General features: G+C 72.5%; 101 protein-coding genes, 1 tRNA gene and 1 riboswitch (2 of these 103 only partly in view). Of the genes, 57 read left to right on the forward strand and 45 right to left on the reverse strand.

Going from position 1 to position 113,334, the window contains the following annotated elements:
* The 5 genes from Sco07f_RS26640 to thrC all read right to left on the reverse strand — a co-directional run.
* On the reverse strand, positions 1–672 hold the 5' portion of the coding sequence (locus Sco07f_RS26640) for an NADH:flavin oxidoreductase (protein ID WP_054103580.1). 459 nt of this gene lie to the left of the window's left edge; only the first 672 of its 1,131 coding nucleotides appear in the window; the start codon lies at positions 670–672; the stop codon falls past the left edge of the window.
* A gap of 207 nt (positions 673–879) precedes the next feature.
* On the reverse strand, positions 880–2,505 hold the full coding sequence (groL, locus tag Sco07f_RS26645) for a chaperonin GroEL (RefSeq protein WP_007388714.1): 1,626 nt from the start codon (positions 2,503–2,505) through the stop codon (positions 880–882).
* A gap of 327 nt (positions 2,506–2,832) precedes the next feature.
* Complete coding sequence (locus Sco07f_RS26650; protein ID WP_004929928.1) at positions 2,833–3,036, reverse strand: cold-shock protein; 204 nt, start codon at positions 3,034–3,036, stop codon at positions 2,833–2,835.
* Between the two features lie 431 nt (positions 3,037–3,467).
* A complete protein-coding gene (locus Sco07f_RS26655; protein ID WP_007388715.1) occupies positions 3,468–3,743 on the reverse strand; it encodes a MoaD/ThiS family protein in 276 nt (91 codons plus the stop codon).
* Positions 3,740–5,032, reverse strand: coding sequence for a threonine synthase (thrC, locus tag Sco07f_RS26660; RefSeq protein ID WP_042822409.1), 1,293 nt, complete (start codon positions 5,030–5,032; stop codon positions 3,740–3,742). The genes Sco07f_RS26655 and thrC overlap by 4 nt, the downstream gene beginning before the upstream one ends.
* Positions 5,033–5,049: 17 nt before the next feature.
* Positions 5,050–5,197: riboswitch (SAM riboswitch) on the reverse strand.
* Positions 5,198–5,359: 162 nt separating this feature from the next.
* Between thrC and Sco07f_RS26665 the strand changes: the two genes are divergently transcribed.
* Positions 5,360–6,304 (forward strand): glucosyl-3-phosphoglycerate synthase, encoded by a 945-nt coding sequence (locus Sco07f_RS26665; RefSeq protein ID WP_007388724.1) that lies wholly within the window; start codon positions 5,360–5,362, stop codon positions 6,302–6,304.
* A 10-nt stretch (positions 6,305–6,314) separates the two neighbouring features.
* Here the strand turns inward: Sco07f_RS26665 and Sco07f_RS26670 are convergent, their stop codons facing one another.
* Positions 6,315–7,058: a hypothetical protein gene (locus Sco07f_RS26670; RefSeq protein ID WP_108989410.1), complete on the reverse strand. Its 744-nt coding sequence runs from the start codon at positions 7,056–7,058 to the stop codon at positions 6,315–6,317.
* 146 nt (positions 7,059–7,204) lie between these two features.
* Here Sco07f_RS26670 and Sco07f_RS26675 point away from each other — a divergent pair, with 146 nt between their 5' ends.
* Complete coding sequence (locus Sco07f_RS26675) at positions 7,205–8,617, forward strand: alpha,alpha-trehalose-phosphate synthase (UDP-forming) (RefSeq protein WP_054103576.1); 1,413 nt, start codon at positions 7,205–7,207, stop codon at positions 8,615–8,617.
* A 7-nt stretch (positions 8,618–8,624) separates the two neighbouring features.
* On the opposite strand, the gene otsB is transcribed toward Sco07f_RS26675, so the two are convergent.
* From otsB to Sco07f_RS26695, 3 genes are all read right to left on the reverse strand, one after another.
* Entirely contained in the window at positions 8,625–9,497 is an 873-nt protein-coding gene (gene otsB, locus Sco07f_RS26680; RefSeq protein ID WP_108989411.1) for a trehalose-phosphatase, read from the reverse strand.
* 221 nt (positions 9,498–9,718) lie between these two features.
* Positions 9,719–9,952 carry a DUF3263 domain-containing protein gene (locus tag Sco07f_RS26690; RefSeq protein WP_042822413.1) on the reverse strand — a complete coding sequence of 78 codons (234 nt, stop codon included), beginning with the start codon at positions 9,950–9,952 and terminating at the stop codon, positions 9,719–9,721.
* Positions 9,953–9,990: 38 nt separating this feature from the next.
* Positions 9,991–11,256 (reverse strand): extracellular solute-binding protein, encoded by a 1,266-nt coding sequence (locus Sco07f_RS26695; protein ID WP_087790495.1) that lies wholly within the window; start codon positions 11,254–11,256, stop codon positions 9,991–9,993.
* A gap of 108 nt (positions 11,257–11,364) precedes the next feature.
* On the opposite strand from Sco07f_RS26695, the gene Sco07f_RS26700 reads away from it, so the two are divergent.
* From Sco07f_RS26700 to Sco07f_RS26710, 3 genes are all read left to right on the forward strand, one after another.
* Positions 11,365–12,384, forward strand: coding sequence for an ROK family protein (locus Sco07f_RS26700; protein ID WP_280524571.1), 1,020 nt, complete (start codon positions 11,365–11,367; stop codon positions 12,382–12,384).
* Positions 12,384–13,529, forward strand: coding sequence for an N-acetylglucosamine-6-phosphate deacetylase (gene nagA, locus Sco07f_RS26705; RefSeq protein ID WP_108989413.1), 1,146 nt, complete (start codon positions 12,384–12,386; stop codon positions 13,527–13,529). Before Sco07f_RS26700 ends, nagA begins: the two co-directional genes overlap by 1 nt.
* 144 nt (positions 13,530–13,673) lie before the next feature.
* Complete coding sequence (locus tag Sco07f_RS26710; RefSeq protein ID WP_108989414.1) at positions 13,674–14,606, forward strand: 1-phosphofructokinase family hexose kinase; 933 nt, start codon at positions 13,674–13,676, stop codon at positions 14,604–14,606.
* Between the two features lie 40 nt (positions 14,607–14,646).
* On the opposite strand, the gene Sco07f_RS26715 is transcribed toward Sco07f_RS26710, so the two are convergent.
* Together Sco07f_RS26715 and cdgB are read right to left on the reverse strand one after the other, a co-directional pair.
* Positions 14,647–15,636, reverse strand: coding sequence for a carbohydrate-binding protein (locus Sco07f_RS26715; RefSeq protein WP_087790491.1), 990 nt, complete (start codon positions 15,634–15,636; stop codon positions 14,647–14,649).
* A 121-nt stretch (positions 15,637–15,757) separates the two neighbouring features.
* Positions 15,758–17,422, reverse strand: a complete 1,665-nt coding sequence (cdgB, locus tag Sco07f_RS26720) for a diguanylate cyclase CdgB (RefSeq protein ID WP_007450812.1) — start codon at positions 17,420–17,422, stop codon at positions 15,758–15,760.
* A gap of 424 nt (positions 17,423–17,846) precedes the next feature.
* Between cdgB and Sco07f_RS26725 the strand changes: the two genes are divergently transcribed.
* Complete coding sequence (locus Sco07f_RS26725; protein WP_439959698.1) at positions 17,847–18,338, forward strand: flavin reductase family protein; 492 nt, start codon at positions 17,847–17,849, stop codon at positions 18,336–18,338.
* Positions 18,339–18,386: 48 nt separating this feature from the next.
* Positions 18,387–18,869, forward strand: coding sequence for a GNAT family N-acetyltransferase (locus Sco07f_RS26730; RefSeq protein WP_108989416.1), 483 nt, complete (start codon positions 18,387–18,389; stop codon positions 18,867–18,869).
* A 7-nt stretch (positions 18,870–18,876) separates the two neighbouring features.
* On the opposite strand, the gene arfB is transcribed toward Sco07f_RS26730, so the two are convergent.
* Positions 18,877–19,314, reverse strand: a complete 438-nt coding sequence (arfB, locus tag Sco07f_RS26735; protein ID WP_007450813.1) for an alternative ribosome rescue aminoacyl-tRNA hydrolase ArfB — start codon at positions 19,312–19,314, stop codon at positions 18,877–18,879.
* A 199-nt stretch (positions 19,315–19,513) separates the two neighbouring features.
* On the opposite strand from arfB, the gene Sco07f_RS26740 reads away from it, so the two are divergent.
* Positions 19,514–20,089, forward strand: coding sequence for a TerD family protein (locus Sco07f_RS26740; protein ID WP_007450822.1), 576 nt, complete (start codon positions 19,514–19,516; stop codon positions 20,087–20,089).
* A gap of 70 nt (positions 20,090–20,159) precedes the next feature.
* Here the strand turns inward: Sco07f_RS26740 and Sco07f_RS26745 are convergent, their stop codons facing one another.
* Complete coding sequence (locus Sco07f_RS26745; RefSeq protein ID WP_108989417.1) at positions 20,160–20,813, reverse strand: response regulator; 654 nt, start codon at positions 20,811–20,813, stop codon at positions 20,160–20,162.
* A complete protein-coding gene (locus Sco07f_RS26750; protein WP_108989418.1) occupies positions 20,810–22,063 on the reverse strand; it encodes a sensor histidine kinase in 1,254 nt (417 codons plus the stop codon). Before Sco07f_RS26750 ends, Sco07f_RS26745 begins: the two co-directional genes overlap by 4 nt.
* Before the next feature lie 252 nt (positions 22,064–22,315).
* Here Sco07f_RS26750 and Sco07f_RS26755 point away from each other — a divergent pair, with 252 nt between their 5' ends.
* Positions 22,316–22,885 carry a GlcG/HbpS family heme-binding protein gene (locus Sco07f_RS26755; RefSeq protein ID WP_108989419.1) on the forward strand — a complete coding sequence of 190 codons (570 nt, stop codon included), beginning with the start codon at positions 22,316–22,318 and terminating at the stop codon, positions 22,883–22,885.
* A 115-nt stretch (positions 22,886–23,000) separates the two neighbouring features.
* On the forward strand, positions 23,001–24,416 hold the full coding sequence (locus Sco07f_RS26760) for a M1 family metallopeptidase (protein WP_108989420.1): 1,416 nt from the start codon (positions 23,001–23,003) through the stop codon (positions 24,414–24,416).
* Between the two features lie 44 nt (positions 24,417–24,460).
* Here Sco07f_RS26760 and Sco07f_RS26765 read toward each other — a convergent pair whose 3' ends face one another.
* Entirely contained in the window at positions 24,461–25,432 is a 972-nt protein-coding gene (locus Sco07f_RS26765) for a bifunctional GNAT family N-acetyltransferase/NUDIX hydrolase (protein WP_108989421.1), read from the reverse strand.
* Positions 25,433–25,441: 9 nt separating this feature from the next.
* A complete protein-coding gene (locus tag Sco07f_RS26770; RefSeq protein ID WP_108989422.1) occupies positions 25,442–26,533 on the reverse strand; it encodes an NAD(P)-dependent alcohol dehydrogenase in 1,092 nt (363 codons plus the stop codon).
* 108 nt (positions 26,534–26,641) lie between these two features.
* Between Sco07f_RS26770 and Sco07f_RS26775 the strand changes: the two genes are divergently transcribed.
* Entirely contained in the window at positions 26,642–27,241 is a 600-nt protein-coding gene (locus Sco07f_RS26775; protein WP_108989423.1) for a TetR/AcrR family transcriptional regulator, read from the forward strand.
* 3 nt (positions 27,242–27,244) lie between these two features.
* Here Sco07f_RS26775 and Sco07f_RS26780 read toward each other — a convergent pair whose 3' ends face one another.
* Entirely contained in the window at positions 27,245–28,999 is a 1,755-nt protein-coding gene (locus tag Sco07f_RS26780) for a protein kinase domain-containing protein (protein ID WP_054103566.1), read from the reverse strand.
* A 277-nt stretch (positions 29,000–29,276) separates the two neighbouring features.
* Here Sco07f_RS26780 and Sco07f_RS26790 point away from each other — a divergent pair, with 277 nt between their 5' ends.
* From Sco07f_RS26790 to Sco07f_RS26805, 4 genes are all read left to right on the forward strand, one after another.
* Entirely contained in the window at positions 29,277–29,786 is a 510-nt protein-coding gene (locus Sco07f_RS26790; RefSeq protein WP_087792939.1) for a hypothetical protein, read from the forward strand.
* A 143-nt stretch (positions 29,787–29,929) separates the two neighbouring features.
* Positions 29,930–30,871 carry a GNAT family N-acetyltransferase gene (locus Sco07f_RS26795; RefSeq protein WP_108989425.1) on the forward strand — a complete coding sequence of 314 codons (942 nt, stop codon included), beginning with the start codon at positions 29,930–29,932 and terminating at the stop codon, positions 30,869–30,871.
* Positions 30,872–30,900: 29 nt separating this feature from the next.
* A complete protein-coding gene (locus Sco07f_RS26800; RefSeq protein WP_108989426.1) occupies positions 30,901–31,434 on the forward strand; it encodes a hypothetical protein in 534 nt (177 codons plus the stop codon).
* Positions 31,435–31,436: 2 nt separating this feature from the next.
* Positions 31,437–32,198, forward strand: a complete 762-nt coding sequence (locus Sco07f_RS26805) for a hypothetical protein (protein ID WP_108989427.1) — start codon at positions 31,437–31,439, stop codon at positions 32,196–32,198.
* 49 nt (positions 32,199–32,247) lie between these two features.
* Here the strand turns inward: Sco07f_RS26805 and Sco07f_RS26810 are convergent, their stop codons facing one another.
* Positions 32,248–32,973, reverse strand: a complete 726-nt coding sequence (locus Sco07f_RS26810) for a pentapeptide repeat-containing protein (protein WP_167468233.1) — start codon at positions 32,971–32,973, stop codon at positions 32,248–32,250.
* 164 nt (positions 32,974–33,137) lie between these two features.
* Here Sco07f_RS26810 and Sco07f_RS26815 point away from each other — a divergent pair, with 164 nt between their 5' ends.
* The 4 genes from Sco07f_RS26815 (at position 33,138) to Sco07f_RS26830 (ending at position 37,936) form a co-directional block, all read left to right on the forward strand.
* Complete coding sequence (locus Sco07f_RS26815; RefSeq protein WP_007450791.1) at positions 33,138–34,298, forward strand: NAD(P)-binding protein; 1,161 nt, start codon at positions 33,138–33,140, stop codon at positions 34,296–34,298.
* Positions 34,299–34,366: 68 nt separating this feature from the next.
* The gene (locus tag Sco07f_RS26820; protein WP_108989429.1) at positions 34,367–35,347 is read left to right on the forward strand and encodes a zinc-binding dehydrogenase; all 981 of its coding nucleotides are present in this window, start codon (positions 34,367–34,369) and stop codon (positions 35,345–35,347) included.
* A gap of 79 nt (positions 35,348–35,426) precedes the next feature.
* Entirely contained in the window at positions 35,427–36,938 is a 1,512-nt protein-coding gene (locus tag Sco07f_RS26825; RefSeq protein WP_108989430.1) for an MFS transporter, read from the forward strand.
* A 116-nt stretch (positions 36,939–37,054) separates the two neighbouring features.
* Positions 37,055–37,936 carry an aminoglycoside phosphotransferase family protein gene (locus tag Sco07f_RS26830; RefSeq protein ID WP_007450798.1) on the forward strand — a complete coding sequence of 294 codons (882 nt, stop codon included), beginning with the start codon at positions 37,055–37,057 and terminating at the stop codon, positions 37,934–37,936.
* Between the two features lie 22 nt (positions 37,937–37,958).
* Here Sco07f_RS26830 and Sco07f_RS26835 read toward each other — a convergent pair whose 3' ends face one another.
* Complete coding sequence (locus tag Sco07f_RS26835) at positions 37,959–41,564, reverse strand: AAA family ATPase (protein ID WP_108989431.1); 3,606 nt, start codon at positions 41,562–41,564, stop codon at positions 37,959–37,961.
* Between the two features lie 309 nt (positions 41,565–41,873).
* On the opposite strand from Sco07f_RS26835, the gene Sco07f_RS26845 reads away from it, so the two are divergent.
* The 3 genes from Sco07f_RS26845 (at position 41,874) to Sco07f_RS26855 (ending at position 45,486) form a co-directional block, all read left to right on the forward strand.
* Entirely contained in the window at positions 41,874–42,575 is a 702-nt protein-coding gene (locus Sco07f_RS26845; protein ID WP_054103559.1) for a helix-turn-helix transcriptional regulator, read from the forward strand.
* Positions 42,576–42,721: 146 nt separating this feature from the next.
* Positions 42,722–43,399 carry a Pvc16 family protein gene (locus Sco07f_RS26850; protein ID WP_007450778.1) on the forward strand — a complete coding sequence of 226 codons (678 nt, stop codon included), beginning with the start codon at positions 42,722–42,724 and terminating at the stop codon, positions 43,397–43,399.
* A gap of 5 nt (positions 43,400–43,404) precedes the next feature.
* Positions 43,405–45,486, forward strand: coding sequence for an ATP-binding protein (locus tag Sco07f_RS26855; protein ID WP_439959697.1), 2,082 nt, complete (start codon positions 43,405–43,407; stop codon positions 45,484–45,486).
* Positions 45,487–45,507: 21 nt separating this feature from the next.
* Here Sco07f_RS26855 and Sco07f_RS26860 read toward each other — a convergent pair whose 3' ends face one another.
* The 5 genes from Sco07f_RS26860 to Sco07f_RS26875 form a co-directional block, all read right to left on the reverse strand.
* Positions 45,508–46,968: an RICIN domain-containing protein gene (locus Sco07f_RS26860; protein WP_108989433.1), complete on the reverse strand. Its 1,461-nt coding sequence runs from the start codon at positions 46,966–46,968 to the stop codon at positions 45,508–45,510.
* Positions 46,969–47,067: 99 nt separating this feature from the next.
* Positions 47,068–48,513: a ricin-type beta-trefoil lectin domain protein gene (locus Sco07f_RS26865; RefSeq protein WP_108989434.1), complete on the reverse strand. Its 1,446-nt coding sequence runs from the start codon at positions 48,511–48,513 to the stop codon at positions 47,068–47,070.
* Between the two features lie 74 nt (positions 48,514–48,587).
* Positions 48,588–48,722, reverse strand: coding sequence for a hypothetical protein (locus tag Sco07f_RS41140; protein ID WP_280524572.1), 135 nt, complete (start codon positions 48,720–48,722; stop codon positions 48,588–48,590).
* 93 nt (positions 48,723–48,815) lie between these two features.
* A complete protein-coding gene (locus Sco07f_RS26870) occupies positions 48,816–49,442 on the reverse strand; it encodes an eCIS core domain-containing protein (RefSeq protein WP_159106989.1) in 627 nt (208 codons plus the stop codon).
* Between the two features lie 179 nt (positions 49,443–49,621).
* A complete protein-coding gene (locus Sco07f_RS26875; protein ID WP_159106990.1) occupies positions 49,622–52,384 on the reverse strand; it encodes a coiled-coil domain-containing protein in 2,763 nt (920 codons plus the stop codon).
* A 524-nt stretch (positions 52,385–52,908) separates the two neighbouring features.
* Here Sco07f_RS26875 and Sco07f_RS26880 point away from each other — a divergent pair.
* The 13 genes from Sco07f_RS26880 (at position 52,909) to Sco07f_RS26935 (ending at position 69,292) form a co-directional block, all read left to right on the forward strand.
* Positions 52,909–54,513: a phage tail sheath subtilisin-like domain-containing protein gene (locus tag Sco07f_RS26880; protein WP_054101632.1), complete on the forward strand. Its 1,605-nt coding sequence runs from the start codon at positions 52,909–52,911 to the stop codon at positions 54,511–54,513.
* 54 nt (positions 54,514–54,567) lie between these two features.
* Positions 54,568–55,017 carry a phage tail protein gene (locus Sco07f_RS26885; protein WP_007450914.1) on the forward strand — a complete coding sequence of 150 codons (450 nt, stop codon included), beginning with the start codon at positions 54,568–54,570 and terminating at the stop codon, positions 55,015–55,017.
* Positions 55,017–55,538, forward strand: a complete 522-nt coding sequence (locus Sco07f_RS26890; protein ID WP_108989437.1) for a hypothetical protein — start codon at positions 55,017–55,019, stop codon at positions 55,536–55,538. The genes Sco07f_RS26885 and Sco07f_RS26890 overlap by 1 nt, the downstream gene beginning before the upstream one ends.
* Complete coding sequence (locus Sco07f_RS40210; RefSeq protein WP_007450918.1) at positions 55,535–55,693, forward strand: DUF6760 family protein; 159 nt, start codon at positions 55,535–55,537, stop codon at positions 55,691–55,693. Before Sco07f_RS26890 ends, Sco07f_RS40210 begins: the two co-directional genes overlap by 4 nt.
* A gap of 3 nt (positions 55,694–55,696) precedes the next feature.
* Positions 55,697–59,761, forward strand: a complete 4,065-nt coding sequence (locus Sco07f_RS40810) for a hypothetical protein (RefSeq protein WP_244942153.1) — start codon at positions 55,697–55,699, stop codon at positions 59,759–59,761.
* 85 nt (positions 59,762–59,846) lie between these two features.
* Positions 59,847–60,269, forward strand: coding sequence for a phage tail protein (locus Sco07f_RS26900; protein ID WP_007450934.1), 423 nt, complete (start codon positions 59,847–59,849; stop codon positions 60,267–60,269).
* Between the two features lie 33 nt (positions 60,270–60,302).
* Complete coding sequence (locus tag Sco07f_RS26905; protein WP_007450936.1) at positions 60,303–61,022, forward strand: CIS tube protein; 720 nt, start codon at positions 60,303–60,305, stop codon at positions 61,020–61,022.
* On the forward strand, positions 61,022–62,935 hold the full coding sequence (locus Sco07f_RS26910; RefSeq protein ID WP_007450938.1) for a VgrG-related protein: 1,914 nt from the start codon (positions 61,022–61,024) through the stop codon (positions 62,933–62,935). Before Sco07f_RS26905 ends, Sco07f_RS26910 begins: the two co-directional genes overlap by 1 nt.
* Before the next feature lie 91 nt (positions 62,936–63,026).
* Positions 63,027–63,488, forward strand: coding sequence for a GPW/gp25 family protein (locus tag Sco07f_RS26915; protein ID WP_007450941.1), 462 nt, complete (start codon positions 63,027–63,029; stop codon positions 63,486–63,488).
* Positions 63,488–65,446 (forward strand): putative baseplate assembly protein, encoded by a 1,959-nt coding sequence (locus tag Sco07f_RS26920; RefSeq protein ID WP_007450943.1) that lies wholly within the window; start codon positions 63,488–63,490, stop codon positions 65,444–65,446. The genes Sco07f_RS26915 and Sco07f_RS26920 overlap by 1 nt, the downstream gene beginning before the upstream one ends.
* A gap of 65 nt (positions 65,447–65,511) precedes the next feature.
* A complete protein-coding gene (locus Sco07f_RS26925; protein ID WP_051005931.1) occupies positions 65,512–66,021 on the forward strand; it encodes a phage tail protein in 510 nt (169 codons plus the stop codon).
* Positions 66,018–67,469, forward strand: a complete 1,452-nt coding sequence (locus tag Sco07f_RS26930; protein ID WP_108989438.1) for an NADase-type glycan-binding domain-containing protein — start codon at positions 66,018–66,020, stop codon at positions 67,467–67,469. Before Sco07f_RS26925 ends, Sco07f_RS26930 begins: the two co-directional genes overlap by 4 nt.
* 173 nt (positions 67,470–67,642) lie before the next feature.
* On the forward strand, positions 67,643–69,292 hold the full coding sequence (locus Sco07f_RS26935) for an alpha/beta hydrolase (protein WP_108989439.1): 1,650 nt from the start codon (positions 67,643–67,645) through the stop codon (positions 69,290–69,292).
* Between the two features lie 83 nt (positions 69,293–69,375).
* Here the strand turns inward: Sco07f_RS26935 and Sco07f_RS26940 are convergent.
* Positions 69,376–69,449 (reverse strand) — tRNA-Thr (locus tag Sco07f_RS26940).
* Between the two features lie 220 nt (positions 69,450–69,669).
* On the opposite strand from Sco07f_RS26940, the gene msiK reads away from it, so the two are divergent.
* The 4 genes from msiK to Sco07f_RS26960 all read left to right on the forward strand — a co-directional run bounded on the left by msiK (position 69,670) and on the right by Sco07f_RS26960 (position 72,609).
* Complete coding sequence (msiK, locus tag Sco07f_RS26945) at positions 69,670–70,806, forward strand: diacetylchitobiose ABC transporter ATP-binding protein MsiK (RefSeq protein WP_007450959.1); 1,137 nt, start codon at positions 69,670–69,672, stop codon at positions 70,804–70,806.
* A gap of 264 nt (positions 70,807–71,070) precedes the next feature.
* Positions 71,071–71,517 (forward strand): hypothetical protein, encoded by a 447-nt coding sequence (locus Sco07f_RS26950; protein ID WP_087792933.1) that lies wholly within the window; start codon positions 71,071–71,073, stop codon positions 71,515–71,517.
* 42 nt (positions 71,518–71,559) lie between these two features.
* A complete protein-coding gene (locus Sco07f_RS26955; protein ID WP_007450961.1) occupies positions 71,560–72,297 on the forward strand; it encodes a nucleotidyltransferase family protein in 738 nt (245 codons plus the stop codon).
* A 99-nt stretch (positions 72,298–72,396) separates the two neighbouring features.
* Positions 72,397–72,609: a DUF397 domain-containing protein gene (locus Sco07f_RS26960; protein WP_108989494.1), complete on the forward strand. Its 213-nt coding sequence runs from the start codon at positions 72,397–72,399 to the stop codon at positions 72,607–72,609.
* A gap of 64 nt (positions 72,610–72,673) precedes the next feature.
* Here Sco07f_RS26960 and Sco07f_RS26965 read toward each other — a convergent pair whose 3' ends face one another.
* The 6 genes from Sco07f_RS26965 to Sco07f_RS26995 form a co-directional block, all read right to left on the reverse strand.
* On the reverse strand, positions 72,674–74,407 hold the full coding sequence (locus Sco07f_RS26965; RefSeq protein WP_167468234.1) for a DoxX family protein: 1,734 nt from the start codon (positions 74,405–74,407) through the stop codon (positions 72,674–72,676).
* Between the two features lie 117 nt (positions 74,408–74,524).
* On the reverse strand, positions 74,525–75,469 hold the full coding sequence (gene rlmB, locus Sco07f_RS26970; protein ID WP_054101643.1) for a 23S rRNA (guanosine(2251)-2'-O)-methyltransferase RlmB: 945 nt from the start codon (positions 75,467–75,469) through the stop codon (positions 74,525–74,527).
* Between the two features lie 130 nt (positions 75,470–75,599).
* A complete protein-coding gene (gene cysS, locus Sco07f_RS26975) occupies positions 75,600–77,000 on the reverse strand; it encodes a cysteine--tRNA ligase (protein ID WP_054101644.1) in 1,401 nt (466 codons plus the stop codon).
* A gap of 254 nt (positions 77,001–77,254) precedes the next feature.
* Positions 77,255–77,779, reverse strand: coding sequence for a 2-C-methyl-D-erythritol 2,4-cyclodiphosphate synthase (gene ispF, locus Sco07f_RS26980; RefSeq protein WP_108989441.1), 525 nt, complete (start codon positions 77,777–77,779; stop codon positions 77,255–77,257).
* Entirely contained in the window at positions 77,769–78,545 is a 777-nt protein-coding gene (ispD, locus tag Sco07f_RS26985; protein ID WP_108989442.1) for a 2-C-methyl-D-erythritol 4-phosphate cytidylyltransferase, read from the reverse strand. The genes ispF and ispD overlap by 11 nt, the downstream gene beginning before the upstream one ends.
* A 356-nt stretch (positions 78,546–78,901) precedes the next feature.
* Positions 78,902–79,384 (reverse strand): CarD family transcriptional regulator, encoded by a 483-nt coding sequence (locus Sco07f_RS26995; protein ID WP_003953493.1) that lies wholly within the window; start codon positions 79,382–79,384, stop codon positions 78,902–78,904.
* A gap of 644 nt (positions 79,385–80,028) precedes the next feature.
* Between Sco07f_RS26995 and Sco07f_RS27005 the strand changes: the two genes are divergently transcribed.
* Positions 80,029–80,775 carry a copper chaperone PCu(A)C domain-containing protein gene (locus Sco07f_RS27005; RefSeq protein WP_087790466.1) on the forward strand — a complete coding sequence of 249 codons (747 nt, stop codon included), beginning with the start codon at positions 80,029–80,031 and terminating at the stop codon, positions 80,773–80,775.
* A 97-nt stretch (positions 80,776–80,872) separates the two neighbouring features.
* On the opposite strand, the gene phoP is transcribed toward Sco07f_RS27005, so the two are convergent.
* Complete coding sequence (gene phoP, locus Sco07f_RS27010; RefSeq protein ID WP_011029519.1) at positions 80,873–81,544, reverse strand: two-component system response regulator PhoP; 672 nt, start codon at positions 81,542–81,544, stop codon at positions 80,873–80,875.
* A 5-nt stretch (positions 81,545–81,549) separates the two neighbouring features.
* The gene (gene phoR, locus Sco07f_RS27015) at positions 81,550–82,821 is read right to left on the reverse strand and encodes a two-component system sensor histidine kinase PhoR (protein WP_054101648.1); all 1,272 of its coding nucleotides are present in this window, start codon (positions 82,819–82,821) and stop codon (positions 81,550–81,552) included.
* Positions 82,822–83,037: 216 nt separating this feature from the next.
* Here phoR and phoU point away from each other — a divergent pair, with 216 nt between their 5' ends.
* From phoU to Sco07f_RS27040, 5 genes are all read left to right on the forward strand, one after another.
* Positions 83,038–83,727: a phosphate signaling complex protein PhoU gene (phoU, locus tag Sco07f_RS27020; protein ID WP_054101649.1), complete on the forward strand. Its 690-nt coding sequence runs from the start codon at positions 83,038–83,040 to the stop codon at positions 83,725–83,727.
* Positions 83,728–83,942: 215 nt separating this feature from the next.
* Positions 83,943–84,098: a hypothetical protein gene (locus tag Sco07f_RS40215; RefSeq protein WP_164384231.1), complete on the forward strand. Its 156-nt coding sequence runs from the start codon at positions 83,943–83,945 to the stop codon at positions 84,096–84,098.
* A gap of 104 nt (positions 84,099–84,202) precedes the next feature.
* Complete coding sequence (locus tag Sco07f_RS27030) at positions 84,203–84,451, forward strand: SCO4226 family nickel-binding protein (protein ID WP_087790464.1); 249 nt, start codon at positions 84,203–84,205, stop codon at positions 84,449–84,451.
* A gap of 180 nt (positions 84,452–84,631) precedes the next feature.
* Positions 84,632–85,033 (forward strand): SCO4225 family membrane protein, encoded by a 402-nt coding sequence (locus Sco07f_RS27035; protein WP_054101650.1) that lies wholly within the window; start codon positions 84,632–84,634, stop codon positions 85,031–85,033.
* A 109-nt stretch (positions 85,034–85,142) separates the two neighbouring features.
* The gene (locus Sco07f_RS27040) at positions 85,143–86,012 is read left to right on the forward strand and encodes an AraC family transcriptional regulator (RefSeq protein ID WP_167468235.1); all 870 of its coding nucleotides are present in this window, start codon (positions 85,143–85,145) and stop codon (positions 86,010–86,012) included.
* Between the two features lie 11 nt (positions 86,013–86,023).
* Here Sco07f_RS27040 and Sco07f_RS27045 read toward each other — a convergent pair whose 3' ends face one another.
* A complete protein-coding gene (locus Sco07f_RS27045; RefSeq protein ID WP_501207502.1) occupies positions 86,024–86,935 on the reverse strand; it encodes an SCO4651 family lipoprotein in 912 nt (303 codons plus the stop codon).
* A gap of 156 nt (positions 86,936–87,091) precedes the next feature.
* Between Sco07f_RS27045 and Sco07f_RS27050 the strand changes: the two genes are divergently transcribed.
* The 4 genes from Sco07f_RS27050 (at position 87,092) to Sco07f_RS27065 (ending at position 88,729) form a co-directional block, all read left to right on the forward strand.
* The gene (locus tag Sco07f_RS27050) at positions 87,092–87,487 is read left to right on the forward strand and encodes a cupin domain-containing protein (RefSeq protein WP_108989445.1); all 396 of its coding nucleotides are present in this window, start codon (positions 87,092–87,094) and stop codon (positions 87,485–87,487) included.
* A gap of 119 nt (positions 87,488–87,606) precedes the next feature.
* Positions 87,607–88,098, forward strand: a complete 492-nt coding sequence (locus tag Sco07f_RS27055) for a hypothetical protein (RefSeq protein WP_087790460.1) — start codon at positions 87,607–87,609, stop codon at positions 88,096–88,098.
* Entirely contained in the window at positions 88,095–88,415 is a 321-nt protein-coding gene (locus Sco07f_RS27060; RefSeq protein ID WP_108989446.1) for a transcriptional regulator, read from the forward strand. The genes Sco07f_RS27055 and Sco07f_RS27060 overlap by 4 nt, the downstream gene beginning before the upstream one ends.
* A gap of 92 nt (positions 88,416–88,507) precedes the next feature.
* Positions 88,508–88,729: a hypothetical protein gene (locus Sco07f_RS27065; protein WP_108989447.1), complete on the forward strand. Its 222-nt coding sequence runs from the start codon at positions 88,508–88,510 to the stop codon at positions 88,727–88,729.
* A 358-nt stretch (positions 88,730–89,087) separates the two neighbouring features.
* Here the strand turns inward: Sco07f_RS27065 and Sco07f_RS27070 are convergent, their stop codons facing one another.
* Together Sco07f_RS27070 and Sco07f_RS27075 are read right to left on the reverse strand one after the other, a co-directional pair.
* A complete protein-coding gene (locus Sco07f_RS27070) occupies positions 89,088–89,846 on the reverse strand; it encodes a dienelactone hydrolase family protein (RefSeq protein ID WP_108989448.1) in 759 nt (252 codons plus the stop codon).
* A 232-nt stretch (positions 89,847–90,078) separates the two neighbouring features.
* Positions 90,079–90,270 (reverse strand): DUF6381 family protein, encoded by a 192-nt coding sequence (locus Sco07f_RS27075; RefSeq protein ID WP_054101656.1) that lies wholly within the window; start codon positions 90,268–90,270, stop codon positions 90,079–90,081.
* A gap of 168 nt (positions 90,271–90,438) precedes the next feature.
* On the opposite strand from Sco07f_RS27075, the gene Sco07f_RS27080 reads away from it, so the two are divergent.
* Positions 90,439–91,323, forward strand: a complete 885-nt coding sequence (locus Sco07f_RS27080; RefSeq protein WP_108989449.1) for an MOSC domain-containing protein — start codon at positions 90,439–90,441, stop codon at positions 91,321–91,323.
* 47 nt (positions 91,324–91,370) lie between these two features.
* On the opposite strand, the gene Sco07f_RS27085 is transcribed toward Sco07f_RS27080, so the two are convergent.
* Positions 91,371–91,808 (reverse strand): DUF4259 domain-containing protein, encoded by a 438-nt coding sequence (locus tag Sco07f_RS27085; protein WP_108989450.1) that lies wholly within the window; start codon positions 91,806–91,808, stop codon positions 91,371–91,373.
* 162 nt (positions 91,809–91,970) lie between these two features.
* Here Sco07f_RS27085 and Sco07f_RS27090 point away from each other — a divergent pair, with 162 nt between their 5' ends.
* On the forward strand, positions 91,971–92,594 hold the full coding sequence (locus Sco07f_RS27090) for a DUF6000 family protein (protein ID WP_108989451.1): 624 nt from the start codon (positions 91,971–91,973) through the stop codon (positions 92,592–92,594).
* Between the two features lie 122 nt (positions 92,595–92,716).
* On the opposite strand, the gene Sco07f_RS27095 is transcribed toward Sco07f_RS27090, so the two are convergent.
* Positions 92,717–93,478, reverse strand: a complete 762-nt coding sequence (locus tag Sco07f_RS27095) for a phosphoglyceromutase (RefSeq protein WP_007451013.1) — start codon at positions 93,476–93,478, stop codon at positions 92,717–92,719.
* Between the two features lie 197 nt (positions 93,479–93,675).
* Here Sco07f_RS27095 and Sco07f_RS27100 point away from each other — a divergent pair, with 197 nt between their 5' ends.
* Positions 93,676–94,971 carry an MDR family MFS transporter gene (locus tag Sco07f_RS27100; protein ID WP_087790454.1) on the forward strand — a complete coding sequence of 432 codons (1,296 nt, stop codon included), beginning with the start codon at positions 93,676–93,678 and terminating at the stop codon, positions 94,969–94,971.
* 21 nt (positions 94,972–94,992) lie between these two features.
* Here the strand turns inward: Sco07f_RS27100 and Sco07f_RS27105 are convergent, their stop codons facing one another.
* The gene (locus Sco07f_RS27105) at positions 94,993–95,451 is read right to left on the reverse strand and encodes a DUF2000 domain-containing protein (RefSeq protein ID WP_108989452.1); all 459 of its coding nucleotides are present in this window, start codon (positions 95,449–95,451) and stop codon (positions 94,993–94,995) included.
* A 49-nt stretch (positions 95,452–95,500) separates the two neighbouring features.
* Here Sco07f_RS27105 and Sco07f_RS27110 point away from each other — a divergent pair, with 49 nt between their 5' ends.
* Positions 95,501–96,334 carry an AraC family transcriptional regulator gene (locus tag Sco07f_RS27110; RefSeq protein WP_007451039.1) on the forward strand — a complete coding sequence of 278 codons (834 nt, stop codon included), beginning with the start codon at positions 95,501–95,503 and terminating at the stop codon, positions 96,332–96,334.
* Between the two features lie 6 nt (positions 96,335–96,340).
* Here Sco07f_RS27110 and Sco07f_RS27115 read toward each other — a convergent pair whose 3' ends face one another.
* Positions 96,341–96,844 (reverse strand): type III secretion system chaperone family protein, encoded by a 504-nt coding sequence (locus Sco07f_RS27115; RefSeq protein WP_007451015.1) that lies wholly within the window; start codon positions 96,842–96,844, stop codon positions 96,341–96,343.
* A complete protein-coding gene (gene mshA / locus Sco07f_RS27120; RefSeq protein ID WP_054101664.1) occupies positions 96,837–98,210 on the reverse strand; it encodes a D-inositol-3-phosphate glycosyltransferase in 1,374 nt (457 codons plus the stop codon). The genes Sco07f_RS27115 and mshA overlap by 8 nt, the downstream gene beginning before the upstream one ends.
* Before the next feature lie 293 nt (positions 98,211–98,503).
* Here mshA and Sco07f_RS27125 point away from each other — a divergent pair, with 293 nt between their 5' ends.
* From Sco07f_RS27125 to Sco07f_RS27135, 3 genes are all read left to right on the forward strand, one after another.
* Positions 98,504–99,319 carry an SAM-dependent methyltransferase gene (locus Sco07f_RS27125; RefSeq protein WP_108989453.1) on the forward strand — a complete coding sequence of 272 codons (816 nt, stop codon included), beginning with the start codon at positions 98,504–98,506 and terminating at the stop codon, positions 99,317–99,319.
* A gap of 221 nt (positions 99,320–99,540) precedes the next feature.
* Positions 99,541–100,704 carry a C40 family peptidase gene (locus Sco07f_RS27130; RefSeq protein ID WP_108989454.1) on the forward strand — a complete coding sequence of 388 codons (1,164 nt, stop codon included), beginning with the start codon at positions 99,541–99,543 and terminating at the stop codon, positions 100,702–100,704.
* 271 nt (positions 100,705–100,975) lie between these two features.
* A complete protein-coding gene (locus Sco07f_RS27135) occupies positions 100,976–102,484 on the forward strand; it encodes a PP2C family protein-serine/threonine phosphatase (protein ID WP_054101666.1) in 1,509 nt (502 codons plus the stop codon).
* A 39-nt stretch (positions 102,485–102,523) separates the two neighbouring features.
* Here the strand turns inward: Sco07f_RS27135 and Sco07f_RS27140 are convergent, their stop codons facing one another.
* The 4 genes from Sco07f_RS27140 to Sco07f_RS27155 all read right to left on the reverse strand — a co-directional run bounded on the left by Sco07f_RS27140 (position 102,524) and on the right by Sco07f_RS27155 (position 112,595).
* Complete coding sequence (locus tag Sco07f_RS27140; RefSeq protein ID WP_007388804.1) at positions 102,524–102,859, reverse strand: DUF2516 family protein; 336 nt, start codon at positions 102,857–102,859, stop codon at positions 102,524–102,526.
* 112 nt (positions 102,860–102,971) lie between these two features.
* On the reverse strand, positions 102,972–103,613 hold the full coding sequence (locus tag Sco07f_RS27145) for a hypothetical protein (protein WP_108989455.1): 642 nt from the start codon (positions 103,611–103,613) through the stop codon (positions 102,972–102,974).
* Between the two features lie 22 nt (positions 103,614–103,635).
* Entirely contained in the window at positions 103,636–104,079 is a 444-nt protein-coding gene (locus Sco07f_RS27150) for a helix-turn-helix domain-containing protein (RefSeq protein ID WP_007388806.1), read from the reverse strand.
* Positions 104,080–104,321: 242 nt separating this feature from the next.
* Positions 104,322–112,595, reverse strand: coding sequence for a protein kinase family protein (locus Sco07f_RS27155; RefSeq protein ID WP_108989456.1), 8,274 nt, complete (start codon positions 112,593–112,595; stop codon positions 104,322–104,324).
* A gap of 316 nt (positions 112,596–112,911) precedes the next feature.
* On the opposite strand from Sco07f_RS27155, the gene Sco07f_RS27160 reads away from it, so the two are divergent.
* Positions 112,912–113,334, forward strand: the 5' portion of a protein-coding gene (locus Sco07f_RS27160; RefSeq protein WP_159106991.1) for a toll/interleukin-1 receptor domain-containing protein. It continues 483 nt past the right edge of the window; the window shows 423 of its 906 coding nt (coding positions 1–423); it begins with the start codon at positions 112,912–112,914; its stop codon lies off the right edge, out of view.

Below are 113,334 nucleotides of genomic sequence, written 5' to 3' on the forward strand. Positions count from 1 at the left end.
GACGGTCTCCCGTACGGCGGCCACGATCTCGGCGGCGAACTTCGCCCGGGACACGGGGTCGCCGCCGTAGGCGTCGGTGCGGCGGTTGGTGCCGGCCCACAGGAACTGGTCGACCAGGTAGCCGTGGGCGCCGTGGATCTCCACGCCGTCGAAGCCGATGCGCTCGGCGGCCGCGGCGGACTCGGCGAAGGCGCCGATGACGTCGTCCAGGTCGCGCTGGGTCATCGCCCTGCCGGTGGGCTCGTCCTCGCCGATGCGCAGGCCGGACGGGCCGACGGCGGGGGCCTCCGGGAAGGGCTGGTCCCCGGCCTTGCGGACCATGCCGATGTGCCACAGCTGCGGCACGATCGTGCCGCCTCCCGCGTGCACCGCCTCGGCGACCTTCGCCCACCCGGCGAGCTGCTCCTCGCCGTGGAAGCGCGGGACACGGTCGCTCTGCCCGGCCGAGTCGTGGCCGACGTAGGTGCCCTCGGTGACGATCAGTCCGACGCCGGCGGCGGCGCGGCGGGAGTAGTACGAGACCACGTCCTCGCCGGGGACGCCGCCCGGGGAGAACATCCGGGTCATCGGCGCCATCGCGATGCGGTTGGGCACGGTGAGGCCGTTGATCGTGGCCGGGCGGGCGAGGAGCTGGGCGGCGCGGGTGGCGGCCTCGGCGGGGGTGACGGTCACGTGGGGGCTCCTGAGGTGGGTACCGACGGGTATGTGCGCGCGCATGCAACGCACTCCCACGGGAACGGGGCCGCCCCGCCGGACCATTCCGCCCGGCGCCCCGATGTGAGCCTGCCCACAGCCGGACACGCCCGAGGGCGGCACCCCCCTCTCGGGGAGTGCCGCCCTCGGTCCGTGCTGGACGGTCGATCAACCGGAACCGGTCGATCAGAAGTCCATGTCACCGCCCGGCATGCCGCCCGGGGCGCCCGCCGCGGCGGCCTTCTCGGGCTTGTCGGCGATGACGGCCTCGGTGGTGAGGAACAGCGCGGCGATGGAGGCGGCGTTCTGCAGGGCAGAGCGGGTCACCTTCGCCGGGTCGATGATGCCCTCGGCGATCATGTCGACGTACTCACCGGAGGCGGCGTTCAGGCCGTGGCCGACGGTCAGGTTGCGGACCTTCTCCACGACGACGCCGCCCTCGAGACCGCCGTTGACGGCGATCTGCTTCAGCGGGGCCTCCAGGGCGAGCTTCACGGCGTTGGCGCCGGTCGCCTCGTCACCCGACAGCTCCAGCTTCTCGAAGACCTGGGAGGCCTGGAGCAGGGCCACGCCACCACCGGCGACGATGCCCTCCTCGACGGCCGCCTTCGCGTTGCGAACGGCGTCCTCGATGCGGTGCTTGCGCTCCTTGAGCTCGACCTCGGTGGCGGCACCGGCCTTGATGACGGCCACGCCGCCGGCCAGCTTCGCCAGGCGCTCCTGGAGCTTCTCGCGGTCGTAGTCCGAGTCGCTGTTCTCGATCTCGGCGCGGATCTGGTTGACCCGGCCCTGGACCTGGTCGGCCGAGCCGGCGCCGTCCACGATCGTGGTCTCGTCCTTGGTGATGACGACCTTGCGCGCGCTGCCCAGCAGGTCCAGCGTGGCGTTCTCGAGCTTGAGGCCGACCTCCTCGGAGATGACCTCGCCGCCCGTGAGGATGGCGATGTCGCCGAGCATGGCCTTGCGGCGGTCGCCGAAGCCCGGGGCCTTGACGGCGACGGACTTGAAGGTGCCGCGGATCTTGTTGACGACCAGGGTCGACAGGGCCTCGCCCTCGACGTCCTCGGCGATGATCAGCAGCGGCTTGCCCGACTGCATGACCTTCTCCAGGAGCGGCAGCAGGTCCTTGACGTTGCCGATCTTGGAGTTGGCGATCAGGATGTACGGGTCGTCGAGCGACGCCTCCATACGCTCCATGTCGGTGGCGAAGTACGCCGAGATGTAGCCCTTGTCGAAGCGCATACCCTCGGTGAGCTCCAGCTCCAGACCGAAGGTCTGGGACTCCTCGACGGTGATGACGCCTTCCTTGCCGACCTTGTCCATGGCCTCGGCGATGAGCTCGCCGATCTGGGTGTCGGCGGCGGAGATGGAGGCCGTGGAGGCGATCTGCTCCTTGGTCTCGACGTCCTTGGCCTGCTCGAGCAGGGCGGCGGAGACGGCCTCGACGGCCTTCTCGATACCGCGCTTCAGGGCCATCGGGTTGGCGCCGGCCGCGACGTTGCGCAGGCCTTCCTTGACCAGGGCCTGGGCGAGAACGGTCGCGGTGGTCGTACCGTCACCGGCGACGTCGTCCGTCTTCTTGGCGACTTCCTTGACCAGCTCGGCGCCGATCTTCTCGTACGGGTCCTCGAGCTCGATCTCCTTGGCGATGGAGACACCATCGTTGGTGATCGTGGGGGCGCCCCACTTCTTCTCGAGGACGACGTTGCGGCCCTTGGGGCCGAGCGTCACCTTGACGGCGTCCGCGAGCTGGTTCATGCCGCGCTCGAGGCCGCGCCGCGCCTCCTCGTCGAACGCGATGATCTTGGCCATGTGAAGTGGTCCCTCCAGGACTGGGGGTGATTCCTTCGGACCGCGCCCGCGCCCGCGACGGACGGCTCGCCGGCCTTGTGGTTCCTTCCCCACCCGGCCTGCGGGCCTCACCGACCCGGTCCTTCGTTGTCACTCTCACCTTCAGAGTGCTAACGCCAATGATTAGCACTCGCCCCCATCGAGTGCAAGCGCCTCTCGGGGATCGGGCCGTACGGTCAGCCACCCGCGAACAAGGGGGCGAGGGACGTCCGGGCAGGCCGAAGGGCCCGTACCCCTGGAGGTACGGGCCCTTCGGATGAAGACCGGGTGCTGCGGTGGCCGCGCGTCTCAGGCGCTGAGGCGAACCATGTCGGCCTGCGGGCCCTTCTGACCCTGCGAGATCTCGAACTCGACCCGCTGGCCTTCTTCGAGGGTGCGGTAGCCGTCCATCTGAATCGCGCTGTAGTGGACGAATACATCCGCACCACCGTCGACCGCGATGAAGCCGTACCCCTTCTCCGCGTTGAACCACTTGACGGTGCCCTGAGCCATGCCTAACTCCCCTATTACTGGCCCTTGCACAGATCCGCACTTCGCGAATCCGGGTCAGACCTCGCCCCCTCACGACTGGGGGCGTGCGCCGGAACGCGTCGACCGCGGCTGAATGTATCTGTCCAACTGCCGTCTGCAACAGGTCAATCGGACGAGAAATCTGGACGCACCCGGTCCGGAATGTGGCGAGAATTCGCCTGAATTCGGGTCAAGTCGGGGCACACAAAGAGAACAAAAGCCACAGAACACGTCCGCACTTTGGCTACTTCTTGTCGGACGGACGGCAGGAATTAACGGTTCCCGTTGTGCCGATCGGGAGCGCGTTCCCCAACTCTACCGCGCTCAACCACATGGAATTGCCCCCTCCGTTTCTCTCACGGAGAGGGCAATACACCACTACGAGGGGTATCGGCGGTCGGTCCGCGACCGCGTCAGCCGCCGGCGACCGCCGGGATGATCGAGACACCGGCGCCGTCCGGCGTCGCCGTCTCCAGGCCCTGCTCGAAGCGGACGTCGTCGTCGTTGACGTAGACGTTGACGAAGCGGCGCAGCTTGCCCTGGTCGTCCAGGACGCGGGCGGCGATGCCGGTGTGGTTCTTCTCCAGGTCCGTGATGACCTCCCCGAGGTTGGCGCCGTCGGCGCTCACCTCGGCCTTGCCGCCGGTGTAGGTGCGCAGGATGGTCGGGATACGAACGGTCACGCTCATGCGAGGCCAGCCTCTCGGAAGGAGTCCAGGTTGGGACGGATCGTGGCGGTGAGGCCGGTGCCGGCCACCGCGTCGAGGGTCTTCAGTCCGTCGCCGGTGTTCAGGACGACGGTGGTGAGCGACGGGTCGAGGACGCCGTTCTCGATCAGCTTCTTCGTCACGCCGACCGTCACACCGCCCGCCGTCTCCGCGAAGATGCCCTCCGTGCGGGCGAGCAGCTTGATCGCGTCCACGACCTGTTCGTCGGTCACGTCCTCCACGGCACCACCGGTGCGGCGGGCGATGTCGAGGACGTAGGGGCCGTCGGCCGGGTTGCCGATGGCCAGCGACTTGGCGATGGTGTTCGGCTTCTGCGGGCGGACCACGTCGTGACCGGCCTTGAACGCCGTGGAGACCGGCGAGCAGCCCTCGGCCTGCGCACCGAAGATCTTGTAGGGCTTGTCCTCGACCAGCCCGAGCCCGATCAGCTCCTTCAGCCCCTTGTCGATCTTCGTCAGCTGGGAGCCGGACGCGATCGGGACGACGAGCTGGTCGGGCAGCCGCCAGCCGAGCTGCTCGCAGATCTCGTACGCGAGGGTCTTGGAGCCCTCGGCGTAGTAGGGGCGCAGGTTGACGTTGACGAAGCCCCAGCCCTCGCCGGCCGGGTCGCCGATCAGCTCGGAGCAGAAGCGGTTCACGTCGTCGTAGTTGCCCTCGATGCCGACCAGCTCGCCGCCGTAGACGGCGGCCATGACGACCTTGCCCTGCTCCAGGTCGTGCGGGATGAACACGCACGAGCGGAAGCCGGCCCGGGCGGCGGCGGCGCCGACGGCACCGGCGAGGTTGCCGGTGGAGGAGCAGGACAGGGTGGTGAAGCCGAAGGCGCGGGCGGCCTCGATGGCCTGGGCGACGACGCGGTCCTTGAAGGAGTGCGTGGGGTTGCCGGAGTCGTCCTTGACGTACAGACCGCCGGTGACGCCCAGCTCGCGGGCGAGGTTGTCGGCCTGGACGAGCTTGGTCCAGCCGGGGTTGATGTTCGGCTTGGTCGCCACGTCGGCGGGGACGGGCAGCAGGGGGGCGTAGCGCCAGATGTTCGCGGGGCCCGCTTCGATGCGCTTGCGCAGCTCTTCGGTGTCGTAGGCCGAGAAGTCGTAGGCGATCTCGAGGGGGCCGAAACACTCTTCGCAGGCGAAGACCGGTCCGAGCGGGACCTGGTGGCCGCACTCCCGGCAGCTCAGCGCGGTGGCGGGGCCGAGGTCGACGGTGCCGTCGGTGGAGTTCGCGGGGGTTTCGGCAGTCTGCACAGCCATGGAGGCGAGGCCCTTTCTCCTCATCTTCCTCACGACGCATCTCGCCGTGAGACGGATTTGGCACCTTCCCTAGCCGGGAGCCTCGCCACGTCCGTGTGACAAGTGCCGGCTGGAGGGTTGCCGGGGCTTCATCGGGCCGTATCCCTCTGCCCCTCTGGATGAGCGGTATGTGGTTGTTTTGCGGTGGTGCACGCGGCGACCCCGGCATGCGGTGGTCCCACGCGTTGTTCAAGACTGTAACCGAAGGCCAAGGCCGTTGAGATAGTCGTCCGTACCGCGAGATGGATCACAACGGATCACCACGGACCACGAAGGAGACCACCGGACGTGCTGGAAGAAGTCGAGCGCTGGCTGAACGCACGCTCCTGGTCCGCCGGGGACCGGACCGTCCGGCAGCTCCTGTCCGCCAAGCACGCCACCGGGCAGTCGGTCAGCGTGGTGCTGCCCGCCCTGGACGAGGAGGCGACGGTCGGGGACATCGTCACGGTGATCCGGCGGGAGCTGATGCTCCGGGTCCCGCTCGTCGACGAGCTCGTGGTCGTGGACTCCGGGTCGAGCGACCGTACGTCGGAGGTGGCCGCGGCGGCGGGTGCCCGCGTCGTGCACCGGGACACGATCCTGCCCCGCATCCCCGCCGTGCCGGGCAAGGGCGAGGTGCTGTGGCGGTCGCTGCTGGTCACCGGCGGGGACATCGTCTGCTTCGTCGACGCCGACCTGCGCGACTTCTCCGCCGACTTCGTCTCCGGGATCGTGGGCCCACTGCTCACCGACCCGGACGTGCACCTCGTCAAGGCCATGTACGACCGTCCGCTCGGCGGGGCGGCCGGGCAGGGCGGCCGGGTCACGGAGCTGGTGGCACGCCCGCTGCTCAACCTGCACTGGCCGCTGCTGGCCGGCTTCGTCCAGCCGCTGGGCGGCGAGTACGCGGCCCGCCGCTCCCTGCTGGAACGGCTGCCCTTCCCGGTCGGCTACGGCGTCGAGCTGGGCATGCTGGTCGACGCCCTGCACCTGGTCGGCCTGGACGCGCTCGCGCAGGTGGACGTCGGGGTCCGCGTCCACCGCCACCAGGACGGCCGGGCGCTGGGCCGGATGGCCGCCGCGATCTACCGCACCGCCCAGCTGCGGCTGGCCCGCGGCCACCTGGTCCGGCCGACGCTCACCCAGTTCGAACGCGGCGCCGACGGCTTCGAGCCGCGCACCTACGCGGTGGACACCGAGGAACGGCCCCCGATGACGGAGATCGCGGAGTACGCGGCCCGGAAGGCGGCCTGACCCCCGGTTCTCAGCCGGGGACGCCGTCCGACCAGCGCCACCGGCCGCCGGAGTCCCGCTCACAGGTCAGGTACTCGCCGCCGCGGCCGTGAGTGCTCAGGCCCCGGTGCTTCTTGGCGCAGAACTGGCCGTCGGCGTAGCAGTTGCCGGCCGGGCTCATCAGCTCGCAGACGCCGGAGCCGCCGCCCGAGCCGCCACCGGTGCCGCCGCCCCCGCTCGTGCCGCCGGTGCCGTCGGCCCGGGTCTTCGAGGGCTCCGGGGTCGGCTTCGGGGTCGGCTTCGGCGTGTGCAGCAGGCGCCCGGCGCAGTCGCGGCCGTCACGGGGGATGGTGAACGCCACGTCGAAGGAGGGGTTGGTGTCGGCGGAGTCGTCGACCTGTTCGCACACCTCTTCGCTCGGCCCGTAGGAGGAGGCCTGCTTCCCGCCGCCGGCCAGAGACAGTCCGGTGCCCTGGAGGTAGACGGCGTAGTCGAGTCCCTTCCCGTCGGCCACGGCGATGGCCGAGCCGAGAACGGCACCCGTCTGATCGCTCATCGTCACCGCTGAGGGAGTGGGGGACGCCTCGGGGGTCGGGCTGCTGCTCGGCGTCGCGGTGGCGGTCGCGGTGGCCGCCGTGGCTGTCCCCGCCCCCTTCGTGCTCGCGCCGCCGCCGTCGCCGCAGCCCGCCAGGGCCAGCGCGCAGGCCGCGATCAGGGCCGCCGGGGCGACGAGTCCGCTCCCGCGCCGGTGTCGCGTGTGTATGCGTATGGGCATGGTTCGCCCGCCCCCCAAGAAGTTGAAATGTGCACCGCACATCCTCGGCCCGTTCACAGTTCCCACACAAGACGCGTGACCGAATCGCAGCCGGGGTGACAGCGGGGAACGTTTGAGGTTCGGGGGGCCGGGCTAGGTTGAGGCGTATGGCTTCAAGCTTCGGTGCTGCTCAGGTGCTGGTCGCCTCCAACCGGGGACCGGTCTCGTACGAGGTGCGGGAGGACGGGTCGCTGCACGCCAAGCGGGGCGGTGGCGGGCTGGTCTCGGGGCTGTCGGCCATCGGGCCGGACGCGGGCGCGCTGTGGGTGTGCTCGGCGCTCGGCGACGGCGACCGCGAGGCGGTGCGGCGCGGGGTCGGCGAGGACGGCGTACGGATGCTGGACGTGCCGGCCGACGTGCACGCGGACGCGTACAACGGGATCGCCAACTCGGTGCTGTGGTTCGTGCACCACATGCTGTACCAGACGCCCCTGGAGCCGGTCTTCGACGCGGAGTTCCGGCGGCAGTGGGCCTCCTACGAGGCGTACAACCGGGCGTTCGCCGAGGCACTGGCCGAGGAGGCGGCCGAGGGCGCGGTCGCGATCGTGCAGGACTACCACCTGACGCTGGTGCCGGGGATGCTGCGCGAGCTGCGCCCGGACCTCCGGATCGGCCACTTCTCGCACACGCCCTGGGCCCCGGTCGACTACTTCCGGCTGCTGCCGGACGACATCGCCGAGCAGGTGCTGCGCGGGATGCTGGGCGCCGACCGGCTCGGGTTCCTCACCCGGCGCTGGGCCGACGCGTTCACCGCCTGCTGCGACGCGGTGGTGGGCGGGCTCGGCGGCACGGAGATCGGCGTGCACGGGCTCGGCGCCGACGGGGACTTCCTGCGGGGGCGGTCGCACGAGGCGGACGTCGAGGAGCGGATGGCGGCGCTGCGGGAGGAGATCGGCACCGCGCCGGAAGGCGGGGCGCGCCGCACGATCGTGCGGGTGGACCGCACCGAGCTGTCCAAGAACATCGTGCGGGGGCTGCTGGCCTACCGGGAACTGCTGGCCGGGCGCCCGGAGTGGCGCGAGCGGGTCGTGCACGTCGCGTTCGCCTACCCCTCGCGGCAGGATCTCGCCGTGTACCGGGAGTACACGGCCGAGGTGGAGCGGGTCGCGCACGCGGTCAACGAGGAGTTCGGCACACCGGGGTGGACGCCGGTCGTGCTGAACCTGAAGGACGACTTCGCGCGGTCGCTGGCGGCGTACCGGCTGGCGGACGTGGCGCTGGTCAACCCCGTCCGGGACGGGATGAACCTGGTCGCGAAGGAGGTGCCGCTCGTCTCCGACGCGGGGTGTGCGCTGGTGCTGTCGCGGGAGGCGGGGGCGTACGAGGAGCTGGGCCGGGACGCGGTGGTGGTGAACCCGTACGACGTGGTGGGGACGGCGGACGCGTTGCACGAGGCGCTCGGCCTGCCGGCGGGGGAACGGGCCGAACGGTCGAAGCGGCTGGCGGCCGCCGGCACCGCGCTGCCCCCGGCCCGGTGGTTCCTGGAGCAGCTGGAGGCGCTGCGGGCGAACCGTCCGTGACGTCGTCTCAGGCCAGTCGGTGCGCGAGGGCCGCCAGAAGGGCGACCACTCCGGCCGGGCCGGGCACCTCGACGTCCGCGCGCTTCCTCAGTTCCGTGACCTCGTCGCTGGCGCTGCACACCAGGAGGCCCGGGGTGCCCTCGGTGCGGAGGGTGTCGACGGCCGCGTAGGCCGGGAGGTCGCCGAGGTCGTCGCCGGCGAAGAGGACGGAGCCGGCGCCCAGGGAGTGGACGTACGACCTGAGGGCGGCGCCCTTGTCCATGCCGGGCGGGCGCAGTTCCAGCACCATGCGGCCGGGTTCGACGATCAGGCCGTGGCGGGCGGCCAGGTCGGCGAGGGGGGCGCGCAGGGCGTCGAAGGCGGCCTGCGGGTCGGGGGCGCGGCGGGTGTGGACGGCGACCGCGTGGCCCTTGTCCTCCGTCCAGGTGCCCTGCCCGGCGGACCCGGACCGCTCCAGCAGCCCCGGCAGCGCGGCGCGGACGGCGGCGACGCCGGGGTGCGGTTCCGGTGTGGTGAGGGTGCCGGTGGCGGCGTCCCAGCGCTCGGCGCCGTAGTGGCCGAGGACGACGAGGCGGTCGAGGCCGGGGACGTCCGCGAAGCCGCCGTGGTGGACGGCGACCTCGGCGGGGCGGCCGGTGATCACGGCGATCGAGGCGACCTTCGGGGCCAGGGCGGCGAGCGCCGGTACGGCCCCGGGGTGGGCGCGGGCCCGGTCGGGGTCGGGCACGATCGGGGCGAGCGTGCCGTCGAAGTCGAGCGCGACCACCGCGCGGCCGGGCTCGGCGAGGAGGGCGTCCAGCCCTTCGCGTCCGGCGGCCGTCGCGGGCGTCGGCAGGGGGTGTGGGGAGTCGTCTCGGGTGGAGTCCTGGTGGCTGCCCATACGGCGAACCTATCCCGCCGGGGCTCAGGGGGTGTCGTTCGGATCAGGACGGCTCCGGGCGACGGTGCCTTGTTGCCGGCCCGAGCGGGGTCTGGTGCGTGCAGCTGCAAGGCGGAGGAGGGCGACAGGGCGGAGCCCTGGCAACCGACGACAACGCCGCAGATGTGCGTGCCAGACCCCGCGACCCCGGCAGGATCCGAACGACACCCCCTGAGGCAACCTCAGCGCTCCGCGCGGCGCGACTCCCGTATCCGGCGCAGGCGGTTGACCGTCACCGGGTCGCAGGCCAGGGCGCGGGGGTCGTCCAGGAGGGCGTTGAGGAGCTGGTAGTAGCGGACGGGGGCCAGGCCCAGCTCCTCGCGGACGGCGCGCTCCTTGGCGCCGGGGCCGGAGAAGCCCCGGCGCTCCAGCGCGAGGATGCTCCGCTCCCGCTCGGCCAGCTCTCCCAGGTCCATGTACGCCAACGTAACGCCCGCCACCGACAACGCGGCCGCTACTCCGCGCTGCCGGCCCGCATCGCGGTCGCCTGGATCTCGCCGAGGACCTCCCCGGGGTTGCCGCCGGGGGCGACCGCCTCGCCGATGTGCTTCTTGACGTCCGCGCTGACCGAGGCCCAGGAGGTCTTGCCGACCGGGTACAGCTGGGAGAGCAGCAGCTCGTCCAGGAACGGCTTGAGCTTCTTGTCCTCCGGCGCGGTGCTCATGGTCTGGGAGGCGGAGGTGGTCACGGGCAGCAGGCCGTACTCGCGGGAGAAGTCGAGGACGTTCTCCTCGCTGTAGACGAAGTCGAGGAAGTCGCCGATCTCCTCCTGGTGGCCGTTCTTCTTGAAGGCCGTCATCCAGTCGGAGACACCGAGGGTGTTCCTGCTCTCGCCGTCGGCGCCCGGGGTGGTCACCATGCCGTACTTGACGCCCTTGTCGGAGGCCGCCTTCATCAGTGAGGGGTGTCCGTTGAGCATGCCGACGTCGCCGTCCGCGAAGGCGTCGAAGGCCGCGGCGCGGTTGAGCTTGCCGGGGGCCACGGGCCCGGTGAGGCCCTTGCCGACCAGTTCGTCGCGCAGCCAGGTGAAGGTGGTGACGTTCTGCGGGGAGTCGATGGAGTAGGTGCCGACGTCGTCGGTGTAGCCGCCCCCGCCGCTGAGCATCCACTGCATCGTCTCGGCCGGGGCCTCCTCGGGGCCCAGCGGCAGGGCGTACGGGTACTTCACGCCCTTGTCCTTGAGCGCCTCGGCGGCCTCGGCGAGGTCGTCCCAGGACTTGGGCGGGGTGACGCCGGCCTCGCTGAAGAGGGTCTTGTTGTAGAAGAGCACCCGGGTGGAGGCCGCGAAGGGCAGCCCGTACTGCACGCCGTTGACCTGGCCGGCGCCGGCCAGCTGGGAGACGAAGTCGGCCTGGACCGGGATGGAGAGCACGTCGTCGGCCCGGTAGAGCAGGTCCTTGTCGGCGTAGTCGGAGTAGGCGCCGATCTGGGCCATGTCGGGCGCCTTGCCCGCCTCGACCATCTCGCGGACCTTGCGGTCGACGTCGTTCCACGAGTAGACGGTGACGTCCACGTGCACGTCGGGGTTCTTGGCCTCGTAGGACTTGACCAGCTCGTCCCAGTACTTCTGGGAGCTGTTCTCCTTGCTGTCGCCGTAGTCGGCGGCGACGAGCCTCAGGGTCACCCCGTCGGAGTCGCCGGTCAGCCCGCAGCCGCCGAGGACCGCCGTCATGCCCAGTGCGGACACCACCGCGATCGTTCCTGTCCTACGCCGCTGCACCCTGTTCCCCAACCCTGACTGCTCGTTCGTGCGTTCGCTTAGCGGATTAAGGTCTACACCACCGCAGTGGACTAGACCTCTCCCGGGTGTACGGGCCACACTGTCCCCGTGAGACATGTCATCGCCCTCGATGTGGGCGGCACCGGGATGAAGGCCGCCCTGGCGGGGCCTGGGGGCGAGCTGCTGCACCAGGCGCGCCGGGCCACCGGCCGTGAGCGGGGGCCCGAGGCGGTCGTCGCGGGCATCCTGGACTTCGCCGCCGAACTGCGGGCCTACGGCGCGGACCGGTTCGGCGAGCCGGCCAGTGCCGCCGGCGTCGCCGTCCCCGGCATCGTCGACGCCGAGCGGGGCGTCGCCGTGTACGCGGCCAACCTCGGCTGGCGCGACGTCCCGCTGCGGGCGCTGCTCGGCGAGCGGCTCGGCGGCATTCCGGTCGCCCTCGGGCACGACGTGCGCACCGGCGGGCTCGCCGAGGGCCGGATCGGCGCCGGGCAGGGCGCCGACCGGTTCCTGTTCGTGCCGCTGGGCACCGGCATCGCGGGCGCCATCGGCATCGACGGCCGGGTCGAGGCCGGCGCGCACGGCTTCGCGGGCGAGATCGGCCACGTCGTCGTACGCCCCGGCGGCATCGCCTGTCCGTGCGGGCAGCGCGGCTGCCTGGAGCGGTTCGCGTCCGCGTCGGCGGTCAGCCAGGCGTGGGCCGAGGCGTGCGGCGACCCGGAGGCGGACGCCGCCGACTGCGCCAAGGCCGTCGAGTCGGGGGACGCCCGCGCGCTCGCCGTGTGGCGGGACGCCGTGGACGCGCTCGCCGACGGGCTGGTCACCGCGCTCACCCTGCTGGACCCGCGTGTCCTGATCATCGGTGGCGGCCTCGCCGAGGCGGGGGAAACCTTGTTCACACCGCTGCGGGACGCGGTCCGGCGCCGCGTCACCTTCCAGAAACTGCCGGAGATCGTCCCCGCCGCACTCGGGGACACCGCCGGCTGCCTGGGTGCCGGGCTGATGGCCTGGGACCTGCTCGACACCACTGCTCCGCCCGCACCGCCCGCACCGCCTGCTTCGACTTCCACAGCTTCCACAGCTTCCACGGCTGTCACGGCCGCGACTCCCCCGGAGGTAACCACCTGATGGCCCCAAGCAAGGTTCTCGCCGGTGCCCGGGTGGTACTGCCCACCGGGACCGTGGACGACGGCCGCGTGATCGTCGACGGCACGCGGATCGCGGACACGGCTCCCCCGCAGGCCGAGACCGTCGACCTGTCGGGCCACTGGGTGGTCCCCGGCTTCGTCGACATCCACAACCACGGCGGCGGCGGCGCCTCCTTCGCCGGCGGCACGGCCGAGCAGGTCCTGGCCGGCGTCGAGACCCACCGCCGGCACGGCACCACCACGGTGGTCGCCTCCGCCGTCACCGGTGACCTGGACTTCCTCGTCCGGCACGCCGGGATGCTCGCCGAGCTGGCGCAGCAGGGCGACATCGTTGGCATCCACTTCGAGGGGCCGTTCATCTCGCCCTGCCGCAAGGGCGCCCACGACGAGCAGCTGCTGCGCGACCCGGACCCGTCCGAGGTGCGCAAGCTGGTCGACGCGGCGCACGGCCACGCGAAGATGATGACGCTGGCGACCGAGCTGCCGGGCGGCCTGGACTCCGTACGGCTGCTGGTCGAGCACGGCGTGATCGCGGCCGTCGGGCACACCGACGCGACGTACGAGCAGACCGTGCAGGCCATCGACGCGGGCGCCACCGTCGCCACGCACCTCTTCAACGCGATGCCCCCGGTCGGTCACCGCGCGCCGGGCCCCATCACGGCGCTGCTCGAGGACGAGCGGATCACCGTCGAGCTGATCAACGACGGCACGCACCTCCACCCGGCCGCGTTGCAGCTGGCCTTCCACCACGCGGGCGCGGGCCGGGTCGCCTTCATCACCGACGCGATGGACGCGGCCGGTTTCGGCGACGGCCGCTACCGGCTCGGTCCGCTGGACGTCGAGGTCACCGACGGCGTGGCCCGGCTGGTGGAGGGCGGCTCGATCGCGGGCTCCACGCTCACCCTGGACCGCGCGTTCAAGCGGGCGGTGACCATCGACAGGCTGCCCGTGGAGGACGTCGTCGCGGCGATCTCCGCCAACCCGGCACGGCTCCTCGGCCTGGACGACCGCGTCGGCTCCCTGGAACCGGGCAAGGACGCCGACCTGGTGGTCCTGGACGACGCCTTCGACCTGGTGGGCGTCATGCGCCGGGGCGAATGGGTGGTCGATCCCCAACTGGGCTGATCCGTACCCGAGTCCGCTCCGGGGCCGGCCGTCGCCGGTCGGACCCGGGGTCTGGGCCGACCGCCCGCCGTTTGGCATGATCGTGTCGTGGAGCACAGCCCCACGGGCACACCCAGCCGCACACGATCGGGGGAGGTCGGCACGGTGATCCTCACCGTCACTCTCAACACCGCGCTCGACATCACCTACCGCGTCCAGGGCCTCAGGCCCCACGCCTCCCACCGGGTGACCGAGGTGACCGAGCGGCCCGGCGGCAAGGGGCTGAACGTGGCCCGCGTCCTCGCGGCCCTCGGGCACGAGGTGACGGTCACCGGTTTCGCGGGCGGCACCACCGGCGGCGTCGTGCGCGAGGGGCTGACCGGCGTGCGCGGGGTGACCGACGCGCTGGTGCCGGTCGCGGGGGCGACGCGGCGCACCGTCGCGGTCGTCGACGAGCGCACCGGCGACACCACCCAGCTCAACGAGCCGGGCCCGGCCGTGGCGCCCGCCGAGTGGAACGCCTTCCAGGAGGCGTACGAGGACCTGCTGACCGGCGCCGCCGCGGTGGCCCTGTGCGGCAGCCTGCCGCCGGGCGTCCCGGTGGGCGCGTACGCCGGTCTGGTGCGGGCCGCGCGTGCCGCGGGCGTGCCGGTGCTGCTCGACACCAGCGGGGAGCCGCTGCGGCGGGGGCTCGCCGCCCGCCCGGACCTGATCAAGCCGAACGCCGACGAGCTGGCCGAGCTGACCGGCTCGCACGAGCCGCAGCGCGCCGCGCAGGCCGCCCGGCGCCGCGGTGCCCGCTCGGTGGTCGCCTCGCTGGGCGCGGAGGGGCTGCTCGCGGTGACCCCGGAGGGCCGCTGGCGGGCCGCCCCGCCGGCCCACGTCCACGGCAACCCGACCGGCGCGGGCGACTCCGCGGTGGCGGGCCTGCTCTCCGGCCTGGTGGAGCACCTGCCCTGGCCGGACCGGCTGACCCGCGCGGTCGCCCTGTCGGCGGCGACGGTGCTGGCGCCGGTGGCGGGCGAGTTCGACCGGACGGCGTACGAGGAACTGCTCGGACGCGGCGTCGCGGTGACGGCGGAGGCGGGCGCGGCCTGAACCCGCCGGGTGCGCCGCACGGCCCGACGCCGGGGCGGACCTAGTCCTTGACCTGGCCCTTCTTCAGGGAGAACTGGTCCAGCAGGACGTTGCACTTGTCACCGTCGGCGCAGGACAGGGTGATGGTGTTGGTGCCCTTGTTGAGGGTGGGCCAGGCGTAGGTCTTGGTCCAGCCCTTGGCGAAGTCGCCGTCCTCGGCGCCCGCGAAGTTGCCCAGGTTCAGCTTGCTGCCGAACTCCTTGCCGTTGACCGTGAGGGTCATCGACTGGTCCTCGCCGGCCGCGCTGTACGTGGTGAAGAGGGTGTAGAGGCCGTCCTTGGGGATGCCGTCCACGGTCCAGGTGACCGAGGAGCCCGGCTGGTTGAGATTGGCCACGTAGACGCCGCCGTCCGACTCGGCGCCCTCCACGTCCGACGCGAGGGAGGCCGAGCCGCCCAGCCGCATCGCCTTCGCGTCGACGGAGGGCAGCTCGACGTCCTGCTCCTCGCCGTCGTCGCTCGCCGACGGGCTGGGCTCGCTGCTCTGGGACTGGGTGGGGGTGGTGTCGCCGCCCGCCTCGTTGCCGCCCTTGTCGTCGTCGGAGCCGCTGCTCGTCATGGCCACGGCGATGCCGATGACCACGGCGGCGACGACCGCCACCGCGCCGATCAGCAGACCCTTGGTGTTGGGACCGCGGCGACCGCCGCCCCCGCCGTGCCCGGAGGGCTGCTGCGGGCCCCCGGGACCGCCCCCGCCGGGGAAGGTCTCCGGCGCCGCGTAGTGCGCGTTCGGCTGTCCGTACGCCCCCTGCGGCTGGCCGTAGGCACCCTGCTGGGGCGGGGCTGCCTGGCCGTGGGCGGCGGTCTGCGCGCCCTGGCCCTGGGGTGCCCCGTACTGCCGTGTGCCGACGGGACGCACCCGGTTGACGGAGTTCGGGTAGCCGTAGCCACCGGACGGCGGCTGGGCCCCGTTGGCCTGCCCGTCGGCGTAGAGGTAGCCGAAGGGGTCGTCGTCCTCGGGCGTGCTCGCGCCGTTGTTGCCGGGCGTCATCCCTAGGTCTCCTAACCAGATGCGGTGCGTGGTGCGGTACGGGTGGGTGAGAAAGCGAGCCTACCCGCTTCCACTGACCCAAACGGGTGACTCAGACCGCATCAACGCGCTGACCTGGTGATCATCCGGCCCGGCGGTGCTGTTTGGGACGAGATCGTTTCTCGACGTACATCCGTTCGTCAGCCGACTTTAGGACTTCGTCCGCCGTCATGCCGCAGTGGGCCCAGCCGATGCCGAAACTGGCGCCCACCCGGACGGCCCGGCCCTCGGCCCGGATCGGCTGGATGATCTCGCCCCGCAGCCGTACGGCGAGGTCCTGGGCGTCGGCCTTGCCGAGGCCGTTGGCGAGGATCACGAACTCGTCGCCGCCGAGCCGGGCCACGGTGTCGCCGTCGCGGACCCCGCCGCTGAGCCGCCGGGCGACCTCGATGAGCACGGCGTCGCCCGCGTTGTGCCCGAACCGGTCGTTGATCGACTTGAAACCGTCCAGGTCGCAGAAGAGGACCGCGAGCCCCTTGGTGCCGTCGTCGCGCCCGTCCTCGGGCGCCACGGCGTGCACGTGGTGGTCGAAGGCGCCGTACGGCTCGGCGGCGGCGGAGAAGTCGAAGGTGTGGCCGCCGGAGTCGAACACGGCGGAGTGCCCGTAGGCGGCGTCCATGGCGTCGGCCACGGCCGCGTGCGCGGACTGCGGGCGCTGGCACAGCCGGGCGGCGAGCCGGGAGCGCAGCTCGGCACTGTTGGGCAGGCCGGTGAGGGAGTCGTGGGAGGCGCGGTGGGCGAGCTGGAGCTCGCGGCGCTTGCGTTCCTCTATGTCCTCGACGTGGGTGAGCAGGAAGCGCGGCCCGTCGGCGGCGTCGGCGACGACGCTGTTGCGCAGCGAGACCCAGACGTAGGTGCCGTCGCGGCGGCCCAGGCGCAGCTCGGCCCGGCCGCCCTCGGCGGAGGTGCGCAGCAGGGTGCCGATGTCCTCGGGGTGCACCAGGTCGGAGAAGGCATAGCGGCGCATCGAGGAGGCCCGGCGGCCCAGCAGCCGGCACAGGGCGTCGTTGGTGCGCAGGATGCGGCCGTGCTGGTCGCCCCCCATCTCGGCGATGGCCATGCCGGAGGGGGCGTACTCGAAGGCCTGCCGGAAGCTCTCCTCGCTGGCCCTGAGCGCCTGCTGGTCGCGCTCCAGGCGGACCAGGGCGCGCTGCATGTTGGAGCGGAGCCGGGCGTTGCTGATCGCGATGGCGGCCTGGAACGCGTACATCTGCAAAGCCTCGCGGCCCCAGGCGCCGGGACGGCGGCCGTTGCGCGGCCGGTCCACGGACAGGACGCCGATCAGCTCGCCGCTGCTGCCGCCGCCCTGCGGGCCGGGCGCGTACATCGGGGCGAAGAGCCGGTCCGAGGGGTGCCACTCGTCCTCGAAGCGGGGCGCGGGCCCGTCGGTGTACCACTGCGGGACGTCGTCGTCGTCGAGGACCCAGCCCTCGGTGTGGGGTATGAAGATCAGGTCGCCCCACTGCTCGCCCATGTTCAGGCGCCGGTCCCAGGACTCCCGGGAGCCCGAGCGGCCGGTGATGAGCGCCTCGGCGGCCTGGTTGCCGGCGAAGGCGGCGACGACGAGGTCGCCGTCGGGGCCGACCAGGTTGACGCACGCCAGCTCGTAGCCGAGGGCCTGGACGACGCCGTCGGCGACGGCCTGGAGGGTGTCGGCCAGGCTGCGGGCCTTGTTCATGTCGGCCATGGCCTGGTGCAGCTGCCGCAGGGACGCAAGGCGGACATAGGGCTCCGAGTCGGTCTCCATGCTCGCCCTCCCCCCGAGACCTCGCAGTGAATCAAGGGTTGTCTTCGGCGCCTTTACTGAGGGTGCCCCGGATCGTGCTCTTGCAGGTTCCCCGCCACTGAATCACAGCGCGCTCCCCACTCGGTACACAGGGTCAACAATTACCGCCCCTTGTGACTCAAGTCACAGCAAAACCTGAACAATTGAGTGGGGATTCCGCGCTTTCCCTGTGTGTTTACCGAACGCAAAGTTTGTGGGTATGCGCACGACTCCTCCCATGGTCCTAGGTCCCGGTTCCGACCGGGGCCCGATGCCGGGCCGACGCACCGGAGATTAGCGTGACGGGGTGCCGAACACTCGATCCCTCACCAGCCCCGCGCCTCCGTTCCCGTCGCCCGCCTCCGGGCATTCTGAGGGGGTGAGCAACGAGGAGTTCCGTGCCGCCATGTCCCGGCTGGCCTCGGGCGTGGTCCTGGTGACCGCGCAGGAGCCGCCGCTGGATCCCGACGACCCGCTGGCTCCGCGCGGCGAGGACGTCGGCATGACGGCCACCGCGTTCATGTCGGTGTCCCTGGACCCGCCGCTGGTCCTGGTCAGCCTGCGCGAGGGCTCCCGCATGGACGACCTGCTGGACGAGCAGCCCCTGTGGGCGGTCTCCGTCCTCTCCGAGAGCCAGCGGCACATCGCGGGCCGCTTCGCGATGAAGGGCCGCGTCAGCGACCGCCTCCTGTTCGCGGACATCCCGTACGTGCGGGGCGAGGCGACCGGGGCGCCGCTGGCGGGCGGCGCCCTGGCGACCCTGGAGTGCCGCACCGAACAGCGGGTGCCGGCCGGCGACCACACCCTCGTGATCGGGCGGGTCCTCACCGCCTCGCTGCCGAGCGGCGACGGGGGGCCGCTGACGTACTTCCGGGGGCGCTACCGGCATCTGGGTTGAGCGGGGAATTCACTCGCCCGTGCCCCGCGCCCGGCCTAGGGTGCGCGCATGACGACCAGCACGACGCTCCGCCTGGAGGAGATCACCCCGGCGAACATCGAGGCCGCCCTCGCGATACGGGTGCGGCCCGAGCAGGAGTTCGCCGTCGACCCGGTGGTGAAGTCCCTCGCCGAGGCGTACGTCCACGGCGAGAAGGCCTGGCCGCGCCTGATCCTCGACGGCGACCGTCCGGTCGGCTTCCTCATGGGGTTCTTCGGCGTCGACTGGTACGACGACGGCAGCGCACTGCGCTCCGGCCTGTGGCGCCTGAACATCGCCGCCGGGGAACAGGGCCGGGGATACGGCCGCTTCGCCGTGGAGTCGGTGGCCGCCGAGGTCCGGCGCCGCGGCGGCACGGAGTGCTTCGTCACCTGGCACCCCGGCGAGCACGGCCCCGAGAACTTCTACCTGGGCCTCGGCTTCCGGCCCAACGGGGAGAAGGCCGAGGAGGAGACGGTCGGCGTGCTGGCGCTGGACGGGCCGGCTCTCTGACCGGGCTTCAGTCCCAGTTCTTCGGGGAGCGTCCCCGCTTGGTCTGGGAACGCTCCTTCTTCTCCCGCAGCCGGCGTTCGTTGATGCCGCGCGGGATGCGGGTCGGCCTGCGGGGCCGGGGCGGGGGCGCGGTGGCCTCGGCGAGGAGCGCGGCCAGGCGCACGGCGGCGGTCTCCCGGTTGCGCCACTGGGAGCGGTGCTCGGAGGCGCGGACGGTGACGACCCCGCCGGACAGCCGCCCGGCGAGCCGCTCGAGCGCCCGCTGCTTCCACACCTCGGGCAGGGCCTCGGTGCGCGCCAGGTCGAAGCGCAGCTCCACCGCCGTGTCCGTGGTGTTGACGTGCTGTCCGCCGGGTCCCGAGGAACGCGAGAAACGCCAGACGAGCTCGGCCTCGGGCAGGGAGACGGAGCCGCGGATGACATGGGGACCGGACATGCCCTCCATGTTCCCGCCCCCGGGCGGCGCACGTCACCCGAATATCCCGGGCGCGTTCTCCCGGCCCCGGCCCCGGCGTTCCGGTCCCGGCCTTCCGGCCTCGGTAAAGAAAGTAAAGAGAGGCGGAACCTTGTGGACCCCTCTCGTCGTTCATGGTGGTAGCTGTAGCTTTCTTGCCGTACGTAAACGAGGGAAGGGACTCCCAACAATGGCTGTAAGCCTGTCCAAGGGTGGCAACGTCTCGCTCACCAAGGAGGCTCCGGGCCTGACCGAAGTCACCGTGGGGCTCGGCTGGGACGTCCGCACCACCACCGGCACCGACTTCGACCTCGACGCCTCCGCGATCGCGGTCAACACGCAGGGCAAGGTCTACTCCGACGCCCACTTCGTCTTCTTCAACAACAAGCAGACGCCGGACAACACGATCGTCCACACCGGTGACAACCGCACCGGCGAGGGCGCCGGCGACGACGAGGCGATCAACGTCAACCTGGCGGGTCTGCCGGCCGACATCGAGAAGATCGTCTTCCCGGTCTCGATCTACGACGCGGAGAACCGCTCGCAGAACTTCGGCCAGGTCCGCAACGCCTACATCCGCATCCTCAACCAGGCCGGCGGCGCCGAGATCGCCCGCTACGACCTGTCCGAGGACGCGGCCACCGAGACCGCCATGGTCTTCGGCGAGCTGTACCGCAACGGCGCCGAGTGGAAGTTCCGCGCCGTCGGCCAGGGCTACGCCTCGGGCCTGGTGGGCATCGCCCAGGACTTCGGCGTGAACGTCTGACGTTCACCCGCTCGTTCGTTCCGCACGCAGGCCCCCCGGACGTCCGGCCGGGGGGCCTGCGTGCGTCCCGTCACGGCAGCAGGCGCTGCTCCTTGGCCACCGCGACCGCTCCGGTGCGGGTGTCGACGCCGAGCTTGTCGTAGATGCGGCGCAGGTGGGTCTTCACCGTGGCCTCGCTGATGAACAGGGCGCGGGCGATCTCCCGGTTGCCGAGGCCGGTGGCGAGCTGGGCCAGGATGTCGCGTTCGCGGTCGGTGAGGGCGGGCCGCGGCTTGCGCAGGCCGGCCATGACCCGGCCGGCGACCGGCCCGGACAGTGCCGCGCGGCCCCGGGCGGCGGCGTGGATGGCCGCGAACAGCTCCTCGGGGCGTTCGGCCTTCAGCAGGTAGCCGGTCGCGCCGGCCTCGATGGCGCGGGTGATGTCGGCGTCGGTGTCGTAGGTGGTCAGCACGAGGACGTGCGGTGTCCGGCCGGTGCCCGTGGTGAGGCGGCGGGTGGTCTCCACGCCGTCGATGCCGGCGCCGAGCTGAAGGTCCATCAGTACGACGTCCGGCGCCAGCCGCGCGGCGAGCGCGAGCGCCTCCTCGCCGGTGCCCGCCTCACCGGCCACCTCGATGCCGGGGGCGCTGTCGAGCAGGGCGAGCAGCCCGGCGCGTACGACGACGTGGTCGTCGCAGACCAGGATGCGGACGGGGTCGGGTCCGCCGTCTGCCGGGTGGGTCATCGCGGTGCCTCCATCGGGCCGGCCGGGTCTGCCGGGTCGGTTCGGGGCGGGTCCAGGGGCACGGCGGCGGACAGGGCGGTGCCCTCGCCGGGCGCGGACTCGACGGTCAGGGTGCCGCCGAGGCCGCGCAACCGGGCGCGCATGGCGGGCAGTCCGTGTCCGCGCACCCCGGTGCCGGCGCCGGGCGGCTCCGCCGGGTCGAAGCCTTGCCCGTCGTCGGTGACGTCCAGGACGACCTCGTCGTCGAGGAGGGTGAGGCTGAGCACGGCGGTGGACGCGCCCGCGTGCTCCCGGACGTTGGCCAGGGCGCCCTGGGCGACGCGCAGCAGCGCCGACTGGACGCGGTCGGGCAGCGCCGGGGCGCGGGCACCGTCGTCGACGTGGACGCGCACGGTGAGGTGGTCGCCGGACTCCCGTGCGGCCAGCGCCCGCAGCGCCGCCGCCAGGCCCCCGCCGCGAGCCAGGTCGGCCGGGGCCAGGTCGTGGACGAAGCGGCGGGCCTCGGCCAGGTTGTGCTCGGCGACGGAGGCGGCGCCGCGGACGTGGGTGCGCGCCTTGTCCCGGTCCGACTCCCAGACCCGCTCGGCGGCCTGGAGCAGCATCCGCTGGCTGGACAGGCCCTGGGCGAGGCTGTCGTGAATCTCCATGGACAGCCGCTCGCGTTCGGCGAGGGTGCCCGCGCGGCGCTCGGAGGCGGCGAGTTCGCGGCGGGTGCGGATCAGGTCGTCGATCAGGACCCGCTGCCGGGCCGCCTGCCGTTCGGTGTGCAGGAACACGGCGGCGGCGATGGCGGCGACGGCGGGCGGGGCGAGCAGCAGGTTCGGGTCGAAGCCTCCCGCGAGCCGCAGCTGCGCGGCGACGACGAACACCGTCAGGACGGTGACCAGGACGAGCGCCGCCCGGGCCGGCAGGGTGCGCAGGCCGGTGTAGAAGAGGGGCACCGCACACCAGGCGAAGCTGGGTGCAAGCACGACCAGCACCATCCACACCACGACCACCGGGCCCAGCCGGACCAGGCGCCGCCGGGCCTGTGGCGCTCCGGGATCCGGCGGCTCGGGGCCGCTCAGGACGGGCCCGAGCAGGTGGAGCACCGCGAGGGTGAGTGACAGGGCGAAGATCCACGGGGTGCGGGGCTCGCCGGGGTGGCGCAGCAGGAAGCGGGCGAGGGCGCCGCCGAGCAGCAGGAAGAACGCCACGTGCATGACGGCGCCGAGCCACCGGGTGTCCGGGTGGTCGTACGGTTTCTGCATCCGGCGCCCGCTTCCTCGTGCCCGTCTCTCCTGCCGTCGCTGTTCCACAACGTGCCGCAGAGAACCGCTGAGCTGCGTGGACACTCCCATGGTGCCCTGTTCGGACGCCTCGCGGGTCAACCGATCGGACGACCCCGCCGTCGTCCGTTCCGCCGCCCACGAGCAGCCGGAACGGCGACCCCGCGCCCCCGGTGCCAGCCGGAGAGTGGAGAACACGAACCCGACCACTCCCACCCGGAGGAGCAGCCCACCATGAAGAAGACCCTCTCCCGTCGTGCCCGCGTCGCCACCGGCGGTGCCGTGCTCGCCGCCGTCGCCGCCGGCACCTTCGGCACGGTGGCCGCGAACGCCTCCGCCCCCGAGAGCTCCCGGGACGCCGCGGTGTCCGCCGCCCCCGCCGCAGCGGCCGGCAAGCGCGACACCACCACCTCCACGCACCTGACGATCGACGCCGCCGGCGAGGCCGCGCGGGCCGCACTGAAGGCCGCCGAGAAGGAGGGCCAGCGGATCACGGTCGCGGTCGTCGACCGCAACGGCAACACGATCCTCACCATGCGCGGCGACGGTGCCGGCCCGCAGTCCTACGAGTCGGCCGAGAGGAAGGCCTACACGGCCGTCTCCTGGAACGCGCCCACCAGCGAGCTGGAGGGCCGCCTGGAGAACGCCCCGAACCTCAAGGACATCCCGGGCACGCTGTTCCTGGGCGGCGGCGTCCCGGTCACCGCCGGCAAGGCGCCGATCGCCGGCATCGGCGTCGCGGGCGCCCCGTCCGGCGCCCTGGACGAGAAGTTTGCCCAGGCCGGCGCGGCGGTACTGAACTAGGCTCGACCGGCCGGCGCCGGACCAGCACCTCCCGGCCCGCGCCCGGTCCCAACAGCCGGTCCCAACAGCCGCTCCCAGCGGGCGTTTCACGTGAAACACCCCATAGGATCACGAGGTGCGCACCCCCCGTCTGCTCCTCGCCGCCGCCACCACCCTCGCCCTCGCGGCGTGCAGTGGCGGCGGCGCGGTCGAGGGCACTCCCGGCGGCTCGGGAGTGCGCGACCCGTACTTCCCCAAGGCGGGCAATGGCGGCTACGACATCGGCCACTACGACCTGACCCTGGACTACGACCCCGATACGGATGCCGATGCCGGGCACCTCGCCGGCACCGCGGTGATCACCGCCCGCGCGACCGAGGACCTGTCCGCCTTCAACCTGGACCTCAAGGGCCTGGACGTGGAGACGGTCGAGGTCGAGGGCCGGGACGCCCGCTTCAACCGGGCCGGGCAGGAACTGACCGTGCGTCCGGCCCACGAACTGAACGACGGTGAGACGTTCCGCGTGACCGTCCGGTACTCCGGCGAGCCGCAGACCGTCACCGACCCCGACGACTCGGAGGAGGGCTGGCTGCCCACGGCCGACGGCGCGGTCGGGCTGGGGGAGCCGACGGGCTCGATGGCCTGGTTCCCCGGCAGCCACCACCCCTCCGACAAGGCGACGTACGACCTCGCGATGACCGTGCCGGAGGGCCTTGGCGTGGTCTCCAACGGTGAGTTGCGCGACGAGCGGACCCGGGCCGGCCGTACGACGTTCACCTGGCACACCGCCGAGCCGATGGCGAGCCACGTCGTCACGGTCGCCGTGGGCGAGTGGGAGACCGCCCGCTCCACCACGGCCGACGGCCTGACCGTCTACACGGCGGTCGACCCGGCACAGGCCGACGCGAGCCGGAAGGTCCTGAAGCGGATCCCCGAGGTCATGGACTGGGGACAGGAGAACTTCGGGCCCTACCCCTTCTCCTCCACCGGCGCGATCGTCGACCGGGACGAGGACGCCGGGTACGCCCTGGAGACCCAGAACCGGCCCTACTTCCCCGGCGCCCCCGACACCGTCCTGCTCGTCCACGAACTCGCCCACCAGTGGTACGGGAACTCCGTCAGCCCGAAGACCTGGCGGGACATGTGGCTCAACGAGGGTTTCGCCACCTACGCGGAGTGGCTGTGGGAGGAGGACCACGGCGGCGACACGGCCCAGGAGACCTTCGAGGCGCTCTACGACGGCACGTACTACGACGACGAGGACGCGAACGACTCGATCTGGGCGTTCCCGCCCGCGGACCCGCCCGACGCGGCGCACATCTCCGACAGCCCGGTCTACCAGCGGGGCGCGATGGTCCTGCACAAGATCCGCGAGACGGTCGGCGACGACGCCTTCTGGGACCTGCTGCACGGCTGGGCCGCCGCCCACCGCCACGGCAACGCGGACACCGACGACTTCACGGCGTACGTGGAGAAGTCGGCGCCGGACGAGGACTTCACGGAGATCTGGACGGACTGGCTGCGCGGGGACGGCCGGCCGGACTCCCCCTGAGCCGGCCGGACTCCCCCTCAGCCGCCCGCTCCTCCGCCGCCGCTTCACCCCTCGTGGCCGCCGAAGGTTTCGAGCAGCAGGGCCAGGTCCGGCGGCCAGAGCGGCTCGGGCGCCGCGGCGAGTTCGGCCCGGCTCCACCAGCGCCAGGTGAGGATGCCGTCCGCGGCGTGCGCGGCGGCAAGGTGGGGGCCGGTGGGCTCCCGGCGGGAGCCCCGGGCGACGTAGATGTGCTCGTACTGGCGGACGGGGCCGACGCTCAGGTGGGTGAAGTCGTGTTCCCAGGTGCAGAGCAGCGGGCCCGGTTCCAGGTCGGTCCAGCCGGTCTCCTCGCGCACCTCGCGCAGGGCGCCCTCGCGGGGGTTATCGTCCGCCTCCAGGCCGCCGCCGGGCATCGCCCAGTGCACGCCGACCTCGACGTTGTCGTAGCGCAGGAGGAAGACGGCACCCTCGGGGTCGAGCACGGCGACGCGGGCGGCGCGGCGCGCGGTGCGCGGCCGGTCGCTCTCCAACTCCCTGCGCAGCACGGCGCAGGGGCGGTCGGACCGGAGGTCTCGACGGTGGTCGACGGCCGTGTAGCCGAGCGCGGTCCAGAAGGAGAGCGCCTCGGTGTTGCCGTCGAGGACGGCGAGCCGTACGGCGGTGCGGCCCGCGGCGCGGAAACGGTCCTCGACGAGGGACGCGAGCCGTCTGCCCAGCCCTTGCCGGGTCAGCCCCGCGTCCACCATCAGCAGCCCGATCCACGGGTCCGGGTCGGACGGGTCGGGATGCCGGGCGAGCGTCACCGCGACCCCGACCAGCCGGCCCGCGTCCCTGGCCAGCAGCACCTCGGCGCCGGGCCGCGCCAGTTCGTCGGCGAGCGCGGTCGCGACCTGCTCCGGACGGATGTCCCGAGGGTCGGGGAAGTCGCCGCTTAGCGCGTGGAAGGCCCGGTGGGAGGCGTAGAGGGCGGTGAGTTCGGTGAGAACGGGGCCCGGGATGTCGTGGTCGGGGGTGAGGGCGAGCGGGGTGAGGATCACCCCGGCAACCTATCCGTCCGTCGGGCCCTGCGCCCCGGGCCGGTCCAGGTCGGACAGGTCGAGGACGAAGCGGTGGCGGACGTCGCCGCGGGACAGGCGGTCGAGGGCCTCGTTCACCCGGGCGGAGGGGAGGAGTTCGATGTCGGCGGTGATGCCGTGCGCGGCGCAGAAGGCCAGCATCTCGGCGGTGCCCTTCCGGCCGCCGCTGCCCGCCGAGCTGAGCTTCTTGCGGCCGATGAGCAGGTCGAGGGTGTCCAGGGTGACGGGCCCGAGGTGGCCTAGGTGGCTGAGCGTGCCGTCCAGTGCGACCAGCCGGAGGTAGGCGCCGAGGTCGTGCGGGGCGGAGACGGTGTCGACGAGGATGTCGAACCGGTCGCGGGCGGCGGCCAGCTGCCCGGGGTCCGTCGAGACGAGGAACCCGCGGGCGCCCAGGCGGCGGGCGTCCTCGGCCTTGTCCGGCGACCGGCTGATCACCGAGGTGTCGGCGCCGAGCGCGACGGCGAACTTCACGGCGAGGTGCCCGAGGCCGCCGAGACCGGCCACGGCGACACGGGTGCCGGGCCCGGCGCCGAGGGCGCGCAGGGGCTCCCAGACGGTGATCCCGGCGCACAGGAGCGGGGCGGCGGCGGCCGGGTCCAGGCCGGCGGGGAGGGCGTACGCGAACCGTTCGCCGAGCACGTACTCGCGGCTGTAGCCGCCGAGGGTGGTCGAGCCGTCGACGCGGTCGGTGCCGCCGTAGGTCAGGGTGGGGAAGGTGTGGCAGAAGTTCTCCTGGCCCTTCTCGCACATGGCGCAGGCGCCGCAGGAGTCGACGATGTTGCCGACGGCGACCGGGTCTCCGGCCCGGAAACGGGTGACCGCGGCGCCGGCCCCGGTCACCACGCCCGTGAACTCGTGTCCCGGGACCAGGGGCGCCTCTCCCCCGTCGGCGGCGCGGGTCCGGACGGCGTGCAGGTCGGTGTGGCAGACGCCGCAGTAGTCGACCCGGACGGCGAGGTCGTCGGGGCGCAGGTCGCGCCGTTCCAACGGGGCGCGGCGCAGCGCCGGGGTCGTCGCGGTGCCGTTCCCGGGCTCCGCCTGCCAGCCCACTGTGGTCCTCATGGTTCTTTCCAGCTCCTCAGACAGACTGTTCGGTCTATTTGAGCGTAGGCGTGTTCGCGGCGTCAGGCAAACCAACTGTTCTGTTTTCCTGTGGGTTACCCTGAGGCCATGCCCGACCGCACCCCCGACCAGCCCCTGACCTCCCGCGGCACCGCCACCCACCGGCGCATCCTGGACGTCGCGACCCGGGAGTTCGCCGAACACGGGATCGCCGGGGCGCGCGTCGAGCGGATCGTGGCGGCCGCCCGCACCAACAAGGCGCAGCTCTACGCGTACTTCGGCAGCAAGGACGGGCTGTTCGACGCGATCTTCTTCGGCTCGCTGGACCGCATCGTGAACGTCGTGCCGATCGACGCCGACGACCTCGCGGACTGGGCCGTACGCCTCTACGACGAGTACCTGCGCCGCCCCGACCTCATCCGGCTGGCCACCTGGGCGCGGCTGGAGCGGCGCCCGGCGGGGCACCTGGTCGACGACGCCGACCGCCGCGACGACGCCAAGCTCCGCGCCATCGCCGAGGCCCAGGCGGCGGGCCGGGTGCGGCCGGGCGACCCGTTCGACGTGCTGGCCCTCGTCATCGCCATGTCCATGGCCTGGTCACCGGTCAGCAACGTCTACGCGGCGACCGCCGAGGAGCCCGAGGACGTGCACGAACGCCGCCGCGCCCTGCTGCGCGAAGCGGTCAGCCGGGCCACGACGGCGAACTGACGCTCAGCGGGCCCCGCCGGCGCGCTCCCCCTGGAGTCGGGTGAGCCGGGAGACGAAGAGCACGGCGAACACGGTGCTCACGACGGCGACGACGTCGCCGCCCAGGGCGCTGACGACGGTCGCGCCGGCGTCCTCGACGGTCTTCTCCTCGTCCCAGGTCCTGTAGGCGCTCAGTTCCGTCGCGAGGTGGACCACCCAGAGCCACCACCAGGTGTGCATCAGCCACCGTCCGGCGCCCGACGGGCGTCCGGTCGTCGCCGTCCAGATGTCGTTGGCGATCTGCTTGGGCAGGAAGAAGTTGACGACGGGGATGAACCAGGAACCCACCGCCAAACCCGGCCTGTAGCGGATGCGGCCCGGCGCGAACGACTCGGCGTTCTGCCGCATCCGGCGGAACCAGCACACCCACACGGTCGCCGCCGCGAGCAGCACCAGCAGGCCCAGGCCCTCGGCCACGAAACCCGTCACCTGCAGCGTCCGGAAGCCGTCGATGCGCCTGGGGGACGACGATCCGGGCAGCCTGCCGAGCTCGCCGTGGACGGCCATGAGGACGTTGAAATTGAACAGCACCGGCACGACGAACACGATGAGCAGGACGTTCAGCGCCGTGGCCAGCCCCTTCGCCGGGCGGGCGGGCGGCGGGGCGTACGGCGACGGGGCGGCGGGTGCCGCCGCGGGGGCCGGGGTGGAGTACGGCGACGGCCGGGCGGCCCCGGGTCCCGCGTCGAGCGGCGAGCGGCCCTGCCACGGGGGCGTCGGACCGTACGCGGCGGGCGGCGGTCCGAAACCCGCGGCGGGAGCCGCACCGGGAGCCGCCCCGACCGGCACCCGGTCCTCCGGGTCCTCGCTGTCCAGGAGCTGCACGGCGTGCCGGCCCAGCTCCGCCAGCACCTCGCCGGGCAGCCACGCGCCGCCCGGGGCACCGTCCTCGCCCGCCATGTCCTCGATCGACGTCAACAGCTCTTCGGGGGTGGGGCGCTTCCCGGGCTCCTTCGCCAGGCAGGCCGAGACGACGCCCTGCCAGGGTTCGGGAACCCCGGTCAGGTCCGCCTCCTCGGTCGCGATGCGGAAGAGCAGCGAGTGCAACCCGCCCTCGTCGGTGCCGAAGGGCATCCGGCCCGTCGCCGCGTAGGCGAGCACGGCGCCGAGGCAGAAGACGTCACTCGCGTAGGACACCTTCTCCCCGCGCACCTGCTCGGGGGACATGAAGCCGGGCGACCCCACGACGGCGCCGGCCTTGGTGAGCCCCTCGGCGGACTGTGTGGAGGCGTCCAGGGCGCGGGCGATGCCGAAGTCGATGACGCGGGGGCCGTCGATCGTCACCAGGACGTTGGAGGGCTTGAGGTCACGGTGGACGAGGCCGGCGCCGTGGATCGTGTGAAGCGCCCTCGCCAGTCCCGCCGCCAGCACGCGCAGGGTGGGGGAGGGCAGCGGCCCGTACTGCCGGTCGACGACCTCGGCGAGCGAGGGCCCGGCGACGTACCCCGTGGCGACCCAGGGGGTGGCCGCCTCGGTGTCGGCGTCCAGCACCGGCGCGGTCCACTCACCGCCGACGCGCTGCGCCGCCTTCACCTCCTGCGCGAAGCGCCGCCGGAAGTCCGGCATGCGGGCCAGTTCCTCACGGACGGTCTTGACGGCCACCGTCCGGCCCCGGTCGGAGCGCGCCAGATACACCCGGCCCATGCCGCCCTCACCGAGCCTGCCGAGCAACCGGTAGCTGCCGATCCGTTCGGGATCGTCCGGAATCAACCCGTCCATGCTTGCGTCCTCTCCCCCGACGACACCTTGCACGCCGGGATTGGGGACGAGGATAGAGACAGGGGTGACGGGTGGAAAAACCGGTGCTCCAGGTGCAGTTGAGCCCTTCGCCTCCCGAGCCGGACCGCCGCCCGCGGCGGCGGCAGCGGCGACGGCAGCGGGCCGGGTGCGCGGCCGCCCGGCGGCGGCGACGGAGCGCAGGGGCACCGGGCGACCGGCCGGATCCGCGGCCGCACCCGTCCGTCCCGGGCCCGCCGTCCGTGACACCATCTCCTGCGTGCTCGACATCGGCTACGCCCTCTCCACCCGCTTCCCGGACCCGCCGCAGACGGACTACCGGCGCGCGGACGTCCACGCCCTGCGGCACGACCTGTTCTGCGGGGACGTGTACCTCGCCGACACCAAGGCGGACCGGGAACTGTCCACAGCCTGGGGATGGGTGCCGGTGCTCGACTTCGCGTGGGCGCTGTGCGACATCGTGGAGCACGTCGACCGGGACCCGGCCGGCTCCCGCGCCGCCCGGCCGCAGCGGGCCGAGCTGGACTTCACCGAGTCCACCGACCGCCTGCTCTTCGAGCGCCGCTTCGGCTGGGTCGACATCGAGGCGGAGTGGCTCCCGGCGACCGAACCCCCGCTGTCCTTCTCCCACACCGAACTGCGCCGCGAGGCCCGGGACTTCCTGCACGACCTGCTCGCCGACCTCACCGACCTGCACGAGGACCTGGCGGACAACCCGGTGATCTGGTCCCTCCAGGCCCGCTTCCCGCGCGTCCCCCGAGCGTCCTGACGGCCCGGTACGGCGAGAGCGGCGGCCGGCAGCGGTAAATCGCGTGCGGGAGGGGGCGGCGACCCCCTATACCTCGACGACGGAGTCCCGCGCCGCCGTGCCGGTCCCGCCGCCCGAACACCTCGCCGTCCGTGGAGCCTCGCGTGACAAGTGACCTGGTTTTCCGTCCCATCACCGGCCCGGAGGAGCTCCCTCTCTTCAACGCTCTGCCCGGTCCCTACAACGACCGTCTCGCGGAAGACCTCCACGACGGACACTGCAAGGCCGACTGGATGTGGCTGGCGCTGCGGGACGGCCGGCCGGTCGCACGGGTCGGCTGGTGGTCCCGCGGCGGTGACCGGCCCGACGTCATGGAAACCCTCGACGTCGACGACACCGACGACGACCCGCGCCGGACGGACACCGGCGCGCGTCTTCTGCGCGCCGCCCTCACCGCGGTCTTCCCGACGGGCACCGTGCCGGCCCCGTACGTCCTCCAGCCCCTCCCGGGCGACTGGCGGAACGACACCGCCGTCGAACGCCGCGTCAGGAACCGGACGGAGGTGGTGGAGCGCACCGGCGGCAGGATGTTCGTCGAGAGGCTTCGCTACCGCTGGACGTCCGGCACACCGGTGCCCTCGCACCGGGGCGGCCTGACCTTCCGCGAGGTCGGCGGCGACGAGGAGGCGATCGGTCTCCTCGCCCGCATCCTCCCGGGCACGCTGGACGCCTACAGCCTGGCCGACGTCGCCCGTTCCTCGGTCGACGACCACGCCCGCGTGCAGTACCACGACGAGCTGCTGAGCTATCCCAGCCCGCGCGCGTGGTGGCGGATCGGGGTCCGCCCGGACGGCGAACCGGTCGGCCTGGTCGTTCCGGCACGGAGCCCGAACGGCTTCGTGATCGCCTACCTCGGCGTGGTCGACGGCCGGCGGGGCCGGGGCTTCGTCGACGACCTGCTCGCCGAAGGGACCCGCCTGCTGGCCGCGCAGGGTGCCGAACGCGTCACCGCGGACACCGATCCGGGGAACCGGCCGATGGCCCGCGCCTTCGAGCGCGCCGGGTACGACAACTTCGCCGGACGCATCGACATGTGCTGGGACTGAACCGGTCCCTTCCGCCTAGGGTGTCGATCATGTTCAAGTCAGGGGTGGGGTTCCTCGCGTTGTTCGGGCTCGGCTGGTGGCTGCTGGCCACGAGTGCGTTCGACGGCGTGGCGCGGCTGGTCCAGGTCGTGGCCGGCTGCGCCGTCACGGTGGGGGTGATGCTCGCCGCGCGCCGTTTCCTCCCGGCCTCGGCAGGAGGGCCGTTCCCCGCCGACCGGCGTCGCCGGTTCAACCGGATCAACGGTCTCCAGTGGCTGCTGATCGTCGTCATAGCCGTGGTGTGCGCCCGCGCCGGGTCGCCGGTGCTCATCCCCCCGCTGGTCGCGATCGTCGTCGGGCTCCACTTCCTCCCGCTCGCGGCGGCGTTCGAGCAGCCCCGGCTGCGGGTGCCGGCGGCCCTGTTGGCCGTGGCCGGGGCGTCGGGCCTCGCCGTGTGGGTCACCGACGGCCCGGACGAGACCGTTCGCCTGGTGGTGGGCGCCGTCTCGGCGCTCTCCCTGTGGGGCATGGCGGTGTGGACGGTCGCGGGGGCGGCATCCCGTGCACGACTCGTGAAGGAGTGACAATGTCGACGGCAACCTCGCGGCAGGCTCGGACGGTTCCGGATCTCCCGCCGTTCAAGCCCTCCCTTGTCAAAGCGGTGTTCAGGGACGTGACCCCGATGCACGTCTCCCGGCCGGCCGCGCGGGCCGCCGCGTCGGTGACGCGGACCGTGCTGAGGGAGATCATCGACGGCGCGAGCAGAGCGGCGGCGGAGGAGGGCCGGAGGAAGCTGATACCCGCGGACCTGCTCTCGGCGATCGGCCGGAACGTGGAGCTCGAGGTGGGCGACAAGTGGTACCACCACAGCCCGACGTTCCGAGACCTGACCGGCAACCTGTACGACGCCGAGGGTGTCCTCGTGCCCCTGCGTGAACGCCGCGGGTCGCGCAAGCCGAGTGCCGTGGCGGGCGCCCACAGGTTCGAGGCCGGGGTCAGGAAGCTGCTGCGGAGCCGGGGGGTGACGGCCGTCCCCGTGATGGTCCGCGACCTGGACGGAATCGCCAGCTTCTTCCTCACGGGCCTCGCCCGGGACGCGGCCATGGTCGTCCGCGAGGGTGGGGTCAAACGCTTCGGATCGGTCTCGCTGGTGACGTCGGACGAAGCGGCCACGCCTCCGTTCCCCAAGGATCTCGCCGGAGCCCTGTCCACCCGCAGCGGCGACGCGCGCACCATCGGCCGGGACGACGTCCTGGCCGCCACCACGATGCAGCTGTTCGGTGGCGCTGTCAGGCAGCGAGCCCTCACCGAGGCACGCGAGGCGGCACGGAACGCGTCCGCGGACTGAGTGAGCGGGGGCGAACCGGCGGGGGCCGGGGACCCACCGGGCCGGGGACCTACCCCACCACCCGCACCCCCAGCTCCGCCGCCAGCGCCGGTGCGAGATCGAGGAGCTGGGCGGGGCTGATCACCGCGCCCGAGAGCCGGTCCACCCCGCGGGACAGCTCCAGCGGGGCGGCGCCGCGCAGGTCGACGTCGGTGAGGGTGGCGGCGCTGAGGTCCGCCTGCTTCAGGGCGCAGTCCACGAACTCGACCCGCTCCAGGCGGGCGCCCCCGAAGTCCGGCTCGACCAGGACGCAGCTCTCGAAGACGACGTCCTTGAGGCGGGCCCGGCGCAGATTGAGGTAGTCGATCTTGCCGCCGCGGACCAGGACCCGTTCCAGCACGGCGCCGTGCAGCTGGGTGCCGCCGAGGCGGGCGTCGAGCAGCTCCACGTCGCGCAGCGTCGCCCCCGCGAGGTTGGTGCCGACGCCCCGGACGCCGGTGAGGCGGGTGTCGAGCAGCCGGGCGGCGCGCAGTGACGCCTCGTCCAGCGCGCAGCCGGTCAGCGCGCAGTCCATGAAGCGGGCGCCCGCGCCGTCCTGGCCGGTCAGGTCGGCCTCCCGGAAGTCCAGCGCGTCGTAGTCCCCGTCCGGCTCGAGGCCGTCGTCGTCCTCGTACGCCGTGAGCGGCGGCAGGCGCAGCTCCGGGCGTCTCGCCCCTCGTACCGTCGTCGTGCCGCGCCCGCCCGCCGCTCCCGCCGTACCCGCCGTACCCGTCGTCCGCGCCGCTCTCCTCGCCATGGGCCCATGCTGCACCCCGCCACTGACAACCCCCTCCGACCTGCGGATGTCCCCATTCTTTCGGCCGGATGTCACATCCGGCGTCCCCCCGGCCGTCGTACGGGCAGACAGGCGCCGTGCCAGGCGACCCGACCGCGACCCCGAACCGAGGGAGAACCCGAGCCATGCATCGCATCACCGTCATCGGCGGCGGCTTCGCCGGACTGACCGCGGCCATCACCGCCGCCGAGGCGGGTGCCAAGGTCACCGTCCACGAGGCCCACCACACGCTCGGCGGGAGGGCCCGGACGGCCGACGGCCCCTACCGGACCAATGACGGCCCGCACGCCCTCTACAACGGCGGCCCGCACTGGGCCTGGCTGCGCCGGCGCGACCTGATCGGTCCGCTCGCGCCGATCCCGCCGCTGGAGGCGGCCCGGCTGCGGCTGCGGCACAAGGGGGCGCTGCGCCGCACCCCGCCGTTCGCCATGCTGAAACTGCTGCGCCGGGGCGTGGGGCCGGCGCCGGTCGACACCGACTTCCTGACCTGGGCGACCGGCATCGCGGGTGAGGAGGGGGCCCGGGCCGCCGCCCACTACTGCGCGGTCGCCCTCTTCCACCACGATCCGGGCTCGCTGTCCGCCGCCTTCGTGCAGGAGCGGCTGCGGCGGGCCGCCAAGCTGCCGCCCGAGGCGCACTACCCGCGCGGCGGCTGGGGCGGGGTCGTGGACCGGATGGCCGCCCTGGCCTGGAACCTCGGGGTCCGGATGGAGACGCTCTCCCGCGTGGACACGCTGCCCACCGACACCCCCGTCATCGTCGCCACCTCCCTCGACGCGGCCCGCCGGCTGCTGGACGACCCGCCGCTGACCTGGCCCAGCGGCCGCACCACCCTGGTCGACCTGGCCGTACGGACCCGGCGCGGCGACGCCTTCGCCGTCTCCGACCTGGACGCGCCCGGGTGGATCGAGCGGTTCACGGCGCAGGACCGCACGCTCGCGCCGGCGGGCGAGCAGCTGATCCAGGGGCAGATCCCCCTCGCGCCGCACGAGTCGAAGGCGGACGGCACCGCACGCGCGGAGCACCTGCTCGACCTCGGCTTCCCCGGCTGGCGCGAGCGGCTGACCTGGCGGCGCGAGGCGGTCGCGAACGGCCGTACCGGCGCCGTCGACCTGCCCGGAACCACCTGGCGCGACCGGCCGGCCGTCGACCGGGGCGACGGCGTCTACCTCGCCGGTGACCAGGTCGCCTCGCCCGGTCTGCTCTCCGAGGTCTCCTTCAACAGCGCGCTGACGGCGGTCTCCCTCGCCCTGGGCCGGCACGAGCTCGACCTCAAGCGCGCTTGACCTCGAGCGGGCTTGAGGTCGTTGGGTGGGGCCCGCAACAGCTCCGCTCCTCACCTGGGGGTTACGCCATGCACGCCATCCGACTGCACGCCTTCGGCCCGGCCGGGAACCTCGTCCTGGACGAGGTCGAGGACCCCGTGCCGGGCCCCGGCCAGGTCCGGGTCGCCGTCCGCGCGGCGGGCGTCCACCTCCTGGACACCTCCCTGCGCGAGGGCATCCAGGGTCCGACGCCCGCGCTTCCCGAGCTGCCCACGATTCCCGGCCGCGAGGTGGCCGGCGTCGTCGACGCCCTCGGGGAGGGCACTCCGGAGAGCTGGCTGGGCCGGCGCGTCGTCGCCCACCTCGGCTTCGCCCCCGGCGGATACGCCGAACTCGCCGTCGCCGACTTCACCCGCCTGCACGAGATCCCCGCGAACCTGGACTTCGCCGAGGCCGTCGCCATGATCGGCACGGGGCGTACGACGATGGGGATCCTTCAGTTCGCCGGCCTCGGCCCCGGTTCCGTGGCCCTGGTCACGGCCGCCGCGGGCGGCATCGGCACTTTGCTGGTGCAGTACGCGAAGAACGCCGGCGCCACGGTGGTCGGCCTCGCGGGCGGTCCGGAGAAGACCGCGCTGGCCGCCGCGAACGGCGCCGATCTCGCCGTCGACTACACGGACCCCCGTTGGCCCGCGAAGGTCCGCGCCCACCTGGGGGGCAGGGCCGCCACCGTCGTCTTCGACGGCGTCGGCGGGGACGCCGCGCGCGAGGCCGTCGCCCTGCTCGGGCCGGGTGGCCGGCACCTGGTCTTCGGCTGGTCGGCCAAGGGCCCGCACGACCGGGACCCCTACTTCGTCGAGGGAGTCTCCCAGCGGGTGCTGGGCCCGGTGATGATGGAGAAGGCCGGCGGCGCCAACCCCGCCCGCACCCTCGAACTGCGGGCCCTCGCCGAGGCCGCCGAAGGGCGGCTCGTCCCGGCCGTGCGACGCTTCCCGCTCGCCGACGCCGCCGCCGCGCACCGCGCCCTGGAGAGCCGGGGGACGACCGGGAAGGTGGTCCTCGAACCGTGACCGGCGGCCGGAGGGCCGATCCGCGCGACGGCTCGGGCAACGGGATGCGACCCGTCCCGAATCGTGTTCTTCTGGCGAAATGAGTGGCTCCCGGACAGGTCGGACAGGGGGACCCGCCACGCCCGGGGAGACCGATCCCCACCGCTGGTGGGGGCTGGTCGTCATCGCCCTGGCCCAGCTGATGGTCGTCCTCGACGCGACGATCGTGAACATCGCGCTGCCCTCGGCCCAGCGCGACCTGGACATGTCCGACGCCAACCGGCAGTGGGTGATCACCGCGTACACCCTCGCGTTCGGCGGTCTGCTGCTGCTCGGCGGGCGGGTCGCGGACCTGGTGGGACGCAAACGCACCTTCGTCATCGGGCTGATCGGCTTCGCCGGCGCCTCCGCGATCGGCGGCGCCGCCACCACGTCGGTGATGCTCTTCGGTGCCCGCGCCCTCCAGGGCGTGTTCGCCGCCGTGCTGGCGCCGTCCGCGCTGTCCCTGCTGACGACCACGTTCACCGACCCGCGGGAACGCGGGAAGGCCTTCGGCATCTACGGCGCCCTGGCCGGCAGCGGCTCCGCGATCGGCTTCATCGTCGGCGGCGTCCTCACCGAGTACCTGAACTGGCGCTGGTGCCTGTACGTCAACATCCCCATCGCGGTCATCGCGGTGATCGGCGCGTTCGCCCTGCTGCACGACCGGCCCGGCCACGCCGACGCCCGGCTCGACGTGCCCGGCGTGGTCCTCGGCTGCGGCGGCCTCGTCGCCCTCGTCTACGGCTTCAGCGAGGCGCAGCCCCGGGGCTGGACCGACCCGCTGGTGCTGGCCCTGTTCGCGCTGGCCGTGGCGCTGCTGGCCACCTTCGTGTGGTGGCAGACCCGGGCGGCCACGCCGCTGCTGCCGCTGCACGTCATCCGGGAGCGCAACCGCGCCGGCTGCTTCCTCACGATGATGCTGGCGGTCATCGGCATGTTCGGGCTGTTCCTGTTCATGACCTACTACCTCCAGGTCATCCTGGGCTACTCCCCCGTGCGGACCGGCCTGGCGTTCCTGCCGCTGACCGTCGCGATCGTCGTGGGCTCCACCCAGATCTCGGCCCGGCTGCTGCCGCACGTGAGCCCGCGCATGCTGATGGTGCCCGGCATGCTCCTCGCCTCGGGCGGCATGGTGATCCTCACGCGGATGACCGTGCGCTCCGAGTACGTCTCCGAGATCCTTCCGGCGCTGGTCCTGATGGGCCTCGGCATGGGCCTGACCTTCATGCCGGTGTTCTCCACGGCCACCGCCGGGGTCGCCCCGAGGGACTCCGGCGTGACCTCCGCGACGGTCAACACCTCGCAGCAGGTGGGCGGCTCGATCGGCACGGCGCTGCTCAACACCATCGCGACCAGCACCAGTGCGTCGTGGATCGCGGCGCACCTGAGGGATCCCTCGCAGCGGGAGCTGATCGTGCGGGAGGGGATCGTGCACGGGTACACGGTGGCCATCTGGGTGGCGGCGGGGGTCATGCTGCTGGCGGGGGTGGTGGCGGGGGTGATGGTGACGGCGAAGGCGCCGAAGCACGGGACTCCGGCGGAGCGGGCGGTGCGGGAGCCGGTGGGCTGAGGCCGGGGGCGGTTGCGCGGCCCGGCGGTGCGGGGTGCCGCTGCGCCCACCCGTGCCGCCCCAGCGGCACGATTGCCCGCAGCTACGGCGGCGGGGGTCACGGTAGCCTCGGGCGGGTGATTGTCGTACCTGATGGGCTTGTTGCCGCGCAGGCGAAGTACAACGGGGAGGCCGGGCGGGCCTTCGTCGAGGGGCTGCCCGCGCTGGCGGCCGGGTTCCTGGAGCGGTGGGAGTTGCGGCTCGACGGGCCGTCGATGCACGGGTGGGCGGCGCTGGTGCTGCCGGTGGTGCGGCGCGACGGCGGCGAGGCCGTGCTGAAGCTCCAGATCCTCGACGCGGAGACCGAGGGCGAGCCCGTCGCGCTGCGGGTGTGGGACGGGGACGGCGCGGTGCGGCTGCTCGACCACGACGCGGCGACCGGGACCATGCTCCTGGAACGCCTGGACTCCGGCCGCATGCTCGGTCACGTCGAGGACTCCCGCGAGGCCGTCCTGGTCATCGCCCGGCTGCTGGCCCACCTCACCGCGACGCCCGCGCCGCCGGGGGTGCGCCGGCTCGGGGACATGGCGCGGGGCATGCTGGAGCGGACGCCCGGGACGCTGGAGCGCATCGCGGACCCGGCGGACCGGCGGCTGGTCGCCGACTGCGCCGCCGCCGTGCGCGAGGTCGCCGACGAGCCGGGCGACCGGCTGCTGCACTGGGACCTGCACTACGAGAACGTGCTGGCCTCGGACCGGGCCCCCTGGCTCGCCATCGACCCCAAACCGCTGGCCGGCGACCCGGGCTTCGACCTGCTGCCCGCCCTCGACAACCGCTACGACCCGGCCGAGACCCGGTGGCGTTTCGACGCCATGACCGACGTCCTCGGCCTCGACCGGGAACGGGCCCGCGCCTGGTCCCTGGGCCGCGTGCTCCAGAACAGCCTGTGGAACGTCGAGGACGGCGACCCGCTGGAGACCGAGCAGTTGGAGATCGGGCGGCTGCTGCGCGACCTGTGAGGAGCGGCCGGACGGGACCCGGTCAGCACCGGGGGTCGGGGTGCGGCTCCCGTTCCCGGTGTCCGCCGCGCTCCAGGGCACCCCGCAGTTCCGTCCTGCGCCGTATCCGCAACTTGCGGTAGGTGCTGGTCAGGTGGGTCTCCACGGTGCGCCGGGCGAGGTGGAGGAGGTCGGCGATCTCGGTGTTGGTGCGGCCGTCGGCGGCCAGTTCGGCGATCCGGCGCTCGCTGCCGGTCAGTGCCCCGGCACCGGTGCGGGCCGCCACGGAGCCCCGGGCACCGCCCTCGCGCAGCGCCTGCCCGGCCTGCGTGAGCCAGCGCAGCGCACCCTTGCGTTCGGCGAGGTCCGCCGCCTCGCGCAACCGGGAGCGGGCGCGCCCGCGTTCGCCGGCGTCGAGGAGCTGACGGCCCTGGGCGAGCAGCGCGGGGATCAGTTCCATGTCGGTGTCGGCGGGCGCGTCGCGCAGGGTCCGTACGGCCTCCTCGGCCAGCTCGAGGCCGCGCCGCCCGCCGGTCGCGGTGCCCAGCACGCGCAGGGCGCGGCCCACGGTGCGCGGGGTGTTCCACACCCGGGCCAGCCGCAGTTCCTCCGTCGCCAGCGCGAGCGCCTCGGGGCCGCTGCCGAACGCCAGCCGGATCTCCGCGACGGCGGTCCGCCACGGGGTGACGACCGGGCTGACCACCTCGCGGGCCGACTGGCGCCGCCCGCACTCCAGGAAGTCGTGGAGCGCTCCCATCGGATCGCCGGTGGCGGCGCGCAGCACGCCCCGCGCGTACAGGTAGCGGTTCAGCTCCCAGTTCTCCGGCATCTCGCGCAGGTCGAAGCGGTCCGCGAGGCGCAGGGCCTCGTCGGTGCGGCCGGTGTGGACCAGCGCCATCAGGGCGTGGGCGTCGCGGTTGGTGGGGCCGGGTCCGGGGCCGGGGTCGGCGGCGAGGGCGAGCAGGCGGGCGTGGTCGCCGCGGGAGGCAACGATGTCGGCGCGGGTGTTGAGCAGTGCGTGCTGCATCGGGTGCAGCAGGGCGGGGTGCTGTCCCACCAGGCCCCGCTCCACGAGCCGCTCGGCCTCGTCGAGTTCGTCGGCCCACTGGGCGACCGCGGCGGCGGTGCCGAGGAGGAAGGGTTCGGCGAGCGGGTCGGTGGGCTGGGCGAGCAGGTCCCGTACCCGGGTCATCGCCTCGTCGGCGGAGATCAGCCCGGCCGTCGCCGCGTACCGCACCAGCAGGGACTGCCCGGCGGTGCCGACCAGTTCCGGGGAGACCCGGCCGGTCTCGGACAGCCACCGGTAGACCTGCTGCCGGGTCGCCAGGTCCTCGTCGGACAGCAGGGCGCCGGCGGTCTGCACGGTGCGGGCGAGCCCCGGGTGGGCGGACAGCCGGCCCTCGGTGCGGCGCAGTACCTCCATCGCCGTGCGGATCTCGCCGCGGCCGGCCAGGGCGGTGCCGAGGGCGACGGCGGTACGCACCTGGTTGCGGGGCTCGGCCGGCAGGTGCTGCGCCTCGGCGAGGCGTGCGATGGCGGCCGGGGTGTCGGCCGACGCGTACTCCAGGGAGCCGAGTTCGGTCAGCAGCCGCTGCCGCAGGTCGTCGGTCAGCGGCTCGTCCAGGGCCCGGCGCAGATAGCCGACGGCGTCGGCGGGCCGGGCGTCGTGCACGGCGACGGTCACGGCGTCGCGCAGGACGCGCAGCGCCCAGGACAGGCCGACGGCCGGGGTGCGCAGCAGGTGCCGGGCGACCGCCTCGACCCGGTCGCCGCGGCGCAGCATCGCCTCCGCCGCCGCCCGGTGCACGGCCTCGCGGCGCGGCCGGGGCCAGCCGCTGAGCACGGCGTCGCGCAGCAGCGGGTGCGCGTAGCGGGGGCGCCCGCCCGCGTCGGGGCGCAGCAGACCGAGCCGGGTCATGGCGGCGAGCCACCCCTCGACCCGCACGGGGTCGGCCCCGGTGGCCTCGGCGAGCACGTCGACCGGGTCCCCGGCCGATCCCCGCGCCGCGGACGGGGCGGGGGTGTACCGGAGCGTCGTACGGGGCGGGGTGTGCGCGGGCGGATCGGTGCGGCCGTAGCCGGCGGCACCGGAGGCGGCTCCCGGGCGGCCGTCGTACGGGGCGGCGGGGGCGGGGGCGGTGAACGGGTACAGGTACGGGTCCCGGTACGGCGGGTACGGCACCTCGGCGGCGGGCTCGGTGGGGTGCGGGTAGGGCCCGTGCTCCCGCGGTTCCGGGAATCGGCCCGGCTCCCCGAACTCCGGGAGGGCCGGCCGGCGCGTGTACGGCGACGGCGGTGCCTGCGGGTCGCGGCCGGCGTCCGCCGCGTCCGCGCTCCACACGTCCCGGCAGCCCGGGGCGGTGGCGGCGGGCCGGCGCGCCCTCACCGCCGGTGTGTCGTGCGGGTGCCGGTGGACGGCCTCGGACGCCGGTGCGGGCGGGTACGAAAGGGCATGCCGGGGCACGCCCTGGCGCGACGGCCCACCGGGCCGGGCCTGCTCCGCAGCCGGACCCGCGGGCCGAGCCGGCTCGGAAGCCGGACCGGTGGACCAAGCCCGGTCCGAAGCCGCATCCACGGGCCGAGCAGGTTCCGAGGCCGCCGCACCCACGGGCCGAGCCCGCTCCGGAGCCGAACCTCCGGGCCGAGCCGGTTCCGAGGCCGCCGGATCCGCGGGCCATGCCCGATCCGGAGCCGAACCTCCGGGCCACGCCGGTTCCGAGGCCGCACCCGCGGGCCAAGCCCGCTCCGGAGCCGGATTCCCGGGCCAAACCCGTTCCGCAGCAGGACCGTTGGACCAGGACCGCTCCGGAGCCGGACCCCCGGGCCAGGCCTGTTCCAGGGCCGCGAGGCAGCGCGCCACGTCGGCCGTCGCGGGGCCCGCGCTGTTCAGCCACCAGGAGACGGCGGCCGGGTAGGACCCGGGATACAGCGCGGCACAGCTGTCCGGCACGGGCGGGACGCCGTCGGGGTGCGGGGTGCCGCCGAGGTCGTCCAGCAGGGCGTGCAGGAGCAGCGGGCTGCCCGCACCGGCCAGGACGACCTCCCGCGTCCACGGCGCGGACGCGTCCGGGAAGGCGTCGCGGACCAGCCCGGCCGCCGCCGCGTCGCCGAGCGGGGCGAGGGTGTGGGTGCGCACCAGGGACGGCGACAGGGCCTGGGTGAGTCCGGGGGGCCGCGGGTCGATGTCGTACTGGCTGCGCTCGGTGGCGACCAGCAGTACCGGTAATCGGTCGACGTGCCGGGCCGCCTCCGCCAGCCAGCGGCGCGAGGGGTCGTCGGCGAGGTGGACGTCGTCGACGGCCACCAGCACCGGGCCCTCGGCGGCGTACGAGCGCAGCAGCCGCCACAGCCGGGCCGCGCTGCCCCGGTCGTCGCCGCCGGGCGTCATGTCGGTGAACTCCGGTACCGGGCCCAGGAGATGCAGGACCATGGAGAAGGGCACCGGGGTGTCCTCGGGCGAGCAGCGCACGCGCAGCACCCGCAGCCCGCGGTCCCCAGCGCGCCGGACGGCGGCCTCCAGTACGGCGGTGCGTCCGGTGCCGCCGGCGCCGCGCAGCAGGACGAGGCGGCCGGTGCCGGCCCGGGCACGCTCGATCTCCGCGGCCAACAGCGCGTGGGCGTCGTCGCGTTCACGGAGCGGTCCGGTCATCGGTGCCTCCTGTGGTGGATGGTGATCCCCCGGTGTGTGAGACGAACGACCACGGCGAACGGTGGTGCGAAGTGGCGCGGGTCACGGTGACTCGCGGCCGCCTCCACGTGCCCGCGCGTCCTCGTGCGGCCGCCGCGACCTGCCCGGACACCCGCCCGACGGTCCCTTGTGGCGGCCGGCGCACTGGTCTCGTGGTGTACCTCGTGGTGGTCCACGATTGCGAAGTCCCAGCAGTCCCATAAGTGTGGAACACGCACATCCGCTACCGGCCTGTGCCGTATTGCGGGCACGTGAACAGGGGGGAAACGGTTGCTCAACTCACCCCGCAACACCACCACATCCATCACGACCACCACCTCGGCCCGCGGCTCGGGCGCGGCGCCCGGCATCGTCGACCGGCGGGTTCCGGTGGCGGTGTCCGCTCCGGACCCGATCAGCCGCGAGGGCGCGGTCAGCCAGCTGCGCCGGCACCCGGAGATCGACCTGCGCGAGGAGTCGGGGCCCGGCACGGTCGCCCTGCTCATCGAGGACGCGCTCGACGAGGCCGCGCTGACCCGGCTGCGCCGCATCGTGCGCAGCGAGGGCGCGCGCGCCGTCCTCGTGACGGGCACGATCCGCGAGAGCGAACTGCTCGACGTCGTCGAATGCGGCGTCGGCGCGATCGTCTGGCGGCACGAGGCCACCGCCCACCGGCTGGTGCAGGCCGTCCTGGCCGCCTCGCGCGGCGACGGCGACCTGCCCGCGGACCTGCTGGGCCGGCTCATCAGCCAGGTGGGCACCCTGCACCGGGGCGCGGCGGGCCGCCCCGGCGCTCCCTCGCTGGGCCTCGCACCCCGAGAGGTGGACGTCCTGCGGCTGGTCGCCGAGGGTCTCGACACCGGAGAGATCGCCGGCAAGTTGTCCTACTCCGAACGCACCGTCAAGAACGTCATGCACGGGCTCACCACGCGGCTCCATCTGCGCAATCGCGCCCACGCCGTGGCCTATGCCCTCCGGGAAGGCTACATCTGACCGAACGGGCAATCGAACGCGGGCTCCAGGGCCCGTACGGGCAGGGCGGACTGCCCGGCCGTCGTCCCCGTGGCAGGTGCGGGCGCGCGGGCACCGGGGCACGATCGACGGCGGATGTCCCAGACGGGCAAGGCGGGAGCACGAGCGTGATCCACGAGGTGGACGAGGTCCTCAAGAGCCTCCTCAAGAGCGGGGCGTTGACGGACTCGGGCATCGACGTGGCCTTCGAGGCGCCCACCCGTGACTGGGCGGCCCGGCGCAACGCTCCCGTCATCAACACGTATCTGTACGACATCCGTGAGGACGTGGGCCGGCGGCACCGCGGTCAGATGTCGGTGCGCGACGAGAACGACGTCGTCGTCAAGCGCCGCCGGCCGCCGCGCTGGTTCCGGCTGTCCTACCTGGTGACGGCCTGGACGAAGACTCCGCAGGACGAACACCGCCTGCTGTCGGCCGTACTGGCGACGCTGCTGCCCCGCGAGACCCTGCCGCCCTCCGAACTGCCCGACGCGCTCGGCGCGCTGGGCCTCTCGGTGACGGTGGCGGTGGCCGGCACCCAGTCGGAGGCCCGGTCCTTCGCCGAGATCTGGTCCGCCCTGGGCGGCGAGCTGAAGCCGTCCCTGGACCTGGTGGTGACCGTGCCCTTCCCGGCCTTCCCGGAGTACGACGCCGGTCCCCCGGTCACCGAGGGCGCGACGGTCCGGGTCGGCGGCATGGAGGGCGACCCGCCGATGTCCGAGGGACGCTCGCACCGGCCGCACCAGGTGCTGGCGGCCCGCGCCGTCCGTGGGGCCGCCCCGGACGGCCGTACGAAACGACAGTGACACCGGTGACCTCTGTGAGCAGCCCCGAGACCGGCCCCCCGGCCTCCCCGTCGAACCCCTCCGCCCGGACCGGAACGCCCGGACCGCCGGAACCGGCCGGCGACACCGCGCAGGCCCTGCTCGCCCGGCTCGGGGTCCTGCGGGACCGGGTGACCGCGCTGGTCGAGCACCGCACCGCCGACGACCCCACGGCCGACGACCCGCTGCGCGGCCTGTACCTGCCCGACGAGGCCGTCCACCACCTGCTGCGCACCTGGCCGTCCGGTGCCGGTGCGCCCGGCGCCGCGGAGCCCCCGGCCCACGTCGGCGGCCCGGCCGGCCCCGGGGACCGGCTGGCACTGCTGGCCGGCCGGGCGCGGCTGACCGAGCTGGACACCGCCGTCCTGCTCGTCGCCCTCGCCCCCGACGTCGACCGCACCTTCGAGCCGCTCTACGGCTACCTCAACAACGACGTGAGCCGCCGGCGCGCCACCGTGGGCCTCGCCCTCGACCTGTGCGGGGTGCCCGCGCACACGGCGGCGGCCCGCGCCCGGTTCCACGCCTCCGCGCCGCTGCGCGCTCTCGGCCTGCTGGAGGTGGAGGAACCCGAGCGCCCCTTCCTCACCCGTTCGCTGCGGGCCCCGGACCGGCTGATCGGCCACCTGCTCGGCGACGACTCCCCCGACGCCGCGCTCCGCGGCCTGCTGCTCGGGATGCCGGACCCGCTGCCCGCCGGGGGCGCCGACGCCGACGCGTTCGTACGCCGCCTGGCCGCCCGGCTGCACGAGGGCCCGCTCACCGCCTACTTGCGCGAACCGCGCGAGGGCGACGGCCTGGCCGCCCTCGCCCGTGCCCTGGACGCCGCGGGCGTCGACGCGCTGCGCTGCACCGAGCCCGAGGACCACGTGCCCGAGCTGCTGCGCGAGGCCCGCCTCGGCGGCCGGGCGGTCGTGGTGGCGGGCCTGCCCGAGAAGCCGGGCCCCCTGGTGCGGGCGCTGACCGCGGCGGAGGACGTGACCGTCCTGCTCACCGACCCCCGCCCGTACGACCCGCACTGGTCGCCGACCGACCCGCTGGTCCTGGACGCACCGGGCCGCCGGGCCGGGGGCGCCGCCGCCTGGCGGACCGCGCTGGGAGCCGACGCCGACGGGTTCGACCTGGACTCGGCCGTCGCCCCGTACCGGCTCGGCGGGGACCGCGTCCAGCGGGCCGCGCACGCCGCCCGCGCCCTCGCCGCCTTCGACGGCACCCCGGTCACCGCCGACCACGTCCGGCTCGCCGCCCGCCGGCAGTCGGCCTCCGGCCTGGAGAGCCACGCCCGGCGCATCCGGCCCGCCGTGGACTGGCAGGACCTGGTGCTGCCCGACAAGCCCCTGGTGCAGCTCCGCGAACTCGCCCTGCGCGCCCGCCACCGCGACCGCGTCCTCGGCGACTGGCGGCTCAGCGCGGGCGGCGGGCGGGGCCGGGGCGTCCTCGGCCTGTTCGCGGGCGAGTCCGGCACCGGAAAGACCCTGTCGGCCGAGGTGGTCGCCGCCGACCTGGGCCTCGACCTGTACGTGGTCCAGCTGTCGTCGGTCGTGGACAAGTACGTCGGCGAGACCGAGAAGAACCTGGAGCGGATCTTCACGGAGGCCGACCGCACCGACGCCGTGCTGCTCTTCGACGAGGCGGACGCCGTCTTCGGCAAGCGCTCCGAGGTCAAGGACGCGCACGACAAGTACGCCAACATGGAGAGCGCCTACCTGCTCCAGCGGCTCGAGTCCTTCGACGGCATCGCCCTGCTCACCACCAACCTGCGGGCCAACATCGACGAGGCGTTCACCCGGCGCCTGGACCTGGTGGTCGACTTCCCCTTCCCGGACCCCGAGCAGCGCCTGGCGCTGTGGCGGCACGGCCTGTCCCGGGTCCCGTGCGCCGACGGCATCGACCCGGAGCCGCTGGCCCGGGAGTTCGAGCTGGCCGGCGGCTCGATCCGCAGCGCGGTCGTCACCGCCGCCTACCTCGCCGCCGGGCGCGACGACACGGTGACGGCGGACGACCTCCTGGAGGGCGCCCGCCGTGAGTACCGCAAGGCCGGCCGGCTGGTGCCGGGGGTGGGCGGCTGGTGACCGCCGGGTCCCCCTCGGCCGTCAGCCCTTCTTCGGGTGGATGATGTCCCACTCCTGGTCGCCGACGTTGCTGCAGTTGTCGAGCACCATCTTGGAGAACAGGGCGCCGCCGTTCGCGCCCTCCACACCGAGGCACTTCTGGTTGCTGGAGAAGTTGCGGATCCAGTAGGCCCCGCTCTCCTGCTTGTCGACCCACCAGAGCTGGTTGTCGTTCGCGGTGGTGCTGTCGCAGGTGAACTCGGTGACCGGCGTCCCGACGGCGGCGGCACCGTGGTTCGGCAGGTCCATGCAGTACTTGTCCTTGATGTTCCGGATCTGGAAGAGCGCCGCTCCGCCGGGGCCGCCCTTCTCGTACTTCACCTCGAGGTCCCAGATCTGGTTGTCCCCGTCGGTGTCGTCGCAGACGGCCTGCTGGACCGGTCCGTCGAGCTCGCCCTTCTCCCGGCCGGGGAGTTCGGCGCACATATGGCTGGTGGTGTTGCGCAGCAGGATGTTCCGGGCGGGGACCACCGGCTTCACGGCCGGCTTGTCGGGCTTCTTGGGCTCCCCGCCACCGCCGCCCTTGTCCTCGTCCTGCTTGTCCCCGCCCCCGTCGTCCTTCGACTCCTGCGTGGCCGGCAGATCCGCCTGCGGCTGCTCGACGGGTGCGGATTCGGCGCTGCTGGGCAGGGTTTCGGGGGTGGCGCTGGGGCTGGGGGCGAGTGCGGCTCCGGCCTGCTGGGTCTGCTCGGTGGCGCTGCTGCGGACCTGCGGCTTGTACGCGATCCAGATCATCACGAAGGCGATCGCCAGCGCCACGAAGATCCCGAAGAACGTCGCCAGCCAGCGCGGCAGGAACCCGCGCTGCACATACGTCCCCTCGACCTCCGTCGGATCGACCCCCGAACGCCGCACCGCCAGCGTGTACGGCCGCTCCTCCTTCGACCCGAACCAGATGATCTGCTTCGGCTTCAGCGTCGTCTCCACGAACGCCGCACGCCCCGGCTCGATCTGCACGTTCCCCGGACGCACCTCGTACGACAGGTGGTCGCCGGTGTCGCTGCCCGCGACCGACGCCGTCACCTTCGTATTGCCGAGGTTGTCCACCGCCAGCCGGGGCCGGCCCCGGAACCGCCCCTTCACCGTCGGCGGCACCAGCTCGGCCCGCACCTCGGTGAACGAGGTGATCGTCAGGTTCCCTTCCGGGACGGTCACCGCATCCGGATGCTCCGTCGGCACGATCCGCACCGCATACGGATTCGGCCCCGCCGTCGCGTCCGGCGTACGCGGCGGCGCGAAGGTCAACTCGACCGTCCCCGTCGTACCGGGATACAGGCGCAGGGTCTGCGGCTCCACCGTCGTCCAGGGAGCCACATCCCCCACCGGCTCGAACCGGTACTCGTCGACGACATCACCGGTATTACGCACCCTCAGGCGCACACGCGTACTGCTGCCGGGGTCCACAGTCGCGGACGCGGGCTCCAGGGAAGTCCACAGGCTCACACGCCGACGCTACCCCTCAACTACGCCGCGGCCAGCGGCAGTCGGGGCAGGTCTCGCTGCCCCGAGGTGCCTGGTCGAGCGGCCGTCCGGCCCCGGGCGTCACCCCTTGTTCGGATGGATGATCTTCCACTCCATGTCGTCGACGTTGCTGCAGTCGGCAATGTTCAGCGGGGTCTCGGTGCCGCCGTTCTGGCCCTTCACGTTCAGGCACTTGTTGTTGCTGGCGAAGTTGCGGATCCAGTAGTCGCCGCTCTCCTGCTTGTCGACCCACCAGAGCTGGTTGTCGGCCGTCGTGCCGTCGCAGTGGAACTCGGCGATCCCCGTCCCCACCGGACGGGCGCCGTACTCGCCCAGGTCCATGCAGAACTGGTCCGTGGCGTTCCGGATCTGGAAGAGCGGCACTCCGCCGGGGCCGCCCTTCGGGTACTTCACTTCGAGGTGCCAGTACTCGTTGTCGCCCTCTTCGTGGCAGTTGGCCTGCTGGACGACTCCGTTGATCTTGCCCTTCTCCCGTCCGGGGATGTCGGCGCACATGTGGGTGGTGGCGTTGCGGAGCATGACGTTCCGGGCGGGGACCACCGGCTTCACGGCCGGCTTGTCGGGCTTCTTGGGCTCCCCGCCACCGCCGCCCTTGTCCCCGTCGCCACCACCGCCGTCGCCGTCGCCTCCGGTCTTCCCGGCGGCCGGCTGCTCGGGCTCTGCCTCGGGTGCGGACTCGGCGGTGCTGGGCAGGGTTTCGGGGGTGGCGCTGGGGCTGGGGGCGAGTGCGGCTCCGGCCTGCTGGGTCTGCTCGGTGGCACTGCTGCGGACCTGCGGCTTGTACGCGATCCAGATCATCACGAACGCGATCGCCAGCGCCACGAAGATCCCGAAGAACGTCGCCAGCCAGCGCGGCAGGAACCCGCGCTGCACATACGTCCCCTCGACCTCCGTCGGATCGACCCCCGAACGCCGCACCGCCAGCGTGTACGGCCGCTCCTCCTTCGACCCGAACCAGATGATCTGCTTCGGCTTCAGCGTCGTCTCCACGAACGCCGCACGCCCCGGCTCGATCTGCACGTTCCCCGGACGCACCTCGTACGACAGATGATCACCGGTGTCGCTGCCCGCGACCGACGCCGTCACCTTCGTATTGCCCAGGTTGTCCACCGCCAGCCGCGGCCGGCCCCGGAACCGCCCCTTCACCGTCGGCGGCACCAGCTCGGCCCGCACCTCGGTGAACGAGGTGATCGTCAGGTTCCCCTCCGGCACCGTCACCGCATCCGGATGCTCCGTCGGCGTGATCCGCACCGCATACGGATTCGGCCCCGCCGTCGCGTCCGGTGTGCGCGGCGGCGCGAAGGTCAGCTCGACGGTACCGGTCGTCCCCGGATACAACCGCAGGGTCTGCGGCTCCACCGTCGTCCAGGGAGCCACATCCCCCACCGGCTCGAACCGGTACTCGTCGACGACATCACCGGTATTACGCACCCTCAGGCGCACATGTGTGCTGCTGCCGGGGTCGACGGTGGCGGACGCGGGCTCCAGGGAGGTCCAAAGGCTCACACGTCGACGCTACGGGCGTCCGCATGGCTCGTCAGGAGTCGTGAGGGCAAGGCCGATTGCCCTCGCTCCCGCCGTCAGACCGTGATCCGGGCCGCCTCGTTGGTCCTGCCCAGGTACGTCCAGGGAGCCACGTCCCCGACGGGCTCGAACCGGCACTCGTCCACCACGTCACCGGCATTGCGCACGCGCACACGCGTCCACAAGGTCACGAGCCGACCCTGGAGAGACCCCCAAGTTCTGTCTCAGGAGCCGGGGCAGAGTCGGTTGCCCCAACGGGCATGCCCGGCGGGTGGCGCGGCCGGTCACATCGGGGATTCGCCCCGGGCCATCCGCTCGCCCGCCTGCCCGGCCTCGACCTCTTCGGAGTGGCCCGGGTCGGAGACGGACTCCCCGTGCCCGTTGTTGGTGCCCGCCACATTGCCGCGAGACTGCTGGAAGACGTGATGGGTCTCGTGGAAGAGCGTCGCGTCGTCCAGGGACCGCTGGGCGACGATGTGGGAGCCGCTGGTGTAGGCGATCGCGTCGAGGTCCATGGCGGACTGCTGGGCCACCGCGTTGTCGTGCATCGTGACGTGCCCGAAACTCATCCCGTACTCGCGCTCGGCCGGTTCGCGGATGCGGTCCGGCAGCGGCTTGCCGGGCGTCTTGATCGCTTCGTCCACCGAGACCCGTGGCCGCTCGACGAATCCGCTGTCCACCGAAACCCGGCGCTGCACATCCGCGCTGTCGGCCGCCTGCTGCTCCTGGCCGTGGCCGCAGCCGGGGCCGTGCTCGTGCCGGGCTCGCTGGACGGCACGGGACACCGCCGCGTTCCCGGCCTGGCTCTGCAGTGCCAGCATCCGGCCGGCCGTGGTGCCCGGCGCGGCGGAGTGACGGCCCGGGCTCTGCTTGTCGGCCTGCTGGGCAGCCTGTGTTCCGTGTGTGCGCACAACGCTCCCTCGGCGGATACGCGGGTACTTGGGTCGGCACATGATGACGACGCTTCTCGCAGGTCTACCCACACCGGCCGTCGGACACAACGGCTGCGGGGGCAGACCTTGAGGGCAGGCGCGTACGCGCGAACACCGCTCGTGCGTCCCGTCGTTGAGCGGTCTGAACGGCCCGACGCTCAGGCCGAGGAGAGCTGTGCCGCTATCTCGTCCTCCCACTCCTTCTGCCGCTCGGGGTCGTTGAGTGAATCCGCCCACGCTTCCTCACGCGATTTCTCCCACTCTTCGGCCGACTGCTCGTGCTTCGCCGGGTCATGCTTCTCCGGATTGTGCTTATCCGGTCCGCAGTTGAGAGTCTTGAGGAACGCACGCATCTTTGCGCGAATGTCGTCGGGAACATCCTTGCCCGCAGGGACGGCCGGCCCGGCCGCGAGCGCATAGATTTCCTGCGCTTTCAGTTGCCGCTCACCCTGCTCGAGGGGCTTCAGCACGTTGAAGCCCTCCTTCGTCGCATCACGCTTTCTGTTGCCCTTGCCGTCCTTGGACTTCTCGAACTTCCTGGGCTCCGGCTCGGTCCCTTCCTGGGCATCCGTCGTACGGGCCCACTTTTCGGGATGCCGCACCGCCTCATAGCGTTTGGCGAACTTCTTCCCTCCCTTGTAGGCAGCGATACCGCCCAGGGCCGCCGCCGTTGTGCCACCCGCGACGGCGGATCCGATCGGGCCGCCGACCGCGCCGGCCGCAGATGCGATCACCACGGCACCGGCCGCGGTACGCGCCACGTTGCCGCCCGCGTTGAGGGCTCGCTTGATCTCCTTCCCCGTCTGCTTGCCCACCGCGTAATCCCTGAGACTGGCCATGTGCGCCAGCAGTTCCTGCCTCAGCCCCTCGATACGGTCCCGCTCGTCCTGAATGCTCTGCAGGGCTTCCCTGGACGGCTCGTCCGGCGACAGTCCGGAGCACTCCCGGATCAGGTCTCCTGTCGCCTCCCCCAAATTGTTGAGTACGCCCCGCAGGTCGCCCGAACGCTTCGCGTCTACACCCTTGAAGTGCTCTTTGAGCTCATTCTTCTTCTGGTGAGTCCTCAACGCGACAATGGAGTCACGAACAACGAATATTCCGGAGAACGCCATGATGAGGGCACCGCTGGCATCCCCGAGGGCAGCCATCCCTCCCAGATCACCGGCGTTCTTCATGGCATTGTTTGTGATTTTCACGCCATCGTTGGCGGTCATGAGGCTGTTCGTCGTGAGGCCGATGACCTTCGACTTCTCTTTTTTCCTGTCCTGATGGGACTTCGGTCCCGTTTCCTTGCTCCCCTTGTGCCCGGCCCACGCGTCGCGTCCGTCGTTGAGCGCCCCCAGCGTGTCGTTCACCACGTTGATCCCGGTCCCGGTCTGCCCCATCTGCGCGGTGGAGCGCACCAGCCCGGTGTTCGAGGTCTGCCCCGCATGCGACTGAAGCGGCCCTTCGACCGGGGCAACTACACGCAGAGCCACCGTGTCCGCCGGGTCGAGCCATTTCCTGCCCTTGGTGGAGCTGAAGGGGCGCTTGACCTGTTCCATGATCGTCTTGCCCGTTTTCCCGGCGTCCGACGTCCCCGGCTCTTCCGTCTGCTCCGCGGCTTCCGGGGTCTTCCCCGCCTTCTTCGCCTTCTTGGCCTTCTTCGCCTCGGCCGCCTTCGCCGCCGCCTCTGCCTCAGCCTTCGCCGCCGCCTCGGCCTCAGCCTTGACCGCGTCGGCCTGGACGGTCTTCGCGTTGGTGTGAGCCGTCTTCGCCTCGGTCTCGGCCGCCCTCGCCTGCGCCTGTGCCCGCGCCGCAGCCGCGGCCTGCTCCTGCGCCTCGGCCGCGTCCCCCTCCTGCTTCCCCGCCTCCTCGCCCGCTGTCCTCGCGTCCGTCCGCGCCTGTGCCGCGGTCGCCCGGTGCGCCTCCGCCGCCGCGCCGGCCTCCTCCGCCTGCGCCCGCGCCTGCTCCGCGGTCCGGCCGTGCGTGGCCGCGTCGGCCTGAGCCTGGGCATGCTCGCGCGCCGCGTCAACGGCGTCCTTCAGCAGCCGCTCTGCCTCGTCATGGGCCTTCTTCGCCTGCTGCTGCGCCGTTTCCTTGGTCTTCCCCCACTTCTCCGCCTCCCGCCCGGCCGTCGTCCCCGACTTCTTCGCGGTGCCGGCCGCCCCCGCCTGCTCCCGCGCGACGGTCTCGGCCTTCTCCGCCTGAGCCAGCGCGTCGGTCGCGACCTTGGACCACTTCTCCACCTCGCTGTTGGCCGCGGTCAGCTCCTCCGCCTCGGCCTCGGCCTTCGCGGCCTGCTGCACCGCCTGTTCACCGGCCGCCGCCTTCTTCTCCTCCGCGGCTTCGGCCGCCTGCTTCTTCTTCTCCGCCGCCTCGGCCTGCTGCGTGAACTTGAGCACGTCGGCTTCGGCTTCCTTCTGCTTCTTCTCCGCCGCCTCGGCCTGCTGCGTGAACTTGAGCACGTCGGCCTCGGCCTTCGTCTGCTCCTGCTCCGCCTCCGTGGCCTGCTTCGTGAACTCCTTCTCCCTCTCCTGAGCCTTGGCCGCGTCGGCGCGCGCCGTTGCCGCGGCCTCGCCGTGTTCCCGCTCGGCCGCCTTGGCCCGCTTCTGGTCCTGCTCCGCCTTCGTGGCGGTCCCCGTGTGCCTCCGCTGCTCGCCCTCGGCCGCCGTCCGGTCCCGCTCCGCCTCCGCGGCGATCCCCTCGTGTCTCTGCTGCTCGGCCCGGGCGCCCGCCGCCTTCTGGCGTGCCTTCAGCGCTTTCCCGGACTGCTGCCACACCACGTCCGCAGCCCTGGCCCGCCCCAGCGCCGCGTCCGCGACGTCCTTCTTCCGGTGCTGTACCTCCTCCTCGGCCAGCTCCTTCTGCGACTTCGCGCCCTCGCCCTGGTTCTTGCTCCGGCCCTGCGGCTCGGGCTCCCGCACCGTCGTGATCGCCATGTCGTCCTCCCGCGCCGGAGAACTCGACCGCGTCGAGGCTTCGGCCCCGGGCTGCTCACGCGTAGCCGTCGCACGCTGGATCGCCAGGGAGACCGCGCGGTTCCCCGCCCTGGCCTGCAAGGAGGACAGGGGAGGCTGCTGCGCCGGAGGGTGGTGCCGGGCCGGAGCGGTGGCGTTCGTGCGGCGGGTCTGCGATTCGTGCAAGCGGTCCGACACGGACAACTCCTCCTGACGTCCCGTCACCACCCGCGCCCGGGCAAGGCCGCGATCCTCGGCGTGGCGGTACGGAGCGTTCCCGGACCGGGCGTGATCGCAAGATGACATGCTGGCGAACTGACACTCAACACACGATGTTGAAGAGGAACGGCAGCCGACCACCAGGGAAAGACAGGGAGTCTGCCCCAACGGGCACGACCAGGGGCAAGGGACATGCCCCCGGTCCGGCACCCGGAGACGTTTCGGCGTCGGCAACGCGCGCGTGAGGCTGAGGGGCGTCCTGTCTCGTACCCCGAGGAGAGCAGAGCATGCCGTCCTACCTGTCGCCCGGCGTCTACGTCGAGGAGGTGGCCAGCGGCTCGCGCCCGATCGAGGGAGTGGGCACGTCGGTGGCGGCCTTCGTCGGTCTTGCCCCGACCGGCCCGCTGAACGAGCCCACGCTGGTGACCAACTGGACGCAGTACGTCGCGGCCTTCGGTGACTTCACCGGCGGGTACTACCTCGCGCACTCCGTCTACGGGTTCTTCAACAACGGTGGCTCGGCCGCCTACGTCGTCCGCGTCGGCGGCTCGGCCGAGGATGCCGCCGCCGACGGCTCGGTCAACGGCGCCGCCGCCCCCGCGGCCGTCACCGGCAGCACCGCCAAGGCGCTGACCGCCGCCGAGCCCAAGCAGCTCGGCACGTTCGCCGTGACGGCCACCGCCGCCGGCCAGAGCGGCCCGCTGACCGTCGAGGTCGCCGACCCCGAGGGCGAGGGCGCCGCCGAGCGCTTCAAGCTGATCGTCAAGGACGGCGACAAGCCGGTCGAGACCTTCGACGTGAGCGCCAAGAAGGGCAACCGCTCCTACGTGGTCACCCAGGTCAAGGAGCGCTCCAAGCTCATCACCGTGACCGAGGCCGCGCCCGCCGCGCAGCTGGTCCGGCCGGAGAACCAGACCGTGGCGCTGCCCGCGCCGCCGGCCGCCGCCCCCGCCACTCCGGCCAGGCAGGCCGAGAGCGTGCAGCCCGGACCGGCCGAGTACCTCGGCGACTCCGCGGACCGCACCGGTTTCGGCGGTCTGGAGGCGATCGACGAGATCTCCATGGTCGCGGTGCCCGACCTGATGGCCGCCTACCAGCGCGGTGCGATCGACCTGGAGGCCGTCAAGGCCGTCCAGCTCGGTCTCATAGCCCACTGCGAGCTGATGGGCGACCGCGTCGCGATCATCGACCCGCCGCCCAGCCAGAACGCCCGCCAGATCCGCGTCTGGCGCCAGGAGACGGCCGGTTACGACTCCAAGTACGCGGCCCTGTACTACCCCTGGATCAAGTCCTTCGACCCGGCCACCGGCCAGTCCCGCCTGGTCCCGCCGAGCGGTCACGTCGCCGGCATCTGGGCCCGCAACGACTCCGAGCGCGGCGTGCACAAGGCCCCCGCCAACGAGGTCGTCCGCGGCGCCGTGGACCTGGAGCTCCAGATCACCCGCGGCGAGCAGGACCTGCTCAACCCGATCGGCGTCAACTGCATCCGCTCCTTCCCCGGCCGCGGCATCCGCGTCTGGGGCGCGCGCACCCTCTCCTCCGACCCGGCGTGGCGCTACCTGAACATCCGCCGGTACTTCAACTACCTGGAGGAGTCGATCCTGATCGGCACCCAGTGGGTGGTGTTCGAGCCGAACGACCACAACCTCTGGGCCCGTATCCGGCGCAACGTCTCGGCGTTCCTGGTCAACGAGTGGCGCAACGGCGCCCTCTTCGGCCAGAGCCCCGACCAGGCCTACTACGTCAAGTGCGACGAGGAGACCAACCCGCCGGAGTCCGTCGACCTCGGCCGGGTCGTCTGCGAGATCGGCATCGCGCCGGTCAAGCCCGCCGAGTTCGTCATCTTCCGGCTGGCCCAGTTCTCCAGCGGCGGCGGCGAACTGGACGAGTAGGCGCGGACCGCGCCCCCGCCCTTCTCCCTCATCCTCTAGAAGGACAGCGAACCCATGTCTCTCCCCAAGCCAGAAGACGTACTCGTCGCACCGAATTTCGGTATCCAGATCGACGGTGTGATGGTCGAGTACCTCAACTCGGTCTCCAACCTGCAGATCGAGCAGGACGTCATCAAGTACCAGCAGAACCAGGGCACCACCGGACGCAACAACGTCACCCTGATGCCGGGCGTCGCCAAGGACGGCTCGGTCCAGGTCGAGCGCGGTATGAGCCAGTCGTCGGTGTTCACCCAGTGGATCAACGACTCCATGGCGGGCCGGATGGCCACCGCCCGCAAGAACGCCACGATCATCGTGATGGACTACGAGGACAACCCGGTCAAGCGCTGGAACCTGCGCAACGCCTGGTGCAGCAAGGTCGTGGCGGGCACCCTGAAGGCGGGTGACACCAACGCCCTGACCGAGACCATCACCATCGTGTTCGAAGAACTGGTCGTCGAGTAATGCGGCGTTCATCTGCCAAGGCACCCGCCTCGGCACCCCAGACCGCGGCGGCGGGAGCGGACTTCCCCCGTTCGGCTCCCGCCGCCGCGTCCGCGGAGGCGCCGGCCGCCCCTCCCGTCGCGGCTCCGGTCGACACGGCACCGCGGCAGCAGATGCGGACCGAGTTCCCCTTCGAGCTGCCGCGCGGGTACGTCGACGACTCGGGCACGGTCCACAAGGACGGTGTGATGCGCCTGGCGACGGCACGGGACGAGCTGATCCCGCTGCGCGACGTGCGGGTGCAGGAGAACCCTGCGTACCTGTCGGTGGTGCTGCTCGGCCGGGTCATCACCCGGCTGGGCACGCTGGCGATGGTGCACGACGGGGTGGTGGAGAACATGTTCGCCTCCGACCTGGCGTTCCTCCAGGACTTCTACCGCCAGATCAACGCGGAGGGGCACACCCGCGCGGCCGTGGAGTGCCCGCACTGCTCGGAACCCTTCGAGGTGGAACTCGGCGGGAGCCGCCTGGGGGAATCGTGACGTACGCGACCGACCGGCTGCACGAGGAGATCGCGTACGTCGCCTACCACTTCCACTGGAGCCTGGAGGCGATCCTGGATCTGGAGCACCAGGACCGCCGCCGGTACACGGACCAGATCGCGTCCCTCGTGACGCGTGGCACGGCGGAGGGCTGATCGGTGGGATTCCTGGACCGGCTGCGGAGCCGTCGGGACGGTATCGGCGGAGCCGGGAGCGACAGCGGGGGCGGCGACGGAAACGGGACCGCCCCCGCGGGTTCGTCCCCGGCCGCGGACCCGGGACCGGCCGCGGGCGGGAGCACGGGGGGCCCGGCCGGGCCCCCGCCCGTCGCCGTCGCCGCCTGGACAGGCCTGCCGCCGATCCAGCGGGCCACGGGCGCGGCACGTACGGGAGTGGCGGACGCCGGGTTCGGCGGCCGTCTTCCGACGTGGCAGAACCCGTCGTTCACGGGCGCGCCGTCTCCCGCGGTGCTGAACCCGGCCTCCGGCGACAGCCTGCTGTCCGGCGCGTTCGGCACGCCGGCCCGCCCGACGCCGTCCACACCGCTGGCGTCACCGGCCGGCGCACCGCCGGTGCAGCGCATGCCGGTCGCTCCCCTGCGGGCGATACCGGCCGACGGCTCGGCCCCGGCCGCTCCCACGGGCCCCGTTCCGGGGGTGCGGGGCGGTTCGTCCGGCCTGCCCGGCGCCTCCGGTTCGCGGAGCGGCGCGTCGGGCACGCGGTTCCCGGCGCCCGCGCCTCCGGCCTCCGCCGCCGCGGCCTCCGTGCCCCCGGCCACGCCGGTCCAGCGGGCGGCTTCCGCCGGGCCGGTGTCGTCCGCGGCACCCGCGAGCACACCGGCCCAGGCTCCCCTCGGCGTCCGGGTGACTCCGGTGCCGCCCGCCGCCGCCCCGTCTCCGCGGCAGGCCCTGACCAAGGTTCCCTCCGGGTCGCCGGCCGTGCAGCGCCGGGCCCTGCCCGCGAGCCGCCGGACCACCGCAAGGGCGCCCGAGTCCCCCGGAACGGCCGCTTCGTCGGCGGACGGTGACCGAGCGGACCCCGGCTCGGCACCGGCCGGGGGTGCCCTCCCGGCACCCCCTCCTCCCGTGCAGCGCGCCGTGCTCCCGCCTGCCGCCGCCGACGCCCCGGCCGACGCTCCCGCCGACGCCGCGGTCCGGCCGGCGGTCCCCGGCCCCGGGACGACACCGGCCGCCGGGCCCCGGCACACCGCCCACCACGCCCCGGGCGACGGCCCTGCGTCGTCTACTCCGGTGCAGCGCGCCGCCGTACGGGCGTCGGGCGCCACGTCCGGCCCCCAGGCCCAGCGAGCCGCCCGCCCGACCGACGGCGACGCGACTCCGCCGCCGGGCTCCACCGCGCCCGGAGCCCCGGCACCACGTACGACGCCACAGACCAACCCCGCCCCCGCGCCGCGCACTTCCCCGCCCGGCGGCCTCACGACGCCCGCGACCGGCGCCCCCGCGGGACCCACCGCACCCGTGCAGCGAGCCACCCGCCCGGCCGACGGCAGCGCGACCGGTTCCCCGGCACGACGTACAGCGCCGCGGACCAACCCCGCCCCCGCGCCCCGCACTTCCCCGGCCGCCGACTCCACGGCACCCGCGACCGGCACCCCCGCGGGACCCACCGCACCCGTGCAGCGCACCGCCCGCCCGACCGACGGCAGCGCGACTCCCGCGCCGGGCTCCACCGCGCCCGGCCCCCCGGCACCACGTACGACGCCACAGACCAACCCCGCCCCCGCGCCGCGCACTTCCCCGCCCGGCGGCCTCACGACGCCCGCGTCCGGCAACCCCGCGGGACCCGGCACACCCGTGCAGCGCACCGCCCGCCCCACCGACAGCAGCGCGACCGACTCCCCGGCACCCACCACGTCCCCGTCCGCCGACCCCACGGCGCCCGCGTCCGGGTCGGGGTCCAGCACGAGGGCCGGGTTTGCTTCCGGTGCCGCGAAGGGCGAACCCCCGGTGCAGCGGACACCGGCCCGGCCCACGTCGCCCTCACCGCGCCCCGCCCCCACGCCGGCCGTCGGTCCCGGCGCCACCGGCCGGGCGCCTCGCACCGCCGACGGCGCTACGTCCGGCCTGCCGGTGCAGCGAGCGGCGTCCCGCGGTTCCGATCCCGCGTCCGGCGCCGGCATCGGCGCGGGCGCCCGTCCCACCGGCCGGGCAGCGACCCCGCCGTCCGCACCGTCGCCCCTGCCCTCGCCCCCGGCCGGCGCTCCGGTCCAGCGTGCCGTGTCCACACACCAGAGCCCCGGCACCGACGGCACCGGCGGCACCGACGGCTCCAACGGGCCCACCACCCACCGCCCTTCGGCCGCACCGGGCGCCGACGCGTCGACCGACGCCCCTGTCGAGCCGACCGTTGCCCGCGCCGACTCCGGCCGCCCCCGCACGGACACGGCACCCGATGCCGGGGCCCCGCCGGTCCAGCGGGCCGTGGCCCGGATCACCCCGTCCCCGGGCCCCGAGGGCGGCGCACCGGCAACGCCCGGCGCACGGCCGACGCGAACCACCGAAAGCGGTACCGCGCCCGAAGCCCGGCCTGCCGCCACGCCTCCCCCGTCGGCGCACCGCCCCTCCGCCTCCCCCGGCCTCCCCGCCGACGCGCAGCCCCCCGTCCAGCGCAAGGCGGCGTCACCGGGCCGGACCCAGCCGTCGCAGGCCCCGCAGCCGCCGGTCCAGCGGGCCGCGGACGGGCCGGCCGGTGTGCCGAGCGCACCTTCCGCCGACCCGGCGCCCGCACCGCATCCCGGCACATCCGAGACGCAGCCCGCCGTCCAGCGAGCGGCCCAGAGTCCCGCCGCACCGACCACCACCGCCCGGCCCGAGCCAACCACTCCGGTCGCGCCGACCACGCCGGTCGCGCCCACCGTCGCCGTACCGCTCTCCCGGCCCGCACCCGGCAAGCCGTCGGCCCCGGCACATCCCGTACCGCAGCGCCCCGCACAACAGCCCCCCGTACAGCGCAGTGCCGCGCCCCGCCGTCCGGGCCTGGGCGCCCCCATCCCGTCCCAGCCGGCCGACGCCGTACGCCCCACCCCGACGCCTGCCACGGGGGCGCCCACCGCGATGCCTGACGTACGCCCCACCGCGACGCCCGCCGTGGAGGCACCCCCCGCGACGCCCCCCGTGGCACCCGCCGCGCCGCCCGTCCAGCGCGCCGCGGCCACGCCCACCGCGCCGGCACCCTCCGCGACGCGGGACACCACGCCCGGCCCGGCACCCTCCGCCGCGCCGACCGCTCCGGCCGCGCGCCCCCCGCGCCGTTCCTCCCTCGGCGCCCCCCTCTCCGTGCCCCCGACCGGCACCGCCCCGCTCGGCCATCGGTCCCCGGCGCCGACGCCCACGCCCGGACCCGTGACCGACGACCGTACGCCGCCGCCCGTCCAGCGGGCCACCGCGTCGGCCCTCCCGCCGGCGACACCGCTCGCGGCCCCGCCCTTCACGACGACGGCCGCCTCCTCGGCGGCCCCGGCCACGCTCCCCGTCTCCTTCCCCGCGCCCCCGCACGCGGCCGCCGCCCCCATGGCCGCCGTCGCACCGACCCTCATGGCGCCCCTCCCCGGCGCCGCCGACGGGCCGCCGAGCACCACCGTCCAGCGCGCCACGGCCCCGCGGCCCGCGCCGGACGGCCCGGCCACGCGCCCCGCGGTGCAGCGCACCCCCGCCAGGGCCGTGCCGCTGCGCCGCCCCGCGTCCTCCCGCACCGGCGCGGCCCCGCTCCCGGTCGCGCCCCTCACACCGCCCGCACCGCCCGCGCCGTCGGCGCCCCGTCCGGACCTTCCCGTCGAGACGCAGGCCGCATCCGCCACCGCGGGCGACGGTCTGCCCCCGGTCCAGCGCCTGTTCGGCCGCGGCGGGCGGGGCGGGCGCACCACCGGTGCCCTGGCCGCGAGCGCGGCGGCCGCCGTGCACGACTCCCTCTCCCGCCTGCGGACCCCTTCGTCCCAGCAGACCCCGCAGACCCCGGCCGGACCGCCACCGCCGTACGATCCGCCGCCCCCGTACTCGGCGGGCCCCGCCACGCCGCCCGCGGGGCAGAACGGCCGGCCGCCCGAGTACACGGCGGTCCCGGCCGGCGGGTTCGACCCGCGTGCTCTCACCGACTTCCAGCTCGACGAACTGGTGCACCGGATCATCGGCCGCGTCACCCGCCTCGTCCGCACCGAACTGCGCATGGACCGCGAACGGACCGGCAGACTGCGCGACCCCCGCTGACCGGACGGCCGCGACCGCCTCCACCGTCCCTCCGTCCCTCCGTCCCTCCGTCCCTCCGTTCCTACGACAGAAAGGCCGACCCTCGATGACCCGCAAGGACCCGGGCTCCTCCATCTGGTTCAGCCTCGCCATCGACGGCGAGAGCCTCGGTTACTTCAACGGGTGCGAGGGCCTGTCGACCCAAGTGGACGTGGAGCAGCGCCAGGAGGGCGGCAACAACGGCTTCGTCTGGCAACTGCCCACCCGCGTCACCTTCTCCAACATCAGGCTGACCCGGCCACTGACGCCGGACACGGCGAAGGTCGCCAAGTGGATCTCCTCCGTGCAGACCGGCATCAAGCGGCCCACCGCTCAGATATCGGCGCTGCGCGCGGACGGGACGCTGGTCGCCCGCTGGGGGCTGATCGACGTCCTGCCCGTCAGCTGGCAGGGCCCGAGCCTCGACCCCAACAGCCCGTCCGTGGCCAACGAGGTCCTGGAGATCGCCCACCACGGATTCACGGACTGACGGCGCCCGGCACCGGCAGAGAGAGGAAGAACCATGGCCAGCAGCAAGGGCGCCGGCAAGAGCCTCGTGCGCGCCAACCTCGCCATCCACGAGCCGCCCACCGGCGACTCCACCACCCCCGGAGCGCTGATCCGGAGGTTCGCCTTCGAGTTCAACCCGGCCCAGCTGTCCCTCAGCCAGCGGGCCCAGTGGACGGCGACGCCGACGGCGGCCGTGCGCAAGGCCGCGAAGCCGCAGTTCATGGGGGCCGAGCCGCGGGAGATGACCCTGGAGATCTTCCTGGACTCCTCGATGAAGCCCGACGGCAACACCGTGATGAAGAAGGTCGACTCGCTGCTGCTGTGCTGCGAGGTGACCGCCAAGAGCCTGGCCGCCGACCAGCCGTCGCCGCCCTGGGTGGTCTTCGAGTGGGGCTCGTTCTCCACGGCCCGCTTCAGCGCCTACGTCGCGTCCATCGAGACCCAGTACACCCTCTTCGGCACCACCGGCGTCCCCATCCGCGCCACCTGCCAGATGGCGCTGGTGGAGATCCCCGGCCCGACCCCGGGCCAGAACCCGACCTCGGGCGCCCTCACCGCCCAGCGCGTGCACCGGGTCGTCGCGGGGGACTCCCTCCAGTCGCTGGCCTGGAGCGAGTACGGCAGTGCCAACGCGTGGCGCGTGATCGCCGAGGCCAACGGCATCGACGACCCGAACCACCTGCCGACCGGCACCGAACTCATGCTGCCCGCCACCGAGGAGGTGCCTCGCTGATGGTGCGTCCCTCCTTCTCCAGCATCGTCGAGGTGAAGATCGGCGGCGCCAAGCTGCCCGACACCATCGCCCCGATGCTCACCGACGGCTGGGTCGACCAGGGCGTCAACGTCCCGGCGGCGTTCCGCCTCACCTTCCGCGACCCCTACCACCGGCTCCTCGGCAAGCTGAACGTGCAGTTCGGCACCAAGGTCGTCATCACCCCGATCGCCGACGGGCACGGCAAGGGAAACCCCCTGCTGACCGGCGAGGTCACCGGCCTGGAGACCGACTACGACGGCACCGGCAGCTTCACCGTCATCCGGGGCTACGACTACGGGCACCGGCTGATGCGCCAGCGCCGGGTGGCCGCGTACCGCAACCAGAAGGCCTCCGACATCGCCCGCAAGCTCGTCGCCATGGACGGCGTGCCCATCGGCCGCATCCAGCCGACGAAGGGCATGTACGGGTTCATCAGCCAGTCCAACGTCACCGACTGGGACTTCCTGTCCCGGCTGGCCGACGAGAACAAGATGGTCATGTACCTGGACTCCAGGGGGAAGTTCCGGTTCGTCACGCCGAAGCCGTCTGCCGGCGCGCCGTCCCCGAACACGGACGGCGACAAGAGCGCCTTCGTCCTCCAGGCCGGCCACGACATCCTGCGGCTGCGGGCCGCCGTGACCGCCGCCGACCAGATCGGCAAGGTCGAGTCGCGCGGCTGGAACGTGACCACCAAGAAGAAGATCACCGAGCTCGCGCCCGCCACCACCGACCCCGGCATCAGCATCGGCTCGACCCCCGGGACGGCCGCGGGCAAGTTCAAGCCCGGCAAACTCGTCGAGACCGCCAACCCCTACGACAAGCAGGACGAGGTCCAGCACGCCGCGAAGGCCCTGGCCGCCGACGTCACCTCCTCCTTCGCCGAGCTGGAGGTCGCCGCCCACGGCCACCCCGACCTGCGGCCCGGCGTCCCCGTCGCCCTCGCCGACGTCGGCAAGCCCTTCGAGGGCAAGTACACCGTCACCTCGGTGCGCCACCACTTCGGCGACGGCGTCGCCTACGAGTCCTGGATCACGGTCAGCGGCCGCCAGTGGCGCTCCCTGTACGGACTCGCCTCGGGCGGCAGCGGCGGCACGGACCCGTCGAGCGCCACCCGGCTGCCCAGCGTCGCCAACGCCATCGTCACCGACGTACAGGACCCCCTCAAACAGGGCAGGGTCAAGCTCCAGTTCCCGTGGCTGGACGACACCTACGTCAGCGACTGGGCGCGCAGCGTGCAGATGGGCGGCGTGGCCGGCGGCGGTGTCTTCCCCATGGACGTCGGCGACGAGGTGCTGGTCGCCTTCGACCGGGGGGCGCTGGACCACCCGTTCGTGATCGGCGGCCTCTACAACGGCCGGGACGTGCCGACCAAGAGTGACGTGCCCCTGCACGACGGCCTGAAGAAGAAGGCGGTGCGGCACACCCTGTCCGACCGTCAGGGCAACCGGGTCGACCTGCTCAGCCAGCGCACCGGGGGGCGCAAGCAGGGCGTCCGGATCGCCAGCGGCAACGACAAGCTGACCATCAACCTCGACCGCACCAAGACCGAGATCACCGTCGACAGCAAGGGCTCCGTCAGCATCACCGGCAGCCGCTCGGTGTCGGTGGAGGCGGGCATGAACCTCACGCTGGAGGGCCGCCGTTCGGTGACGATCAGGAGCGGCGGACCCCTCAACCTGGAGGGCAAGGGCATCGTCAACCTCAAGTCGCTCGGCGGTGTGGTCGCGGTGAACGCGCTGGGCGGCGCCCTGAACCTGACGTCGGCCGGTGCCGCGACCCTCACCGCCACCGGCCTCGCGACGATCACGGCGGCCAACACGAAGATCACCGGCGGCAAGCTCGACCTCTACGGCGGCTTCTTCGTCAACGAGATCAAGTACCCCTTCGGATGACCGCACCTCGCACGACGGCACTTCGCACGACCGCACCTCGCACGACGGCACTTCGCACGAGCAGAACACGGAAAGGGAAGGTGGCCCCCTGATGGCCGAACAGTTCGTCGGCTCCGGCTGGTCGTTCCCCCTGCGCATCGGCCCCACCGGCGGCATCGCCCTGGTCAGCGGCGAGCAGGAGATCGAGGAGGCCATGCAGCTGGTGCTGGCCACCGCCCCCGGCGAGCGGCCGATGCGCCCCGAGTTCGGCTGCGCCATCCACGACCTGGTCTTCGCCCCGGTCAACGAGCAGACCGCCGGCCGCATCCAGCACGAGGTGCTCGTCAGCCTCGACCGCTGGGAGCCGCGCATCGAGGTCCACGAGGTCGACGTCAGCGCCGGCGACGACCGGAGCGTCCTCTACATCGACGTGCGCTACTCGATCCGCGGCACCAACAACCCGCGCAGCCTCGTCTTCCCCTTCTACGTCATCCCCTCCCACGACGAGCCGGACCTCCCCGACGGTACGGCCGGCCCCGCGGGCCCGGCGGGTTCTCCCGAAAGCGATCGCTGATGCCCCTGCCCTCCCCCAACCTCGACGACCGCCGCTTCCAGCAGTTCGTCGACGACGCCAAGCGCTACATCCAGCAGCGCGCCCCGGAGTGGACCGACCACAACGTCTCCGACCCCGGCATCACCCTCGTCGAGACGCTCGCCCACATGGCCGACCAGATCGTCTACCGCCTCAACCGGGTGCCGGAGAAGAACCACCTCGCCTTCCTCGACCTCGTCGGCATCACCCTGTTCCCGCCGTCCGCGGCCCGCACCGACGTCACGTTCTGGCTGTCCGCGCCGCAGGAGGACGCCATCCTGGTGCCCGTCGGCACCGAGGTCGCCACCCTGCGCACCGAGCGGGACGAGGCGATCGTGTTCAGCACCACCGGCGACCTCACCGTCGTCCCGTGCGAACTCGGCCACCTGGTCGTGCAGCACAGCGGCCAGGCCGTCACCGACCGCACCACCGACCTCGCCGAGGGCAAGGACCTGATGTGCTTCGCCGAGGCCCCCGCGCCCGGCGACTGCATGCTCATCGGCCTCAGCAACGCCGTCCCCCACTGCGCGCTCGCCCTCGAACTCGACAGCCGCGTCGACGGTGTCGGCGTCGACCCCCGCCAGCCGCCGCTGGTGTGGGAGGCCTGGACCGAGGACGGCTGGCAGCCCTGCGAGGTCGACCGGGACGGCACCGGCGGCCTCAACCGCCCCGGCGACATCGTCCTCCACGTGCCCGGCGGTCACGTGCTGTCCCGCAACGGCGGCCACGAGGCCGGCTGGATCCGCTGCCGGGTCACCGACCCGCTGCCCGGCCAGCCCTTCTACACCACCTCGCCGACCATCCGCTCCGCCGAGGCCTACACGATCGGCGGCACCACCGGCACCGTCCACGCCGAAACCGTCCGCGACGAGGCCCTCGGCGAGTCCACGGGCCTGCCCGGCCAGCGCCTCAGGCTCGAACACGCCCCCGTCGTCGCCGACGACCCGCCCGTCCTCCTCCAGACCGCCGACGACGACGGCTGGCAGGACTGGCAGGTCGTCCCGCACTTCGCCGGCTCCCGCCCCGACGACCACCACATCACCCTCGACGCCGCCACCGGCGAGATCGCCTTCGGCCCCGCCGTCCGCGAGGCCGACGGCACCCTGCGCCAGTACGGCACCGTCGCCCCCAAGGGCGCCGTCATCCGCGCCCTCCGCTACCGCACCGGCGGGGGCAGGGCAGGCAACGTGGCGCGCGGCGCCGTACAGGTGCTGCGCACCTCGATCCCGTACGTCTCCGAGGTCGTCAACCGCGAGGCCGCCCGGGGCGGCGTCGACGGCGAGACCGTCCAGGAGGCGAAGCTGCGGGCGCCGATCACGCTGCGCGCCCAGGAACGCGCCGTCACCCTGCGCGACTACGAGGAACTCGCCCGCCGCGCCGCCCCCGAGACCGCCCGCATCACCTGCCTGGAGGGCGAGGAGAACGAGTACGGCGCCCACGCCGTCCGCGTCCTCGTCGTCCCGCAGGCCGTCCCCGACCCCGGCGGACGCCTGCGCTTCGAGCAACTCGTCCCCGGTGACGCCCTGCTGAGCCGCATCACCCGCCACCTCGACGAACGCCGCCTCATCGGGACCCGCCTGTCCGTGGGGCCGCCCTACTACCAGGGCGTCACCGTCGTCGCCACCGTCCACGCCTTCCGCGACGTCGACGCCGACCGCGTGCGCCGCCAGACCCACGACGCCCTCTACCGCCACCTCGACCCGCTCACCGGCGGCGCCGACGGCAGGGGCTGGCCCTTCGGGCGCCCCGTGCAGTCCGGCGAGGTCTTCGCCGTCCTCCAGCGCGTGCCCGGCGTCGAACTCGTCGACGAGGTCGTCCTGCACCCGGCCGACCCCCTCACCGGCAAGCGCGGCGACCCCACCGACCGCATCGACCTCGAAGCACCCGCCCTGGTGTTCTCCTACGACCACCGGGTCCGCGTGATCGGGGACGGCGCGTGACGACCGCCCCCGCCTCCCGCCGGGGCTCCGTCGACGGACTCGGCTCCTCCCTGCCCATCGGCTCGATGCTGCCCGCCGTCTTCGCCGACGACGACCTCGCCCTGCGCTTCGTCGGCGGGCTCGACGACGTCCTCGCGCCCATCCTCAGCGTCCTGGACTGCCTCGACACCTACTTCGACCCCGCGCTCACCCCGGCCGACTTCGCCCAGTGGCTCGGCACCTGGGTCGGCGCCGAGACCGACGGCACCGAACCCGAGGCCCGGCTGCGCGCCGCCGTCGCCGCCGCCGCCCGGCTGCACCGTGTGCGCGGCACCCGGCAGGGGCTGGCCGAGGCCGTACGGCTGGCCTTCGGCGTCGCACCGGAGATCACCGAGAGCGGCGGCGCCGACTGGAACGCCCGTCCCCTCGGCCCCTTCCCCGGCCGTCCCCGCCCGTACCTGCACGTCGCCCTCCGGCTGCCCGACCCGAAACCGGCCGACACCCATCGCCTGGACACCCTCGTCGCCGCCGCCCGCCCCGCCCACATGCCCTACACGGTCGAAGTGACCGCCTCCGAAAGGACCCCGGAGAGATGACCACGCAGAACTGCGCCGAGTGCGGAACCCGCGCGGAACCGGGCCAGTCCTTCTGCGACGCGTGCGGCGCCGTACTCAGCTGGGAGCAGGCGGGCGCCGCACGCACCGCGCAGCCCGCGGCCGCCACGTCCGATCGGGGCCCCGCCTTCGACGCCTTCGGCGGCGCGGGCGTACCCCCGGCCCGCACCGGCCGCCCGGCCCCGGCCTCCGCCGCGGACGGCACCGCCGAACCGTCGACGGGAACCATCGGGGACAACCCGACCCTGCCCCAGCCGCGCCGCACGGCTGGCGCCGCGGGCACCCCGGACACCGGCGGCACGGCCGCCCCGGGGGACACCCCGGGCGACCCGGACCGGGCGGCGGGCTCCGCCGACCGGTCCGGCCAGCCGGGTCAGGCGGCGCAGGCGGGTCAGGCCGGTCAGCCGGGGACGACCGCCGGGAACGGCGCACCCGCCACCGACGAAACGGCCCCCACCGCCCCGGTGCCCGCCGCGGCGGCAGCCCCCGCCCCGGCCCCCGCTCCGAACGCCCTCAGCGACACCATGTCCGACCGGGCCCGCTCCCTCCTCGTCCCGGTCGCCGACCCCGAGGCCCCGGCCCCGACGCCTCCCCCGGCCGTCGCCCCGGTCCTGCCCGGCCGCCCCGACGCGGACCGCCCCCAGGTCCGCGCCCCTGGCCACCAGCCCGACATCGCCAACGGCCCGCCCTGCCCCTGGTGTTCCACCCCCAACCGCCCCGACCGCCACTACTGCGCCCGCTGCGCCATGCCCCTGGTCGCGAGCGGCGACCAGGCCACCGTGCGCGCCCCTTGGTGGCGCCGGCTCTTCGGCGGACGGCGCCGCGAAACCCCGTGGGCCGGCGACCGCCCCCGCCTGCGCCGCGTCTTCGACCGCATCGGCACCTGGATCACCGTCGCCGTCCTGGCCACCCTGGCCGTCCTCGGCTTCATGTACATCCCCGACGGCATCCAGAACACCCGCGACCACTTCGCCAAGCGCGCCCCCGTCTCCCCCGACGGCATCAAGGCCTCGCGCTCCTTCCCCGGCCACGACCCGAAGCTCCTCGTCGACAAGCTCAGCAACACCTGGTGGGGCCCCGGCATCACGGAGTCCGGCCAGGGCCAGTGGATCGAGGCCACCTTCACCGAACCGACCCGCCTGCTGGACGTGATCATCACCCCCGGCGTCTCCTCCAGCGCCAACAAACTGCAGGAATCCGCCCTGCCGCACCGCATCAAGGCGACGATCACCATGAAGGACGGCTCGATCAAGACCCGCGATCTCACCCTCGACCAGGGCGCCGGCGGCCAGCGACGCCCGTTCCGCGTCGGCGAGGTCACCAAGGTCCGCTTCACCATCGAATCCGCCCACGCGGCGTCCGCCGAAAAGCAGGTCGCCATCGCCGAGATCGAGTTCTTCGGCCCCTCCAGCGCCAACCGGTCCTCCTGACCCGTCCGGGGCCCCGCTGACCCGTCCGGGGCCCCGCCGGCCCGTCCGGGGCCCCGCCACGGGACGGCGTTCCCGAACCGGCGGGGCCCCGCACCCACCCGGGAACAGCCGGGCCCCCACCCGAACGGACGCCACACCAGGCGCCTCACGCCGGGCCGCCAGAGGCTGAGGCCATGCCCACAGCACGAGCGATATCCACCGCCGTCCTGCTGTCCACGGCCACCCTGCTCGCCTCCTCCCTGACGGCCTGCGCGCCCACGGACCAGGAGCGCGACCGGCAACGCGGCACCGGCGGCACCACGACCGACGCACAGGCCCTGACCAACCTCCGCGACCAGTCCCTGGACTGGCGGGCCTGCCCCGCCCCCTCCCCCGCCCAGGGCGGCGGCGAGGCCCCCGCGGCGCTCCCCGACGGCACCCGGTGGCAGTGCGCCACCCTGCGCACGCCGTTGGACTGGAAGAACCCCTCCGGCGAGTCCATGGACCTCGCGCTGATCCGGGCCCGCTCCAGCGGCACCCCGGACGACCGGATCGGCTCCCTCCTCTTCAACTTCGGCGGCCCCGGCGGCTCCGGCGTCGCCACCCTTCCCGGCCTCGCCCCCGACTACGAGAAGCTCCGCACCCGCTACGACCTCGTCAGCTTCGACCCGCGCGGCGTCGGCGACAGCAGCGGCGTCCGCTGCCTCGACGCCGGCCTCCCCGACGAGGACGAGATCGACCAGACCCCCGACGACGGCGGCGACGAGACCAACGCCCTCGTCCGGTTCAACCGCGAAACGGCGGCCGCCTGCGAGAAGAACTCCGGCGACGTCCTCCCGTACGTCGGCACCACCCAGGCCGCCCAGGACATGGACCTGCTGCGCCACGTCCTCGGCGACGACAAGCTCCACTACTTCGGCATCTCCTACGGCACCGAACTCGGCGGCGTCTACGCCCACTTGTTCCCGGACCACGTCGGCCGCGCCGTACTCGACGGCGTCGTCGACCCCACCCACGACGCCATGGAGGAAGCCCTCGCCCAGGCCGGCGGCTTCCAGCTCGCCTTCGAGCACTTCGCCGCCTGGTGCGCCCGGCAGGGCTGCACGCTCGGCGACGACGCCGAGGACATCGTGGACCTCACCCTCGACCTCGAGGAAACCCTCGACGACACCCCGCTCCCCACCCCCGACGGCGGCGAAGTCGACGGCGACGCCCTCATCGGGGCCATCACCGGCGCCCTCTACCGCCAGGACTACTGGCCCGCCCTCCGCGTCGGCCTGGAGGCGGTCACCGACGACAACGGCGAGGTCCTGGAGGACCTCGCCGAAGCCCTCGGCCAGCACGGCGGCAAGGGCGGTACCGACGACGACACGACCGACGACACGACCGACGAGCAGAGCAACGAGGACGACGCCTTCCGCGCCATCACCTGCGACGACTCCAGCAGCCGCTACACCGTCGCCGACGTGCGGTCCCGCCTCCCGGACTTCCTCGAAGCCTCCCCCCTCTTCGGCCCCGGCCTCGCCTGGTCCGCCCTCACCTGCGACGGCTGGCCGGTCCCCGGCGCCGCCCCGCACCCCGAGGTCGGCGCCCCCGGCGCACCCCCCGTCCTCCTCGTCGGCAACACCGGCGACCCCGCCACCCCGTACGAGGGCGCCGCCCGCATGGCGGAACGCCTTGGCGAGAAGGTGGGCGTGGAGCTGACCTACGAGGGCGAGGGCCACGGCGCCTACGACAGCGGCAACACGTGCGTCCAGAACACCGTCGACGCGTACCTGCTCGACGGCAGGCTCCCCGCCCCCGGCACGGTCTGCGAGGCGGAGCCGCTTCCGGAGGGCAAGTAGGCCCGACGCCGGACGCCTCATGCCGGACGCCCCCGCGATCCAGGATCGCGGGGGCGTCGTCGTACGTCGTCGTACCGGTGCGGAGCCCCCTGTCGGATTCGAACCGACGACCTACGCATTACAAGTGCGTTGCTCTGGCCATCTGAGCTAAGGAGGCACGCGCGCGGCGGGCGCGCGCAGGCTGCTCCACTGTACACAGAGCCCGGTGAACGGTGGAATTCGAAAATTTCGGCGAAATTCACAGACTCCCAGCTACTGACAGATCAGGTGAACGCCGGGTACCGTCCTGCTCAGCTTCACCCGTGTGGACTACACCACCACCTTCCTACAACGGATCGTCCGGCACGTTCCTGCCGGTAGAAGGGGGCCCATTCACCATGGCCACAGTTACGTTCGACAAGGCGACCCGTGTGTACCCGGGTTCCACCAAGCCCGCCGTCGACGGTCTCGACATCGACATCGCGGACGGCGAGTTCCTCGTCCTGGTCGGCCCGTCCGGTTGTGGCAAGTCCACCTCGCTCCGGATGCTCGCGGGGCTCGAGGACGTGAACGGCGGCGCCATCCGCATCGGTGACCGCGACGTGACGCACCTGCCGCCGAAGGACCGGGACATCGCCATGGTGTTCCAGAACTACGCGCTGTACCCGCACATGTCGGTCGCCGACAACATGGGCTTCGCGCTCAAGATCGCCGGCGTCAACAAGGCGGAGATCCGCAAGAAGGTCGAGGAGGCCGCGAAGATCCTCGACCTCACCGAGTACCTGGACCGCAAGCCGAAGGCGCTCTCCGGCGGTCAGCGCCAGCGTGTGGCGATGGGCCGCGCGATCGTGCGTGAGCCGCAGGTGTTCCTCATGGACGAGCCGCTGTCCAACCTGGACGCCAAGCTCCGCGTCTCCACCCGTACGCAGATCGCCTCGCTCCAGCGCCGTCTGGGCATCACCACCGTCTACGTCACCCACGACCAGGTCGAGGCCATGACGATGGGCGACCGCGTGGCGGTCCTCAAGGACGGTCTGCTCCAGCAGGTCGACACCCCGCGGAACATGTACGACAAGCCCGCGAACCTCTTCGTCGCCGGCTTCATCGGCTCCCCGGCCATGAACCTGGTCGAGGTTCCGATCACCGACGGCGGCGTGAAGTTCGGCAACAGCGTCGTCCCGGTCAACCGCGACGCCCTGAAGGCCGCCGCCGACAAGGGCGACACCACGGTCACCGTCGGTGTGCGTCCGGAGCACTTCGACGTGGTGGAGCTGAACGGCGGCGCGGCCAAGACCCTGTCGAAGGACTCGGCGGACGCCCCGGCCGGCCTCGCGGTCGCCGTGAACGTCGTGGAGGAGACCGGCGCCGACGGCTACATCTACGGCACGGTCGAGGTCGGCGGCGAGTCGAAGGACCTCGTGGTCCGGGTCAGCAGCCGCGCGGTGCCGGAGAAGGGCACGACCGTCCACGTGGTGCCGCGTCCGGGCGAGTCGCACGTGTTCTCGTCCTCCACGGGCGAGCGCCTCACCGACTGAGCGGGGTCGCGCGGGGCAATCCCCCGCGAAACCCCCCGTTGAGAAACCACGCGACCGGGTGATTTCACCCGCGTTGACGAAAAGAGCCCCGCGGCCTGCTGCGGGGCTCTTTTCGTTGTCGACAAATACCCCGGCACACCGGACGTTTCGACCCGTGTTCGTCAATCCATTACCGCGCCGAAGGCAACTCATCATCCCCCGATGGGGTGACTAAATGTCGCCAAATCATTACCGGGCGCTACCCTCACTCGCGTGAAGCACTCCGTGAAGCACTCCTCCACCCGACAGACGCGACGCGGCCGGGGCCCCGCCCACCGGATCGGCCGCTCTCTCGCCTTCGTCCTGCCCGTCGTCCTGGTGCTCTCCGGGACTCTCGCGGTCACCCGCGTCGACTGGTCCGGGGATCCCTCGGACTCGGTGCTCGCCGCGTCGGAGGCCTCGTCCTCCAAGGCGTCCTCCGCCCGCGCCCCGCACCAGGTGCTCCGCGACCGGCTGCTGACCGAGCTCCAGGAGGAGGACCCGGGCGTCGCGCTCACCCACCTCCAGCAGGCGGTGAACGAGCGCCCGTCGCTGGCCGACCACTGCGCCACCATCGCCCGTGCGCTGGGCCGCGCCGCGGTGAAGGCGTACGGCCCGACGCGCGCCCAGTCGTACGCCCGCCCCGTCTGCGACACCGCCTTCGCCTCGGGCGTCCTGGCCGCGCACGGCTGAGCACCCTCCGGGGAGGGCCGGGGCGCCGCGTACAGTTCGGGCATGACCGATCCGAACGCCGCGTCCCGCCGCCCCGTTCAAGCCGTCGTACTGGCCGGCGGGCAGGGTTCCCGGCTGCGCCCGTACACCGACGACCGGCCCAAGCCGATGGTCGAGATCCCGGGCACCGGGACTCCGATCATCGGCCACCAGCTCGCCTGGCTCGCCGAGGAGGGCGTCACCGACGTCGTGGTCTCCTGCGGCCATCTCGCCGAAGTCCTTCAGAAGTGGCTGGAGAGCGCCGACCTGCCGCTCTCCGTCACCACGGTCGTCGAGACCGAGCCCCTGGGCCGCGGCGGCGGCCTCAAGTACGCCGCCGCGCACCTCCCGCACCCGGACCGGCCCTGGTACGCCACCAACGGCGACATCTGGACCCGTTTCTCGCTGCGCGACCTGGCCGACTTCCACGCCGAGCGGGACGCCGTGGCGACCCTCGCCCTGGCCCGCCCGCGGCTGCCGTGGGGCGCCGTGCAGACGGACGGCTTCGGCCACATCACCGACTTCATCGAGGCACCGCCGTCGACGTTCGAGATCAACGCGGGCGTCTACGTCTTCTCGCCCGAGTTCGCCGCGATGCTCCCGGAGCGCGGCGACCACGAGCGCACCACCTTCCCCCGCCTGGCCCGCGAACGCCGCTTGGCCGGCTTCCCGATCCCCCAGGGCTCCTACTGGCGCGCGATCGACACGGCGAAGGACCTGACGGAGGCGGCCAGGGAGCTGGAGGCGCTGGGCGGCCGCTGAGGGGCCTGCACGGTCCTGCCCGGGCGTGCGCCGCCTCAGAAGCCCAGGTAGGTGATCTGGACGACGCAAACGCGTTCGTCCCGCACGACGATCTGGTACGTGAACATCCCACCGACGTCGCGAGGCGGCGGGGATGCGGGCCGGCGACTTCGGAGTGGCGGTCGGGTACACGAGGGCGACTCCTGCGTGGAGATCGCGACAGCACCCCGCACCTTCCGCGTCCGCGACTCCAAGCACACGGCGGGCCCCCGGCCGGCCCTCGCGCCGGGCACGTGGACGCGCTTCGTGGCGTACGCCGCGTCGGAGCGCTGACGGACCACCGACGCGCGCCCTGCACCCCGTTGTGGCCGGGGCGCAGGGCGCGAACGCGTGGGGGCTAGCCCAGGAGGCCGCCCACCAGGCGGCCGCCCGGCTCTCCGGTGGACGACGAGTCGCCGCCGCCGTCGCCGCTCCCGGTGCCGCCCGTGGAGCCACCGCCGCCGCTGCCGCCGGTCGAGGTGCCGCCCGACGTCGGTCCCGCCGTGGTGCTCGGCGCCTGGCCGGCCGGGGAGGACTGCCGGGGCGGGGCCTGGCCCGTGGTGCCCTGGGTCTGGCTGGGCGTGCCGCCGCCGGTGGCGGTACCGCTGCTGTCGCGGGTCGCTCCCGGGGTGCTCGAGCCGTCCTTCGCGGGGGCCGACGCGCCCCCGGTCGCGCCCTGGGTGGGCGACGCGGAGGCCTCCGGGGACGAGGGCTTCGGCTTGCTGCTGCCGGGCTCCTGCGGGAGCGGGGAGCCGGGCAGTTCGTTGCGCGGGGCCTCGCCGGGCCCGGGGACGACCACGCGGTCGGCGTCCCGGACGGCACCGCCGAGGACGGAGCCGACGAGGAGGGTGACCCCGGCGACGAGGAAGGTGATGAGCGCGCCGCGGCGCAGGACGTAGCGGCGCAGGTCCCAGATGTCGGAGTGGGGGCCGAGCCGGCGCCAGGCACTGCTCGCGAGCCGGCCGTCCACCGAGTAGACGGGTGCGCCGGCGATGATCAGCGGGGACCAGGCGGCGAGGTAGATGATGTCGGGCGCGTCGTAGACCGGGACGCTCTTCCAGCTGACGGTGACGAGGAGCGCGGCGGACAGGCCGGCGCCGATGACGGCGGCCACGCGCTGCCAGCAGCCGAGGACGGTCAGGACGCCCACCAGTACCTGGAGGAAGGCGATGACCAGCCCGGCGCCCACGGGGTGGGCCAGGGCGAACTGGCGCAGCGGCTCGGCGACGTCCCAGGGGTGCAGGGTGTTGAGCCACTTGACCATGGAGCCGCGTTCGCCGCCGTCGAAGTAGACGGGGTCGCAGAGCTTGCCCATGCCGGCGTAGATGGAGATGAAGCCGAGGAAGACCCGCAGGGGCAGCAGGACGACGCCGAGGTTCATGCGGCGGCCGGGGAAGTAGGCGTGCCGCGCCGGGTCGTCGCTGCGGCGCCTGGTGCGGGGCTCGCCCCGGTCCGCGCCGCCGTCGCCGTAACCGTCGGGGCCGTAGCCGTCGCCGCGGTGGCCGTCGGTGCCCGTCCCGAAGTCCTGGGTGCCGTAGGCGGCTTCGTCGTAGGCGGGCTCGTCGTAGGCGCTGCCGACGGTGCGCATGGCGGGCAGCAGCCGGGTGCCGTCGGGGACGGGACCGCGCTGGGCGCCGACGAGGGGGGTCTCGAGCGTCTCGGTGGCGGGACCGTCGTCGTAGTCGAGGGGGCCGCCGCCGAGGTCGACCCGGGGGATGACCTGGGTGGCCCCGGCGTCGGCGGCCGGGTCGTCCGTGTGGTGGCCGGCGCCCGCGCGCACCGCCTGGAGCAGCCGGTGTGCGCCGGTGTCGTCCGGGTCGGAGCGCCCGCTCCACACGACGGCGCGGCGGCGGCCCGCGGCCGGGGCGGCGGGCATGCGGGCGGTGTTCTGGGTGGCGCTCAGGTGCCGCGCGATCCGCGGGGACTGGGTCCGCCCGGCGGCGGCACCGAACTGCACGCGGAAACTCGCGTGGTTGACGATGACCTGGGCCGGATCGCTCGGCACCTTCACCATGCTCAGCGCGGGAGCGTCGTCGTATCCCGACGAGCGGTCCCCCGTGGGTGTGCGGGGTGTTCTGGTGTCCACACTCATCTAACCGAGTGATGTGTCGTTAGGACACTGCCTTGACCGCCCCGATCTGTCCGGACCGCGTCAAGCATGTCCGGACAGCCTCGAACACCCCGTTTGGGTTATCCAGCGAACACCTGTTCAGGAGCGCCGACGCGCCGCCTCGTACAGCACGATCCCCGCCGCCACACCGGCGTTGAGGGACTCGGCGCCGCCCGGCATCGGAATGCGCACCCGGAAGTCGCACGTCTCGCCGACGAGCCGCGAGAGCCCCTTGCCCTCGCTGCCGACGACGATGACCACGGGGCCGTCGAGGGCCGCCAGGTCGCCGAGTTCGGCCTCGCCGTCGGCGGCGAGGCCGACGACCGTGATGCCGGCCTTCTGGTACGTCTCCAGCGCCCGCGTGAGGTTGGTGGCGCGGGCCACCGGCGTACGGGCGGCCGTACCGGCGGACGTCTTCCAGGCGCCCGCGGTCATGCCGGCCGCGCGCCGCTCGGGCACGACGACGCCGTGGCCGCCGAAGGCGGAGACGGAGCGGACGACGGCGCCCAGGTTGCGCGGGTCGGTCACGCCGTCGAGGGCGACGATCAGCGGGTCCGCGCCCTCGTCGTGGGCGGCGGCGACCAGGTCCTCGGGGTGCGCGTACTCGTACGGCGGCACCTGGAGCACGAGCCCCTGGTGGTTCAGCCCGTTGGTCATCCGGTCCAGCTCGGGACGCGGCGCCTCCATCAGGTTGATCCCGCCGCGCTCGGCGGCGAGCTGGAGGGCCTCGCGCACCCGCTCGTCGTTGTCGATGAACTGCTGGACGTAGAGCGTGGAGGCGGGCACGCCCTCGCGCAGTGCCTCGTAGACGGGGTTGCGGCCGACGACCAGCTCGGACGTCGAGCGGCCACCGCCGCGCCGCTGCTGCGGGCGGCCGCCGGTGGCGCGGCGCGCCTTGGCGTTGGCGGCACGCTGCTTGGCGTGTCCCTTGCGCATCTCGGCGGGGGGCGTCGGCCCCTTGCCTTCCAGGCCCCGGCGTCGCTTGCCGCCGCTGCCGACCTGCGCGCCCTTCTTGCCGGACATGCGGCGGTTGTTCGCGGCCATGAGTACCTGTCTCCGCTTCTCTGCGTCTCTGCGTCTGTGGGTCTTGCGGGGTGTGCGTCGTACGTGCGTCTTATGCAGTGTGCCGCCCGGAGGGCCGGGCGGCACAATCGATCTACGATCCGGACTCGGGTCAGCGGGGGCCGAGGCTCCAGCGGGGTCCCTGCGGGCCGTCCTCGATGACCAGTCCGGACTGCCCGAGCCGGTCGCGGATGGCGTCGGCCGTGGCCCAGTCCTTCCGCGCCCGCGCGCCCTCGCGCTGGTCGAGCACGAGCCGTACGAGGCTGTCGACGACGTGCCGCAGGTCCTCGCCCTGCTCCTGCTCCCCCGCCCACTGCGCGTCCAGCGGGTCGAGGCCGAGCACGCCGAGCATGGCCCGCACCTCGGCGAGCCGGGCGACGGCGGCGTCCTTGTCGTCGGCGGCCAGCGCGCTGTTGCCCTGCCGGACGGTGGTGTGCACGATCGCGAGCGCCTGCGGGACGCCCAGGTCGTCGTCCATCGCCTCGGCGAAGGCGGGCGGCACCTCGGCGGCGGGCTCGACGGCGTGGCCGGCCAGCTCGGTGACGCGCTGCACGAAGCCCTCGATCCGCGCGTACGCCGACTCGGCCTCGCGCAGGGACTCCTCGCTGTACTCGATGGTGGAGCGGTAGTGCGGGGTGCCCAGGTAGTAGCGCAGCACGACCGGCCGCCACTTCTTCACCATCTCGCTCACGAGCACGCTGTTGCCGAGCGACTTGGACATCTTCTCGCCGCTCATGGTGACCCAGGCGTTGTGCACCCAGTAGCGGGCGAAGGCGTCGCCGAAGCCCTTGGCCTGGGCGATCTCGTTCTCGTGGTGCGGGAAGATCAGGTCGATCCCGCCCCCGTGGACGTCGAACTCCTCGCCCAGGTACTTGTGCGCCATCGCGGAGCACTCCAGGTGCCAGCCCGGCCGCCCCCGCCCCCACGGCGTCTCCCAGCTCGGCTCCCCGGGCTTGGCCGCCTTCCACATGGCGAAGTCCCGCGGGTCCCGCTTGCCGGTCTCGCCCTCGCCGGCGGGCTGGCGCAGCTCGTCGATGTCCTGGTTGGACAGCGACAGGTAACCGGGCAGGGACCGTACGTCGAAGTAGACGCTGCCGTCGGCCTCGTAGGCGTGCCCGCGCTCGATGAGGCCGCGCATCATCTCGACCATCTCGGTGATGTGGCCGGTGGCGCGCGGCTCGTAGGTGGGCGGCAGGCAGCCGAGGGCGTCGTAGGCGTCGTTGAACGCCCGCTCGTTCTCGTACCCGATGGACCACCAGGGGCGGTTCTGCTGCTCGGCCTTCCCGATGATCTTGTCGTCGATGTCGGTGACGTTGCGGACGAACGTGACGTCGTAGCCGCGGTACGCGAACCAGCGGCGCATGATGTCGAAGTTCAGCCCGGAACGGATGTGCCCGATGTGCGGGGCGGCCTGCACGGTGGCACCGCACAGGTAGATCGAGACGCAGCCCGGCGTGAGGGGGGCGAAGTCACGGATCTGCCGGGCGCTGGTGTCGTACAGGCGAATAGTCACGTGTCCAAGGGTAGTAGGCCCCGGACAGTGCCCAGGGCACGCGTGCCCCGTTGTTGCACGACCGAGCCGGAACGGGGGACGCCCCCTCTCGCCCCCCCGCGAGCCGCAGCGCCGGGAGGGCACCCTCTTGGCCGACCGAGTCGGACGGTGGGTGGGCAGGGGCCGGGGCCCAGGGGCGGAGCCCCTGGCGGGGCGCGGCGCGGAGCCCCGTACGGCGCGTCCCCCGGCGGCACCCCTTCCGTCGCCCCGCCCGGCTAGGACACCCGCACGACCAACGCCGTGGCCACCGCCATCAGCCCCTCCCCCCGCCCGGGGAACCCGAGCCCGTCCGTCGTCGCCCCCGACACGGACACCGGCGCTCCCACCGCCTCGCGGAGAACCGCCTCCGCCTCCGCCCGCCGCTTGCCGACCTTCGGCCGCGCCCCCACCACCTGCACCGCCACGTTGCCGATCCGGAACCCCCCGTCCCGCACGATCCGCGCCGCCTCCGTCAGCAGCGTCACCCCGGACGCCCCGGACCACTCCGGCCGCCCGGTGCCGAAGTGCTGCCCGAGATCCCCGAGCCCGGCCGCCGAGAACAACGCGTTGCACGCCGCGTGCGCGACGACGTCGGCGTCGGAGTGCCCGGCGAGCCCGGGCCCCTCGCCCTCCCACTTCAGCCCGGCGCACCACAGCTCACGCCCGTCCTCGAAGGCGTGGATGTCCGTACCGATCCCGACCTGCGGCAACAGCAGGGGCTGCTGCTCGCCCGTCCCGGAACCCGTCGTTTCAGAACCCATCGTTGAGCCTCCTGCGCGCCAGTACCGCCTCCGCGAGCACCAGGTCGAGCGGGCGCGTCACCTTGAACGCCTCCTCGTGCCCCGGCACCACCACCACCTCGAGCCCCAGCTGCTCGACCATGCTCGCGTCGTCGGTGACGTCGTCGGTCACCGTCCCGTGGGCGCGCACCAGCGTCGCGCGGTCGAAACCCTGCGGGGTCTGCACCGCGCGCAGCCGTGCCCGCTCCGGCGTGGCCACCACCGGCTCCGGCTCGCCGGGCGTCCCGGCGGGCTCGACCTGCTTGACGGTGTCGGCGAGCGGCACCGCCGGCACCACGGCGGGCGCGCCCTCCCGTACGGCGTCGATCACGGCGTCCACCGTGTCGACCGGCACCAGCGGCCGGGCCGCGTCGTGCACGAGGACGATGCCGTACTCGGGCGGCAGCGCGTCCAGGCCGAGCCGTACGGACTCCTGCCGCGTCGAGCCGCCGGGCACGACGAGAAAGTCGGTCCGCTCAGGCAAGGCGTGCGCGTCCAGGAGGCTCTTCACCTCGTCCGCGCCGTCGGGCGGTGCGACGACCACGACGAGGGAGACCCCCCGGGAGGCGGCCATCGCCCGGACCGCGTGGATGAGCATGGGCGTGCCGCCCAGCGCGCGCAGGGCCTTGGGGGCGCCCGGGCCGAGCCGTACGCCCCGGCCCGCGGCCGGAATCACGACGGCGGTCGGTGTGTTCGCACGGGTGTCGGGGGCCTGCCGGGTGGGCGAGGGACGCGATTCGTCAGACATCGGTTCCTGTCAGGTTTGTGTGCTCGACCTACTTGGGTATGGCCTCACCGTGCCGGGCGCGATGCCTTGACCGGACCCTTCCGTGACCCTGGTCGAGCCAGCAGCCCGGGCCCGGCACGCCAGGATCCCGGGAGGCCTCCCGGGACGAGCGTACGAGGATCATGGGCATCCGGACGTCCGGATGCCGGAAACCGTGTCCGGGTACGAACATGCCGCAGCGCCCGGCGACAGCAAAGTGTCATCGGGCACCGCGGCATTTCCGTGCGCTGAACCGAGTGGCTGACGGTCTGCGCCTCACCTCGGATCCGGTCGGATCAATCCGGTCGGACGAGTCCGGTCGGGTCGATCCAGCCCGGTCAGGAGGCGAGCACCTCGTCGAGCAGGGCCTCCGCCTTGTCCTCGTTGGTGTTCTCCGCGAGAGCCAGCTCGCTCACCAGGATCTGGCGGGCCTTGGCGAGCATGCGCTTCTCACCTGCGGAGAGTCCGCGCTCGCGCTCGCGCCGCCACAGGTCGCGCACGACTTCCGCGACCTTGATGACGTCGCCGGAGGCGAGCTTCTCCAGGTTTGCCTTGTAACGACGCGACCAGTTCGTGGGCTCCTCGGCATACGGCGCGCGCAGCACCTCGAAGACCCGGTCCAGCCCGTCCTGACCGACCACATCACGCACGCCGACGAACTCCGCATTGTCCGCTGGCACACGTACCGTCAGGTCGCCCTGGGCGACCTTCAGCACCAAGTAGGTCTTGTCCACGCCTTTGATCTGGCGAGTTTCGATAGCCTCGATCAGCGCGGCCCCGTGATGGGGATAGACCACGGTGTCGCCAACCTTGAACGTCATGTGACAGGTACCCCTTCCGTGGCTATCCAGGGTAACACGGAAACTGCGTCTACTGAATGGCGTTTTCGCAGGTCAGGGCATATCTCGGGGCTTGACAACAGCAACAGGAACGTGCTGCGCGAGGCGAGCGGAAGAAAGTATTCGCAGGTCGGAGCGGCTCTTCAGGCCGGGCGAAACACGCACGTCACACGCCCCCGGAACCCTGCCCGCATGCCCGAAGATCCCGATATGTCCGGTTCCACGCGTGCGACTTCCGCTACTCCGTTCGGTGGCCGTGGCGGGGTTCCGGACGAATCCGGAATTGATCACGAGGTGCCCCGTCCGGCCCACCGGTGATCAATTTCCTGGCCGCCCGCGCATTCCTTCACGGAAATCTCGCGTCCCCATCCACGACCGGTATGGCGGAGGGCCGCATAGCTGAATGTCGGACGAGTACGAGCCGCAAAACGACGCCCGTAACGGGCCCCGGCCGCTCTCCCACCGCGCCGGCGCCCTACCGCCTGCCGGGCGAAGCCGGGTGGCTTCGGGGAGGGTCGGGTGCGGCGGCCCGAGAACGGCTCGGTAGCCTGAGGCCGCTGACAGCCACTTAGGGCGGCTTTATCCGTTGCCGCCACCCCGCTCGAGACCAAGGAGTTGCCGCCGCCGTGAGCAGCAGCCTTCGACGCGGTGCCCTCGCCGCCGCCGCCATCGCGTTCTCGATCGCCTCGCTCGCCGCGTGCGGCGCCGGTCACAACGCGCAGACGCTGGAGATCAAGCCGGATCACGCTGCCACGACCGTCGGCGACATCGAGGTGCAGAACGCGGTCGTCATCACGCAGCCCGATCTGGAGTCGACCGGCCCGGCCGTGATCGCCGTGACCCTGTTCAACAACGGCAGGACGGACCAGACCCTCGAGTCCATCGCCGTCCCGGACACCGGCAAGTCCGCCGAGCTGAAGCCCGCCAAGGGCGAGAAGGGCGACCTGGTCGTCCCGGCCGGCGGCTCCCTGATCCTCGGCGGCAAGGACAACGCCGCCGCCGTCCTGCCCAGCAGCCGCGAGGCGCTTCAGGACGGGAACGCGCAGAAGATCACCTTCACCTTCAGCAAGACCGGCGAGGTGAGCCTGCGCGCGCTCGTCGTCCCCTCCGAGAGCTACTTCACCGAGTGGGGCCCGAGCGACGTCCCGTCGGCCCCGGGCGCGTCGCAGCCCTCCGGCGAGGCCTCCGCCGACACCTCGGGCGAGCCGTCCGACGGCGAGTCCGCGGGCACCCCGGCGGACGGCTCGACGGCCTCCGGAGAGGCGGACGGGACCGGCACCTCGACGGAGGGCACCCAGGAGGACGGCACCTCCCAGGAGGACGGCACCGGCACCGGCACCGGCACCGGCACGGGTACCGAAGCCGGCCACTGAGCGCCGTAGCCGCACGCACGCGGACACGCACGTACGCCGAAGGGCGGGACCTCTCCGTGAGGTCCCGCCCTTCGTCACCTCCGGCCCGCGGGCCGGCCTACGGCTCGAACTTGTAGCCCAGCCCGCGCACCGTCACCAGGTACCGCGGCGCGCCCGGGTCGGGCTCGATCTTGGCGCGCAGCCGCTTGACGTGGACGTCGAGGGTCTTGGTGTCACCGACGTAGTCGGCACCCCACACCCGGTCGATCAACTGCATGCGGGTCAGCACGCGGCCGGCGTTGCGCAGCAGCATCTCCAGCAGGTCGAACTCCTTGAGCGGCAGGTCGACCTTGGTGCCGCCGACGGTGACCACGTGCCGGTCGACGTCCATGCGGACGGGCCCGGCCTCGAGGGCGGCCGGGGCGACCTCCTCCGGCTCGCCGCGCCGGCGCAGTACGGCACGGATGCGGGCGACCAGCTCGCGGGAGGAGAAGGGCTTGGTGACGTAGTCGTCGGCCCCTATCTCCAGCCCGACGACCTTGTCGATCTCGCTGTCCTTGGCGGTCACCATGATCACGGGAACGTTCGAGCGGCCGCGCAGCTGGCGGCAGACCTCGGTGCCCGGCAGGCCGGGCAGCATCAGGTCGAGGAGCACGAGGTCGGCGCCGTTGCGCTCGAACTCGTCGAGTCCGTCGGGGCCGGTGGTCGCGATGGCGACCTCGAAGCCCTCCTTGCGGAGCATGTACGACAGGGCGTCGGAGAAGGACTCCTCGTCCTCGACGACGAGCACACGGGTCACGGAAGGACCTCCGGGGCGGGAAACGTTTCGTACGGGGATGTTTGGGGGGATGAGGCCGACCGCGGGGTCTCGTCGCCGATTCCGTCGCGGTCGGACCGCTGCCGCGCGCGGTCGCGGGCCAGGCCCGCCTCCGGCAGCCGCAGGGTGAAGGTGGAGCCCTGGCCTTCGGCGCTCCACACCGTGACCTCCCCGCCGTGCGAGGCGACCACGTGCTTGACGATCGCGAGACCCAGGCCGGTGCCTCCGGTGGCCCGTGAGCGGGCCGGGTCGACGCGGTAGAAGCGCTCGAAGACGCGCTCCTTGTCCTTCTCCGAGATGCCGATGCCCTGGTCGGTCACGGCGATCTCGATCAGGTCGCCGCCGGTGGCGGCGACGCGGCGGGCGGCTATGCCGACGCGGGTGCGGGCCGGCGAGTAGTTGACGGCGTTCTCGACGAGGTTGCCGAGGGCGGCGGCGAGCTGGCCGCGGTTGCCGCGTACGTGCAGATCCGCCGTTCCTCCGGCGGCCATGGTGATCTGCTTGGTGCCGGCCGCGTGCCGGCAGCGGTCGATGGCCTCGGCGACCAGCTCGTCCACCCGGACGGGCTCGGCGTCGTCGAGGGGGTCGTCGTTCTGGACCCGGGACAGGTCGATGAGCTCCTGCACCAGGTTCGTCAGCCGGGTCGCCTCGATCTGCATCCGCCCGGCGAACCGCTCCACGGCCTCCGGGTCGTCCGCCGCGTCCATCACGGCCTCGGACAGCAGCGAGAGCGCCCCGACCGGCGTCTTCAGCTCATGGCTCACATTGGCGACGAAGTCGCGCCGTACGGCCTCGATGCGGCGGGCCTCGGTGAGGTCCTCCACCAGCAGCAGCACCAGCCGCGACCCGAGGGGCGCGACGCGCGCCGAGACGGCGAGGGCCTCCCCCCGCCCGTTGCCGCGCCGGGGCAGGTCCAGCTCGACCTGCCGTATCTCCCCGTCCCGCCGCGTGTCCCTGGCCATCTGCAGCATGGGCTCGACGGCGAGCTTGCCGCCCCGGACCAGGCCGAGGGCGTACGCCGCCGAGCTGGCCTTGACCACGGCGTCGGCCTCGTCGAGGACGACGGCGGAGGAGCGCAGTACGGACAGGACGGTGTCGACACCGGGCGGCAGCACGGGGTCGGTGTGCAGCGAGGTGCGCGTGGGGCGCTTCTGCTCCCGCTCGCTCCAGCGGAACGCCAGCATGGCGATGACACCGGTGAGTACTCCGGCGATCGCAGCCGCTGCGGCGACCGCCGCGTTCACGTCCATGTCTCCAAGGTTAGGCACGGCGAACGTCCACGCCCCAGCCATCGGGGTGCGACCTCGAACACTCGTCGCCCAGAGTTCACCTTGGAGCCAGGGATGGTTCATTTGGGGTGCCGGAAACGGACGCGTACAGGACGGAACGTGTAAGCGTGGGGGCACGGCGAGGGGCGCGAGGCCGCTTTTCGAGCCCCTTAAACAGACGTACGAGAGGGAATCCTGATGCGGGACGCGTACCACGAGGAACTTGATTCGATCGGTGACGGTCTGGTGGAGATGGCCCGGCTGGTCGGGTCGGCCATCGGACGCGCCACGACCGCGATCCTCGACTCCGACCTGAAGCTGGCCGAGGCCGTCATCGAGGCGGACCAGAAGGTCGACGACCTCCAGCACGAGCTGGAGGCCCGGGCGATAACCCTGCTGGCCCGACAGCAGCCGGTCGCCACCGACCTGCGCATCGTCGTGACCTCGCTGCGGATGTCGGCCGACCTGGAGCGCTCGGGCGACCTGGCCCAGCACGTGGCCAAGCTGGCCCGGCTGCGCTACCCGGAGCGTGCGGTGCCGCACGACCTGCACGCGACCATCCTGGAGATGGGCCAGCTCGCGCAGCGCCTGATGGCGAAGGCCGCCGAGGTGATCATCACCAAGGACGTCGACCTGGCGCTCCAGCTGGAGCAGGACGACGACGCGATGGACCTCCTGCACCGCACCCTCTTCCAGCACCTGATGGACGACCGCTGGAAGCACGGCATCGAGACGGCCGTCGACGTCACGCTGCTGGGCCGCTACTACGAGCGCTTCGCCGACCACGCGGTCTCGGTCGCCAAGCGGGTGGTCTACCTGGTCACCGGCGAGCACGCGGACACCCTCCAGTCGGACATCCAGCCGGCGACGCAGGTCGAGGGGGCCTGAGCCTCGCCCGCGCGGGAGCGGACTGCTGCGCGGTAGCGGACTGCTGCGCGGGCGGCCTGCTGCGGCGGCGGCAGGCCGCAGGGAGGTCGGCCGCGGGGGGCGCGCGCGTTCGCTTCAGTGCGCCGTTGATGCGACGGCCGCTCGGGGCGTGCAATGGACTCAGGACCCCGGGGCCCCGGGACCCAGGGCCCCGGCACCCGCTTCCAGGAGGAACCATGGCCGATTCCCCCAGCACGAGGCCCGACCCCGCACAGGAACGTCCCACCGAGCAGCCTCCCGAGATCCGCAGCCTCCCGCTGATCGCCGCCTGCGGCTGCGGCTCGGGCTGCGGCTGCGGCTGCCAGTCGGGAAGCCCCTGCCAGTGCGGCTGACGCGGTAGCGGCAACCGGTGCACAGGGGTGCGGCGGCCGGGTTCGCCCCGGCCGCCGCACGGGCGCACCCTGGAGGTAAGACCCTGAAGGAGGTGCGAGGCGCCATGGCTCACTTCATGGACGTACACCACGGGATGCACGGCATCACCTCGGACCAGTTGCACGAGGCCCACCAGGCCGATCTCGCCGTGGAGAAGGACGAGAACGTCCACTTCGAACAGGCGTGGGCGGACCCCGCCTCCGGCACCGTCTACTGCCTCTCCGAGGGGCCGTCGGCCGAGGCGGTCCAGCGCGTGCACGAACGCGCGGGCCACAAGGCGGACGAGATCCACGAGGTCCCCCTGTCGGTATAGACCCGGCCCAGGCCCGGTTCAGACCCGGTCCAGGCCCTGCTACGGGCCGGACAGGCCTCCCGCAGGCGGGTACCGCGTCACCCCGGACTTGAGTACGGGTACTCAGGCCCGGGGCGGGCTCCCGGTCGACCCTGGTTCAGGAGCACGACCACGACCACCACCCCGGGGGGCCCGGATCCCATGAACAGCACCCAGCCGAACAACGCCCGAACCGACCGGACCGACGGCACCGACCGGACCGGCCGCATACGCGGCTTGGTCCGCCTGGTCCTCGCCAACCGCGTCTCCGCGGCCTATCTCACCCTGGTCGGCGGCGCGATGACGGTCGCCGCGGTGCAGCCGCTCTTCTGGAGCGGCCCCGACGCCTCCCTCATCTGGGTGTGGCCGGCCCTGTTCACCTTCCCGGCCTTCGGTTTCGTGGCCTGGCTCGGCGAGGCGGGCTGGGGCGGCGAGGCACCGGCGTGGTTCCTCGTCGGCGGCATCGTGCTCTCGGCGCTGGTCCAGTCCCTGGCCCTGGGGGCGGCGTGGCGGACGCTGCGCGGACGCCGGGGCAACCGCCGGCCCCTGACGACGGCGAACTGACTCCCTCCCTCCCGTCCTCCCCCGCCCGCCCGAACCGACCGAACCGGACCGCGGCGATCGGGCGCCGCCCGTGTGCCCCCTGCGACGGTGGATGCCGAAGGGAGGCCGCATGATCTCCGCGTTGAACCACCTGGTCGACCTGGTCGAGGAGCACCTCGGCGAGGAACCGGACGTTCCCGCACTGGCCGCGAGGCTCGGCACGACCGAGTACCACCTGCGCCGGATGTTCTCGTCGCTGGCGGGCATGCCGTTGTCCGAGTACGTCCGGCGGCGCCGCATGACGGTGGCCGCCGCCGACGTCGTACGGGGCGAGGACGATCTGCTGACCGTCGCCGTCCGGTACGGCTACGGCTCGACGGAGGCGTTCGGACGCGCGTTCCGGTCGGTCCACGGCTCCGTCCCGCGCGACGTCCGCCGCGACGGCGGCCCCCTTCGGACACAGCCGCAGCTCAGGTTCCGCCTGACCGTCGAAGGGAGCACCACCATGGACACCCGTTTCACCGACCGCCCCGCGTTCCGCCTGATCGGCCACGCGACCCGCGTCCCCCTCATCCACGAGGGCGTCAACCCGCACATCCAGCAGCACGTCGCCGCCCTCCCCCCGGAGGCCCACGCCCGCCTGAAGTCCCTCGGCGACACGGACCCGGCGGGCCTGCTCCAGGTCACCGACGACGTGGCCCAGGACAGTCCGGAGGGCACGGAGTTGACCTACCTCCACGGCGTCGCGGTCTCCGGGTCCACCCCGGCCCCCGACGACCTCGACGCCATCGAGGTACCGGCCGGCACGTGGGCGGTCTTCCGCAGCTCGGGCCCCTACCCGGACGCCCTCCAGACCACCTGGGCGGCCACGGCGTCGGAGTGGTTCCCCTCGAACCCCTGGCGCCTGCGCCCCGGCCCGTCGATCGTCACCGTCCTGGACCGGGCGGAGGACTTCACGACGGCGACGACGGAACTGTGGCTGCCGGTGGAACCGGCCTGAGGGCGGGGCGCTCAGTCCGTCCGCAGCTCGTCCGCCAGTTCACCGAGGTCGGCGGTGTCGTCGGCGGGCGGCGCCTCGACGGTCACCGGTTCGTTGACGTCGAGGAAGGTGACGGTCATGTCGAGGGGTTCGCCGTCGATGATCTCGAGCGGCTGGTCGGCGGTACCGCCCTTCGACGTGTACGTGTCGCTGCGCATCCGGAACCGCTTGGTGCGGTTGTCGTCGCCGACCCACAGGTCCATGGTGAGGGTGCCGTCGAGGCGCATGGCCGAGAACTGGGCGAGACTGTCGATCCGGCGCTCGCGGGCCGCCTTGTCGGGGGCGGCGTCGCGGGCGGCATGCAGGCCGTCGCTGGTGACCGTTCCTCTGTAGTGCGTGGCCGGGACGCCCTCGACCGTCTCGGCCCCGACGCGCCGCACGTCCTTGGAGGCGATCAGCATCGCCGACTGCACGACCGGGTTGCCTTCGAGCTGACACGGCAGCACGCCGTACGAATTGTTGTCGAACAGGTCGCGTCCCCACGCGGCCGGCTCGGCGCTGAACCAGCTCGCGCCCTTCAGCATCCCGGAGTCGGCGGCGTCTCCGTGGACGTACATCGCCCCGTCGACGAACCGGATCTCCAACGGGCCGCCTCCGTACCTGCCGGTGGCGGTCAGCTTCATCCCCATGGTCATCGGCGCCGTGTGCATGGACGCCTCGGCCTTCACCCGGCCCCACTCCGGCACGGAGCCGGTGACCCGGTAGCGCAGCGACGTGATGCGCTCGGAGCCCGCCACCGCCTTCGCCACGGCCTGCACGGGTGTCACGGCGGGTGAACTCTCCCTCGCGGACGCCGAGTCACTCGCCACCCCCTCCCCGCAGGCAGCCGTTCCTCCGGCGAGCAGCACGACGGCGAACGCCGCACCCGTCGCCCTGCGCGGTATCCGGCCACGCGGTGAATTCCCCACGATTCCCCCCCCCGGAATCAGAGCGGCCGACCGTGCCGCGCCGTGAGCGTATCCCGGTGCACGCCGCTTGATCCACGGAGCCGCGTGAGCCCGACCCGAGCCCCGCGCAGTCGGCTGCTAGCTTCCGGAGCCATGACGGACAGCGTGTACGTGGGCAACGCGGGCAAGGACGCGGCACTGGACCGGGGGTGGCTGCTGGGGCACTTCAAGGGCGCCTCAGACCCCCGGCACAGTGAGGACGTGGAGATCAAGTGGGGCGTCCACCCGAAGGGGGACGAGCGCGCCCACTGGGTCACCGGTGAGGAACGCACCGCCCTCCAGGTCCTCATCAGCGGCCGCTTCCGCGTGGAACTGCCCGGCCGCAGCGTCGTCCTGGCCGAACAGGGCGACTACGTCGTGTGGGGCAGGGGCGTCGACCACTCCTGGTACGCGGAGGAGGAGTCCGTGGTCCTGACGGTGCGGTGGCCGTCCCTGCCCGGCTACGCGGTCGACCGGGACGCCTACGGGGCGCCGCCCGCCAGGGACTGAGCAGCCCGGAGGGACCGAACTCACCTGCTGGATGGCCGACATGCCGACCCAGAACAGCACTTGCCACTCCGGAAACTCAACACTTTCCACATAGGAAACAGACTGCTACTCTTTCCAGTATGGAAACTAACGGGGTACCGCTGACGCCGGAGCAGGCCCGGGCCGCTCTGACCGACACCGAGCGGGTCCGGGTCTCGGCGGCGGCGCTGACGGCCACACCATGGCCGACCTGGTTCTTCATCACGCTGACGCTCTACGTCGCCGTCCTCCCGATCACCCTCGGAGGCATCACGGCCGACCGTGACTGGCTGCTGCCGCGCCCCGCCTGGATGGCCGCCATGCTGGCGATCACCGCGCTCTACGCGGCACTCTTCGCGGTCGCGGCGAAGGCCTGGCGCGACAAGACCGGCGTGGCACTGCGGATGGACGTACTGCCGAAGCGGGCGACCCTGCCGCTCATGGTCGGCCTGCCCCTGCTGCTGGTCGGGGGACCGCTCGTCTTCCGTGCCACGGGCCGACCGGTGTGGCTGATCGCGGCCTCCTTGCTGGGCGCGGCCGTGTCCGTCGGCTTCCACCTCACCTTCGTACGCCTGCACCGGAGGACCGCGTGAGCGCCGAGCCCCGCGACCCTCTGGCCGGCTTCGACACCACCATCCACGCCCCGCACCGACTGCGCATCTGCGCCCTGCTCGAGGCAGCGGGGGAGGCGGAGTTCAGCCTGGTCCAGAAAGAACTCGGCCTCTCCGCCTCCGCGTTGAGCAAGCACGTCACCGTCCTGATGGACGCCGGCCACGTCGAACAACGCAAGGCCGTCCGAGACACCCGCCGGCGCGTGTGGCTCCGCCTGACCAAGCAGGGCCGGGCCGCGTACCAGGGCCACCTCGCGGCCCTGCGCGCCATCGTGGGTCCGTCCGACCCGGCTCCCTGACCGACGAGACCGGGACGCCAGAATCCCCCGATGACGGCGCCCCCACCGCTGCCGCGCATCCGGCTGTCCGTACCGCGTGGCACTGTGCCGCCATGACGACATCGACAGAGCTGACCCTCTTCGCCGACTACTTCCAGATACACGTGTGCGATGCGGAGGGGGACGGGGATCTGATCGAGGCATGGAGGGCCGCCCGGGCCGACGTCGACTCGGACCGGAGCCCGGAGACCACGGAGCAGATCCGCCTCCAGGTGTGGGCGGCCCCGGAGTCTCCGACAACGGTCATCAAACGATGGGCCGCTGATCGCTCCTGAAGGGGCACCGCGCCAACGAGGGCACGCAACCTTGCCTCTCCAGCCCGCGTCGGCTCGAGTAGAGGCGCCCCCACGCCACGATCGGTACGAAGCAGGTCGTCATCACCCACTCCCCCTCCCCCGGCGCGTCCGCCACCGTACGCAGCACCGCTGAACGGCCCCGTGCCACCCGCCCGTTGTCAGTGCCGGCCTTTAGGCTTTCGAGTGCGCGGTCGGCTTCCGGGGGTTCCAGCTCTGTAAGGAATGGTTGCATCCCCGGCCTGTCCGGGGGCGGCCCGGAGAATCGTCCGGGACCCAACCGACGGCCGGGCTTCGTCGATGGCCAGCGGATGACCTGCCAGCGCCGACCGCGCACCCGTCAACGACGCCAGCGACCGAGTTCCCCACCACGATCCAGGGTGCGGCCGAGAAGGGGCAGCAGGCGGTCCCAGTGACGCCGCAGCGCGGCGGCGTCGAAGGCGTCGGCGTCGGACATGGTGAAGCCGTGGACGGTGCCGGAATAGATCTCGGAGGTGTAGCCGACACCCGCCGCGTCCAGGCCCTGGTTGAGTTCGCCGAGGTCATCGGGCGTCAAGTCGCTCTCGGCGTGGCCGAAGTGGACCTCGGCGGCCAGTCTGGCGAGGCTGTCGGGCCCGTCGGCTCCCACGGGAGCGTGGAATGCGGCGAGGGCGGCCACCTGGTCCGGGTGGGCCACCGCGGTGCGCGTCGCCAGGAGGCCGCCGATGCAGTAGCCGGTCACCGCGACCGGTCCGGGACCGACCTCGGGCTGAGCGGCGAGGAACGTGAGAAAGGCGTCGGCGTCGCGCAGGACCCGTTCCGCGGTGTGCGCCTCGATCAAGGGCATCACCTGGGCGAAGACCGCACCCCGGGCCTCTTCCCCGATGTACTCGGGAAGCTCGACGACCGGCGCCGGGCCGTGCCGGTAGAAGTAGTTGGGCACGAGTACGTAGTACCCGTGCCCGGCCAGTTCGCGGGCCATCTCCCGCAGCACGGGCCGGATCCCGAAGCCGTCCGCGTACATCAGCACGCCCGGGTACCGCTCCCCGTCGCCGGGGAAGGCGGCGAACGCGTCGGCCCGTCCGTCCGCGGTCGGAATCTGCAACGTCTTGATGGGCATGAACTCTCCTGTCGTGGTTGATGTGTCGAGCCTGTGATCAACACGACGGAGGCGGAGCCCGCGCGGCGCTCAGAGGAGCACCGGGTCACCAATCCGTGTGTGGCGCGAAGCCGTCCCGGTAGTCATGACTCCAGAACATAGCCCACCGGACGCCGCAGGGGTCGGGCCCTACGACGTCCGGTGGGCTACTGGGCCGCCTGTTCTCGACGTGCACGCTGGTGCCGTCGCGGCCTCACGCCGGGGGATAGATGTCCCCGCCCCGCTCCATGCTTTCCTCTTCACTCTGACTCTGCAGCCTTCGGGCCTTATCCCGGAGCCGCTTCCGCTCTTCCGGGTCGCCGGCCCGCTCCGAGGCGGCCTGCAACTCCTGGGCCTTGTCGCGCATCTGCTGGAGTCGGGCGCGCGTTTCTCCGCTTTCACTCATGGGATCCGTCCTCGCATCGTGAGCGGCGGTTGCGCATACCAGCGAATCACACACGGCTACCCTTCGCACCCGGAGCGTTACCCGGCCCGTGCTGAGTACCGCAGGGCTGATGACGTCACCTCGTAACGGCGTACGTTCTACTGTGGTCACCGACCGAAGGGGCGACGCATGGCCTACGTCGTGGATCTGATCTGCTATCCCGTCAAGGGGTGTGCGGGCACGTCGTCGAACGATGCGCTCCTGACGCCGGCGGGCCTCGCCCACGACCGCAGCTTCATGGTCATCGGCGAGGACGGGACCTTCCGCACGCAACGCCGGCATCCCCGCCTCGCCCTGGTCCGTCCGGCCATCAGCACCGACGGCACCCGGCTCACGCTTGACGCGGCCTGCGGGGCCGACGGCACGGGCCGCTTCGGCACGCTGTGCCTCGACGTGACGACGTCCGCGCCGCGCCGCGACGTCGATCTGTTCGGCACCGCTTACCAGGGGATCGACCAGGGTGACGAAGCCGCCGCCTGGCTGTCGGAGTTCCTCGGCACCCCCAGCCGTCTGGTCCGCGTCCCGCCGGAGCACGACCGCATCGCCGACGGCCTGACCTCTGGCCCGTCCGGCTATGCCGACAGCAGTGCGGTGCACCTGCTGTCCCGCGCCTCCCTCACCCTTCTCAACCAGCGGATGGCTGAGCGCGGTGCCCCGATCCTGCCGATGAACCGCTTCCGCCCGAACATCGTCGTCGACAGCCACGAGGGTCACGACAACGACAGCGGCAGCGACCGGGCAGCCCTGCCGCACGCCGAGGACCGCGCACGCCGCATCTCCATCGGCGGTGCCGAATTGGGGTACGCCAAACTCGCGGTGCGCTGTGCCGTCACCCTGGTCGAGCAGGAGGCCGGAGCAAGGCGGGGGCCGGAGCCCCTGCGCACACTCGCGAGCTACCGGCGGGCGGCAAGCGGCGGCGTGGTGTTCGGCGCCAAGTTCTCCGTGATCACGCCGGGAAAGCTGTCGGTCGGCGACGAGGTTGTCGTCCGGGAGTGGGGCGACGCCGAACTGTAGGTTCCCGCCCGGAGACGGCCCGGGACCAGTACCTTGACGGGCGCGGCTCAGATCGCGAACAGCGCATCCCCTTGTGCCTGAGGCGCCGGATCGAGTACCTGGCGCAACTGGCCAATGCTTCGTTTCCAGGCTCTGCCTCCCTCGGACCCCTCCCAAAGCTCTGAGAGCTCGGATTCGTCTGCGACGACCCGGTCCAAGGCCTCGACGGCCAACGACCTGAGGTCCGCGGACAGGGTCGGAATCGGCTCTTCGGGGCCGTACGGAGTATTGGCAGGCCCAGTATCTGAGCATTGGGCAACCACCAGGGCAGCAGCCGCAACTGCTTCCTCGGCTTCCGGGGCCTCCAGGTAGTCCTTGCTGTCGGCAGCGCGCACAAGAACCCTGCGGATGAGGGCTTCACGCTCCAGCATGTCGGCGTCGTCCAGATCGTTCGCGAAGTCCGCGGCTGTGTCGTTGTCGAACGGATGGATGTCCCATGTGCCCATGGCTCCCCCACTCAGTTGGTTGACCGGGATCTTCGCACTGGCCACTGACACCGATACAACGAGCATGTACGAGGGTGAAGGAGACGGATGGGCGCCCACAGCCGACGCCTTCGGTTGGCCGGATTGCTGGTCTGAGGGCTTCGTCAACCCGAGGATGCTGGCATGCACCGCACCGATGAGGAACACGAACAGCTCAGGCTGATCCGCCGCTATGTCACGCCCGGCCGTAGATATCTCAAGCTCGGCGGCGCCCTCCTCGGTATGAGTGAGCGCGATCGGGACACGTTCCTGCGGAAGCTGGGCAGGGCTGCGGGCGAGATCAGTCCTCGTGAGCTGGATGCGCTGCTTGACCGAGGATGGCGCGAGTGCACGGCGGCGGCCTGGCTCATCGCCGTGGCCGGCAGAACCGAGTTCCGGGAACGTCTCGGCGGGCTTCTGCTCGCCAGTCGAGGGCCCTTCGTGGGCCAGGCCTACTGTGTCTGCCTGGCCTCCTTCGGCACCTCTGCCGACGCCGACATCCTGGAGGCCTACCTCGACCGCTACCTGCCTCGCGCTGATCTCTACTACGACCAGACGGCCGCCCTCGGTGCGCTCTTGCTGCTCGATGCCAAGCTCGGTGCCGACCACGCGGCCCGGTTCCTCACCCCCGACGGGCTCTGGCAGCAGTGGATCGACGGGCCGCCCGGCAAGGACCGCGACGCCCCCGACACCTACCGGGAATTCATCGGCCAGCTCCTCGCTTGCGCGGACGTAGCTGCCAAGCACTGCCCTGACAGGCTGACATGAACCCCTGACCTGCGACGGAGCGGCGTCGGAGTCCCGCTGCGGACATCCCCTGACGGAGCTGAACAAGCCTCAAGCCCCCTGCCCACGGACAATCCGCAGGCAGGGGGCTTGATCAGTACCGCTTACTTCTTCTTGCCCTGGTTCTTCACGGCCTCGATCGCCGCCGCGGCCGCGTCCGGGTCGAGGTACGTGCCGCCGGGGTTCAGGGGCTTGAACTCGGCGTCGAGTTCGTAGGACAGCGGGATGCCCGTCGGGATGTTCAGGCCCGCGATGTCCGCGTCGGAGACGCCGTCGAGGTGCTTGACGAGGGCGCGGAGGGAGTTGCCGTGGGCGGCGACGAGGACCGTGCGGCCGGTGAGGAGGTCGGGGACGATGCTGTCGAACCAGTACGGCAGCATGCGGCCGACGACGTCCTTCAGGCACTCCGTCTGCGGGCGCAGCTCCGGCGGGAGCATCGCGTAGCGCGGGTCGGAGAACTGGGAGTACTCGGCGTCGCGGTCCAGCGCGGGCGGCGGGGTGTCGTAGGAGCGGCGCCACAGCATGAACTGCTCCTCGCCGAACTCCGCGAGGGTCTGGGCCTTGTCCTTGCCCTGGAGGGCGCCGTAGTGGCGCTCGTTGAGGCGCCAGTGGCGGTTGACAGGGATCCAGTGGCGGTCGGCGGCCTCCAGCGCGAGCTGGGCCGTGCGGATCGCGCGCTTCTGGACGGACGTGTGGACCACGTCGGGCAGCAGGCCGGCGTCCTTGAGCAGCTCGCCGCCGCGCGTCGCCTCCTTCTCGCCCTTCGGGGTGAGGTTGACGTCCACCCAGCCGGTGAACAGGTTCTTCTCGTTCCACTCGCTCTCGCCGTGGCGGAGGAGGATCAGCTTGTACGGTGCGTCGGCCATACGACCGAGCGTAATCCAACGGCCCGATCCCCCGCGCAGGCGCCCGGTGGGCGGACGGCGGGCGGACGGCGGGCGGCGGGCGGCGGGCGGACAGTGGGCGGACGGTTGACGGGAAGTGTTAATCGAGTGGCCCGCCGCCTCACGGGTTCGTAAGTTGTGCTTACCGCATCAGCCGCTTACATCATCTCGGGGGACCCATGTCAGTCGCCGGACTCAGGCGTGCCGCACGCGAGACCGTCTCCGGGCTCCCGCGCGAGTTCTGGTGGCTGTGGACCAGCACCCTGGTCAACCGGCTCGGTGCCTTCGTCGCCACCTTCATGGCGCTGTACCTGACCATCGACCGCGGCTACTCCGCCTCGTACGCCGGTCTGGTCGCCGCCCTGCACGGGCTCGGCGGGGTGGTGTCCTCGCTGGGTGCCGGGGTGATGACCGACCGGTTCGGGCGGCGGCCGACGCTGCTCGTCGCGCAGACCTCCACCGCGCTGTCGGTCGCGCTGCTCGGCTTCATGCGGGACCCGGTGGCCATCGCCGCCGTCGCCTTCCTCGTCGGCATGGCGAGCAACGCCTCCCGGCCGGCCGTGCAGGCGATGATGGCGGACATCGTGCGGCCCGAGGACCGGGTCCGGGCGTTCTCGCTCAACTACTGGGCGATCAACCTCGGCTTCGCGATCTCCTCCATGGCGGCCGGGTTCATCGCCGAGGTCAGCTATCTCGCCGGGTTCATGATCGAGGCCGGGATGACGCTGGTGTGCGCCGTCCTCGTCTTCGTGAAGCTGCCCGAGTCCCGGCCGTCCGGGCCGACGGGGACCGGCGGCCCCGATGACAAGGAAGCCGCCGTCTCCCTCCTGACCGTGCTGCGCGACGGGCGGTACATGGGTGTCGTGGGGCTGTCCTTCCTCATCGCCCTGATCTTCCAGCAGGCCTACGTCGGGCTGCCCGTCGCCATGGGCGAGGCCGGGTTCACGCCCGCGGACTTCGGCATGGCGATCGCCGTCAACGGGGTGCTGATCGTCGTCCTTCAGATTCCCGTCACCCGGTTCATCCAGCACCGCGACCCGCGACTGCTGCTCATCGGCTCCTCCCTGCTGGCCGGGTACGGCTTCGGTCTCACCGCCTTCGCCGGGTCGGTCGGGGTCTTCGCCCTCACCGTGTGCGTGTGGACGCTGGCCGAGATCGTCAACGCGCCGACCCAGACCGGGCTCGTCGTCCGCCTCTCCCCCGTGCACGGGCGCGGGCGGTATCAGGGCATGTACACCATGTCCTGGGCGGTCGCCGCCCTCGTCGCCCCGCTGATGTCCGGGTTCGTCATCGACCACTGGGGCGCCGAGTGGCTGTGGGGCGTCTGCGCCGTCGTCGGGACGGTGGCGGCGGCCGGGTACTGGGGGCTCATGCGGGGGCTGCCGGACGACGACGGGACACCGGTCGCCCGGGAAGCGTCCGGTGCGCCCGCCCCGGACGCTCCCCGGGCCGACGCCGACGCCGGCGCCGTCTGACGCCGTGGCCCCGCCGCCCGCTCACGGGTGCATCCGCGCCCCCTTCAGCACCTTGTCCACCGCGTTCCTCGGGCCGTACACCGCGAGGCCCACCAGGTCCAGGCCGGCCGTCGGCACGGCCCGTACCGCCGCCCGGTTGTCGCGGTCGTTGCCCGTGGAGAAGAGGTCGGACGTGAAGAGGGCGCGGGGCAGGGCGCGCGACAGCACGCGCGCGTGGGCCTTCGTCAGGGTCTCCTTCGTGCCCTCGAAGACCAGGACCGGCTGGCGGAACATCGGCAGGTAGCCGACCGCGTCGGCGTCCTCGTACGGCTCCCCGATCACCTCGGGGAACTGGCTGCCCAGGCCGCTGACCAGGAAGGCCGTGACGTTGAGGCGCTGCCAGGTCTCCAGGTCCCCGCGCAGCAGTACGGCGATCTTGGTGTCGAAGCGGACGGGGGCAGCGGTTCCGGGCGCTTCGGGGGCTGCTTCGTGCGTGCTCATACGGTGAGACTGCCGACCTGTACCGCGCCCGGTCTTGTACGTTTTTTGCATGGGCGGCCGATCGAAGGACCAGCGGAACGTCTCCGCCTGGCGCCCGCGCGTCCCCGGCGTCGTCGAGGTCTTCCACGCCCACTACACCGAGTACGCCTACCCGATGCACGTCCACGACGCCTGGACGCTGCTCATCGTCGACGACGGCGCCGTACGGTACGACCTGGACCGGCACGAGCACGGCACCCCGCACGACACGGTGTCGCTGCTCCCGCCGCACGTGCCGCACAACGGCTCCCCGGCCACCCCGGACGGCTTCCGCAAGCGCGTCCTGTACCTGGACGCCTCCCGGCTCGGCGACGAGCTGATCGGACCGGCGGTGGACGCGCCCGACCTGCGCGACCCGGTGCTGCGGCGGCGGGTCGGGCAGCTGCACGCCGCGCTCGCGCTGCCCGGGGACGAGCTGGAGGCGGAGAGCCGGCTGACGCTGATCGGCGAGCGGCTGCGCACCCACCTGCGTCCCCGCGGCGACGAAGACCCCGTGCCCCGGGACCCCGTGCGCCGGGACCCCGCGCTCGCCCGGCGGCTGCGGGAGCTGCTCGACGAGCGGGTCGTCGCGGGGATCGGGCTCGAGGAGGCGGCCGCGCTCGTGCCCGCGCATCCGGCGCATCTCGTACGGGCGTTCAGCGGGGCGTACGGCATCGCGCCGCACCAGTACCTGATGTCCCGCCGGGTCGACCGGGCCCGGCGGCTGCTGCTGGCCGGACGGGCCCCGGCGGACGTGGCCGGCGCCACCGGGTTCTACGACCAGGCCCATCTCACCCGGCACTTCAAGCGGCTGGTGGGGGTCACGCCGGGGCGCTACCGGGCGAGCGGCACGCGAAGGGGCTGAGGCCGGTCAGTCGCCCGGGCGCTCGATGAGGTGCCGGAAGGCGTCCAGGTTCCGCGTCGACTCGCCGCGCGAGGTCCGCCACGCGTGCTCCTTGCGGATGGCGGACGCGAAGCCCAGCTCCAGCAGGGTGTTGAAGGCGCCGTCGGCGGCCTCGAGGACCTGGCCGAGGAGGCGGTCGATCTCGTCGGGGGTGACGGCGGCCAGGGGGAGCTTCGCGGTGACGTAGATGTCGCCGAGGCGGTCGACGGCGTAGCCGATGCCGTAGAGCTTGAGGTTGCGTTCCAGCAGCCAGCGGTGGACGGCCGGTTCGTTCTCGTCGGGGTGGCGGATGACGAAGGCGTTGAGGGAGAGGGAGTGCCGGCCGAGGAGGAGGGAGACCGTCGTCGAGAGCTTGCGGGTGCCGGGGAGCTTGACGACGTAGTTGCCGGGTTCCGGGCTCTCCCACTCCAGGTCGGCGTCCTTCAGCGCCGCCTCGACGACCTGTGCTGCCTTGTCCGGTGCCTCAGCCATGGTGCGAGCGTACGTGACGGCGGTGCGACTGGATCGCGGCCGTGTAGACCTCGGCCGTCGCGGCGGCGGCGCTGTCCCAGCCGAAGGCCTGGGCGTGCCGGGCGGCGGCGTCGCCCATGCGGGGCGTCAGCTCGGGGTTGTCGGCGAAGTCGCGCAGCACGCGCGCGTACGCGACGGGATCGTGCCCCTGGACGAGGCGGCCGGTCTGCCCGTCGCGCACGGCGACCGGGAGGCCGCCGACCGCGGCGGCGACGACCGGGGTGCCGGCCGCCTGCGCCTCTATGGCGACCAGGCCGAAGGACTCGCTGTAGGAGGGCATGACGAGGACGGACGCGGCCCGGAACCAGTCGGCGAGCTGCTCCTGCCCGACCGGCGGGCGGAAGCGTACGACGTCGGCGATGCCGAGGCGTGCGGCGAGTTTTTGCAGGCCCTCCGGCTTGGCGAGGCCGCTGCCACTGGGGCCGCCGACGACGGGCACGACGATGCGGGAGCGCAGCTCGGGGCGGTCGTCGAGGAGTACCGCGACGGCGCGCAGCAGGATGTCCGGCGCCTTCAGGGGCTGTATGCGGCCGGCAAAGAGCGGGATCAGCGCGTCCTGGGGCAGGCCGAGGCGGGCGCGGGCGGCGGCGCGGGCGTTGCCGTGCTGCCCCGGGCCGGGCACGCGGCCCTTGGGGAAGGGGCGGAACCGGTCGAGATTCACGCCGGGGTGGACGACGGCGACCTTGGCGGGGTCGGCGGAGTAGTGGCGGACGAGTTGGCCGGCCTCCTCCGTCGTGTTGGCGATCAGGCGGTCGGAGGCGGCGACGATCTGGGTCTCGCCGATGACGCGGGCGGCCGGTTCGGGGGTGTCGCCGTCGGCCAGGCTGGCGTTCTTGACCTTGGCCATGGTGTGCATCGCGTGCACGAGGGGGGCGCCCCAGCGCTGGGCGGCGAGCCAGCCGACGTGGCCGGAGAGCCAGTAGTGGGAGTGCACGAGGTCGTAGTGGCCGGGGCGGTGGCCGGCCCAGGCCTGCATCACGCCGTGGGTGAAGGCGCAGAGCTGGGCGGGCAGCTCCTCCTTGGCCAGTCCCTCGTACGGGCCCGCGTCGACGTGCCGGACGAGGACGCCGGGGGCCAGTTCGACGGAGGGCGGGAGGGCGGCGGTGGTCGACCGGGTGAAGATCTCGACCTCGATGTTGATCGCGGCGAGGCGCTGGGCCAGCTCCACGATGTAGACGTTCATGCCTCCGGCGTCGCCGGTGCCGGGCTGGTGGAGCGGTGAGGTGTGCACGGAGAGCATGGCGACGCGGCGCGGTTTGCGCAGCAGCCTGAGCCGCGGGGAGGCCGCCGGTGAGCGACGCCCGAGCCTGCTGACGTACTGGCTCACGAGCCGTTCCTCCTCGCTGCGGGCATGCCGGTCGGAGGACCTGCGGTGCCCTCCAAGGGGTGGGAACACCGGACGGGCAGTGCTCCATTCCGGTTTTCCGGCCTTTGCCGAATCATTACCGCCTATCGCTCAACCGTTCGACGGCTCACCGGGTCCCCCGACGCGGTGGCGACCCGGCCGACCGGAGCCCGGCCCCCGGGCTCGACCCCGCCGACTGGAGCCCCGTACCAGTGCTGCGGGTACCACCGTCCGGCGGCCGCATGCCGGCCGGCCGGACGCATACCCTCGTAGGCATGCCTCCCCGCGCCACCGCCACCCGCCCCGTGGGCACGGTCACGCGCGGGACGACGAACCCCAACCGGCTGCGCCGCATGGACCGCTGGATCGCGGCCGTGCACGGCGCCGAACTGCGCCGCGCCGGCGATCCCGTCGCCGTCGACCTCGGCTACGGCGCGGCGCCCTGGACCGCCGTCGAACTGCTGCTGCGCCTGCGCGCGGTCGCGCCGCACACGCGCGTGGTGGGCGTCGAGATCGACCCGGCCCGGGTGGCGGCGGCCCAGCCGTACGCGCGCGCGGGGCTCGATTTCCGGCACGGCGGCTTCGAGGTCCCGGTCCCGGCGCCGCCACTGCTGATCCGCGCGGCGAACGTGCTGCGCCAGTACGACGAGGGCGAGGTCGCCGCCGTCTGGCAGCGGCTGTGCGCGCGGCTCGCACCGGCGTCGGAGCACTCGCGCGGGGGGCTGCTGGTCGAGGGCACCTGCGACGAGATCGGGCGCCGGCACGTGTGGGTGGCGCTCGGGCCCGAGGGGCCGCGCACGGTCACCTTCGCCACCCGGCTCGGCTCCCTGGGCCTCCCCTCCGACCTGGCCGAACGACTGCCGAAGGCACTCATCCACCGCAATGTCCCCGGCGAGCCGGTGCACGCCTTCCTGCGCGACTTCGACCGGGCCTGGGCCGCCGCGGCGCCCTACGCCTCCTACGGCGCCCGGCAGCGCTGGATGCGGGCCGTGCGGGACCTGACGGCCGACTGGCCGGTGGCGGACGGGCCGGCGCGGTGGCGGCAGGGCGAAGTGACGGTGCGGTGGGAGGCGTTGGCGCCCCGCACGTAACCCGGTGACGGCGACGACGGACGAGCGGGAACGATCTCCGCACGGCGTTCGTCACACACCCGGGAAACCGGGAGGGAAGCCGGGAGGGGAGAGGGAGGGAAGCAGGAAGGCAGCAGGAGGAAAGCACGGCCTCTGTCGCCCTCTGTCGCTTTTCGCTCCGGCATGGCACGATCCCCGGAGCGGGCTATGTTACTGACGGTTAATCAGTTTGGGGGCGAGGTATGCGTACGGGGAAGCGTGGCTTGACGACCGCTGCCGTGACCGTGGTCTGCGCGATCACCGTGCTGGCCGCACCGGGCACGGCGTTCGCGGACCCGGGCCCTTCGTCGCCGCCCCCGTCGCCGCCCTCGTCCTCACCGTCGCCGAGCACCCCCGGCGCCGCCGCCGACCCGGCCGCCCCGGCCGCCACGCCCGGCAAGGGCAAGGACCTGGAAGCCGTACGCAAGAAGCTCGACGGGCTCTACCGCGCGGCGGCCTCGGCCACGGAGGAGTACAACGCCGCCGAGGAGAAGGCCGAGAAGCAGAACGCCGAGATCGTCGAGCTGGCCAAGAAGATCGTCAAGGGCCAGGAGAGGCTGGACGGCCTCAAGGACCGCGCGGGAGCCGCGGCCCGCTCCCAGTACCGCACCGGCGGCCTGCCCGACGGGGCGAAGCTCGTCCTGAGCGACGACCCCGAGGACTTCCTCGACGGCACCGGCCGGGTGATCCAGGGCCAGCGCGCCACCAAGGGCCTGCTCGGCGAGCTGACCCGTGCCCAGGAGGACCTGAAGACCTACGCGGCGGACGCCTCCGCCCGCTTCAAGGAGCTGGAGGCGAACCGCAAGGCCAAGGCCAAGGCCCAGAAGAAGATCGAGAAGCAGATCTCGGCGGCCGAGAAGCTGGAGTCCGAGCTGGAGAAGGAGGAGAAGGAGCGCCTCGCCCTGCTGGAGAAGGCGGCGCAGGCCAAGGCCCAGACCGCCTGGCTCGGCTCCGGCATCCTCGAGGACCTCGACACCGAGGCGACCGAGCGGGGCCGCAAGGCGGTCGAGTACGCCACCGCCCAGATCGGCAAGCCGTACCAGTGGGGCGCCGAGGGCCCGAAGTCCTACGACTGCTCCGGTCTGACCTCGCAGGCCTGGGTGTCGGCGGGGCAGTCGATACCGCGCACCTCGCAGCAGCAGTGGAAGCAGCTGAAGCACGTCGACATCGAGGACATGCGCCCCGGGGACCTGATCATCTACTTCGACGACGCCAGCCACGTCGGCATGTACGTCGGCGACGGCTCCATGGTGCACGCCCCGCGTCCGGGGCGCTCGATCACCGTCGCGGGCGCGGGCACCATGCCGATCCTCGGTGTGGTCCGGCCGGACACCGCCCCGGAGCAGGCGCCCGCGCCCAAGGGGTGACGCGGGCCATGCGCCGCCCGCCGGACGCGTGAGACGGGCCACGTGACCCACTCCACGCCCGGCGTCCCGCCCCGCGTGACGTTCGTCATCCCAGGTCCCCGGGCGACGTGTCCAACTGCGGGGGATAACGCGGCATATGACACTGGCCGATGGCCGCCCGACGTGTTCTGGACCATTCCGCAGCGGTGCCGTCACCCGCTATGGTCCCCGTCGGTGGGTCGAGGTCCCTCGCCCCGCCATGCCCTCGGGGGGAGGGAAGGAAACCAAGACGATGCCCGTACCCGTACCGCGGCAGAGGGCGATCCCGGCCGTGGAGTGTGGTCAGGCGCCCGCCGCGTCCCCGGACAGCGGCCCTTCCACGGAACAGGCCCCGCCCGGGACCCGCCCGGCCGAGAACCCCGTCACGCAGCGGGAGAACGCCCGGGGGAACGCCCGGGAGAACCCCACGGAGAAGCGCGAGAAGCCCACGGACACCAGCACCGGCACCCCCGGCACCAGCACCCCCGGCACGGACACTGGCACCGGCACCGCCCGCACGCGGAGCGGCCGGGCCGAGAACGCCGTGCCCACGAACCTGACGGTGCTGCTGATCGAGGACGACCCGGCCGGCTCGGCGATCGTGCCCGACCTGCTCGACCAGGCCGGCAAGCCGATCCGCGTCCGCACCGCACGCAACCTCACCGAGGCCGGGCGGCTGCTGACCGACGACGTCCACTGCATCCTGCTGGACCTCGCCCTGTCGTCCCCCGCCCCGGCCCGCGCCGGCGGCGAGGGCACCGGCGACGGCGAGGGCGCCGGTGAGGGGAGCGACGAGCTGGCCGTGCTCCGGCACGTCCTGGAGCTCGCGCCCCGGCACGCGGTGCTCGCGCTGACCTCCTCCAGCGACGCCGAGCGCGGCGCCGAGGCCGTGGCGGTCGGCGCGCAGGACTACCTGTTCCGCGACGAGCTGGACGGCCGTCTGCTGAGCCGGGCGATCCGCTACGCCGTCGAGCGCAAGCGGTCGGACTCGGCGGAGCGGCGGCTGGCCGAGGGCCGGGTGCGGGCGCAGGAGAACCGCCGTCTGGAGCGCGGCCTGCTGCCGACCCCGCTGCTCGCCGGCTCCCCGCTGCGCTTCGCCGCCCGCTACCGGCCGGGCCGCTCGCGCGCGCTGCTCGGCGGCGACTTCTACGACGTCGTCCGCACCCCGGACGGCACCGTGCACGCCATGATCGGCGACGTCTGCGGGCACGGCCCGGACGAGGCGGCGCTCGGTGTGGAGCTGCGGATCGCCTGGCGGGCACTGACCCTGGCCGGGCTCTGCGGCGACGAGCTGCTGGGCACGCTCCAGCAGGTCCTGGAGCACGAGCGCTCGGACGACGAGATCTTCGCGACCCTGTGCGCCGTGGACATCTCCCCGGACGGCCGCCGCGCGGGCCTGTGCCTGGCCGGGCACCCCTCCCCGCTGATCGCCGCGCCCGGCGTGCCCGCCCGTCTGCTCCCCTACGACAACAACGGCCCGGCGCTGGGGCTGCTGCCGGGCGCCCGCTGGCCGCGGATGCAGGTGGAGCTGGGCGCCGAGTGGAGCCTGATGCTCTACACCGACGGCCTGATCGAGGGCCACGTCGGCGAGGGCCGGGAGCGGCTCGGCCAGGACGGCATGGTGGAGATGGTGCGCCGCCAGCGCGCCGAGGGCCTGCGGGGCGAGGAGCTGCTGCGGGCGGCCGTCAGCGAGGTCCGCGAACTCAACGGCGGCGAGCTGGCCGACGACGTCGCGGTGGTCCTGCTCGACCGGACGGCCTGAGCCGCCCGGCCCCGGTGACCACGCGCACGGGGCGCCCCGTCAGCGTCCGCCGTTGTACGGGCCGTAGGGGCCGTCGCTGCTGGAGCCGCGGCGGCTGTTGCGGCCGCCGCCGGACATGCCGCGCAGGGCGGGCCGTACGTCGACCATGTACACGATCGTCGCGATGAGACCGATGATCGGCAGGAACGACAGGATGTTGAAGATCAGGTTCACCACGAAGGCGATCCCGAGGATGATCAGCCAGAACGGCTTGGTCTTCTTGTCGGCCGCGCGGTAGGCGTCCTCGCGGCGCGTGGCGGCGTCGATCAAAGCGAAGCCGCTGAAAAGGATCAGGGCGATGCTCAGCAGCCACATGAAGCCTGCGAACCCCTGCATCAGCACAACGTCCACCACCAGAATCGGATCGTCATTACGCGGTCACCGTACCCGCAGAACGAGCCGGACACCCCAAGGGTGCCCGGCCGCTCCCCACTCGTGACGTGCCGCACTACTTGGCGGGCGGCGTCGTCTTCTTCGCGGTGTTGGGCTTCTTCGCCGGGGCCTTGCGCGGGGCGGGCGTCTTCTTCGCCGTCGCGGTCTTGTCCTCGGTGACCCGGACCGGCTCGGACTTGGCGGTCGTCGGCTTGGCCGCGGTGGGCTTCGCCGGGGCGGGCTTGGCGGGCTCGACGGCCACCGCGAAGTCCTCCACGTCCTCGGCGAGGTCCTCGATGCCGTCGGCGGCCTGGCCGCGCCAGGTGCGCACCGCGTGCTCGCCGCGCTCGGCGACCTTCTCGTAGGTCTCCCGGGCCCTGACGGCGTACTCGGCGGCGACGCCGACGGAACGCAGCGCCAGGTCCTGGGCGGTCTCGCCGAGCTTCTTGAAGTCGGCGTCGAGGTTGCCGAAGAGCTCGTTGGCCTTGGCCTGGAGGCTGCCCTGGGTCTCCTTGACGCGGGCCGTCGCCTTCTCCTGGACGGCCTTCGGGTCGGTGTTGCGTACGGCGTCGATCCGCGCCGGGGCCTCCGCGCGCAGCTGGTCCACCAGCACCGGCACCTTCTTGGCCTGCTGGAAGGCGAGGTCGGCGGTGCCTGCGGCGAAGTAGAGCGGGGTGGGGTCGCTGAAGGTCTTGCGCAGGTCGTCGGTGATGGCCATGGTGATGGTCCTCCGGAATTGCTTATGTTTGAGGGTTTTTAGCTGATTCAGCCCCGTCGACAACGGCATCGGCGCCGGCGTCCGCATCGGCACTGGCGTCGGCATCCTCGTCGGCCCCGAACCCGTTCTCCTTGCGGAAGGACTCGTACACCTGGAGCAGCACCTGCTTCTGCCGCTCGTTCAGCGAGGGGTCGGCGAGGATGACCGCACGCGTCTCCACGTCGTCCCGGTCCCGCTCGGCGTCGAGGATCCCCGCCCGGACGTACAGCGTCTCGGCGGAGATCCGCAGCGCCTTGGCGACCTGCTGGAGCACCTCCGCGCTCGGCTTGCGCAGCCCGCGCTCGATCTGGCTCAGGTACGGGTTGGAAACGCCCGCGGCATCGGCGAGCTGCCGCAACGACAGCTGCGCGTTGCGCCGCTGCTCGCGCAGGTACTCACCGAGATTGCCGACGTTGAGCGATGCCATGCCTCCACCATGCAGCAGGATGCTAACTATTGCAAGCAACCTGCTTGCAACAGTGCATCCAGGCTCTTCGAGAACGCTTGAGACTGAGCACGGTAGATGTCGTATGTGCAGCACATCTGTCGGGAGCCACTCAGCACCTCACCCGAGCAAGCAGCCCTCGACTCGCACCCCACCGCAGCCAGCACCTCGCCAAGAGGGCCATAAACCAGGTCGCTACCCCGCGCACTTTGTTCCGACAGCTCCTAAGAACGGACCGCATCGAGGATCTCACCCACGAGATCCATGGCGGTCGATGCCGTTTCCAGGCCCTTGAGCGTGTCCCTCAGCCGCGTTGCGAACCGTACGACGCGTGCGGGGTTCGGGGCCGTGGGCTCAAGGGTCTGAGCCAGGGCCTCGTGGTCGCTTCGGACGTCGTCATCCTGGTCCGGGGTGAGGTGCGACGCACTGAGGTGTTCGATCTCGTCGGTGAGACGCTCAAGCAGGTCCCGGAGTGCTTCACCGTCGCCGGTCGCTCGCCCGCCGCGCTTCTCCTCCGGACGCAGGGCGACGCCCGATGCCTGCGCACCGCTCCCCGCCCGCAGTTCGGGGACGGCCGCGCTCAGCGCGTTGCGGAGCTCCATCGCGTTCCGGAAGCGCGTGCCGGGGCGCGGACTCACCCCCCGGGCGATGGTGATCCCCAGGTCCCCGTGGCCCATGAGCAGCTCCGGACCGTGCTGGAGTGACTCCGCATCCCCATAGGGCAGCGCTCCCGAGGGGTGCAGGAGGCGGTACAGGATCGCCGTCAGCGCGAAGGCGTCATGGGCCTCGGAGCGCTCGGCCGGCATGCCCTTGAGAGCCTCGAGCGGCAGATAGTCCGACGGACCAGGCGGCAGCAGGGGCTTGCCGTGCGTCACGTCCAGGCCTGCCCCCCAGCCACGTACGTACAGTTCGCTGTCGTCCGCTCCGTGCAGTACGAGGTTCTCGGGCCGCACGTCCCCATGCGTGAGCTTCCTCGCGTCCATCATCCGGTAGAGCGTGTCGCAGGCGTCGACGATCCACCGGGTGGCTTCCACGGGGCTGATTTCGAGGCCTCCCGCCAACTTGGCCTCCAGCTTCTCCTGCAGGCTGACGCCGTCCACCTTGTGGAACACCAGCCACTGTCCACAGGGAGGAAGAAGCTCGGGAACGCCTTCGACATGCTGCACGGAATCGGAGAAGATCTCGTAGAGGCGCTCCAGCTGGGGACCGTACCCCGGGTGGAACTCGGCGACCAGCGGCTGCCGGATCTCCTCGTGGGCGAGATGGCATGTTTTCGGATGGTCCCGTTCATCGAAGCGCCGCTGGACGACGTAGCCCTCATCCCTGAGTGGCTGTTCCTCCGTCTGCCAGCCGAGGTTGGGGTCCGCCTCCCAGCCGAGGCTGGGGCGTTCCGTGCGCGGAGGCCTCCGCGTCTCCAGCCACTTGCGCACGATCGGGTTGACCCACGCCCAGTCGTCTTCTCGCTGGACGAGGATCCCGAAGTCCCGGAGCCCGTCCAGGGCCCTGACCTTCGCGGTGGCGAGCGAAGCCCGGACCGCCGTCACGAACGGCTCCTCCTCGATGAGCCGCGCGATCTCGTGCAGGAGCGACAGGACATGTTCCCGGCCGCCCTCGCCGTAAGGGTCGAGAAGCCCGATGACAGCGTCGTCCTGGTCCACGACCCAGTCGAACGCCGCGTCCACCAGTTCCGCGCTCACGTGCGTCCGCTGACTCTTCTCCAGCAGCTTCAGAACCCGCGCGCCGAGCATGTGGATGTGCTGAGGATGGCCCTGGGTGAGCTCCCACACCCGCTCCGCGGCCTCGTCCATCACCTGGACAGGCTCCAGGAATCCGAGGTGGAACGCCTGCCGCGTGGCGTCATTGTCGAGCGGGCCGATGACGTACGGGGTCGTGAAGTCCTGCTGGAACCGGGTGTCTTCGAGCAGATCGCGAATCCCGTGGCTCGTCGCGGCGCCGCAGACCAGAAGACCCACCCCCACCCGCTCGTTCTTGAGTCCGCGCAGCTGGGTCAGCACGGGATCCAGGTTGTCCGACTTCCTCAGCCGCCTCAGCAGATGCTGGAACTCGTCGATGACGAGCAGCAGTCCGACTGTCTCCTTGGGCCACAGCTGTCGTCGGACGCGGACCCACCAGTTCACGAAGTCCAGCGGGGCGTTGCCTTCGGGCATCCCGATCGCCGGCGCACGGTACTCAAAAGCGTGATCCACCGCGAGCACGAGAGCCTGGGCGATGTCGGTCATCAAGAGGCGGCCGGAGTCCTCGGTCATCTCGGCGTTGAGGTAGACCGGGAAGACTCGTGGAATCCGCCACTTGCCTGGGGGCGGCAGCTCGTGGGACCCGGGGGTCCGCACCTCACTGAGCTGGTACGCGATGGAGGTCTTCCCTGCCTGTCGCGAGCCCGTCATGAACAAGGTGCCCGCGTGGCCGCGCGACGCCTTCTCGTAATGGCGTGCCAGATCCTCGAGCTCTTTGGTGCGCCCTACGAACATCGCAGGATCAACGCGGTCGCTCGGCTTGAAATGCGCGGACAGCCGCTGGTCCAGGGGATAGTTGCTCACCGATTGGGTCGCGGTCGTGGGCGGCAGCGGGCCTTGGGGAAGCACCCCCGAGGCCGTGACCTTCACCTCCTGGTGTTCGCCGGTGAGGAGGAGGAGCCGTGTCGCCTTGGCACCGGCCTCCATTCTGTCGAGCCGAACCCATCCCTCCGGACCTGCGCCCTCGATACCCAGCGTGATCTGCGAGACGGACTGGAGCGCGGTGATCTCCGCCTTGACCTCCACAGGGCCGGAACCCAGCCGGGTGACCCTCAGCAGCCTCAGTTCGAGCAGGCGTCCCTCTCCATCGCTCTTCCTGCTCAGGTGATCCCGCGCTACGTCCTCCCAGGCGGCGTTCAGTGCGTCGGAGAGCAAGGACGACGCCTCTCTCAGCCTGTGCGAGATGAGATTCTCCGACAACAGCGCCTGCAGTCGCAGGTCGGCCTCGATACGCCTCGTCTTCTCGACCGAGTCGCGCGTCGCGCTGCCGGTTAGAACGGACAGCACGTCATCGTGTTCCAGCTGGATGGCGACCCCCGCCCACACCGTGTGCAGCAGCTTCAAGGACTCCGCGTCCCGTGGGCCAGCCTCCTCCTTCAGCTTCAGCGCGGCTGAGGCCAGCCCCTCCGAAAGCACTGGCACCTGCCTGGTGGCCGCTTGGGAGACAAGCTCCTCGGTCTCGGGCGGCAACGACTGGGGCTCCTCCTCCGAGGACAGGGTGTCGGCGTAGTCCATCGCCTCCTCGCCCACCTCGACGCCGAGCTGGAGCAGGGTGACTGCGGCGTACCGGTAGCCCTCGGCGAACCTGGCCTCGTCGCAGAAGGATCTCAGCCCCCCGAGAACTCTCACCCGCTCTTCCAAGCCGGGCGCCAGCTCCGCGAGTGCGCGCCATTGCGTGAACGCGTCCCGCACCAGTCCGTGGCGTCCGAGCAACTCCGCGCAGTACTGGTGGGCGTCGCGCGTCACGGTGTCGTCGCGGCCGCCCGTGGTCCTGTCCTTCAGATGGTTCCGGACGAAACGCAGCAGTCGCTCCGGATCCGTCGCCAGGCTCTCCGCCACGCGCTCCAGGTGGACCCGGCCGAGAGGCGGGAGGGTTGCGTCGTTGAGGGCCTCGGGGACGTCCCGCTCGATCGCCCAGGTAACCAGATCGTCCAGGCCGACCGGGGGATGGCGCAGCTCTTGGAGCGCCTGCAGATAGAGCCTCCGATCCCGCTTCCGATCGCGGTGGGCCAGCACGACGGCGAGGGACAGGGGTAAGTCCGAGGTGCCGGGAGGCCGGAGCCGCGCGAACTCCAGCAGCAACTTCGCCGCGACGAGCGGACGGTGGCCCAGATGCGCGATCAGGCCGGCATGGGCGAGGGCCTCGTCCATAGAACCGTCACGGACGGTCCGGAAGAGCGCCAGCAGTTCGCGGGCATGCGCGTACTTGTTACGGGCCGCGGCGATCTGAACCTGCAGGCGGACACCGTCCGGCAGATGTCCCAGCACTCCGGCCACCACATCGGCCTCGTCGTACTTCTCGCGCTTGAGCAGGCACACCACCGTGGCCTTCACCAGCACAATGTTCCTGGGGGCCTTCGCGAGGAGCAACTCACTGAACAGGGCTCCCGCCCGCTCCCAGTCCTCCGCCGCGGCGGCCTCCAGCGCGGGTCGTGCCTCGTCCTGAAGCTCGTGCGCCAGCCCTTGGGCCAGCTGCCCCCAGTCGACCTCCGGCTGGAACCAGGTCAGCGCCTTGCTCTGGAGGGCGTTCACCTCGGCCCCGTACTCGTGCACCAGAAGCTGGACCGCTTCGGCCTCCGACACCTGCGGATCCTTGACCTTCCCGAGGATCTTCCGGTTGTCGGGCGGTGGCGTCTGCCGCCGGTCGACAACGCTCTCGCGTAGTACGGCCGCCTCGACGGAGGTCGCATTGCGGCGCAGCGCGAGGTCGGCATACCGGATCAGGGCCGGTGTGTCGTTCTGCCGTTGTGCCAGTTTGGCGAGGCTGAGCTGCAGTTCGTACTTGGAGTACGGCTGGTGATGGCGCTCAAGGAGGTCGCGCAGTTGCCGGTCCCGCTCCAACTCGCGGGAGATCCGGACCGCCGGAGGGAGGAGCGCGGTCTCCGCGCGGGTGTGGTCGATCCACATCATCAAGAGATCCCAGGCCTCCTGCTGGTGCCCGGCGGTCTCCAGGACTGCAGCCATCTCGGCGGCAGCCTTCGGGCTGGGGTTGGCCAGGACCGAGAACAGGTTCCGCATCGTGGCCACATAGCGGGTGACGTTGCCCTGCGGCCCGGCCTGCATCGCCCTGCGCACCGCGGTGCCAGCGATGTAGAACTTGTGGTTGTCTGGCGCACTGCGGAATTCGGCGATCCGGCGTGCCGCCAGCCCCTCGGGGCTGTCAACGGCCGTGCGGGACTCCGTGCCGGCAAGGGTGTCGGCGGCGCCGGGCGGGGCGCTCACGCCCCGGACCGGCGGAGGCTTGGCCCCGGCGGGGGTAGGCACGGGCCTGCCCAGGGACGAGAACAGCGTGGTAAGTACCCGCAGTTGTGCCTCCGTGTACTGCCGGGTGGACACGCGCGCGTAGTACGTCAAGGCGGTGGCCGCCTCCTCCAGGTGACCGGACGCCGCGTACACGCAGCCGAGGTTCCAGGCCGCAGCGGCACCCAGCCAGTACACAGTGGACACGCTGTCGTAGAGCGTGATGGCCTCTTCAGCACGGCCAGCGCGCACCAGGGTTCCCAAGGCGTTGCCGAGCGCCAGGGACTGGCCCTTGCGGACGGCTCGCACCCAGGCGTCCGCCACGACCGAGGGATCGGAGTCCGGCGGCAGACGCTGCGCCTCCAGGATGAAGGGGTTGCTCGCCTCAAGTCCGGCGATCTCCTGCAGGTGGACATCCGGTACGAACGCCGGATCCGGGTTCCGCTTCGCACTGGTGACACCCGAAGGCGGCGAGGGCGGATCGAATGCCTCGGCCGACAGGCCCCCCCTGCGGACCGCCTCGTCCCGCAGGAACACCACGCGCGGAAGACGGTCGGGCGGCGTCCACGCCACGGCGTCCTGGAGCACCCGCACTGCCGACCGGTGGTCGCCGCTGTTGATCAGCCACAGAGCGAGATTGCGATTGAGGAACGAGTCACGGTGCCGGTTGACCAGGTCGATCAATCGTTCGAGGGTCTCCCGGTCCGGCACGGGAACCCGCTTGGCCCGGAGCTGCGAGGCCAGCACGCCCACCGCGGCGGGCTCACGCCGCGAGGCCCACTCGGCCGACTCCAGAACGGCCTGGAGTCCCGCGGTGTCCAGCTGGGCCGAGAGGTAGCTCCGCCATGTTCCGGGATCGTCAATGCCGGACAGCGGTCGCGCCTGTCCCGCGGGGACGAACGGAGTGTTCTGTGCCTGTCCCGGTTCGGCCGACGCCCTGCGCAGCCTGGTGACGAGCGGCGCAGTCCAGCCGACCGGGGCGCCCGATTCCTGGGCCCGGTCCAACCGCTGTCCCGCGAGCACGAGATCGCCGGCGTCTAGTGCGTTACGGGCGAGCTCGAGGTGATGGCGCCAGGTCACGGCCCCGGCTGCCTCGATGCGATCGACGGTCCTGCGAGCCGCGTCGAGGTCGTTCTGCTCCCGGTGGATACGGAGCAGCAGGAACGCCCCAGGGGATCGCGGATTCTCCGACAGCAACCGGTCCAGACCAGCCGCGGCCTCCACCACCCGACCGGACGCGTGGAGGCGCTTGGCCTCTTTCTCCGGACGAGGGGGCGCCGACGCCTGAGCCGGTACGACGGGGGCGGCTTGCGGAGGTGCCTGACGGGCCCCGTGGAGGTACTCGAACTCCTCCATCCCCCGGCGCTGGAGCGGTTCCATACGGCCGGACAGAACCGCCTTGAAGACGACCAGGGATTCGAGAGCCGACCGTGCCTGGCCGACCTGGGCGTAGGCGACCGCGACGTTCCAGGCCGCGGTGGCGTTGACGTACTGGTGCGGTCCGAACCGGCGGTAGAGACGCAACGCGTCCGTCGGCCTTCCCGCGCTCACGGCCCAACCCACGGCGAAGCCGAGAGCGAAGGAGTTGCCCTCCTCAAGCGAGCGGGCGTACAGCTGTGCCTCTTCCGCGGGCGGGCGCGGCCCGGTCTCCGGGAGGGCGGTCTCGGCTGGGTCGCAGACCCGCTGGAACGGCTGTACCCGCGGCTTCAACAGGTTCGCGCCCACGACTGGTTCGGCGGTGACCGCGCCTTCCGGTGGCACGGGGGGATGGCCGAGTCGGAACACCTGCTCGGCGCGCTCGGCCTCGCCGAGGACGCGCAGGGCGTCGAGCTGCAGTTGCCACAGGACCGGGCGCAGCACCGGACGGGCCCGCTCGAGTGCCACGTCCGTCAGCGCGACGGCCAGGTCGGGTGCGACGTGCAGCAGGTCGCGGGCCGTGCTGACCACGTCGTCCAGCAGCCCGGTCCGGCCGAGTCGCCGGACGTACTCCTCCACCTGGCGCCGCTCGGGTGCCTCGTGATCCGGCGCTCGGAGGGCGGCCATGATCCTGGCCAGCAGACCCTCGTCACTGGCGCCCTCCAGGCCCGGTGACGGGGTGTCGACCGTACCGAGCGGCGGCAGAGCGCCGACCGGAACGTCCGCCCCCTGCCGCGGTACCAGCGTCCGTACGGCCGCGCCCTCAAGCGGCCCGTTCTCCACGGTCCGCGGAGCGGAGGGGAGGGCCCGCTCGGCCTCGCCGACGTAGGTCGCGGCGGCCTTCAGGTCGCCACGGTCCAGGTGCAGTTCAACGGTGCTCAGGTGGAGTCGCACCGCCTCCTGCGCCTCCACCTCCTCGACGCGCGCTATGGCCTCCTGGACGGCGGCGACCCTCACCTCCACCGCCGTACGACTCGCGTACTCCTCCAGCATGTCGAGCCCCTCACGGGCCTCAGGCAGGTCCCCGCGGTCCAGGGCCTGGAGGATCAGAGTGCGCAGGTCTTCTCCCTGACCGTCAGGGTCCTGTGCCAGCGCCTTGAGCAGCGCCTCCGCCCGCGCACGGGTCTTGTAGATCGGCTCCAGGGCCGGCCGAATCATGTCGGCGGGCACGCCCGCGCCCTGCGCGGAGAGGGCGATCACGTGCCGGTGCTCCGGAGCCGCGAGCGACAGCGCCTCGGTGGCGATGCCGGTCACCCAGTCGTCGTCGCTGTTGGTACGGCGCGCCTCCAGGTCCGGTGAGGCGAGGAGGAGCGCCTCAACGACAGGTACGAGGTCCGGGGCGAGATCGTCGAGCGGCGGCGCGGGCACGTCCGGCCCGTCCCAGGAGTACTCGTTCGCGACCTCCAGCAACTCCCGGACCAACGTGCAGACCTCTGTCGTAGCCTTCACCAGGAGCGGCCAGCGCTTGCCGTTGGGTGGGACAGGCGGGAGGTTCCCGTGACGATCGGTGTTCGCGCGCGAAATGAGCATCTCCGCCGGGTGCTCGAGCAGACCGTGGTCGTCGATCACGCTCCGGCTCACGTCGTGCAGGACTGCCTCCACGGGCTTCAAGAACAGAGGGCGCGTGAAGGTGTGGTCGACGGCTGCGAGCCGGTTCGCCTCGGCGCGCAGATGCTCGGCCCTGTCGCGCAGGACGAGTGATCCGGTGATGCGTCGCATGACCGCGTTGTCGCGCTCCAGCGCCTCCTGCAGAGGCTGGCGCACAGACTCGGGCAGCGCGCGCCCCGCGTAGAAGTAGCGCAGGCTCGTGCGTCCGGTCCAGGCGATCGCCGCCCAGTCGAGCAGTTCGGCGAGGGCGTACTCTCCCACCGCCGCCGCACTCTGGCCCAGCCGGGGCAGCAACAGCGCGTGCGGAGCGGGGCCCGCAATCCGGCCGGCGGCCGGGACGAGCACCGACGACAGCAGGGTGACCCGACGGTGCAAGAGCACCGCAAACGGAGCCACGCCCTTCAGGACCGTGGGAGAGTGGACGCCGTCCGCGTTGCGACCTCGGCCGGACAGGAACAGTTCGAGGTCCCTGGCGACCACGGACGTTTCGTTGGGAACCATCACTGACTCGCGACCCCTGTGGTGCGTGTGCCTATCGAGTGACAGAGGGGTGCAATTCTACCCGGCCCGGACCTTCAACAGGACCATCCTTCCGCCAACTCCACTTCGCGGTGAGCGATTTGCACAGATCAAGCCATGTGATGGCTGATCTCTTACGGCAGCCGCCGGATACGCGTGACGCCAGTGGACGCGTGCGGCATCGATGTCGACAATGAGCCAGGGCATGGCCGCCTTCAACGGCCATCGAGCTGCGCCAGCGCACGGACCTCCGAACCACGCTGCAAGGATGCACGGCATGAAGATCTTCATCAGCTGGTCCGGAGAAACGGCGCAAAAGTGCGCCGAAGTGCTCGGGAGGGAACTTGGGCATCTCCACCCCGAGATGAGGACTTTCGTCTCGTCGCTGGGCATCGTGAAGGGGCAAAGATCGATGGAGAGCATCGCGGCCCAACTACGGGACGCCGATGTCGGAATCATGTGCCTCACGCGTGAGAACCAGCGGAAGCAGTGGATCAACTACGAGGCAGGAGCCCTGTCCAGGCGGACTGATGAGGACAAGGCCTACGTCCATCCCTTCCTCATCGACATGCCACCGGAGGAGATCTCCGGCCCTCTCAAGCAGTTCCAGGCGACCGACTCCTCCGTTCGGAGGGAGGTCTTCTCCATGATCCAGTCCCTCCACGACGAATGCGTCAACCCGTACAGCCCAGAGGCGCTG

This window comes from Streptomyces coelicoflavus, from assembly GCF_003112555.1.
Classification (GTDB): Bacteria; Actinomycetota; Actinomycetes; order Streptomycetales; family Streptomycetaceae; genus Streptomyces; species Streptomyces coelicoflavus.

Coding starts and splice junctions, on each gene's coding strand:
- groL (WP_007388714.1), bottom strand. CDS start 2,505: ATGGCCAAGATCATCGCGTTCGACGAGGAGGCGCGGCGCGGCCTCGAG.
- Sco07f_RS26650 (WP_004929928.1), bottom strand. CDS start 3,036: ATGGCTCAGGGCACCGTCAAGTGGTTCAACGCGGAGAAGGGGTACGGC.
- Sco07f_RS26655 (WP_007388715.1), bottom strand. CDS start 3,743: ATGAGCGTGACCGTTCGTATCCCGACCATCCTGCGCACCTACACCGGC.
- thrC (WP_042822409.1), bottom strand. CDS start 5,032: ATGGCTGTGCAGACTGCCGAAACCCCCGCGAACTCCACCGACGGCACC.
- Sco07f_RS26670 (WP_108989410.1), bottom strand. CDS start 7,058: ATGCCCATACGCATACACACGCGACACCGGCGCGGGAGCGGACTCGTC.
- Sco07f_RS26675 (WP_054103576.1), top strand. CDS start 7,205: ATGGCTTCAAGCTTCGGTGCTGCTCAGGTGCTGGTCGCCTCCAACCGG.
- otsB (WP_108989411.1), bottom strand. CDS start 9,497: ATGGGCAGCCACCAGGACTCCACCCGAGACGACTCCCCACACCCCCTG.
- Sco07f_RS26690 (WP_042822413.1), bottom strand. CDS start 9,952: ATGGACCTGGGAGAGCTGGCCGAGCGGGAGCGGAGCATCCTCGCGCTG.
- nagA (WP_108989413.1), top strand. CDS start 12,384: ATGGCCCCAAGCAAGGTTCTCGCCGGTGCCCGGGTGGTACTGCCCACC.
- Sco07f_RS26715 (WP_087790491.1), bottom strand. CDS start 15,636: ATGACGCCCGGCAACAACGGCGCGAGCACGCCCGAGGACGACGACCCC.
- cdgB (WP_007450812.1), bottom strand. CDS start 17,422: ATGGAGACCGACTCGGAGCCCTATGTCCGCCTTGCGTCCCTGCGGCAG.
- Sco07f_RS26725 (WP_439959698.1), top strand. CDS start 17,847: ATGTCCCGGCTGGCCTCGGGCGTGGTCCTGGTGACCGCGCAGGAGCCG.
- Sco07f_RS26730 (WP_108989416.1), top strand. CDS start 18,387: ATGACGACCAGCACGACGCTCCGCCTGGAGGAGATCACCCCGGCGAAC.
- arfB (WP_007450813.1), bottom strand. CDS start 19,314: ATGGAGGGCATGTCCGGTCCCCATGTCATCCGCGGCTCCGTCTCCCTG.
- Sco07f_RS26740 (WP_007450822.1), top strand. CDS start 19,514: ATGGCTGTAAGCCTGTCCAAGGGTGGCAACGTCTCGCTCACCAAGGAG.
- Sco07f_RS26745 (WP_108989417.1), bottom strand. CDS start 20,813: ATGACCCACCCGGCAGACGGCGGACCCGACCCCGTCCGCATCCTGGTC.
- Sco07f_RS26750 (WP_108989418.1), bottom strand. CDS start 22,063: ATGCAGAAACCGTACGACCACCCGGACACCCGGTGGCTCGGCGCCGTC.
- Sco07f_RS26755 (WP_108989419.1), top strand. CDS start 22,316: ATGAAGAAGACCCTCTCCCGTCGTGCCCGCGTCGCCACCGGCGGTGCC.
- Sco07f_RS26770 (WP_108989422.1), bottom strand. CDS start 26,533: ATGAGGACCACAGTGGGCTGGCAGGCGGAGCCCGGGAACGGCACCGCG.
- Sco07f_RS26775 (WP_108989423.1), top strand. CDS start 26,642: ATGCCCGACCGCACCCCCGACCAGCCCCTGACCTCCCGCGGCACCGCC.
- Sco07f_RS26780 (WP_054103566.1), bottom strand. CDS start 28,999: ATGGACGGGTTGATTCCGGACGATCCCGAACGGATCGGCAGCTACCGG.
- Sco07f_RS26800 (WP_108989426.1), top strand. CDS start 30,901: ATGTTCAAGTCAGGGGTGGGGTTCCTCGCGTTGTTCGGGCTCGGCTGG.
- Sco07f_RS26805 (WP_108989427.1), top strand. CDS start 31,437: ATGTCGACGGCAACCTCGCGGCAGGCTCGGACGGTTCCGGATCTCCCG.
- Sco07f_RS26810 (WP_167468233.1), bottom strand. CDS start 32,973: ATGGCGAGGAGAGCGGCGCGGACGACGGGTACGGCGGGTACGGCGGGA.
- Sco07f_RS26815 (WP_007450791.1), top strand. CDS start 33,138: ATGCATCGCATCACCGTCATCGGCGGCGGCTTCGCCGGACTGACCGCG.
- Sco07f_RS26820 (WP_108989429.1), top strand. CDS start 34,367: ATGCACGCCATCCGACTGCACGCCTTCGGCCCGGCCGGGAACCTCGTC.
- Sco07f_RS26825 (WP_108989430.1), top strand. CDS start 35,427: ATGAGTGGCTCCCGGACAGGTCGGACAGGGGGACCCGCCACGCCCGGG.
- Sco07f_RS26835 (WP_108989431.1), bottom strand. CDS start 41,564: ATGACCGGACCGCTCCGTGAACGCGACGACGCCCACGCGCTGTTGGCC.
- Sco07f_RS26875 (WP_159106990.1), bottom strand. CDS start 52,384: ATGGCGATCACGACGGTGCGGGAGCCCGAGCCGCAGGGCCGGAGCAAG.
- Sco07f_RS26880 (WP_054101632.1), top strand. CDS start 52,909: ATGCCGTCCTACCTGTCGCCCGGCGTCTACGTCGAGGAGGTGGCCAGC.
- Sco07f_RS26885 (WP_007450914.1), top strand. CDS start 54,568: ATGTCTCTCCCCAAGCCAGAAGACGTACTCGTCGCACCGAATTTCGGT.
- Sco07f_RS26890 (WP_108989437.1), top strand. CDS start 55,017: ATGCGGCGTTCATCTGCCAAGGCACCCGCCTCGGCACCCCAGACCGCG.
- Sco07f_RS26900 (WP_007450934.1), top strand. CDS start 59,847: ATGACCCGCAAGGACCCGGGCTCCTCCATCTGGTTCAGCCTCGCCATC.
- Sco07f_RS26905 (WP_007450936.1), top strand. CDS start 60,303: ATGGCCAGCAGCAAGGGCGCCGGCAAGAGCCTCGTGCGCGCCAACCTC.
- Sco07f_RS26910 (WP_007450938.1), top strand. CDS start 61,022: ATGGTGCGTCCCTCCTTCTCCAGCATCGTCGAGGTGAAGATCGGCGGC.
- Sco07f_RS26915 (WP_007450941.1), top strand. CDS start 63,027: ATGGCCGAACAGTTCGTCGGCTCCGGCTGGTCGTTCCCCCTGCGCATC.
- Sco07f_RS26920 (WP_007450943.1), top strand. CDS start 63,488: ATGCCCCTGCCCTCCCCCAACCTCGACGACCGCCGCTTCCAGCAGTTC.
- Sco07f_RS26925 (WP_051005931.1), top strand. CDS start 65,512: ATGCTGCCCGCCGTCTTCGCCGACGACGACCTCGCCCTGCGCTTCGTC.
- Sco07f_RS26930 (WP_108989438.1), top strand. CDS start 66,018: ATGACCACGCAGAACTGCGCCGAGTGCGGAACCCGCGCGGAACCGGGC.
- Sco07f_RS26935 (WP_108989439.1), top strand. CDS start 67,643: ATGCCCACAGCACGAGCGATATCCACCGCCGTCCTGCTGTCCACGGCC.
- msiK (WP_007450959.1), top strand. CDS start 69,670: ATGGCCACAGTTACGTTCGACAAGGCGACCCGTGTGTACCCGGGTTCC.
- Sco07f_RS26955 (WP_007450961.1), top strand. CDS start 71,560: ATGACCGATCCGAACGCCGCGTCCCGCCGCCCCGTTCAAGCCGTCGTA.
- Sco07f_RS26965 (WP_167468234.1), bottom strand. CDS start 74,407: ATGAGTGTGGACACCAGAACACCCCGCACACCCACGGGGGACCGCTCG.
- rlmB (WP_054101643.1), bottom strand. CDS start 75,469: ATGGCCGCGAACAACCGCCGCATGTCCGGCAAGAAGGGCGCGCAGGTC.
- ispF (WP_108989441.1), bottom strand. CDS start 77,779: ATGGGTTCTGAAACGACGGGTTCCGGGACGGGCGAGCAGCAGCCCCTG.
- ispD (WP_108989442.1), bottom strand. CDS start 78,545: ATGTCTGACGAATCGCGTCCCTCGCCCACCCGGCAGGCCCCCGACACC.
- Sco07f_RS26995 (WP_003953493.1), bottom strand. CDS start 79,384: ATGACGTTCAAGGTTGGCGACACCGTGGTCTATCCCCATCACGGGGCC.
- phoR (WP_054101648.1), bottom strand. CDS start 82,821: ATGGACGTGAACGCGGCGGTCGCCGCAGCGGCTGCGATCGCCGGAGTA.
- phoU (WP_054101649.1), top strand. CDS start 83,038: ATGCGGGACGCGTACCACGAGGAACTTGATTCGATCGGTGACGGTCTG.
- Sco07f_RS40215 (WP_164384231.1), top strand. CDS start 83,943: ATGGCCGATTCCCCCAGCACGAGGCCCGACCCCGCACAGGAACGTCCC.
- Sco07f_RS27030 (WP_087790464.1), top strand. CDS start 84,203: ATGGCTCACTTCATGGACGTACACCACGGGATGCACGGCATCACCTCG.
- Sco07f_RS27035 (WP_054101650.1), top strand. CDS start 84,632: ATGAACAGCACCCAGCCGAACAACGCCCGAACCGACCGGACCGACGGC.
- Sco07f_RS27040 (WP_167468235.1), top strand. CDS start 85,143: ATGATCTCCGCGTTGAACCACCTGGTCGACCTGGTCGAGGAGCACCTC.
- Sco07f_RS27050 (WP_108989445.1), top strand. CDS start 87,092: ATGACGGACAGCGTGTACGTGGGCAACGCGGGCAAGGACGCGGCACTG.
- Sco07f_RS27055 (WP_087790460.1), top strand. CDS start 87,607: ATGGAAACTAACGGGGTACCGCTGACGCCGGAGCAGGCCCGGGCCGCT.
- Sco07f_RS27065 (WP_108989447.1), top strand. CDS start 88,508: ATGACGACATCGACAGAGCTGACCCTCTTCGCCGACTACTTCCAGATA.
- Sco07f_RS27070 (WP_108989448.1), bottom strand. CDS start 89,846: ATGCCCATCAAGACGTTGCAGATTCCGACCGCGGACGGACGGGCCGAC.
- Sco07f_RS27075 (WP_054101656.1), bottom strand. CDS start 90,270: ATGAGTGAAAGCGGAGAAACGCGCGCCCGACTCCAGCAGATGCGCGAC.
- Sco07f_RS27080 (WP_108989449.1), top strand. CDS start 90,439: ATGGCCTACGTCGTGGATCTGATCTGCTATCCCGTCAAGGGGTGTGCG.
- Sco07f_RS27085 (WP_108989450.1), bottom strand. CDS start 91,808: ATGGGCACATGGGACATCCATCCGTTCGACAACGACACAGCCGCGGAC.
- Sco07f_RS27090 (WP_108989451.1), top strand. CDS start 91,971: ATGCACCGCACCGATGAGGAACACGAACAGCTCAGGCTGATCCGCCGC.
- Sco07f_RS27095 (WP_007451013.1), bottom strand. CDS start 93,478: ATGGCCGACGCACCGTACAAGCTGATCCTCCTCCGCCACGGCGAGAGC.
- Sco07f_RS27100 (WP_087790454.1), top strand. CDS start 93,676: ATGTCAGTCGCCGGACTCAGGCGTGCCGCACGCGAGACCGTCTCCGGG.
- Sco07f_RS27105 (WP_108989452.1), bottom strand. CDS start 95,451: ATGAGCACGCACGAAGCAGCCCCCGAAGCGCCCGGAACCGCTGCCCCC.
- Sco07f_RS27110 (WP_007451039.1), top strand. CDS start 95,501: ATGGGCGGCCGATCGAAGGACCAGCGGAACGTCTCCGCCTGGCGCCCG.
- Sco07f_RS27115 (WP_007451015.1), bottom strand. CDS start 96,844: ATGGCTGAGGCACCGGACAAGGCAGCACAGGTCGTCGAGGCGGCGCTG.
- Sco07f_RS27125 (WP_108989453.1), top strand. CDS start 98,504: ATGCCTCCCCGCGCCACCGCCACCCGCCCCGTGGGCACGGTCACGCGC.
- Sco07f_RS27130 (WP_108989454.1), top strand. CDS start 99,541: ATGCGTACGGGGAAGCGTGGCTTGACGACCGCTGCCGTGACCGTGGTC.
- Sco07f_RS27135 (WP_054101666.1), top strand. CDS start 100,976: ATGCCCGTACCCGTACCGCGGCAGAGGGCGATCCCGGCCGTGGAGTGT.
- Sco07f_RS27140 (WP_007388804.1), bottom strand. CDS start 102,859: ATGCAGGGGTTCGCAGGCTTCATGTGGCTGCTGAGCATCGCCCTGATC.
- Sco07f_RS27145 (WP_108989455.1), bottom strand. CDS start 103,613: ATGGCCATCACCGACGACCTGCGCAAGACCTTCAGCGACCCCACCCCG.
- Sco07f_RS27150 (WP_007388806.1), bottom strand. CDS start 104,079: ATGGCATCGCTCAACGTCGGCAATCTCGGTGAGTACCTGCGCGAGCAG.